Origin of the sequence: Nostoc sp. (assembly GCF_036917675.1) — a bacterium.
Lineage (GTDB): Bacteria > Cyanobacteriota > Cyanobacteriia > Cyanobacteriales > Nostocaceae > Nostoc.
Genome location: NZ_JBALCT010000042.1, coordinates 1 through 91,276, shown reverse-complemented (window position 1 = coordinate 91,276; position 91,276 = coordinate 1). Strand labels below are relative to the sequence as shown.

Sequence of the window (91,276 nt, the reverse complement as noted above, 5' to 3'; positions counted from 1 at the left end):
CGAGAGTTCAGCCTTAATGTCAGTAATCTGCTGACGGGCTGGATTAGTTATTTACGGGCTGTTTACCGAGATTCACTAGTCAACGAATCGCACTTTGAGATTCCCTACTTGGACAATCTTAGCTTTTGGAGTTTAATAGTTTTTAACCTCGCATGACTTTTAATGTCACAAGTGTGCGTCTTGCAGGAATCAATTATCAGTAAACCAAAAAGTTTTTCCCAAAGTGCGATGCCTGGGTTGGGCTGCGCCTACGCTAGAGCTTTTGTAGCTTATGATACTTTTAAACACAGAAACTTCTAACCAGCAGACATAGTATAGATTATAAATACTTATGATTAGCTAGCCGATAATTGGTCAATGTTAACCTGATGGAATAAGTAGGTAGGCGTAATTAAATATAAGATAAAATCTCACCCTCAATCCCTCTCCGTGAGTTCGCAGAGGGAAGCCGCAGGCAGGGTGAGGTTTTAGATTTAATTTCACCCACTTACTTATCGAATGTTTCTGACTTCCTGGCTATTAGACATTTGACGCTGTAATTTGCTTACATTGTAATTATTTAGCCATTCGGTAAATTGTTCAAGTTATTTTTACATAATGCCTTAAGCAATTCTTTACTACATGCTTTCGCAAATGCGCTCCTGTTTCCGAAGCGCATTGCGTTACGCGATCGCTTTCCCCAAAACAAAACCTGCATAGCGATTGTTTCCAGGTAGACGCTCAAGAGCCAGTTCATAAACTAAATAGTAATATTACTGATTCTTCCTAGAAAAATTTAAGTTAAATATAGTATCTACTACGTATTTACTTGTACATTCCAGGTATTAAGGATTCAATCTGTAATTTATTTAATTACAAATTAATGATTAGAAAAACCTTGGTTAGAAATCAGCCAGATGTCGGCAACTTCGTAGGCAAACAGAGGATTTCTGCTGGATTTCTAACACTCAGTTTTGCGATCGCAGCAGTATTATGCAACTATCAGGATGCGATGTCTACGACGGGTTGCGCCTACGCCCAAACTCCTAATCCTCAGACGTTACCGCCTGGTCGATTAGAAGAGATTCCTGTCATTCCCTTACCGTCGGATCTGCTGCCGAAGCTACCAGACAAAAATCAATTGCTTCCATCCCCAAAAGTACCGAATCAGCCAATTCCGGGACAGGATGACCCCAATGCCAGATTTCGGGTCGATCGCATTGAAGTTGTTGGTAGTACAGTTTTCAAACCAGAACAGTTTGCGGCTATTACAAATCCCTTTGTGGGAAGAGAGCTGACATTTGCAGAATTATTGCAAATCAAAAATGCGATCACCAAGCTTTACACTGATAACGGTTATGTCACAACAGGGGCATTGATTACACCGCAGACACTGGAAGTTGGAACAATCAAAATTCAGGTGATTGAGGGCAGTCTGCAAGAAATCAAGATTATCGGTAATCGACGATTGAGCAGCAAATACATTCGCGATCGCATCCAACTTGGTGCTGGCAAACCCCTGAATATACCACGCTTACTGGAAAAGCTGCAACTACTCCGCCTCGATCCGCGAATTCAAAACCTGTCAGCCGAGTTGCAGACAGGCGTACATCCGGGAAGCAATATATTGCAAGTTGAAGTTGAAGAAGCAAAAACTTTTAACCTGACGGCAAGCCTGGATAATGGGCGATCGCCCAGTGTTGGCAGTTTTCGCCGGGGAATAGATTTGCAAGAAGCCAATTTACTGGGTTTGGGCGATACCCTGAGCGTGGGATATGCCAATACCGATGGTAGTAATACAATCAATGCCAATTACACGCTGCCGATTAATGCCCACAACGGCACTGTATTCTTTGGTTTTAGCCAAGGGTGGAATCACGTAATTGAAAAGCCATTCAGCGTCCTTGATATTCAGTCAAATACCCGATCTTACGAATTAGGCTATCGGCAACCACTGATACAAAAACCAACCCAAGAGTTGGCAATTGGGCTGTCATTCTCGCGCCAGGAAAGCCAAACTGAGTTAGGTCTTGATAACATTGGGCCGTTTAAACTCTCCCCTGGTGCAGATGCCAACGGAAAAACCAATATTTCAGCCCTGCGCTTTTTTCAAGAATATACCCAGCGAAGCAACCAATATGTATTTGCGGCGCGATCGCAATTTAGTTTAGGCGTAGATTGGTTCGATGCAAATGTCAGTAATAATGAACCAGATAGTCGCTTTTTTGCGTGGCGGGGACAGGCGCAGTGGGTGCGGCAATTAGCACCGGACACTCTATTTTTAGTCAGGGGCGATTTGCAATTGGCAGCAGATTCCTTAGTGCCTTTGGAGCAATTTGGTCTGGGTGGACAGCTAAGTATACGGGGCTATCGCCAAGACGCATTACTCACAGATAATGGCCTATTACTTTCCGCAGAATTTCGAGTCCCCATTGTCCGCGCTGCCAAGATTGGCGGAGTACTGCAACTGACACCCTTTATAGAAGTTGGCAAAGGCTGGAATGTCAAGGGCGAAAATCCATCACCGAGTACGCTTTTTAGTACTGGGTTGGGGCTGTTATGGAAACAGGGTGATCACTTCTCAGCCCGTTTTGATTGGGGTATTCCCCTAATCTCAGTGGAGGGTGAAAAGCGATCGCTCCAAGAAAATGGGCTGTACTTCTCGGTGCGCTATTCGCCGTTTTAAGGCGATCAACTTTGGACAAAATGCCAGCTTGAATATCGGCGGTTCATTTGTAAGGACAACGGCAAATTTTTATTGATACTGGACATTTAGTATTGTCAAATGGTGGGAATATTACTAGTTCTCTGGGAGGGAGTGGCATAGCAGGAGATATTGATATTCGAGCAACAGATGTATCAGTTAGCGATCCAATAATTGATCTAAATACTCAAACCTTGAGCGGGATATCGGTTTCTGTAGGAGCAAATATAGCAGGTCAAGGTGGAACTATCAACCTGACAGCAGAAAACTTGCGGGTATTCAACGGCGGGCAGATTACCTCATCGAGTCAGGGGCTGGGAGGAAATGCAGGTAATATTAACCTACAAGTTAAAAACATTGATTTACAAGGAATTTCTCAAACCACAGTCAATGGTAGTAAACTGGCTAGTGCGATCGCTGCATCCTCGACTACTCGCTCTTCTGCGGGGTCTATAAATATTAAATCCGACGCTGTACACATTCGGGATGGGGCGCAAATCACCGTCAGCAATACAGGTAAAGGAGATGCAGGGAACCTGAATATCGCTGCCAACAATATTTTTCTCGACAATGGAGCAAGCCTACAAGCTCAAGTGAATGGAGGTAGTCAGGGGAACATCCAACTCCAAGCAAATGATTATCTGCTATTACGGCACGGCAGTAATATCATCACCAATGCCGGTGGTGCTTCTACAGGGGGCAACATTAAAATTAATGCCGGATCTATTGTCGCTGTTGCCCAGAAAAACAGCGACATAGCAGCCAATGCCGTATTAGGACAAGGCGGTAACATTAAAATCACCACTCAAGGCATCTTCGGATTGAAATTTCAAGACCAACTCACCCCAGAAAGTGACATCACCGCCAGTTCCCAATTTGGGCTTAGTGGCACTGTTCAAGTTAATACTATCGGTATCGATCCAAATTCCGGCTTGGTGGAACTACCAGCAAATGTCACTGATTCATCGCAGCAAATAGCCAATGGTTGTTCTACAAGTCAAGCTAGTCGGTTTGTCGCCACGGGACGGGGTGGGATACCACAAAATCCCAATCAAGATGTGACGAGCGATGTCTACGACGGGCTACGCCTACGCACTTGGTCTGATGTCCGCGATCTCTCTGCATACCGCAAAACTGGTGATGTAACAGCCCAAATTCCCCCATCCTCAGAGGTTCTTGTCCAGGCTACAAGCTGGCATCGTAATGCTGACGGCAAAATTGAGTTAGTTGCAGATAAATCTCCGACTCAGGTGCAACAACCATTAACCTGTGCTGCTGTTACCGAAATTTAATCATGTTATTAATTATGCCCTTCAGGGGAACTATAACTTGAAATCCGTAAAGGAAGTTTTTGGTGATGAGAGCGATGTCTACGACGGGCTACGCCTACGCTTTTCTATCTACAGTCACAATCGGGTTCTTCAGTTCCACTCTGGTACTACCAGCGATCGCTCAGGTGACATCCGATGGCACTACCAACACCATTGTCAACCAAAGTGGTAATAATTTCACAATTCTTAACGGGATTGAAAAAGGTAATAATTTATTTCATAGTTTCAGTAATTTCTCTGTGCCCACTGGTGGTTCAGCTTTCTTTAACAATGCCGCAGATGTGCAAAACATCTTTAGTCGCATCACTGGCGGTACTGTTTCTAACATTGATGGTTTAATTCAAGCCAATGGTAACGCCAATTTATTTTTACTCAATCCCAATGGAATTATTTTTGGAGCCAATGCCAGATTAAATATTGGTGGTTCGTTTATTGGTACGACAGCCAATAGCATCAAATTTGCCGATGGGGTTGAGTTTAGTGCAGTTAATCCCCAAGCTAAACCATTATTAAGCATCAATGTTCCGATAGGGCTGCAAATGGGCAACAATTCCGCTCCCATCAAAGCTCAAGGGGCAGGATATACAAATAGCGGGTATTTTATCACTCGACTTCCCGATTCTACAGAATTACAGGTAAAGCCGGGGAAAACCTTGGCATTAGTGGGTGGCAATCTGCAACTAAATGGGTTTATGTTGACTGCCCCACAAGGACAAGTCGAATTGGGTAGTACAAGCGGAATCGGACAAGTTAATTTAATCCCAAATTCACGAGGTTATACTTTGGGATATGACAATGGGCAAACTTTTGGCGATATTCAACTAGCGCAAAAATCGCTCTTAGATGTCAGCGGTGTCAATGCAGGTTCGGTGGAGCTTGAGGGACGAAATATTCGATTCACCGATGCTTCGCTGGTGTTAGCGCAGAATTATGGAAATCTTCCCGGTGGAGACATTCGTCTTCAAGCATCGGCTGTGATCGATATAATTGGTACGACAAGCGATGCATCATTGTCGAGCGGGGTTCGTAGTGAAGCCTTTGGTATTGGAGCTAGTGGAAATATTGACGTTGTTGCTCAAAAGCTTACCCTCCAACAGGGAGGAGTTTTGAATAACATAACCCAGGGAAATGCTCCCAGTGGTAATATCCAAATCAATGCAAAAACAATTGAAGTGTCTGGCTTTTCACTCATAAACCCAACTGCTGTTAGTAACGGTGGTGTTAGTAACGTGAGCACTGCTAGCGATGGTTCTGGAATTGCTGGGGATGTCTTCGTCAATGGTGATAGTTTACTAATATCAGACGGAGCCTCATTATCTTCGGTTACATTTGGCAGTGGCTCTAGTGGTAAAGTTACAATTCACAATAAAAATACCACAGTTATGGGAGAAAACCCTTTTGGAGTTTATAGTTCCATTCTTGTAGGTACGTTTGCCACGGGGGATACCAAAGACTTGATACTGGATACTGGTAAGTTACAAATTTTGGATGGAGGAACAGTTGGTTCATCCGCATACTTTGTTGGTAATGGGGGAAATGTCAGCATCAATGCTAGTGAAGCGATCGCAATTAGTGGTGGCAGTCGTAACAATAACAGTAGCATTAACTCGTCTGCCGTCCGTTTAAATCCGCAATTGCGTCAATTCTTTGGGTTGCAGGATATACTGTCGGCAAATGCAGGTAATCTCAGCATCACTACACCAAATCTGATCCTGACTAATGGTGGTACAGTGAGTGTTACTAGTCAAGGTAGTGGTAATGGCGGCATTCTCAACATCACAGCCGATCGCATCCAATTAAAAAATCAAGGCTTAATTCAGGCACAGACAGAATCTGGTAATGGGGGCGACATCCGCTTACAAGTTGGTAACTTGTTGTTTCTGCGCGACAATAGCCAAATCACCTCAACAGCAGGCGGTAATGGAAATGGAGGTAATATTAAAATCAATGCACCGATTATTATCGGATTAAATAACAGCGATATTATTGCCAATGCAGTCCAAGGAAAGGGTGGTAATATTCAAATCACTACTCAGGGAATTATCGGGCTGAAATATCGTCCCCAACTGACTCCCGAAAACGACATCACCGCCAGTTCGCAATTTGGGGTCAACGGTACAGTTCAAGTTAATAACATTGGTGTTGATCCAAATTCTGGCTTAGTCGAACTGCCAGCAAATGTAATTGATCAATCACAGCAAATTGCTACAGGCTGCGCGGATAATCAAGGCAGTCGCTTTGTCGCAACCGGACGGGGTGGTGTACCGCAAAATCCCCTTCAACAGGTGGGGAGCGATGTCTACGACGGGCTACGCCTACGCACTTGGTCTGATATCCGCAATCTGACTGCATACCGCAAAACCCAGAAGGTACAAGCACAAATGCCTGAATCCCCAGAGGTTCTTGTCCAAGCTAGTTCTTGGCATCGTAATGCTCAAGGCAAAATTGAGTTAGTGGCAGATAAATCTCCTACATACTTGCAGCAACCATTAACCTGTGCTGCTATTCCCAAAATTTAATCGTGTTATTAATCATGCCCTAAAAGGGAACTCTAACTTGAAATCAGTTAAAGGAAGTTTTTGGTATGAGAGCGATTACTTTTCTATTTATATTAACAACTGGGTTATTCACTCCAGGTATGATGCTAAGGGCGATCGCTCAGGTAACTCCTGATGGTACCCTCAACACCACTGTCTCCCAAACTGGCAATAATTTCACCATCACCAACGGCAACCGTGTTGGCAACAACCTGTTCCACAGCTTCAGCCAATTCTCAGTTCCCACCAACGGCTCGGCTTTTTTCAACAATGCCCCAGATGTGCAAAATATCTTCAGTCGCATCACTGGTGGCAATATTTCCAATATTGATGGTGTAATTAAAGCCAACGGTAGGGCTAATCTGTTTCTGCTCAATCCCAGTGGGATAATTTTCGGCGCAAATGCCCAACTTAATATTGGCGGCTCCTTTATTGGGACAACTGCTGAGAGGATTAAATTTAGCGATGGTGCTGAGTTTAGCGCAATTAGTCCCCAGTCTGCCCCGTTATTGAGTATCAATGTTCCCATTGGTTTGCAATTAGGCAGCAATCCCGCACCGATAACCGTTCAAGGCACAGGACACTCCTTGTCCAATCCCGGTGGTTCGACTCTTGTCACTCAAAATCCGAGTGCGACACAATTGCGGGTACAGCCGGGAAAAACCCTCGCTTTGGTGGGTAGCAATCTGAATCTGAATGGGGCAACTCTGACCGCCAAGCAAGGGCAAGTAGAATTAGGCAGTGTGAGTGGTGCAGGGTTAGTTAGTTTGATACCAACTGCACAGGGGTATACTTTGGGATATGAAGATGGGCAAAAGTTTGGTGATATTCAGCTTACACAGCGATCGCTATTAGATATAAGCGGAGTAAATGCGGGTTCTGTGCAAATTTGGGGTAGGCAAATTCAATTCACCGATGGCTCTCTGGTGGTAGCACGAAATTTCGGCAATCTCTCTGGCGGCGACATTCGCCTTCAGGCTACAGAGGCGATTGATTTTATTGGTACAACTGCTGATGGCACAATTCGGAGCGGGGTGCGTACTGAAGCTGTGGGTATCGGAGCTAGTGGGAACATCAGCGTGATTACTCCCAGGCTCACCCTCAAGCTGGGAGCGGGGTTGAATAGCACTTCAGTTGGAGTGGCTCCCAGTGGCAATATCCACATTGAGGCAACAGCGATTGAACTATCTGGCTTCTCACCAATCAATCCAAATAGCGTTAGTACTCTTTCTACTTCTGGCTATGGTTCTGGGAACGCTGGCGATATCTCCGTCAATGCCAATAGTTTACTGCTCTCAAATGGTGCCGCACTGACTTCAGCTACCTTTGGCAGTGGCTCCAGTGGTAAAGTGGCAATTCGCACCAATTACACCACTGTCATCGGAGAAAGCCCCTCTGGACTATATAGCAACATTAGCTCAATCACTTTTGCGACCGGAAACGCCAAAACTTTGACCCTAGATACCGCCAAGTTGCAAATTCTGGATGGGGGAGTAGTTGCCGCAACCACATTTTTTGCCGGTAATGGGGGAGATTTGAGCATTAACGCCACGGAATCCATCGAGATTAGCGGTCGCAGTCACAGCAATAATAGCAGTATCAACTCGTCTAGCATTCTACTACCTCTACTACTGCGGCAGAAATTCCATCTACCGAATATACTCACGGCAAATGCTGGTAATGTGAGCATTACCACGCCGAACCTGACGGTGACAGATGGCGCGACAGTCAGTGTCACTAGTCAAGGTAGTGGAAATGGAGGCAGTCTTGACATCATAGGCAATACTATCCGATTAGACCGTCAAGGAAGCATCCAGGCACAAACAGAATCAGGTAATGGAGGTAATGTCGCCTTACAAGTTGGCAAGTTTTTGCTTCTGCGCGACAATAGCCAAATCACCTCAACAGCAGGCGGTAATGGAAATGGAGGTAATATTAACATTAATGCACCGATTATTATTGGATTAAATAACAGCGATATTATTGCCAATGCAGTCCAAGGAAAGGGTGGTAATATTCAAATCACTACTCAGGGAATTATCGGGCTGAAATATCGTCCCCAACTGACTCCCGAAAACGACATCACCGCCAGTTCGCAATTTGGGGTCAACGGTACAGTTCAAGTTAATAACATTGGTGTTGATCCAAATTCTGGCTTAGTCGAACTGCCAGCAAATGTAATTGATCAATCACAGCAAATTGCTACAGGCTGCGCGGATAATCAAGGCAGTCGCTTTGTCGCAACCGGACGGGGTGGTGTACCGCAAAATCCCCTTCAACAGGTGGGGAGCGATGTCTACGACGGGCTACGCCTACGCACTTGGTCTGATATCCGCAATCTGACTGCATACCGCAAAACTGGTGAGGTGACAGCCCAAATTCCCCCATCCCCAGAGGTTCTTGTCCAGGCTACAAGCTGGCATCGTAATGCTGACGGCAAAGTTGAGTTAATTGCAGATAAATCTCCTACATACTTACAACAACCATTAACCTGTGCTGCTGTTAACAAAATTTAATCATGTTATTAATCATGCAATTTCGGGAACTCTAACTTGAAATCAGTAAAGGGAGTTTTTGGTGATAAAAGCGATGTCTAACGACAAGCCCAACTCTTGGAGAGGCTGCGCCAACGGGTTCGGAGGGTCACAATCGATGCCAAGCGCCAAGACTGCGACCCCCTCACCGGGAAGCGTCTACGCTTTTCTATCTACACTCACAATCGGGTTCTTGAGTTCCGCTTTGGTACTACCAGCGATACTCCTTTGGAGTCGCTGCGCGATCGCTCAGGTGACATCCGATGGCACAACTAACACCACTGTCAATCCAAGTAGTAATAATTTTACTATTCTTAACGGAATTGAAAAAGGTAATAATTTATTTCATAGCTTCAGTAATTTCTCTGTACCTACAGGTGGTTCAGCCAGATTTGATTTAATTAACACCCCAAATATTACAACTATATTCAGTCGGGTTACAGGTGGAAATGTTTCCAATATTGATGGGTTAATTAGCACGCTTAATAGTAGTAACCCGGTAAGTTTGTTTTTGATAAATCCTGCGGGGATTGTGTTTGGGGCAAATGCCCGCTTGAATATTGGTGGCTCCTTTGTGGGGACGACGGCGAATAGTATTAAGTTTGCCGATGGGACGGAATTTAGTGCTGTGAATGTTTCGGGTACTCCTTTGCTGACTATAAGTGTACCTGTAGGTTTGCAACTTGGGGCAAATGCTGGAGCGATACAAGTTCAAGGGGCAGACTTGCGAGTTAAAACCGGACAAACACTAGCGTTACTTGGTAGTCAAATCGACATGACAGGGGCAAAATTGACGGCACCAGATGGGCATATCGAACTATGGGCTGTGCAGAATGCTGGGATTCAAATGGAAAATCAAGCTCAATGGCAACTGACGAGTCCTGTGGCTACGACAAATTGGGGCACAATTACGTTACAAAAAGCTTCATTGGTTGATGCAAGTGGAATTAACGGGGGTGCAATTAACATCCGTGGACGTGGGTTGACGGTGCAGGATGGGTCGAATATTAGTTCTATTACCTTTGCTGGGCAAGGTAAGGGAATTACTGTCAAGACCACAGACTTTGTTGACCTGCTGGGTGCTTCTCTCCCAGGACAAATTAATCCTGGCATTGGAACTTCTGTAGGTATCTTTTTTGGACCTCCAGCAACTGGACGAGCTGGAGATGTAACAGTAGAGACAGGACGCTTAAAGTTAGCAAATGGAGCTTGGCTTCAGTCCTCTTCTAATGGCAACAATTCTCGCTCGGGAGATGTAACTGTTCGGGCTTCAGATGTACAGGTGGTAGGTTCTAATCCATTTTTTCAAATCCCCACCTCGATTACCACCACTCTCTTTAGTGGCAAGAACAATGAGAGTGGAAATATTTCCATCGAAACAAATCGAATGCGGCTGCAAGATGGTGGAATCGTCAGTACATCTTTGATACCCTTTGACCCTGTCTCTGCTCCCACGGGCAAGGCTGGAAATATCTCAATCCGAGCAACTGAGAGCCTTGATATCTCAGGATACACACCCTCTCTACTACTGTCTGGAGTGGGTACGAGAATTGGTCAAACAGAAGGAGACGCGGGAAATATCTCAATCGATGTTGGACGTTTGCATCTCTTTAATGGCGGGTCTATCCGCAGTACTTTATCAGGAAAAGGGAAAGCGGGAAATATCACCATTCACGCGCAAGAGGTAGCAGTTAGCGATCCAGTAATTGATGTTATCAGCAAATTACCTGGTGGCATTACTGTTTCCGCGGGTGATAATTCAGTAGGTTCAGGTGGAAATATCGCCTTAACTGCTGACAACCTACGGCTCTTTAATGGAGGACAGATCACCTCTTCCAGCCAGGGTCAGGCAAATGCGGGGAATATTAACTTACAGGTTAAAAACATTGATATCCAGGGTATGTCTCAACCTTTAACTAACGGTCAAATTTTGCCCAGTGCGATCGCAGCATCTTCAACAACTAATTTTAAGGCTGGAACGATAAATATTACATCTGATACAGTTAAAATACGCAATAGTGCGGAAGTGACCGTGAGCAATATAGGAGGCGGAGATGCAGGTAATTTGAATATTACAGCCAATAATATTTTCCTCGACAATAAAGCCAGTCTGCGATCGGAAGTCAAAGGAGGTAGTCAAGGTAACATTCACCTCCAAGCAAATGATGTTTTGCTGTTACGTCGTGGCAGTAATATTACAACTAATGCCACTGGTACTTCTACCGGAGGTAACATTGATATTACTGCTGGAGCTATTATTGCCCTTCCTGACGAAGATAGCGATATCGTTGCCAATGCGGTACTCGGAAGCGGTGGAAATATTCAAATCACCACTCAAGGCATCTTTGGGCTGAAATTCCGTCCCCAACTCACCCCAGAAAGCGACATCACCGCCAGTTCCCAATTTGGAGTGAGTGGCACTGTTCAAGTTAATACTATCGGTATCGATCCAAATTCCGGCTTAGTCGAACTACCAGCAAATGTAACCGATCCATCGCAGCAAATTGCTACAGGCTGCGCGGGTAGTCAAGGCAGCAGCTTTGTGGCAACGGGAAGGGGTGGAATACCACAAAATCCAACGCAGGATGTGAGGAGCGATGTCTACGACGGGCTACGCCTACGCACTTGGTCTGATATCCGCGATCTCTCTGCATACCGCAAAACCCAGAAGGTACAAGCCCAAATACCCCCAACCCCAGAGGTTCTTGTCCAAGCTACTTCCTGGCATCATAACGCTCAGGGCAAAATTGAGTTAGTTGCAGATATATCTCCTGCTCAGATGCAACAGTCGTTAACCTGTGCTGCTGTTCCCAAAAGTTAATCATGTTATCAACAACGCCCTAAATGGGAACTCTAATTTTAAATCCCTAAAGGAAGTTTTTGGTGATCAGAGCGATGTCTAACAACAAGCCCAACTCTTGGAGAGGCTGCGCCAACGGGTTCGGGGGGTCACAATCGACGCCAAGCGCCAAGACTGCGACCCCCTCACCGCGAAGCGTCTACGCTTTTCTATCTACACTCACAATCGGGTTCTTGAGTTCCGCTTTGGTACTACCAGCGATACTCCTTTGGAGTCGCTGCGCGATCGCTCAGGTAACGTCGGATGGTACTACAAACACCATTGTCAACCCAAGTGCTAATAATTTCACAATTATTAACGGAATTGAAAAAGGTAATAATTTATTTCATAGTTTCAGTAATTTCTCTGTGCCTACAGGTGGTTCTGCCAACTTTAATTTAATCAACACGCCAAATATTACAACCATATTTAGTCGAGTGACTGGTGGAAATGTTTCCAATATTGATGGCTTAATTCAAACTCTCAATAGTAATAATCCAGTAAGTTTGTTTTTAATGAATCCTGCGGGGATTGTCTTTGGAAAAAATGCCTCGTTGAATATTGGCGGCTCGTTTGTGGGAACAACGGCGAATAGCATTAAGTTTGCTGATGGAATAGAGTTTAGTGCGACTAATCCCGGTGCGCCGCCGTTGTTGACGATGAGTGTGCCAATTGGGTTGCAAATGGGGCAAAATCCGGGAGATATTACCGTCCAAAACACCGGACACCGTTTAATTAGTATTGGTAATGCTATAGTTTCTCCTCTGGATCGAAGTAACAATCCTGTAGGATTAAGCGTTACCTCTGGTAATAACTTGGCATTGATAGGGGGAGAAGTAGCCTTAGATGGTGGAGTGTTAAATGCACCTTCTGGACATATTGAACTCGGTAGCGCTAGTAATGGCACAGTTAATCTCAACACCTCTTCTGCTCATTGGAATTTTGATTATGGCAATATAAAGCAATTTGGGAATATTCATCTGTCCCATCAATCCCTTGCCGATGCCAGTGGCACCCCTGCGGGTTCTATTCATTTCCAGGGTCGAAATATTAGCTTGCAAGATGCGTCTGCTGCCCTATTAGTTAATCAAGGAAGCAATAATTCAGGCGACATTAGCGTTAATGCTAGTGAGTCATTGCAACTGGGGGGAGTTGGCACTGATGGATTTCCACAAAGTCGATTGCGTGCTGATAATTTTGGCGATGGTGGTGGGGGTAATATTTTGGTTTCTGCCTCCCAAGGATTCCTCTACGATGGTGGTACTATTGATGGATTCAATTTTGGTAAAGGTTCAGGAAGTAATATTTCTGTGGAAATTGGAGATTTGCTTCAAATTGTGGGATTATCACCTATTAGTGGATTGACCAGTTCACTGATTACTAACACCAGCAATTCGGGGAAAAGTGGTGATATTCGAGTAGTTACCAAAAAATTGCAGATTTTAGATGGTGCTGAGATCGACAATATTAGCTTGGCAAATGGTATGGGAGGTAATATCACGATTAATGCTGCTGATTTCATCGAAGTGATGGGGCAAAATTTTCATGATAGCCTCATAGTGGTTAGCACATTCAGCCAAGCAAATGCAGGCCAATTAACTATTAATACTGCCAAACTGAGAGTACAGGATGGAGGAGGTATCGTTGCCTCTACCGTAAATAGCGGCAATGGAGGGGATTTGGTCATCAATGCTTCAGATAGCGTTGAAGTCAGTGGAGTGAGTAGTATTTCTCGTCTCCCAAGTCGAATTGGTGCTAGGGCTGAATTATTTGCACCACCTATTCGGCAACTACTTGGATTACCAGATGTGATCACAGGTAACACGGGAAAATTCACTCTCAACACCCCGCGCTTGCAGATTACAGATGGGGCAATTGTTGGCGTTGATCATCAAGGCATTGGCGATGCTGGAAAACTGGAAATTAATGCAGGTTCAATCCGTCTTGACAATGGTGGTAAAATTACCGCCGCTACTGTTCAGGGTGAAGGCGGTAATATTTTTATCCAGGCAAATGACTTGATCGTGCGTCGTGGTAGTTCAATTGTTACTAATGCAGGTGGTATTGGCAATGGGGGCAACATCACCATTAACTCTCCCATCATCGTCGGCTTGGAAAATAGCGATATCATCGCCAACGCATTCCAAGGTAATGGGGGCAACATTCAAATCAACACCCAAGGCATATTCGGGCTAAAATACCGTAACGAACTCACAAGAGAAAACGACATCACAGCCAGTTCCAAATTTGGCGTAAACGGTACGGTAGACATCAATGATTTTGGAGTTGACCCCAATTCTGGTTTAGTAGAACTACCCGTAAACTTAACAGATACATCCCAGCAAATTGCTACAGGTTGTTCTAATAATACTGCTAGTAGTTTTGTGTCCACGGGAAGGGGTGGAATACCGCAAAATCCAACACAGCAAATTGGCAGCGATGTCTACGACGGGCTACGCCTACGCACTTGGTCTGATATCCGCGATCTCTCTGCATACCGCAAAACCCAGAAGGTACAAGCCCAAATACCCCCAACCCCAGAGGTTATTATCCAAGCTACTTCCTGGCATCGTAATGCCCAAGGCAAAATTGAGTTAGTGGCAGATAAATCTCCTGCTCAGATGCAACAGTCGTTAACCTGTGCTGCTGTTCCCAAAAGTTAATCATGTTATCAACAACGCCCTAAATGGGAACTCTAAGTTTAAATCAGGTTAAGGAAGTTTTTGGTGATGAGAGCGATGTCTACGACGGGCTACGCCTACGCTTTTCTATCTACACTCACAATCGGGTTCTTGAGTTCCGCTTTGGTACTACCAGCGATCGCTCAGGTGACATCCGATGGTACAACTAACACCATTGTCAACCCAAATGGTAATAATTACACAATTATTAATGGGATTGAAAAAGGTAATAATTTATTTCATAGCTTCAGTAATTTTTCGGTGCCGACGGGTGGTTCCGCTAGCTTTGATTTAATTAACACACCAAATATTACAACTATATTTAGTCGGGTTACGGGTGGAAATATTTCCAATATTGATGGGTTAATTCAAATTCTCAATAGCAATAACCCGGTAAGTTTGTTTTTGATGAATCCGGCGGGGATTGTCTTTGGTCAAAATGCTTCCTTGAATATTGGCGGGTCCTTTGTGGGAACAACAGCGAATAGTATTAAGTTTGCTGATGGGACGGAATTTAGTACGAATAATCCCGGTGCGCCACCCTTGTTGACGATTAGTGTACCAATTGGTTTGCAGATGGGTACTAATCCTGGAGCAATTCAAGTGCAAGGTGCCGGACACACGGGGCAATTTAGTGACTCGCTCCAGGTATCTGGGCTGAACCTTGGCACCACAGGCTTGCAAGTGCAACCCGGAAACACGCTGGCATTAGTGGGTGGAAATATTGCCCTGGATGGCGGCTTACTCTCGGCACCGGGAGGACGGATCGAGCTAGGCAGCGTCACGAGTGGCACTGTCGCCCTCAATTCAAACCCGCAGAGATTTGCCCTCAGCTATGCCAATGCTTCTGGTTTTGGCAATATTGATCTGACGCAACGGGCACTTGCTTCGACCCAGGACTTGACCAAGAGCAGTGGCGGCTCTATCCAACTGCAAGGAAAACAAGTCAGCTTGCGCGACGGCTCTCTGGTGCTGATTCAAAATCGCAGCAATCAGGCGGCGGGGGATATTACCGTCAATGCCACCGAGTCGCTGCAAATTATCGGCAAGTCACCAAATTTCACGGCATCCAGCGCTTTGGTGAACGAAACCGTCGCGCGTGGCGCTGGCGGGAATATTGTGATCAGCGCACCACAATTTCTGATCGATCAGGGCGGCTTTGTGCTGAGTCGCACTTATAGCTCGGCTCCAGCCGGCAACATTGTGGTGAACGCCAGTCAGATGGTGGTCAACGGCTTTGCCGCTAATGACTCCGATGGATTTAGATCAGGCAGTTTGCTGCTGGCATCATCGAATGGCAGCGGCAAGGGCGGCAACGTTGACATCACCACTCATAACCTGTCGATCTTGTCCGGGAGTAGGGTGTCAGCCAGCCCCATCAGTTCCGGTGTTGGCGGGGATGTTACCGTAACTGCCGATTCTATTCAGATAGACGGTGGTACGCGAACGACTAACACTTCCCTGTCAACAACAGCCTCAGGCACGGCGAATGCAGGCGATCTGACGTTGAATACTCGGACGCTATCAGTTCAATCAGGTGGGGTTGTATCGGTTTCTAGCTTCCGCTCTGGAAATTCTGGGTCGCTCACGGTGAATGCCTCAGAGTCGATCGAGGTCAACGGGACAAGGCAAACGCTAATTGGTGCCTCCGTTCTTGCCTTCTTCAATCCAAATACCCTTGCCAATGCAGGGAGAATCACACTGAATACGCCTGTGCTGACCGTTCGCAAGGCTGGAATCGTCTTGATTGATAATCGAGGATTGGGCAATGCTGGCAGCTTAACCGTGAATGCTGAACGGCTGCAACTTGATGCCGGGGGCAGCATTTTGGCATCGACAAGATCAGGCAACGGGGGTAATATCAATTTGCAACTGCAAAAGCTATTGATTCTGCGTCATGGCAGCAACATTACTACCACCGCAGGTGGCAATGGCAATGCTGGCAACATTCTCATCAATTCACCGATTATTCTGGGCTTAGAAAACAGTGACATTATTGCTAATGCTTTCCAAGGTAAAGGCGGTAACATTAATATCACAACCCAAGGCTTATTCGGGCTAAAATACCGCGATCGCCTCACGTCAGAGAACGACATCACAGCCAGTTCTCAGTTTGGACTTAACGGAAACGTGCAAATTACTAGCCCCGATGTCGATCCCAATTCTGGCTTAGTAGAATTACCAGCAAATGTCACTGATCCATCCCAGCAAATTGCCACAGGTTGCGCGAGTAATCAAGGCAGCCAATTTGTGGCAACCGGACGAGGTGGAATACCGCCAAATCCCCTTCAACAGGTGGGGAGCGATGTCTACGACGGGCTACGCCTACGAACTTGGGACGATGTGCGCGATATCTCTGCATACCGCAAAACTGGTGATGTAACAGCCCAAATTCCCCCATCCTCAGAGGTTCTTGTCCAAGCTACTTCTTGGCGACGTAATGCTGACGGCAAAGTTGAGTTAATTGCAGATAAATCTGCTACTCAGGTGCAACAACCATTAACCTGTGCTGCTGTTACCAAAATTTAATCATGTTATTAATCATGCAATTTCCGGAACTCTAACTTGAAATCAGTAAAGGAAGTTTTTGGTGATGAGAGCGACATCATAGCCAATGCACTGCGAGGACGTGGGGGTAATATTCAAATTAGCACTCACGAAATTATTGGCTTACAATATCGTCCTCAACTCACCCCAGAAAATGACATTAGTGCCAGTTCTCAATTCGGTGTTAACGGTACAGTGCAGATTAATAACATCGGTGTCGATCCCAATTCTGGCTTAGTTGAATTGCCTACAAATGTGACTGATTTATCGCAACAAATAGCTACAAGTTGTTCTAATAATACTGGAAGTAGTTTTGTCGCCACAGGGCGAGGTGGAATACCCCAAAATCCCAGTCAGGATGTGAGGAGCGATGTCTACGACGGGCTACGCCTACGCACTTGGTCTGATATCCGCGGATATCTCTGCATACCGCAAAACCCAGAAGGTACAAGCCCAAATACCCCCAAAAGAGGAAGTTCTTATCCAAGCTACTTCCTGGCATTGCAACGCCCAAGGCAAAATGAATCGAGTTAGTTGCAGATAAATCTCCTACATACGTGCAACAACTATTAAACTGTGCTACTATTGCCAGGAATTAATTTTTGGCGTTAACGGTCTAATTCTCCAAAGCGATCGCGATACTGCTGGAGCAGCGCTTGCATATCCTGCAATTGTTGCTCCGCCCGTTCTGCCCGTTGCTCCAACTCCACCGAACTCAAAAATTGCCGCCCATCTGGTCGGTAAATCACCAGTTCATGGTTGCCCACTGCAAACCGAATCCCCAACAGAGGACTCGTCCACCCATCCATCTGAGCAATTGGTAGCAATTGTTCATTTTGCCGTCGCCAACCTTTTAGCTCGTAGCGGTCTCGGTCATACTGATAATATTCTTCCACCCCATAAGTTTGGTAAAACTCTAGCTTGTGTTCCATCTCCGAAGCATTATTGCTGGGTGAGATAATTTCGTATACCACTTGTGGGGCAATGTTGTCTTCCTGCCACTGTTTGTAAGACCCCCGGCATCCTTTAGGTCTACCAAACACCACCATTGTATCCGGTGCAACGGGTGAGATTAAGCGCGATTTCACCGGGAACCATAGCAAATCTCCCGCCACAAACACATTAGGTTGATCAGCAAATAGAATTTCCAGATTTTCTTTAATTAGGACGATCCAACGAAACTGTTCAGTATTATCTGCCATTCGTATGCCGTCGCTGTCGGGGAAATGCAAATCTGCATCGGTGCGAAAGAAGGTGGTCATAGGTTAACCCGGAATGACACAGTATTTTAATTCTATGCGATCGCCCGCGAGGTCAATCAATTTTGGATTTTAGATTTTAGATTGACCCCAGCAATCAAGTCAGGGGCAAGTCATTTAATTTACGATGTTTGGATTTTAGATTTATTCTCGCGTTTAAATTCGCTTGCTCTCAGACCTTTTTAAATTTTGGATTTTGAATTTTCTTTTCCATTATCCAAAATTTAAAATTTGGTGATAGATCCCATTATGAATTGGGCAATATGACTGTATTGATATCTCAAATACCTTTATTGTGAGTGTTCAAAATAAAATCTTGGTATTATTTATGGCTTTGGGAATTAAACAAACTCGTTGGCTATATGTCAGCCTCAGTGTTTTAAGTTTGTGTTTAGCATTTACCATTACATCTGTAAAAGCATCTCCACCAGTAATAACAACAGTTCTCTCTTCTTCCCAACCGACCAATGGGCTAGAACAGGGACGGAACCTTTACCAATCAGGGCGCTTTGCAGAAGCTGTTACAGCTTGGCAAACGGCAGCACAACACTACCATAGCCAAGGCGATCGCCTTAACGAAGCTCTCGGTTTGAGTTATCTTTCATTGGCACAACAGGAACTTAATCAATGGCAAGCAGCCCAACAGTCTATTGAGCAAAGTCTAAAACTATTGCAAACAAATAAACCCTCTGCTGATGCAATTCTTTGGGCGCAAGCATTCAATACGCAAGCAAGTTTGCAATTGCACACTGGTAAAGCTGAAACCGCCCTCGAAAGTTGGCAACAAGCTGAAAAATTTTATGAACAAGCAGGCGACAAAATGGGTAGCTTGGGTAGTCAAATCAACCAAGCACAAGCTTTACAAACTTTAGGATTTTACCGCCGTTCTAAACAACAGTTGGAGGTGCTGACTGAAAAACTCCAAGGGATGCCGGATAATGAAATCAAAGTTAGCGGATTGCGATCGCTTGCTTTAGCCTTGGAAATGATTGGCGACTCTGGCAACAATCAACAGATTTTAGAGCAAAGTTTAGCGATCGCTAGCAAAATTGCAGCCAAACCCCAGTTGAGTTCTATTCTGATCAGCTTAGGCCAAACTGCCATTGACTTGCAAGATCCAAATGCGGCATTTGATTACTTTGAACAGGCTCAACTCTTAGCCACTAACCCAGGCGATCAGTTACAAGCGCGTTTAGCTCAGTTTAAACTTTTCCTCGATTACGACAAACCTGAGTTGGCTACCCCACTTGCACCCCAACTACTCCAACAACTTCGGGAACTGCCCCCCAGTCACATCTCCCTCTACGCAGCGATCAATTTTGTTGGTATTCTCACCCTCAATCGCCAGTCAAATCCTGACCAAATCTTACCCCTCAAAGATTTGGCGCAACTGATGGCAGTCACAGTCAAGTCTGCACAGCAGATTAAAGATGCTCAATCAGAAGCTTATGCACTACATCAGTGGGCAAAACTCTATCGTCGTACACAGCAGATATCTGAAGCACAGGAATTAGCTCAGAAATCTCTCGATATTGCCCGTCAACTCCAAGCTAACGATATCATTGCTCAATCTGCTTGGCAGGTGGGACAGTTGTATAAACAACAGGGCGATCGCTCCAAAGCAATTACTGCCTATACAGAAGCCGTCAATGCCTTAAAGGCACTGCGGGGGGATTTGGTGGCTATCAACCCTGACGTCCAGTTCTCTTTTCGCAGCAGTGTGGAGCCTGTCTACCGGGAACTGGTTGATTTACTTCTAGAGAATCAACCGAGTCAAGCAGAACTCATACAAGCTCGTGAATTGATTGAGGCACTCCAAATTGCCGAACTCGATAACTTTTTTCGGGAAGCCTGTTTAGATAGAACTCAACAGATTGATCAGGTTGATCCCACTGCAACCGTCCTTTATCCGATCATTCTACCAGATCGTTTAACAGTAATCCTCTCGAAAGCCGGCCAACCACTCCGTTCCTATGTTACTTACAAATCTAAAGCTGAAATTGAGCAGACTCTAGACAATTTTTTGGTTACTCTTAACCCTGTCTCGGATTTCAAAGAGCGCGATCGATTCTCCCAACAGATTTATAATTGGTTGATTCGTCCCGCCGAAGCAGAGCAAGCATTCATTGATACTAAGACATTGGTGTTTGTTTTAGATGGTCGGTTGCGGAACATTCCGATAGCAGCTTTGTATGATGGTAAGCAATATCTGATCGAGAAGTATGCTGTGGCGCTCTCACCAGGATTGCAACTGATGGCTACGCGATCGCTTCATCAAAATCATCTCAGTGCGATCGTCGGTGGCATTAGCCAAGCTCGCGGTGGCTTTAGTGCTTTGCCGGGTGTGGAATCAGAAGTGAAACAAATCTCCAAGTCGGTGTCCTCCTCTATGTTGCTGAACCAGGAATTCACCAGTCAAGCCCTTGCTGAACGGGTGAAATCCAGTAGTGCCAGTATTGTCCACCTAGCAACCCACGGACAGTTTAGTTCCCGCCTTGAAGATACCTTCTTGCTCACTTGGGATGGAAAAGTCAGCGTTAAAGAGTTATCTGAACTCCTGAAAAATCGGGGTAGCGATCCCTCGAAAGCCATCGAGTTGCTGGTACTAAGTGCTTGCGATACAGCAGCCGGAGACGATCGCGCCGTCCTTGGATTGGCGGGTTTGGCTGTCAAATCCGGCGCTCGCTCAACGATCGCCACCCTATGGCCTGTTAAAGATCAGGCAGCCGCGATCCTCATGACTCGCTTCTATAACCAACTGCGACAACCCAAAATCACTAAAGCTGAAGCACTAAGACAAGCACAAATTAGCCTAATTCGCCAAACTGATTTTCACGATCCGTTCTTTTGGTCTGGCTTTGTTTTGATCGGTAACTGGATTTAGCTACGTAATAAAACGTAGTTTTATGTAGAGATTTTAACTCATTTTTTACACTACTTTCGCTAAACCTCGCCTATACTACTAATAGAAGTTCCCTGATTTGACAGTTGCTTGGACTTATTCTCTGAGCGAATGCCATACTTGAAGGAAACGTATTATGTATCACATTTCAATTACATCAGGTAAAACATTATGAAACGTCGATATTTAGCTAGTACATTAAGCGTCATCGCTCTGATCGCTAGTAGTGCATGGACTAGTGCGCGTGCTGTTACATTTACCCCGCCCACCAACAGTGGCTCTCCCAGTCAAGCAACTGGAGGAGCTTCTCGCGGTAGTATGTTTACTCCTAGTGCCGGGAAAGGTGCGCCTAGACAAGCAACTGGAGGAGCTTCTCGTGGCAACCTCTTTACTCCTAGTGCCGGGAAGGGTGCGCCCAGTCAAGCAACGGGAGGAGCTTCTCGCGGCAGCCTGTTTACACCTGCTGCTGGGAAGGGTACGCCCAGTCAAGCAACGGGAGGAGCTTCTCGCGGCGACCTCTTTACACCTGCTGCTGGGAAGGGTACGCCTCAACAAGCAAGTGGGGGTGCTTCTCGCGTGGGTACTTACTACTTAAATCCATCGACTGTAAGTACAACACAACCAGCAGCACTAATCGCCCTCTTGCCCCAAAACTTTTATGGCACAACAGTGTCTGAACGTCCCACAATTCTGGTGTATCTTCCGGCTTCCAATGCCCAAGAAGCCGTGTTCAGCCTCAAGGATGAAGCTGGTAATATGCAACATCAGATGAAAATTCCAGTTGCAGGAAAAACTGGGGTAATTGCGATCAAGTTACCAGCCAATGCACCTGCTTTAACAGTTGGCAAAAACTATCAATGGTTCCTAGCAGTGAAAGTAGATGGAGAACTTAGTCCGAGTACGCCTTACGTCGATGGTTGGGTTAAGCGTATCCAGCCCAGCCCTGAGTTGGCAACAGCAATGCAAGAGCAAGATGCTCTGAAGCGGGCTACTATTTTGGGTAAAAATGGTGTTTGGTATGACTGTGTGGCAACACTTGCAACGGTATATACCGCCCAACCTAGCAATCCAACCCTCCGCAAACAATGGGAAGAACTTCTGTCCTCAGTGAGTTTGAAGGAGATTGTAACAGCGAACTTATTAGCATCTACTAACTAATGTCAGGTTAATCCTAGTCAACGTTGACCGAGATAACTGTATGGCAAAAATATGTAGGTGGCGCAGATTCCAGACTTTTATCCAACGCACTCGTAGCGTTTTGATTATTACTCCCAGCGTTGCCTTGACGGTTATGGTTGGGCAATCGTTGGGACTTTTCAATTTACCGGAATGGAAAATTCGTGACGAATGGGTTCGTCAGCGATCCCAAGGGCGGGCTACGCCAACGTCCCTGACGATCGCTGATGAGATTGTGATTGTTACAATCGATGAGCGCGATATCCAATCAGTGCGTAAATGGCCAATTCCAGACTGGGCGCTGGCACAATTATTAGAAAAAATCCGGGCGCAGGAGCCTAGAGCCATCGGATTGGATCTCTATCGAGATTTACCAGAAGGAAATGGACATGAGCAACTTGTTCAAGTCTTCCGCAACACTCCTAATTTAATCGGAGTTGAGAAAATTACCGGTGAACGCGTCAATCCCCCACCGGAATTGAAAAAAAAGGATCAGGTAGGATTAGCAGATTTAGTGTTGGATGGCGATCGCTTTGTGCGTCGTGCGCTTTTGACAGCTGAAGATGCTAAAGAGAAAAACACCATTAAAGCTGGACTAGCAACCCTTGTAGCCCTAAAGTACCTGGAAGCTGAGAAAATTAGCTTAGAAAGCATTGACCCCAAGCAGCAAAAGTTTCAGTTGGGCAAGGAAATTTACCTGCCACTGCAAAATCAAGAAGCAGGTTATACCGATGCCGATTTAGGAGGCTATCAAATTCTGCTCAACTGGTATGGAACGGATGCTGCATTTCGGACAGTTGCCATGCGCGATGTTTTAGCAGGGAGAATTCCGGCAGATTTGATGCGCGATCGCATGGTATTTATTGGTTCAGTCGCCTCCAGTACCAATGATTTCTTCAGCACACCCTTCTCTTCTTGGGTATCTGCTCAAAAACCGACTCCAGGTGTGGTTGTTCATGCCAATATTGCTCATCAACTAGTACAAGGGGCAAAAACCGGAAAATCCAGCCTACACGGTGTTTCTGGCATTTCTCTATCACTCTGGATTATTTTTTGGTCTGTCATCGGTTCTGGGGGCAGTTGGTGGTTAGCTAGTGCGCGTACTGGGCGACAAATTCCCGGCGGCAAAATTCTTTGGGCAACTGTAGGCATCAGTGGAGCCTGTGTATGGGGTGGCTATGGGATGTTTTTGCATGGTGTTTTAATTCCGGTAACACCCGCCTTAGCCGCTTTTATCGTTAGTGTGATTGCGACAACGAACGCCTATAAACAGCAGAAGTTAGAAGAAATAAATCGCCAACTGGAAATTGCCAACAGTCAACTATTAGATTATTCCAAAACCCTGGAGACAAAAGTCGAAGAACGAACTCATGAATTGGTTGAGGCAAAGCTTGCTGCCGATGCTGCCAATCAAGCCAAGAGTGAATTTCTCGCCAATATGAGCCACGAATTACGCACACCTCTCAATGGCATCCTTGGTTTTGCCCAAGTACTAGAACAATCGCCAAACATGACAGCTAAAAACCTGGAAGGAGTCGGCATTATCTACCAATGCGGCTCACACCTGTTGATGCTGATCAATGACATTCTCGATCTCTCGAAAATAGAAGCGAGAAAATTGGATTTGGTTTTAACCAATGTGCATCTGCCCAATTTCTTACATGGTGTGACTGAGATTTGTGGTATCCGGGCCCAACAGAAAGGGATTGGATTTAATATCTTAATTAGCGATCGCCTACCACTTGTGATTGAAGTCGATGAAAAACGGCTGCGGCAAGTGTTGATTAACTTGCTGGGCAACGCGATCAAATTTACAGATAGCGGTGGCGTAACGTTCAAAGTAGAGTTATTAGAGACTGGGCAAGAATCTTCCCAATCTCGAATCGCCAAGATTCGTTTTGAGATTGAAGATACAGGTATTGGGATGTCAGCAGACCAACTTGAAAAAATCTTTTTGCCCTTTGAGCAAGTGGGTGAAGCAAAACAGCGATCTGAAGGTACTGGCTTGGGATTGGCGATTAGCCACAGAATTGCGGCATTGATGGAGAGCCAAATTCAGGTGCAGAGTCACCTGGGCGAAGGAAGTCTGTTTTGGCTAGATTTGACAGTAGCAGTCCCACTTGTTCATGACTGGCATGGAGGTGCGATGTCTACGACGGGCGTAGATGCAGCCCCAATTTCCCAGAAAATTACCGGGGTTCGGGGTAGTGCGCCTCAGATTCTCATTGTCGATGACGATCGCAACCACCGTTTTATGTTGACCAGTATGCTGCAAGAAATTGGCTGTCGAACCCTGGAAGCGATCGATGGCAAAGATGGTCTACAGGTGGCAACTGAACACAATCCAGATGTGATTCTGCTCGATTTAGCTATGCCCAATATGGATGGTTTTGAGCTAATGGTTCAGCTGCAAGGGAATCCGCAAACCAGTTCTATTCCTATTATCGTCTCTAGTGCCAACGTCTCTGAGTCAAATCGCCAGCGAAGTGTAGAGACAGGGGCAACAGCATTCCTGCCCAAACCCCTCCAGATCGAGGAACTACTAAATAAACTGCGATCGCTGTTGAAAGTAGAGTGGATATATGCCCAATCTTCGCCTCAGCAGTCGTCTCCCAAAGGTGAGCAGGTAACTGGTAGTGAATGGGTTCTACCATCCCAGGATGTTTTACAACAACTCTATCATCTGGCAATGATGGGGGATATCTCGGCGATCGAGGGAATGTTAGGAGAGCTAATTGAGCAAAACAGTCAGCTAGCTCCCTTCGGGGCAGAGTTGAGCAAACTCACTGCCAGTTTCCAAACCGGAAAAATCCGTAAGTTCCTCAAATCATTTGTCACAACGGAGTTAAGTCCATGATCACTGTTCCTCTCTCCAAACCCATATATATTTTGTTGGTGGATGACAATCCTAATAATCTCAAGGTGCTATATGAAGCGATTCAAGGGTGTGGCTGGAAAGCGCTCATGGCAACAGATGGAGAGTCAGCGATCGAACAAACAGAATATGCCCGTCCCGATCTCATTCTCTTGGATGTGATGATGGCAGGTATTGATGGATTTGAAACTTGTCGCCGGCTGAAAACTAATCCTATAACTCAGAATATTCCGGTAATTTTCATGACTGCCCTTTCCGATTCTACAGACAAGGTGGCGGGACTGGAAATAGGTGCAGTTGACTACATTACCAAACCCTTCCAACACGAAGAAGTCATTGCTCGTTTAAAGTTACACCTGAAAATTTCCCTTCTCACCCGCACATTAGAAGAACGTGTGCAAGAGCGCACCGCAGAATTAACTCAATCTTTACAGCAGTTACAACAAACCCAATTACAACTGATCCAGAGTGAGAAAATGTCCACTATCGGGCAGATGGTTGCAGGTATTGGTCATGAGATTAATAATCCGGTTGGTTTTGTTGGTGGGAATTTATCCTATATTGAAGAATATGTGAATGATTTGCTTCGGCTAGTGAGCCTGCAACAGGAGAAGCTACCACAGCCAGATCCGGAAATTGAAGAGCTTCTTGAAGAAATCGACTTGGAGTATCTGGTAGAGGATCTGCCGAAACTACTGGCATCAATGCACCAAGGAATTACCCGTCTTAAAGATATCAGCCTCTCTCTGAGAACTTTTGCTCGCACAGATATTTCATCTCAGGTGGAGTTTCAGATTCATGAAGGAATCGATAGCGCCTTAATGCTGTTGAAACATCGACTCAAAGGCAAGGGCGATCGGCCTAAAATTGAAGTTGTAACCCAATATGGTGAGTTACCTGCAATCAGTTGCTATCCCGGACAACTGAACCAGGTGTTCATGAATATCATCGCCAATGCCATTGATGCATTTGATGAACTCAATCAAAACCACTCTTATCAAGAGATTGCTGCTTACCCGAACATCATCACCATTATCACATCGGTTGATCTTCAGCAACAAACCGTCACAATATGCATCCAAGATAACGGCCCCGGTATGCTTGCTGAGGTGCAAGCTCGAATTTTTGAGCAATCTTTCACAACCAAGGCCGTGGGCAAGGGAACCGGGCTGGGATTAGCTATAAGCTACCAAATTATTGTCGATAAACACAATGGACAAATAAACTGCTTGTCAATGCTTGGTGAGGGAACAAAGTTTATTATTACTCTGCCCATGTAATATCTGCATACACTGATTTTTACCACCTCATAATAGCGAGTAATGGCTTTGCCAAAACTTACCCCACGTTAACCTTCATCTTAATTCTAAGACTCAAATATCTTTATTTAACTATAAAACCTCATCTAAGTTGAGAACCGGAGTTTTTGCCCTCACCCAAAATCCCTCTCCCATATATGGGAGAGGGATTTTGAAATTCTGGCTCCCCTTCTCCCAAATTTGGGAGACAGGGTGCTTTCATACGAAAAAAGAAAAATACATAAGTCTTGATTCTCGTTTTGTGACATGACTTTTTACCCCACTTCCAAACCTCTCCCCGTTGGCGTCAGCCTGCCGTTAGACAAGGGTCGAGAGGCTTTTAAACTCAGTTTTATTTTTTCTCTGCTTGTATGAAACCACCCTGCTTCTCCCAAATCTGGGAGAAGGGGTTGGGGGATGAGGGCAAATCCTTTTATTTCAAAATGTTGAGCTTTATTTAGCGTTAGAGAATTTTATGGCTGGCTGGGAATGCTAAAGATAGCACCTCATTGTCCTTTTATTTGACAGTGGTGGATACTACCTATTAGCTTCATGTCCACTTCACCCTACCACTCAGTCCTAGAAAAATGATACCTGTCCTTCCCGGTTACAACTTTATTGAAGCTCTGCATGAAGGTGTCAATACCGTTATTTATCGCGCTTCCAAGCAGTCTGATCAAACCCTTGCGATCGTTAAAGCGCTTAAAGCCGAGTATCCCAGCCTCGAAGAACTAACCCGACTAAGACATGAATATAAAATATCACAGACGCTAGTAGATATAGAAGGAATTGTCAACTCCCTAGCTTTAGAAAATCATCATAACGGTTTAGCCTTAATTTTGGCAGACTTTGGTGGAAAATCTCTGAAAAAGTATATTAGCGATCGCCAATTGTCATTAACCGAATTTCTCACAATAGCCATTCAGCTAGCATCCACTCTCACTCAACTGCATCAAGCCAAGATTATTCATAAAGATATTAAACCTGACAATATCGTTATTAACCCAGAAACCGGGCAAGTTAAAATCATCGACTTCAGCATTGCATCGTGTTTAGAAAAAGAAAATCAAAACATCAGCAATCCCAATTTACTAGAAGGCACTCTCGCCTATATGTCACCGGAGCAAACCGGACGAATGAATCGGTCAATTGACTACCGTACTGACTTCTATTCTTTAGGCGTTACCTTTTATCAAATGCTAACAGGTTCGCTACCTTTTAATGCTGCTGACCCTCTAGAATTTGTTCATTGCCATATTGCAAAAACACCAATACCGCCTCAAGAGTTAAATCCAAAAATTCCCCTAGCGATTTCTGATCTTGTCATGAAATTGTTAGCTAAAACTGCTGAAGATAGATATCAAAGCACTCTAGGACTAAAAGCCGATTTAGAAACCTGTCTCACTCAGTTGCAAACGGATGGCGAGATTTCCCACTTTATTGTCGGTCAGCTAGATTCATACAGCCAATTTTCCATCCCGCAAAAACTTTACGGACGAGAAATAGAAGTTGCTACTTTATTAGCAGCATTTGATCGCGTCAGTTCTGGTACTACGGAAATGATGCTAGTTTCTGGTTACTCAGGCATCGGTAAATCGTGCTTAGTTCACGAAGTTCACAAACCGATTGTGCGCCAGCGAGGTTATTTTATATCCGGGAAATTTGACCAGTTCAAGCGGAATATTCCTTTTGCTTCTTTAATTCAAGCATTCCAAGATTTGATGCGCCAGATGCTAACGGAAACCGATGACCAAATAGCTCTTTGGAAATCAAAACTAATAGATGCCCTCGGCTCCAACGGTCAAGTGATTATAGACGTTATTCCCGAATTAGAACGGATTATTGACCCGCAGCCAGCAGTTCCTCAATTAGGACCATCTGAATCAGAAAACCGATTTAATCGGGTGTTTCAACGATTCATTCATGTATTTAATCAACCCGAACATCCGCTAGTTTTGTTTTTGGATGATTTACAGTGGGCGGATTCAGCTTCCCTCAAGCTTATCCAGTTAATTATGACCGACCCAGATAGTCAATATCTATTGCTAATTGGCGCGTATCGAGATAATGAAGTAAGTGCCACTCATCCCTTGATTCAGACCTTGGAGCAGATTCAACAGACTGGTGCGATCGTAAATAACATTATTCTTCGGCTTTTGGATATCTCTCATGTCAACCAGTTAGTGGCTGATACTCTTCGCACTGAAATTTTAAAGGCAAAGCCACTGGCAGAGTTACTTTTTACAAAAACCCAAGGCAACCCCTTTTTCTTAACTCAGTTGCTCAAATCTCTTGATCAGGATAACTTGTTATCGTTTGACTTTGATCGCGGTTTTTGGCAATGGGATATTGAGGTTATTGAGGGAGTTAACATAACTGATAATGTTGTGGAATTGATGGTTAGTCAAATTCAAAAGCTATCTGCTAAAACGCAGAATGTGTTGAAGTTTGCCGCCTGCATTGGAGACAAATTTAGTTTAGATATGTTGGCGATTATTAATAAAACATCTCAGTCAGAAACAGCAGCAGATTTGTGGTCAGCTTTGCAATCAGGTTTGGTTCTACCGCTAAATAATTCATATAAAACACCGCTTGTTTTTGACTCCGAACAAATGCAGACTCAGAACAGGCGATCGCTGATTACTCATAACTCATCACCGATCACCTATAAATTTTTACACGACCGAGTGCAGCAAGCTTCTTATTCTCTCATCCCAGATGACCAGAAAAAACAGACTCACCTAAAAATCGGTGAATTACTACTAAAACATACCTCAGAAACGGACATTCAAGAAAACATCTTTGAGATTGTTAACCAATTGAATATTGGTGCTGAATTCATCACTCAAGAACCTCAAAAAGATAGGCTGGCTCAACTCAATCTTATCGCTGGACAGAAAGCGAAAGCAGCAACAGCATATGAATCATCTGTTAAGTATTTAAATGCAGGTTTGGGACTCCTTGCAGCAAATAGTTGGGAGTGTCAGTACAACCTAACACTCAACCTCTATGTAGAAACAGCAGCAGTAGAATTTCTCAACACCAACTTCGAGCGAGCAGAAATGCTTTCTGATGTAGTTTTGGCACAGGCAAAAACCCTGCTTGATCGAGTCCAGGTGTCTGAGACAAAAATGCAGTTTTATATTGCTAAAAACCAAATGCAAGCCGCGTTAAATACCGGGCTGCAAGTGTTGAAAATGCTAGGGTTGCCTTTATCAGTTAAACCCCCAAGGAGATTGACGAGATTGAATTTAGGAGGGAAACAGATTGAGGATTTAGCAGAATTGCCAGAAATGACTGATGCTTATAAATTAGCTGCACTGCGAGTCTTGATAAATCTGATTCCTCCGGTTTATATTGTAGCTCCTGAACTTTATCCACAGGTTGTTTTTAAAATGACCAATCTCTGTCTCAAAGATGGAAATTCTCCTTTATCAGCTTATACATATGTACTTTATGGAATGTTATTATGTGGCGCTTTTGAAGACATGGATTCTGGCTATAAATTCGGTCAGCTAGGCTTAAAGCTGTTGAATCAATTCAATGCTAAGGAAATGACAGCGAAAATCTATGAAACATTTAATTATTTTATCAGGCATTGGAAAGAGCCAGCTATTAATACTATAGAACCGTTGCTTGAGGGTGTCCAAAGAGGGTTGGAAACAGGAGATTTAGAATATGCTTCTTATTCGGCTTGTTTCTATTGTACGCATTTGTTTTTTATCGGTGAAAATCTAGAAATAGTTCTCCATAAACAGGCGCACTATATCGCTTTGATGCAAAAAAATAAGCAAGAGTTTCAAACAATTTATGCTAAGATAATTCGACAAACAGGGTTAAATTTAATTAAAAAATCGCCGGAACCATATCAATTAATCGGTGAAAGTTTTGATGAAAATCAAATGTTGCCAATTCTGATAAATAGCAATAATTATATGGCTATTTATCCTATCTATGTTTCTAAATTGATTCTAGGTTATTTATTTAAAAATTACGATCGCGCTGCTGAGGATGCCTTGGTGGCAGAAAAATACGAACAAGGCGGACGAGGGCTGATGTACAAAGCCGAACATAAGTTCTACTACTCTCTGACTCTTCTGGCTTTATATCGCACCGCATCAAAAAGCGATGCCTACGGCGGCAAGCTACGCCAACAATATCTCAGTCAAGTGGCAGCGCATCAGAAAAAAATGAAGCAATGGGCGTTGCATTCTCCTGCCAACTATCAGCATAAGTATGATTTAGTAGAGGCAGAAAAAGCGCGAGTATTAGAACAAGATATCAAAGCGATCGCGTTTTATGACCGAGCAATAAATGGAGCCAGAGAACATGGATATATTCAAGAAGAAGCCCTAGCCTCGGAACTAGCAGCAGATTTTTATTTTGCCTGTGGCAGAGAGAAGGTTGCTAACATCTATCTCAACGATGCCTACTATGGATATGGTCGCTGGGGAGCGAAGGCAAAAGTTAAAGACTTGGAAAAAAGATATCCTCAACTATTTCGGATATCAAAGCGAGAAATCATCAGTACGGACGTGACTCGGATAATTAGCTCTACGGGTGAAAGTGCTTCAGATTTGCTGGATTTAGCCACAGTTATCAAAGCATCTCAAGCTCTTTCTGGAGAAATACTTTTGGGCAAGTTGCTATCTAAATTAATGACAATTGTGCTAGAAAATGCTGGCGCTCAAACAGGCTACCTAATTTTAGAAAAATCAGGAGAATTGCTGATAGAAGCATCAAAAGGAGTAGACAAAAACGATATAACTGTGCTACAAGGAATCCCAGTATCAACTAGTCAGCAGCTACCAATTTCCTTGATTAACTATGTAGCCCGAACCAGAGAAAATGTTGTACTAAGTGATGCGACTTGTAAGGGAACATTTACCACAGATACATACATACTTACTCATCAACCTAAATCCGTCTTATGTACCCCGCTCATCCATCAAGGAAAACTTAGTGGCATCCTTTATTTAGAAAATAATCTTACCATTGGCGCATTTACATCAGATCGCTTAGAAGTATTACAACTGTTATCTTCTCAAGCGGCGATTTCTATAGATAATGCTCGTCTTTATAAAGACTTAAAATTAGCCAACACTGGTTTAGAAGTCAAAGTCCAAGAACGAACTCTAGAGTTACAGGAAAAAAATGTGCATCTGCAAAAAGCAGAAGAAACTGCACAATCTGCCAACCGGGCCAAGAGTGATTTCCTCGCTAACATGAGCCATGAACTGAGAACACCGCTTAATGGGATTTTAGGTTATGCTCAAATCCTCAAACGAGACAAAAGTTTAACCAACTCACAAAAAGATAATGTGGGTATTATTTATCAGTGTGGCGACCACCTCTTGAACCTAATCAATGACATTTTAGACCTCTCAAAAATTGAAGCGAGGAAAATGGAACTCCATCCAACGGATTTCCATTTTCCAGAATTTCTACAAGGCATTGCCGAAATCTGCCGTATCCGGGCTGACCAAAAAGGTATTTGCTTAATTTTTGAACAAATTACTCAACTTCCTACAGGTGTCAAGGCTGATGAAAAACGGTTGCGCCAAGCTTTGATTAACTTACTGGGCAATGCCGTTAAGTTTACCGAAACTGGAGGCGTAGCTTTCAAAGTCGGCTATCACGAAGGTAAAATTCGCTTTCAGGTGGAAGATACAGGAGTTGGTATGGCACCAGAGCAATTAGAAGAGATATTTTTGCCGTTCCACCAGGTAGGAGATCAGAGTCGCAAAGCAGAAGGAACGGGATTGGGACTGGCAATTACCCGCCAATTAGTTCAGATGATGGGTGGCAAAATCCAGGTGAAGAGTACTTTCGGTAAAGGGAGCATTTTCTTCTTTGATTTAGATTTGCCTGAAGTTTCTCAATACGCTGATATTCTTAAAGAAGAACAACGAAATATCCAAGGTTTTAAAGGTTATAAACGGAAAGTTATCGTGGCAGATGACAGACCAGAAAATCGCTCAATTTTGGTCAAGATGCTATCGCCTTTAGGATTTGAAATTGTGGAAGCGATAGATGGTCAAGATTGTTTGAATAAGGCATCTGAATGGAATCCAGATTGTATCTTAATGGACTTGATGATGCCTCAAATGAGTGGCTTGGAAGCTACTCGTCGGCTGAGGCGATCGCCTCAGCTAAAGAATGTGATAATAATTGGTACTTCTGCCAGCGTTTTTGATTTCGATCTCAACAAAAGTAAAGAGGCAGGTTGCAATGATTTTCTACCTAAGCCAATCCGGATAACAGAGCTTTTAGAAAAGCTACGGCTTCACTTAGAACTGGAATGGATTTATGAAGAGGGTGAAAGTCAAGTATCTACAGGTAATCAACAAGAAAATACTCAGCAATCATTGGTAGCTCCCTCGGCAGAGGAAATTACATCTCTGTTGAATTTAGCAATGAAAGGCGATCTCAAAGGTATTGTGGAGCAAGTTATTCACTTGGAAGAATTGGATGTTAAATATGCACCTTTTTCTTTAGAGTTGCGTCAATTAGCTAAAGGTTTTCAAGTTAAAAAAATTCGTGAAATTCTAAAAAAGGTAGGGGCAAATTAATGAGTATTTCAAACATGGAACATGGCATTATCTTAATCGTTGATGACAATCCGACAAATTTAGGAGTGTTATTCGATTTCTTGGCTGATTCTGGCTTCCAAGTGTTGGTGGCGGAGGATGGTGAGGATGCGATTGAGCAGGTCGAATATGCTCTTCCCGATCTAATTTTATTAGATGTACTCATGCCCGGAATGGACGGGTTTGAAACTTGCCAGCACTTGAAAGCTAAAGAATCAACTAAAGACATCCCCGTGATTTTTATGACGGCGCTTTCTGAGACGGTGGATAAGCTCAGAGGGTTGAATCTTGGGGCAGTGGATTACATCACTAAGCCGCTTCAGCATGAAGAGGTTTTAGCCCGTGTCAAAATCCATTTAAGCATCCGAAATCTGACTAAAAGACTGCAAGAGCAAAATGTGTATCTGGAGCAGGAGATTCAAGAGCGAACTAAGGCAGAGAACGCCCTTTTAAAACTGACATCTGAGTTAGAAGAACGGGTGGAAGAAAGAACGGCTGCACTTGAGCAATCTAATCAGCTGCTGCAACAGGAAATCCAAGAGCGCATTTTTACAGAGCAAGCATTGCAAGAATCAGAAGCACGCTATCGAGAACAAGCCAATCAGCTAGAACTTGCCTTTCGCCAACTTCAAGAAACTCAAAGCCAACTGGTTCATAGTGAAAAAATGTCTAGTCTGGGACAATTGGTGGCGGGTGTCGCCTATGAAATTAACAATCCGATCAACTTCATCTATGGGAATCTGACTCACGCCTCTCAATATACCCAAGACTTGCTCGACCTCTTAAACCTCTATGGCAATTACACTCCCTCACCGCTACCCGAAATTCAGAAGCTGACTGAGGCGATAGATTTAGAATTTCTGAGTGAAGACCTGCCTAAATTGCTGAGTTCGATGAAGGTTGGTGCTGACCGCATCCGCGAAATTATTCAGTCGTTACGGATTTTTTCTCGTGTGGATGAAGCCCAAATGAAGCCAGTGAATATTCACGCTGGGTTAGATAGCACGCTGCTGATTTTGCACAATCGGTTTAAAACCAGTTCTAACCAACTAGGTATTCAACTCGTTAAAGAGTATGGCGACCTGCCACTTGTGGAGTGTTATGCAGGACAACTCAACCAAGTGTTTATGAATTTATTGGCCAATGCAATTGATGCTGTGGAGGAGTATGACAAAGAGCGATCGCCCCAGGAAATTTACTTTTGCCGCAGTACGATTCGGATTCGCACCGAAGTAACTGACAATGAGTTTGTGACTATTTGGATTGGCGATACTGGCCTCGGTATCACACAGGAAGTACGCGATCGCCTATTTGACCCCTTCTTTACAACAAAACCCGTAGGTAGAGGCACTGGTTTAGGCTTGTCGATTAGTCAAGAAATTGTTGTCTCCAAACATGGTGGTCAGATAACGTGCCTTTCAGCACCTGGGCAAGGGACAGAGTTTATGATTAAAATTCCGATGCGATCGCACCCTCTAGAATTGGCTTTGGCGACACCCTACCATTTTGGCTGCGATTAGTTTAGCTGAACCCGAAAGGGCTAACAATTCCAAATTAAAGACATTTTATATGTGACGTTCTCTGCCGTTATACCCGAAGGGTTAAGGGGAGCTTCTGATTTAGATGTGAAATCATGTACTTAGTAATGTATAATAAACTCCAAGAGTTCAGGGTGCTTGTGAAGTATTAAACTACTTGCTGGTACTGCCAAAGCATGTTGTATGTCTAAATCTGCAATCACCGTTACGGTCAAACTGTTCGCTGCTTATCAAGAAGCCTTTAGGGTTTCGGAGCTGGTGCTGGAATTTCCCAATGGTATGCCAGTCAAAGCAGTATGCGATCGCCTCATAGCCGAACATCCCAAGCTCTCCCAATGGCGTGACATCACCCGTTTTGGGATTAATTTAATATTTGTCGAACCAGATACCCTACTTCAAGATGGGGATGAAGTCGTGCTGATTCCACCAGTTAGCGGCGGCTAGCAAAATAGTTAGGAGTTAGGAGTTAGGAGTTAGGAGTTAGGAGTTAGGAGTTAAAGATTCAAAACTTATAACTCTTCACTTGCTATTCGACTTAGCAGTTAGCTTTACTAGGTGATCTAACTCTTGCTGCATCTGACTAACAACTAATTCATAACATTCATTCACATAGTGGCGATCGCTGGCTGCTTCTGAACCATAGCGTTCAAATACAATTGGCGGACAAACCCGCGTGTACATGGGCACAGGTAATGGAATGTTGGGCAACGGGCCAATTGCTAATCCCCAAGGCAGTCCGAGATAGATCGGAAAAACTTCTGGATCAATGCCAAACAGCCAAGGCATCCCCCACTCATGGAGTTGCTGCATAATTTTGTAGCAGTCACCGATCACAATCAGTGTATCGTGAGCACCCCAGGAAATCACAGGCACAATCGGCACATTTTCCCGCAACGCTAACTTGATAAATCCTTGCCGCCCCGCAAAATAGATTTTATTACGTAAATAATGCGGTCGGAAGACATCTTCGGCTCCACCTGGATAAACTAGCACACTAGCTCCAGAACGCAAAGCAGTGTAAGCCATTTTCGGATGAGCGATGATTGCTCCAGCCTTGGCGACCAGTTGCGCTAGTGGTGGACTAACCTGCCAAGCTTTGGGATGCATTAAACCATAAACGGGTTGCTCTACACCAAATCGTCGAAACCAGTCGTACATTACCATTGTCATATCGGGTGCAGCGAGTCCCCCGTTATGTGAACCGACAAATAGGACTTTTTCTTGGGGTGGAATATTATCCCAGCCACTAGTTTGAACTCGGAAATAGTAGTGATAGAAAAAGCCCAACAGGGGCATCAGAGACTCTATGAACTTTGGATCTCGCTCATCCAAAGACCAACCGGATTTTTTGTTTAAGAGATGTTGCTTTTTTGACATCGATGCATTTTAACAGGATTGGCAAAGGTCAAACAATCCTTATTAGTACAGTTTTGCGTAAAAACGTCGCGTTTTTAATGCAGAATTCAAGTATTTGAACCACATCTGTCGTAAGGGCATAGCAATGCTGTGCCCTTACTGCGTGGTCTATTTACCCGAAAATAGCTGTAATGCAGGGGAAGACATTAACATTCCAAGGGAATGCATTGGCATTGCATTGAGATGCATTAACAATGCAAGCTGATGTATTAACATTGCCAGCCTACGCATTAACAATGCCAGCCTACGCATTAACAATGCCATCCGACACATTAACAATGCTAGCCTACGCATTAACATTGCAGGGTATTGCCAAATTTAATTTCCTAGAAATTTATGAAATGATGTATTTAGCTTTCATCGCTGTTTTGCTTCTGCTTGACTAGCCAAACAGAAAGCAGAGCGATCGCAACACCAGCCACAATAAAACAATAAATGTAACCGAAGTTATCCACAATTTTACCAAATACTGCCGCGCCGATTCCCTGTCCCACAAACAGGTTGAAAACGAACAGGGAAACAGCAGTACCTCGTGCTTCCGGGGAAAGCTCAGTGGCTTTGGTCTGGAGGGTGCTGTGCATCATATAAAAGCCCAATCCCATTAAAATAGTTAAGGGGATAAAAAGTATCCAGTTTTGTAACAATGCGATCGCTAAGAAGCTGATAGACATCAAGCCTCCTCCCACGCCCATTAAACCAATTTCACCCAGTCGCCTGACAAACCATTTAACTGAGCGACTGTAAATCAGTCCACCCAATCCAAAAGCACTGAGCATAAACCCGATCGCTACATAACTTAGACTATAGCGATCGCGCAAAAATGCGCCGATGTAAGCAAATGCTCCAAATAGGCAAAAGCCTTCCACAAACACCCCGATAATTACAGTCCGGGCGATCGGTTGGGTCAATAGTTGATAATAAGGTCGAAATGTGATACTACCTACGCGACTTTGGGGACGTTGACTATCGCTTCTATGGCGCGTTCCCCGCCATAGAAGTCCAGCAATGGTAAGGGAGACGATTCCAAATAAGAGAAAGATATCACGCCAACCGATATATTCTCCAAAGATGCCGCCCAAACTACCACCGAGGATTTGACCCAACACCAAGGCACTTAAATACTTACCGATCGCAGCTTGGCGTTTTTCATAAGGAAAGTTGTCACCAATATAAGCTAGGGTGACAGGGATGACCCCAGCCGCAGCCATCCCTGTGAGAAACCGCAGTAAGGTAAGTAAGACGATATTTGACACAAAGGCACAAACAGCCGTACCGACAGCAAATGCTGCCAGTGCGACTGTAATTACCTTAATTTTGCCGATGCGATCGCCTAGTGGGCCATAGACTAACTGAAATAGCCCGTAGGGAATCGTGTATGCCGAGATAATCACCGCAGCACTGCCAACGCCCACTTTAAACTCGTCAGCCATGATGTGCAGTAGGGGGTCAATCACCCGTGCATCAGCAACCACCATGAAGGCAGCAGCGCCCAACAGTCCTAATGAGACAGGTGTCTTGCCTGTTATATCTTTTGCTAATCTGCCCACTCCTATGTTCTCCTCTAGTTTGAGTTTTCGCACTTTTAGAATAGACTTTTTGCAGAAGGGGAAGGGCTGAGGAAGTAAGAGAGGAACTCTTGTTTCACTCCTTCTCTGTTTCCCGTTCTTCGGTAATTTTTATTTAGAAAAAAAAGCGTGCGAGTCGTCATGCAAATAGAGCAGCCTTTTAGAATTAATGCCCCCCAACCAGACAAGCTAAAACAATTCTTTCCCAAACCTTTAATTATCCTAAGCCCAGTTGCTGGTTGGAATGGTTTTTATTTTGCCTACTGATGTGGGTATTTTTCCGATTGAAGTGCGGAATGTGGGATACAAGGTTTACTCAATCAACATCAAGAACTTCTCTTTGTGATTGAGTCTCAAGCTCTGGCATCCCAATTAGACAGCTAGGGATTGGGTTGCCATCTTGCATAAATTTTTCACTCCTGTGCATAAACCATGGCTCCCTACCTCTATAAAAATTTAGAAGCCAAAAAGCTAGTACCGCAGAGATGAATTCAAAATTCAAAATTCAAAATTCAAAATGAATATAGCATAAGCGTTTCATTGATTTTGAATGGGTGGTTTATTTCCGCCGTGCTGTACTAGTTCAAAACGCTTAACTTATTTAGGCTGACAAAGACACTAAGCACAACCAAAAATCAGGAGAAAAACAAAATGATTGTTATCATGAAAACCCATACTCCATCAGCAGAAATTGAGAGCATAATCCAAGAATGCCGTAATTGGAACCTCACACCAGAAACCATTGAGAGCAACAACAAAGTGGTGATTGGTTTGGTGGGGGATACTGCGGGTTTAAATATCGAAAAAATTCAACAACTAAGCCCTTTTATTGAACAGGTTTTACGAGTCAAGCATCCCTTTAAACGAGCAAGTTTAGAATTTCGTAATGGAGAATATAGTGAGGTAGCAGTACCAACTCCTAATGGGGTAATAACCTTTGGTCAAAATCATCCTTTAGTAATAGTAGCTGGCCCCTGTTCCGTCGAAAATGAAGAAATGATTATCGAAACAGCCCAGGTAGTAAAAGCCGCAGGCACAAGCTTTATTCGAGGAGGAGCCTACAAACCTCGTACCTCGCCTTATGCTTTCCAAGGACATGGAGAAAGCGCCCTGCACCTGTTAGCAAAAGCTCGCGAAGCTACAGGCTTAGGAATTATTACAGAAGTGATGGATACAGCTGACCTAGAAAAAGTTGCGGAAATTGCAGATGTGGTACAAATTGGTGCCCGCAATATGCAGAATTTCCCCTTGTTGAAGAAAGCAGGCGCTACAGGTAAACCAATTCTGCTCAAGCGGGGTTTGTCTGCAACGATTGAAGAATGGTTGATGGCAGCTGAATATATTCTGGCATCTGGTAATCCCAATGTGATTTTGTGCGAACGCGGAATTCGCTCCTTTGATCAAAAATATACCAGAAATATTCTGGATTTATCTGTAATACCTGTATTGCGTAAGCTGACGCATTTGCCAATCATGATTGATCCCAGTCATGCTACTGGCTACTCTGAATACGTACCAACAATGGCGAAAGCATCTGTAGCATCTGGCACGGATTCCTTGATGATTGAGGTTCACCCCAATCCGAAGAAAGCACTCTCAGATGGCCCTCAGTCTCTCACACCTGTGGCATTTATGGAATTAATGCAAGAAATTGCTCCTCTAGCCCAATACTTTGGTCGTGGCTATAAATCAGCGTTTAGTAATTCTGCCAGAAGTGATAGCGATCGCCCAGAGCGCACACTAAAATTAGGATGATTAATCGCCCTCTTCAAGTCTCGAAACATTTCTTCAAGATCAAATATTTGTTTCACCACACATTGCTTGCTATACATTTGATCTCATAAGTTTTTCAGACTATTTTGTCACCCCACTCGGCTGAGAGATTCATCCTAAACTGCTAATGGCGAATTTCTATATTGCATAACTTTTATGGGTTTCTCGTAAGATACACCAAGAACACAAACTAAAACAGTGATCAGTAAGCAGTGAAATAATTGCTTACCGATCACTGATATAAAACCAGTGTCTTGCATGAAACTCTGTCGCCAACTAGCCAAACGATTCTGTTAATGATTTTTTCAATCAGGCTCAAGAGGTAACTAATAATGTTTTTTGATACACACTGCTATACAACCAAAGGTGGAATATTTGTATCGCGCTCGGTGAATAATACATCTATAGATGTAGCGATTGAAGAGGTTTTAGTGCGTTTGGATTCCCAACGCGGAGGCTTGCTAGCAAGTAGCTACGAATACCCTGGACGCTATAAAAGATGGGCCATGGGTTTTGTCAATCCACCTTTAGAACTTGTCACCCGCGATCGTAGTTTTACCATTACTGCACATAATGAGCGAGGCAAGGTACTACTGGATTATCTAGCAGAACTTCTCTTGCACCAACCATACCTTCAAGCTGTCAATAAAGATAACAATCAGATCACTGGCTCCGTCAGACCAACGGAACGTATATTTTCAGAAGAAGAACGCAGCAGACAACCATCAGTTTTCAGTGTGGTTCGTGAGATATTATCTGCCTTCTATAGCCAGGAAGATGAACATTTGGGACTTTATGGTGCGTTTGGCTATGACTTGGTTTTCCAGTTTGAGCAAATGCCAAAGCTTCTGGAACGTGAATCAGACCAAAGAGATTTGGTGCTATATCTACCTGATGAATTGTTAGTTGTTGACTACCACCAGCAAACAGCATTTCGTTTGCAGTATGATTTTGTCACCAAGAATGCTAGCACTAGGGATTTGCCTCGCACCGGTGAGGTGATGGATTACCGAGGTAAGCGTTTGAGTGTTACCAAAAACTCCGACCATGCCTCAGGTGAATATGAGGAGCATGTGACGAAAGCACTTGAGTATTTTCGTCGCGGCGATTTATTTGAAGTTGTTCCCAGTCAAAGCTTCTTTCAATCCTGCGAAAAATCTCCAACTGAACTTTTCCGCACACTGAAGGAGATTAATCCCAGTCCCTACGGATTCATCTTTAATTTAGGTGGTGAGTATTTGATTGGTGCATCACCAGAAATGTTTGTGCGTGTAGAGGGTAGACGTGTAGAAACCTGCCCAATCAGTGGCACAATTCGTCGGGGAATAGATGCAATTGGTGATGCGGCGCAAATCCAGAAGCTGCTGAACTCAAGCAAAGACGAAGCTGAACTGACCATGTGTACCGATGTAGACCGCAACGATAAATCGCGGATTTGTGAGCCTGGTTCAGTGCAAGTCATTGGTCGTCGCCAAATCGAATTATACAGTCATCTGATCCATACAGTAGATCATGTGGAAGGTCTACTGCGACCAGAGTTTGATGCCTTGGATGCATTCCTGACTCATCTGTGGGCAGTCACAGTCACAGGGGCCCCAAAACGTTCCGCAATGCAGTTTCTCGAACAGCAAGAGCATAGTTCCAGACGTTGGTATGGTGGCGCGGTGGGATATTTAAGTTTCAAAGGCAACTTGAATACTGGTCTAATTCTCCGGACGATTCGGCTCAAAGACTCAGTTGCACAAGTGCGAGTTGGTGCAACAGTTCTTTATGACTCAGATCCAGAAGCGGAAGCCCTGGAAACAATCACTAAAGCTACTGCCCTGTTTAAAACACTTGACCGAGTCAATTATAAGAGTGCAGACGCAAAAACATCAACTGACCATCCAGAAGTCAATTCAGCGGCTGGTAAGCATGTCTTACTAATTGACTATGAAGACTCATTTGTTCACACCCTAGCCAATTACATCCGTCAAACTAGTGCCACAGTCACAACACTACGGCATGGTTTTGCAGAATCAGTCTTTGATGCAGAAAAACCAGACTTAGTTGTTTTATCTCCCGGCCCTGGCAAACCCAATGACTTCCGGATTACTGAGACAATTGCAGCCTGCAAAAAGCGGCAAATCCCTTTATTTGGTGTGTGTTTAGGATTGCAGAGCATTGTCGAAGCTCACGGTGGCAAGTTGGGAGTTCTCGATTATCCCCAGCATGGTAAGGTGTCTCAGGTTTCGATCATAGATACCGATTCTGTGGCGTTTAATGGCTTACCGCCATCCTTTGAAGTTGGTCGATACCACTCATTATATGCCCTACCTGAGAGCCTACCTTCAGAATTCAAAGTCACAGCTATGTCCCAAGATGGTGTGATTATGGGCATTGAGCATAAAACACTACCAATTGCTGCCGTACAGTTCCATCCAGAATCCATCATGACATTGGCTGGAGGAGTAGGTTTAGAAATTATCAAAAACGTAGTCTTTGCATTCACCGCAGAAAGGCAGAAGGTTCATAAATAAATTCCTCCCTCAGAGGTTGTTTGAAAAGTGGTTGGCTGTATCTGTGCAGTAGGGCAAACGCATCTAAATCACAACCAAGATTCAGAGCATTTGTAACACTTTCGCCAACAGCATCCATTCCTCAACCTAACCTACGCAGGTTAAGATTTTTAACGCTAACCCAAGCGTATTGCGCCCTGCCTGATCTGTGTACTTATTGATCCCCCCTAGCCCCCCTTAGAAAGCTATCCATTAGTCACATCTTTACTTTACAATCTTGAAATGCTTGTTTAATAAGTATCATGAAGACTGAGGTGTAAGGCATAGTTGACAAATTAGCTCTTTGTCTTCTCGCTAAAATTAGGTTTTTATTGAGAATGAACAACGAACGAATCAGGCTTATAAAAAACGTGAGTGAATACTCTCACAAATATTAACAAAGATCCGGGTAATGGATAGCTTAGAAAGGGAGGAACCAGGAATCAAATTCCCCCTTTACAAGGGGGATAATGGTGGATCTACAACGTTTTATTACCAAGAAGAGGACTTTTAAAACATCCTCTTAAAATTACAACTGTTTGCTCATAAACAAGATGCAGAATTATCACCAAGTAACTACAAAATCCACCAAACCACGTCATATTCTCGAAGAGATTGTTTGGTACAAACAACAAGAAGTTGCCCAAAGGATTGAGCAATTGTCTTTAGCAGATTTAAAACTTCAGCTAAGTTTTGCTTCTTTGCCGCGAGATTTCTTGAATGCTCTCCGGCAAAGTCCCATAAAACCTAGCATTATTGCAGAGGTAAAGAAAGCCTCACCAAGTAAAGGAGTAATTCGTGCCGAGTTTGATCCTGTAAAAATTGCTCAAGCATATGAGCGAGGTGGTGCTAATTGTATCTCTGTGTTGACAGATGAGAAATTTTTTCAGGGCAGTTTTGAAAACTTGCGGGTAATTAGAACTAGTGTAACATTGCCACTACTGTGCAAAGAGTTTATTATAGACCCTTATCAAATTTATCTAGCACGAGTCAATGGAGCGGATGCAATTTTACTAATTGCTGCTATTCTCTCAGATGAAACTCTGGAAAATTTTCTCCAAATTGCTCGTGATTTGGGGATGATTGCCTTAATAGAAGTACATACCTTAGGGGAACTTGACCGCGTGCTAGAGTTAGCAAATGTGCAATTAATTGGGATTAATAACCGCAATTTGGCAGATTTTAGCCTTGATTTAGAAACAACTCAACGCCTGTTGGCAGAACGTCAGCAAAAGTTAAGTAGCTTAGATATTACGGTTGTAAGTGAATCTGGTTTATACACATCTTCTGATTTAGCTTTTGTTGCCCAGGCAGGAGCTGAAGCTGTGTTGATTGGAGAATCCTTGGTTAAGCAAGCTGATTTAGAGCAAGCTATCAAGCAACTCAAAATTAAGTAGATCGGCATAAATAAAGTTAACTTGTGTTCGCGCAGCGTCTTTCCTAGTAGGGGTTTTAAGAAGTCAAAAGTAAAGATGCAAAATCGTTCATTTTAAATCTGGAATTGTGCATATTTCTTTCTTCCTCTCTCCTATGTATTAATTGTAAGTCTTCATTAGTTAATCACTATGACATCTATCTCCCAACAGTTTGAATATTTACGCGCAAAAAACCAGTGCGCTTTGATTCCTTTTATTACAGCTGGCGACCCTGATTTGGAAAATACAGCGGAAGCCCTCAGAGTTTTGGATGCAAGCGGTGCAGATTTCATTGAGCTGGGAGTTCCGTACTCTGACCCATTAGCTGATGGGCCTGTAATTCAAGCGGCTGCTACCCGTGCCTTAAAAAAGAGAACCCGTTTAGCTGATGTTTTGGAAATGTCGCAGTCAGTAACTCGTGGCTTGCGATCGCCTATTATCCTGTTTACTTACTACAACCCAATTTTAAATCTGGGTGTGCAGCAGTTCCTCAAGCAAGTTGCAAATTCCGGAATCAAGGGTTTAGTTGTACCCGATTTGCCCTTAGAAGAGGCAGGTCATTTGCTCCAGTTAGCTGATGCGGTGGGGGTTGAAGTCACATTGTTAGTGACTCCTAACAGTTCTTCAGAGCGGATTCAGGCGATCGCTCGTCAATCCCGTGGATTTATCTACTTAGTAAGTGTCACAGGTGTCACAGGTATGCGTTCCCAGGTGCAAACGCGGGTTAAGGATGTACTCAGTGAAATCCGTAGTGTGACAAACAAGCCCATTGGTGTTGGTTTTGGCATTTCTAGCCCAAAACAAGCTTATCAGATGAAGGAGTGGGGAGCAGATGCTGTGATTGTGGGTAGTGCCTTTGTACAGCGCTTGGGAGAAACCACACCCTATCAAGGGTTGCGAGCTATAGGAGATTTTTGTAGCGATTTGAAGACATCTGTCTCAATACTGAGTGCTTGATAACTGTTCACTGATAACTGATAACTGATTTAAGGAGATTCCATGTTAATAAACACACAAATTGCTAATGTCTCTACTCCAGAGTTGAATCAGCAACCTGATGCTCTAGGTCGGTTTGGTCAATTTGGCGGCAAGTATGTTCCGGAAACCTTGATGCCCGCATTAAGCGAGTTAGAAACAGCGTTTTACCACTATCGCCATCATGCCGATTTCCAAACCGAACTGCAAAATCTTCTGCGCGACTACGTAGGACGCGCCACGCCCCTGTATTTTGCCGAACGCTTAACTCAGAACTACGCCAGACCGGATGGCACTGGTCCGCAAATTTACTTAAAACGTGAAGATTTAAACCATACAGGCGCTCACAAAATTAATAACGCTTTAGCTCAGGTATTACTAGCTAAACGCATGGGTAAACAACGGATTATTGCCGAAACCGGAGCAGGTCAGCATGGTGTAGCAACGGCAACAGTCTGTGCGCGTTTTGGTCTGGAGTGCGTGATTTACATGGGCATCCACGACATGGAACGACAAGCTCTGAATGTGTTTCGGATGCGGTTGATGGGTGCAGAAGTCCGTCCCGTGGAAGCAGGAACCGGAACCCTGAAAGATGCTACCTCCGAGGCGATTCGGGATTGGGTGACAAATGTGGAAACCACCCACTATATCTTGGGTTCCGTTGCTGGTCCCCATCCCTACCCAATGATGGTGCGAGAGTTTCAAGCAATAATCGGCCAGGAAACTCGCGCTCAATCTCAGGAAAAATGGGGCGGACTACCAGATATTCTCTTGGCTTGTGTTGGTGGCGGTTCCAATGCGATTGGGCTGTTCCATGAGTTTCTCGGGGAACCATCTGTACGCCTGATCGGCATTGAGGCGGCGGGTGAAGGACTGGATACTGAGAAACACGCCGCAACTCTGACACTTGGTCGCGTCGGTGTTTTACACGGAGCAATGAGTTATCTTTTGCAAGATGAGGATGGTCAGATTATTGAAGCCCACTCTATCAGTGCTGGATTAGATTATCCCGGTGTAGGTCCCGAACACAGTTATTTGAAGGACACTGGACGTGCTGAATATTACAGCATCACCGACCAACAGGCATTGGCAGCATTTAAACGCCTTTCACAATTGGAAGGAATTATCCCTGCATTGGAAACATCCCATGCGATCGCTTTCCTAGAAACCCTTTGCCCACAACTGACTGGTAGCCCCCGAATTATCATCAACTGTTCGGGACGTGGTGACAAAGATGTGCAAACGGTTGCCAAATTTTTCCATCCTGCATAAATCCAAACTAATTAGGAGTCAATAAAAATGGTTAGCAATGATTTTCTCAAAAATGATTGGCATAGGGCTTCACACATATAATTATTCAGCAAGACGTTGAAGCTGTAGAATCCCAAAAACCACTACGTTTGCCCTTAGACTTGCAAGCTGAATATCATTTGCCAAGCGATCGCGCTACTGTTACCTACCGCAAATGGGTAAAACATTTGGGGGCAACTTTCGGCACTATAGCAGGATGAGATGTACTAGAACTTACCACTGAATTACGTAAAAGTAAAAAATCAAATAATAGATTTTTTACCTGATTTTTATCTTTTATTCGCTAATTGGTGGTAAGGTTATTAACTAAGTTTTGTTTACTAAAAATTGTCATTTCAAAACTTCCCCAATTTTTTTGTCGTCTTCGTTAAGGACAATAAAATAATGGTTTAACCACGTTTTACCTGAATATTGTTCAGTTAAGGATTGTTCCTATTGATTTTAGGCTTGTAGAAACGTTGCTTTTGCTTTGTTTCTAGAATGATTTTTTGGCTTAACTGAACCGGCTTGTCTTTTACCTGAGAATCTTTGTTTTCAAAATGCTACAAGTCTAATTTTTAACATTAAAAATAGCAAGGTGTGGGGAACAATGTCGAAAAAAGTTGTTTTTGTTATCAAGATTTACCAAAAAATTTTGACAGATAGTATTGTCCAAGGAGTGAGTTTACTCAGTTTATTACTTCTAGTAACTTATCCAGCAAGGGCACAAACAACCGTTTCTACTACAGATACACCAGAGTCTTTCCCACAACCAAAAATAGAAGAAAGTACATCTGGAATGAGTCAAGTGACAAATGTCAATCAGCTGACTGATATCCAAGTCACCGATTGGGCATTTGTGGCATTGCAATCGCTAGTTGAACGCTATGGTTGCATAGCTGGGTATCCTAACTCTACCTTTGGCGGGAATCGGGTAATGACCCGTTATGAGTTTGCGGCTGGACTCAATACTTGTTTAAATCGGGTGAATGAACTGATTGCAACCGCCACCACAGATTTGGTGAAAAAACAAGACTTGGCGACTTTGCAAAAGCTACAGGAGCAGTTTGCTGCTGAATTAGCAACTTTACGAGGTCGGGTTGATACTCTAGAAGCACATACATCTGAACTAGAAGCCAATCAGTTTTCCACAACTACCAAGCTGCAAGGTCAGGTAATTATTTCTGCAACTGCTGGTGCCTATGATGGGAACCGCATAACTGATGCCACAGGTCAGCAACGTATTACAAACCCCAATCCCACAATAGTGTATCGAGCCGGTATCGATTTAAACACTAGTTTCAAAGGAACTGACTTGCTAAAACTGCGCCTTGAGACTGGAAGTGGTTTTTCAGAAAACGGTCGTCCTCTGGGTGGTAGAGATAATACTAGTGGTTTTCTCGAACCCTATTTTGGCAGTACCCTAGATTACTCAATCAATCCTCCCACAAATCAAAATATAGACATATCAAGAGTTTATTACAGCTTTAAACCCACTAAAGATTTGATGGTTGTAATTGGTCCAGCTCTTCAAACAAGTGATTTTCTTGACTTCAACAGTTACGCTAAACTAAGTTTTCTAGACTTTAGCACTCAGGCATTTGTCAATAACTATATTCTCTTCCCAGTGACACTTCCTAGTGGTGGAGCAGTAATTGACTGGAAACCAGGTGGTGGGGCGCTTTCTGTGCGAGCGGCGTATACTGCAGCAGATGTCGCCAACCCTGGGAATCAAACACAGCCTACCGGCGTAGCACCATTTATAGAAGTACTATATCCTGGCAATTTTAGACCCCCCGGTGTGGGAGGTGCGCCCTCTAGCGTTGTTTCTGGAGGCTTATTTAGCGGTACTTATCAAGGTACGGTGGAATTAGAATACGCACCCTCTAGGTCTTTTGCCCTGCGCTTGGAATACGGTGGTGGTGAAGTATTCAATAAACACTTTGATGTCATTGGGGCAAATGTTGAATTTACCCTATCACAAAAATTTGGTATCTTTGGGCGCTACGGTTACGCTAGCTATAATGACACGGCTTTTGGCGACATTAAACCCAATTACTGGATGGGGGGAATTGGGATGCGAGACTTGTTCACAAGAGGTGCTTTAGCCGGAATTGCCGTTGGTCAGCCATTTATTGCCAATGAAATTGGCAATTCTACTCAGACTAATTTTGAGGCGTTTTATAACTACCCATTTAGTCGAAATATCCAAATTACACCCACAATTCAAGTGATTAATAACGCCGGAAATCAAGAAAGCAACGGCACAATTGTAACAGGCACACTGCGTACGGTCTTTTCTTTTTAGACCCGTGTAAATTTAGAAACTTAACCCCCTTCCCACCTACACATGAGGTACATCATCGCCCCTCTTCGCTTGCTCTTAGGGGGTTGGGCGTGGGGTTCTTGTACCTCACTCAACCGAGAACCGCTATAGTCTATTAGAACAAGCGAACAGGACTGGCATCAAGGCGTGGAACAATAGATGTTACCCGCTTGACTACAGAAATCATATATCGATAATCCGGTATCTTCCCGTTCGGTACATATCCAACTTCTTGAATTACACTAGGAGGAGCATTTGTCATATAATTGCGAATTAACTGCTGACTATTCTTGTCAATATTCGGCGCAATCAAAACAGCACCAGGCGGAACATTTTGAGGGTCAGTGAATAATATGCGAAACTCTACACCATCTAATTTATTCCTATACAAATTAAATTCTTTTAAGGAAACAGCACCAGCAGATGCTTTTCCTTGCGCCACCCATTCAAATACTGTGGTCGGTGTGGGAGCAAACAGAATTTCTGCTAATGTTAAACCATAAAGATTGTACAGAGGAAAATAATATCCAGTCGCGGAACCTCGCATACCTAAAGCAACTGTTGTACCCTGTAAGTCTTTTAATTGTTGCAGAGGGCTGTCTTTGCTAACTATAAATACAAAGTAGGAATTGACATCTATCTCAAGAGGGAAAATCGGTTCATATTGGTAGTTAGCCTGTGCCAATGCAGCCAAACCGGGAGGAGCAAAGACTAATGACCAAGCTTGATGCTTGACGCGTTCTAGAGCCTTGTTTTCATTGAAAGTCGGCTCTAATTGAATTATTGCACCAGTTTTATTACCCAAATATTGACGGAAGCGAGTAAATCGTTCTAGCGTTTGTCGTCCTTGTTCATAGCTAATCGCACCAATAACTAATTCAAGTTCTTGAGTCGGTGTTTTCTTCTCTTCACAAGCGGCAAACAGAAGTAACATCTGCAAAATATATAAACGTCGGGAAAGTTTATATGACATCAATAGCTTTTAATAAATATTTTTTGTATGGTACATCTAAATCACGTATTCTTATATATAGAATTAATATCTGATTTTTGAACAATATTTCAGATAAAACCCTGAACAAGCAGGTTTTTCAGTCTCAGTATGTTTTCAGAAATCAAATCGGAGTGCTATAGAAAGATGAAATATATAGCTTTGATTAAAAAATCTAATAATTCAGGTGTTTCAAATCCAATACGGTTCGGTTAAGCCCAAAACCAGATCGACTGGGGGTTATCACTCAAATGTACTGAGATTGAATGCAACTCAAAGAATTCTGACTGATCTCGCCTGCGATTGAATCGGGTACAGTACTCAAAGCATTAGAAACAGCTATCCCAACAGGAGTAATCTCTCAATCGATCGCAGACAGCTACTTTCCAAAAGTTTATTGGGAAATAACCATGAAAATTCAAACTAAGGTAAATCTAATTTTAGTAATAGTTTTTATCGGCGGTATTTTAATTAGTGGTACGGTTCTCTCAAACATACTTGAACAACAAGCAGAGAATGAAGTGACTTCCAAAGCAATAATTCTCATGGAAATTGCCAACTCTGTGAGAAACTATACCAATGACCGCGTATTTCCCTTATTGTTACCAAGATTGGATACTCAACAAGAGTTCATCCCGGAATCGATACCAACATATTCTACGAGGGAAGTGTTTGAGTATTTTCGTAAAAACGAAGAATATGCCAATTTTTTGTATAAAGATGCCACACTTAACCCACTAAATTTGCGAGATCAAGCTGACGATTTTGAAGCCGATATTGTGCAAAAATTTCGTCAAAACTCAGGATTACAAAACCTATCTGGTTTCCGCACTCTTTCTGGAGAGAAACTATTTTATACCGCCCGACCTTTTGAAATCAAAAAACAGACTTGTTTGTCTTGCCATAGCACTCCTGAAGCGGCTCCAAAAAGTCAAATAGCAACCTACGGAAGAGAACATGGTTATGGGTGGAAGCTCAATAACATTGTTGCAACTCAAATTGTTTATCTTCCATCTGACAAAATTTTTAAAAGTGCGACTCAGGCTTTTTTTGTGAGCATCGGCATTTTAGTGGTTATTTTTACAGCCATCGCTACCATGATGAATTTGTTGTTGAAAAAGATAGTTTTACAACGGATTAAAAAAATCGCAACGGTGGCGGAACAAGTGAGCATCGGCGATATGGATGCCAATTTTGGTAAACAAGAAAAAGATGAAATTGGAGTTTTGGCAGAAGCTATCAACCGGATGAAGTATAGTTTAGAAATTGCTATTAATATGTTAAATAACAATAAGAAAATATGATCCTGAGGCGGAACAAAAATCGATTCGTGAGAGTTTAAGACTACGTACCGTTTGTCAATAAGCAATAATACTCAAAATATTGCGGAGAATCGGGGTAGGAAACAGAATTTTTAGGTAGGCGATGCCTTCTCTTCGAGACGCTTCGCGAACGGCGGGCTACGCCTACGCGTAATCTTGATTGAAAGCGGCGGGAAACTCCAACCCAAGAGTGGGTGGTCGAGGTTGCTCCCCCCAACCCTTGGGTCAAACAGGGCATTGGGCATTGAATACTTAACCCCATGCCCCATGCCCCATGCCCTTGTGGGTGGAGTTTTTCATTTACCAAGCAGACGCTGCTCAAACTCTAAAGCCAGCTTTTGGTCAGTAATTTCTGCTACCAATTTATTCACAAATTCTGATAGAGAAATTTGCGGGTCAGACTGTAAAATCTCTTGAATAATAAAACTAGCAACTGGTCCGATTGCATAAGCAAACTCCCGTTGGCATTTCCTGATAAAATTGGCATCAATACCTGGGCATTTATCCGACTTTGTTTGAGTTGCAACGGTGGATTTTTTTAAGATAGCTATTGCTTGTTGCTTAAAATTTTGTTGCTGTGCTGGCAAGAAGTAAGTGGCTAATTTATCCACTAATTCCTCAAAGCAAATTGCCTGTACTAAAGCTTCTTGTAATATGCTAGATGCAATTGCTCCTACCGATCGCTTCAGCATCTGTTCAAGTTTTATGTACTCTTCTGAGCCTACCTTTAAATTGAGTAGAGGTTGTACTTTGTCTTTTGATTCGTCACCAGGAATAGAGGCAGACTCCTGTTGAAATGACTGGGGTGAAGATAAGCGAGCAAATTCAGAAGTGGGTGAATTGTCAATGTCTTTGGGTAGTAAATTTTTCTGATGTTTCTGTTGATTTTTCTCAAGATCAGGTACTTCTGGCTCCGGCAAATCTTGGAAAATTTTGTCAATATTACCAGGTAAAATATCAATTATCGCTTGTGTGTCTGACATCCAGGTATGAAGGTTGATAGCTTTTGCTTGTAAAAGCACTTGTAAGTCAGCAATCCATCTAGCAACTGACAACCCAACTTGCGGATTTGCTGCGGCAAGGGTTTCCATAAGCGTTTGAGAAAATAATTCTGGTTCTTTTGCTGTGGAAGCGGCAGCAATTATACATTGTCCACGCACCGTGCTAGATTGCAAATCTTCAACCCAGTTCTCCAAGGTAGTAGCTTCAGGGCAATCCAGGATAATTATTTTTTGAGTGTTTGCAGCCCGCCGTAACTCTTGTCTTAGCGAAGAACGACTAAGGCGTATCCCATCGCCTAAAACTAACCAAGCTTCTCCGTCTTCGATTTCTTCGATGTGCCCGCGTAAGTACAATAAATAGGTAAATGTACTTTTTATTGCCCCAAAGTGCGAAAGGGATTCCGTTGGTGAGCTACCACACCCATGAAGAAATCCTTGGATTGTTCCCCGTATTTCTGACCAACTTTGGCCTTTTTGAGTAAAAAATTCTACCTCAAAACCTCCGGCTCCAGCGAATAGCCGACTCAAGTTAATAGTCGTTTTCTGATTTGAGAGTCCATCAATCACCAGCGCCCCTCGCAGTTTGTGAGCTTCTGCTTTGGCAGACTTGAATCCGAGAATTACTTCTCCTACTCCTTCGACAATTCGTTTGGGTGTTTGTAGGGGATATTCCGGATGGAGTTTACTGTCCCCACGGTTGAGCTTTTGTTGATTGATCAGACGCAGTTGCTGATTTAATTTATTAATATATTGCAGTGTCTGACGATAAACGTATTTGTAAAGTCCGTCTGCTTCAATCACGCCAGATGAATCAGCTGCTTCACCCAACAGTCCCCGCATTAAATAGTAAGTAAAGACTCCATGTCCTAGTTCTGGAAACTCCCAAGATTTTTGTCCTTGGTCGCAAGATAGCAAGGCACAAAATCCCTTACTTTGAGAAGCACGCTGCCGCAAAACCTCCATCAGATGCGGTGTGGGATTGAGTAGAGCCTCAGAGGTGTTTCCGTCTCTGGCGCTACCACTGTTTGTTCCCAACAGCCTCATGTCCCCGCTATGACATGTGTCTAAACAAACTAACTGTTGGTTGGCACAACTAGTCCCCAACATCTGCAACAGTTCTTGCATACCCAACCCTGTAGCCAGTAAATCGTCTTGACGGGTATCTGCTAGACACAGTACAGCCTGCTGATTATTCGGCTCTAGCATTCCGTGCCCGGAGAAATATAACAGAATAGAGTCCTGAGATTGAGCTTGTGAAACAATTCGTTCCAGATTGCCACGAACTATGTCTAAAGTGGGGGGTTGTGCCGCAAAATCATGATGCACAATAACTTCTTTGTTGGGAAATCCCTGGGTAGCTTTGGAGAGTGCTTCCCCCAAGCCTTGGCAGTCAACAGCTGGATAGCGCAAGGAAGGCAAACTTGCATCTTGGTATTCGTTAATACCTACCAATAAAATCCAAAGCTTAGCTTCCCCGGTTTTTAATGTAACTGTTGAGAAACTAGAACCAATGCCGAGAGGAGACATATATATTAATTCAACCTTAAAAATAATTTGATAATTAACTCTTTAAGAAAATTGCTTACCTTCTACTTATATGGCAAAAATTTTACTCCTTCAAGTATGTGCATATGTAATTGCAGATGAATTTTAAATCTATGCAGAAAAGTGCAAATCTAGAGGTGTGAGTCTACAAGGCAAACGCATCTAAATTAGTTAAACTAAGCGATTCCCTCACGAGAACCGCTCATCTTCAAAACCGGACGTAAGACTTTCACCTCATTCGACTCCTCAATGAATTGGCGCTTGTCATGCGTACCTCCAACCGAACCATCTTAGGTTGTTTTTATATCGTGGCAGTGTCTATGTAAAATCTGAAGATTTTTGTATTCGTCTTTTCCCTTTTTGCTTTGTGGGATTATGCGGTCAATCTCCAGTACATCTGATTCTCGAAAGTACAATCCGCAGTGAGTGCATTTCCCTTTTTTCTTTTTAAGGAGTATAAACATCCTTGTACTTGCTTCCGGATGTGTACCCATTCTTGAACTCCAGTAAATTAGGTTGCCATCGTAGGGACTGGCATATTTATCACAAATTCATTATAATCTCTTTAAGTACGAACTGTGCCTAATTCCCAATTTTCATTGATCAAATTTTATTGAGAACAGGTTACACGTCTTATATTGCTACAAAGTTTACTTTGTCTAATTTTCAGACTTTTTATTACCTCGAACTCAGGTTTTTAGTGAAGTTTGTCAATACTAGGACTTACGCATTGACAGAAAGACAATTATGTAAATAAGGTGTAACCTTCTTTCTTATATGCTTGTGTGACTGCGATATTTCCTGTTTGCCTCATAGCTACAAGAATAAATCCAAGTCAGCTAAGAAAGCATCGTCATGAGCGGAAACTACATTTCCAATTTTGGAAATAGGAGCGAGGGAAAACTTCTTAACCCTACAAATAGCGCTCAGACATACTACCGTCTATTTGTATAGTGCGTAAGTCCTAAATACTTATAAATCAGTCTTGTTTTTGCAAATTCCGCAATCTTTACAAAAGTTAATGAATAATCGTTAAACTGGCGTTCTTACCAAACAGAATTCTATTGGAAATAAATTGTGTATGTGAGGCATCACTGATTACCATTAGAAATGGTATTTACGCCTTGTGGGTTGGTTATATGTATTTAGTAGTACTGGCTGGGGTGAACTTATGCAATCAATGACAAAAAATCAGAGATGTGTAAAAAACGTCTCTAGAATTGGTATTGTACATAACCAAGAACCGCTATTATGTTAAGTGAGGGTTAATTGAGGAAACCTACACTCGGAATTTCAGGGTGTCTCGTCTAAACGCGGGATCTGCTCCAAGATGTGATCTGAATCTGTGATCTCATTAATATTTAAGTATGAGTTTTTAGTTTATGCGTTCCCGTCAAGGTATCACCGAGCTATTTACCACTTTCTTACAACTGGACGCTGACAGGATAATTGGTTGGGCAGTTGATGCTAAATTGCGTCGAAATCTACTCAATTGTCAAGGGCATCTAGAACACCCAGAAACTTCGGAGAAATTCTGGGTGTTCTACTGGTATAAACTGTGGCAAACTCAACCAGAAAGTTTAGCAAAAGGACATTTGTCAGCTTATTTACAAGAAATCTGCTATTGGGCTGCTCACAAAATAATGAGGAATATTTCTTCAGTTCAGTACACCGTATCCGACTGCTTTCAAATGGCAATAATTCGTGTGGATAAGGTGTTAAAAGGGTTTAAACCCCAGATGAACTTTAGCCTCAAGAATTATGCCAGTGCGATTTTTAGTAGCGAACTCAAAGAAATGTTGCGCCAACAGCAGGAAATTGATATTAGCACCAATTGGCGATTGTTGCGGAGGTTGAGTCAAAAGCGTTTGGTAGAGTCTTTACAAAATGTTGGACTCAGTCCAGAAATAATACAACGCTATGTTTTAGCTTGGAAATGTTACCAGGCACTATATGCTCCCCAGCAACCGACTGGAACCCGTAAATTGTCAAAGCCAGATGAAGCCACATGGGAGGCGATCGCTCAATGTTACAATTCACAACGCCACAGCCAATTGTCACAACCAGGACCAGAGTGCAGTGCTGAAACCATCGGAAAATGGTTGGTTGCTTGTGCCAAAGCTGCACGAGACTATTTTTACCCAAATTTTACTTCCCTGAATGCGCCTAAAGGAGATGGAGATTCCGGGGAATTTCAGGAGATTTTACCGCAACTCAGGCAAGAATCATTACTGACAGAAATTATTGTTCAAGAAGAACTGCTTGACAGAAAGTCACAGCAATCTCAAATCAGCGACGTGATCATCGCAGCTTTGAACGAACTGGATGAGGAGAGCAAAAAGATCATACAGATGTACTACAGTCAAGGTTTAACTCAACAGCAGATTGCACAACAGACGCAAATCAAACAGTATACAGTTTCTCGTCGGCTGGCTAAATCTAAAGATTCGTTACTGCTCAAGCTCGCTACCTGGAGTAAAGAGTCCTTGCATATTTCACTAAACTCGCATCTACTTAACTATATCAATACAATTCTGGAGGAGTGGTTAAAAACTTACTATAGTACTTCTTCCTCTCAGATCGAGCAGTGATTGATGTAGGACTTACGCCAGGAAAGACCAAATATGGATGATTTGAAAAACCACATCTCTCGGAGGAGCAATTCATTTAGACGCAAAGCGGCTTCCCAGAGGGTATTATCCCTACAGCGCGGGTCTATTGATCATCAAAGAATGATTAAGAAAAACCTGAAACGACGTATTTACGTTGATACACAACATAATTCTTTTATACCGTGCGTAAGTCCTATTATGTTTTATTCAGACCCAGTATCTCTAACAAACCCTACACATCTATGCCTAGAAATTTCGGAAACCGAGCAAACAAAAATTTGGCAGCAAAGCCAAGCTTTTTCCACTTCTAGCCGTCGTTGGATAGCATATCTCAACCGCTTAAGCCTAAACACTTTTCTGCCTTGGTTGCGATCGGAGTACGCCCCTAATGCTACTCCTTTTCCCCATCTGGCGGCTTTACCTAGCATTTGGGAAGTAGCTAATGGGACAGGTATTTCCTTGGGAGACACAAGATTGGTATTAATTCCAACTGAAGCAGTTGATTTGAGCGAACTGCGCGTTCCCCAAGAATGGGTGGATATTCCTAGTTGGACAGTTGATTATTACGTGGCTGTACAAGTCAATCTAGAAGAGGGCTACATCCGGATTTGGGGATACACTACCCACGAGCAACTGAAGAACAGGGGAACTTACGATGCGAGCGATCGCGCTTATTGTTTAGATGGAGAGGATTTGATTTTTAATCTCAATATCCTATGGATGGCGCATCAAATATGTCCCGAAGAAGTGACCCGCCTTGAAACTGCGCCTCTACCAGCTTTAGAGACCGCGCAAGCACAAAACTTGCTTCAACGCCTAGGAAATCCTGGCGTAATTTTACCGCGCCTAGCAGTACCATTTTCAACCTGGGGAGCGCTCCTAGAACATGGAGGTTGGAGACAGCGATTGTATGAACAACGCCAAGGACAACAACAACAGTGGTCGATTACTCAATGGTTGCAAACTGGTGTGTCAGATTTTGCACAGAAATTTGGCTGGGCAAGTATCGAGTCACAACCGAGTCTGGCAGGATCTAGGAGTTCACAGCTAGCATCCACATTGCCAACTTTAGTGCGGAAAGTAACCATTGTCGGACAACAATACGAATTGCGCGTACAGCCTAAAAGGAACATTGAAGATGGAGTCTGGCGCTTTGAACTGCAAAATGCAACTCGGGGCGAGATGATTCCCAGTGGATTTAAATTGCGACTTTTGATAGAAGATTTACAGCCATTTGATGGAAATCAAGTGCAAGCAAAAACTTCTGTAGATAAGCTTTACATTGAAGTAGCTCTGGGTGGTACTCAAGAAGGGTTGGTTTGGGAGATAGAACCGACTCCAGAAGACTTTGAACACGAGATCTTATTTTTTTAAATTACCAATACTTCAAATATATCCTCAGAATGATTTTTCTGGTATGAAAGCAGCCTACAGTATGTTTTCTGGATAAATTGCTGATCTTTGACGGTATATAACTAAGGTGGTTCCAATTTTAAAAATATCCCTATATGTCTTTGGCGATGAAGACGCTTGACCTGCGGGATGAGTTATATTGAAATTACTTAAAAATGTATTAATAAATAAATAAGAACATAGCAATGATTCCAGAAATTCAACTAGGAACTTTAATCAATAGTCGTTATTTGATTCAGAAACTTCTTGGTCAGGGGGGATTTGGACGAACCTATCTAGCATTTGATACTCAACGTTTTGGTGAACCTTGTGTCCTGAAAGAATTTGTGCCCGCAAGCTCCAAAGAAGAGATCATTTCTAAATCCAGGGAACTATTTGAGCGAGAAGCAAAAGTTTTATACCAAATCCAACATCCTCAAGTTCCCAAATTTTTGGCTTGGTTGACAGAAAATCAACGGATATTTATTGTCCAAGAATATATTGACGGCAAAAATTACTCAGAAATTTTACAAGAACGTATCTCTGGCAAAGGTAAGGTATTTTCTGAACCCGAAGTGAAAGCATGGCTATTAAATATGTTGCCAGTTTTGCAATATATCCACGATTGCAATATTGTTCACCGTGATATTTCACTAGAAAATGTCATGCTTCCCCATAACCAATCTAAACCCGTGCTGATTGACTTTGGAGTGGTTAATGAAAAATTCACTCAGATTTTATCTGCTGATTCTTCCAATCAGCATTACTCAGTTCGCGGTTCAATAGTGGGAAAAATTGGCTACTCTCCACCAGAACAACTGCGTTTGGGAAAATGCTATCCTTGTAGCGATATTTATGCACTTGGTGTTTGTGCGATTATCCTTTTGACTGGAAAAATGCCATATATGCTGATCGATAAATCTCTCCAATGGCAATGGCGTTCTTATGTCAATATCAGTGACTCTTTCGCTAGCATACTAGAAAAAATGGTGGCAGAAGTGCCAAATGACCGCTACCAATCAGCCAAAGAAATTCTGGTCGCACTGAATAATAATTCAAATATTTTACCTAATAACATAACTGTCAGCGGGTCAGCACAAACAACACCAATCAATACTTCTCAAGCACAACAAAAACAAAAATCAATTACCAATCAAGATATAGAAGATATAGAAGAATTTCTGTTATTAGAGGAACACAAAAAAAGGCTTGAACAAGAGACTGAAACAGCTAATAAATTGCTTGCACAAACACCTGTTTCTTTCAACTCAGAATTCTTAGAGTACTGTCAGCGAGAATTAACTAGTTTTGTCGGTCCTTTTGCTAGTGTTTTGATTAAACATACTTTGAAGGAAACACCACAAATAACACCAAAGGAATTTATTGAAGTGCTAACTGCGGCAATTCCTAATTCTCAAATAGCACAAGAATTTAGCAGTCGCATTCAACTTCCTGTTGAACCTAACTCAGAAAAACTTCAAATTTCTAACAAACCACAGAAACTCCTTGAGAGCTATCCTGCGATCAGCGATCCGGAGTTTTTAGAAAATTGTCGGCGAGAAATGAATAGTTCTGTTGGACCTTTTGGTAGCGTAATTCTCAAAGATATTCTAGATAATTACCCCCACATAACATCAAAACAACTTATAGAAACTTTGGTAGCAGAAATTCCTAACCCACAAAGGGCAGAAAAATTTAGAAAGCACATCACAAACTGAAGTCGCCGACGAGAGCGATTTTTTTCGGGCGGGACTTAAACATTTTTGAGGTAGAAATAAGCCTCAAACCCATGCAGAGTAAGAGTAATACATCTTATACCAAGTTGTGATCAATACCTCTGCCAATTTACGAGGGTTCAACACCGGTGGAAACGGGATGAAAACGTACCTCACCAGGTCGGGAACCGCTATAGTACTTTCAAGTACGTAAGCTGAATTAGCGATCGCTCTTTTGGAAAAACTTTTTGGTTTACTGAAGATATAGTTGCTTTAAATGCTGCGTGCCTATAGCGTCTAAATCAGATAAATTTTACTTGATAATTCTTTCTGGTTTCTAACTTTTCAATGCAAAAAGTCGAGTTGCAATACTGCTCTCGACCTCAGGAAAATTGTCATTTTTCATCTAGGTAATGATTTCTACAACTTTAGGCATTGGAGGATTTCAAACTTCTTTTTGTCAGCAAGAAACTAAACACTACAACTGTGATTAAGGCAAGAGCGGCATTGGCATAAAAGACTCCTTGTATTCCCCAAGCGGCAAAGGTAACACCCCCAAATAATGGACCTAATGCTCTTCCCAGTGATTGAACTGTAACATTCAGTGCCATAAATCCAGCCCGATAACCTTCTGGGGCAATTCCTGCTAACATTGATTGCAGAGGTGGTAAAGCTAAGGCTTGGGATACACCAAATATAATGCAGGGAATTATCAGCAACCAAACGTTATGAATTGTAGGGATAATTAGTAGCGACAATACACAGATAACAAAACCGGATACGATTAAGCTTTTTTCTGAAAACCAACGAGCTAGAAGTCCCAGTTGTGAAGCAACTAGGGCAAAAGCAATTGACTCACAAGAAAGGAGAATTCCAATGTCTGTCCCAGAAGCGCCTAAAAAGTTGCTTGCGTAGACTGGAATATATATATAGCAAGCACCTAACTCAATTATGAACATGCAAAACACTGTAAATAGTAGTCCAAAAACTTGAGGATTATTGATGTTTTCCCAAGTATTTTTTAAATAGCTTTTCAGATTCAAGTGCTGAGTATTTTTTTGTTGAGTTGGGAGTTTCAGTTTTGTGGCAATCAACAATGCTAGCGGAAAAGCTAAGACTGATAGTAAAAACGGGTATCGCCAGCTAAAAGAAGCTAATGCCCCACCAATAAGAGGATAAATTGTGGCAGCAACGCCAATCATTGCACCATTAACTCCCATCGCACTGGTGAGCATCTTACCATTATATAAATCACTAATGAGAGTAAGTTCCAAAGACTCTAAACTAGCAGCACCAATACCTGTCAAGAACCGCCATTCTAGTAAGCTACGAAAATTATTCGCCAAGGCACATAAAATTCCGCCTATCCCAAATATTATTAGTGAAGGAATCAGAATTTTTTTTATCCCAAAACGGTCAGCCAAAGCTCCAAAAAACAAACTTCCTACTGTAGGAGGCAACAAAAAGCTTGTCATTATTAGCCCGATATTTTGAGGTGAGATATTGAAGGCTGTAGCTATATTGGGCACTATAGGGTTAATACTAAATACACCACTAGTTGCGATTAGGGATATACAAATTATTAGTAAAAATTTGCCATTAATTTTGATGTTGCTACTAGGGTCACTTGGTAAATTTTTGGATAAGGAACTCATCTTTTGCTGTCTCCTTTAAGTTGTTATCGGTGAACTATTTGTTCATTAGCGACAGGAGACGCTCATTTATGCACTCCTCGATTAAAGTCAGTTCGATAACTCCCCGCAACCCCTCTCTAAACCTCTCCCACCGTGGGGGCTACGGCGTACACATAAGTCTTTGGTGACGCAATTTAGAGTTAAGTCTTATAGCCCCTGAGATACCTCACCCTGGTTTTACTACGTAAAACCTGTCCCTCTCCTTATTAAGGAGAGGGATTAAAGATAGGACTCTTTGAGATTTTGGTTTTGGGTAATCGGATAAATTGTGTGTAGACCGTAGCCCTATAAGGAGAGAGATTTTCCAGATACCGTGAAAGGTGAAGATAACTTTCTCTCGTTCCCATGCAGAGCATGGGAATGACTGATTAGAGGCTCTGCCTCCAGTCATATCATGTCCGGGTAATTCGTTGTAGTTAAGCTAAAAATCTCAAAACAGAGCAGATCATCCTACCCTACAAAAAGCTCTATTACTTACAGGATATGTGTTCTGCCTATCTCCTAAAAAATTTTTAAGTGGAGTGCATAAACCAAACTTCCCTACCGCTATGAAATAACAGAGGCGGTTGAAACGCTGCTGCAAAGCAAGTAACAAGCTTAATTGACAGCTTCCTAAACCGCAACGCCATCTTGAAAATTTCACTGAATACTAAAACTTTTACGAGGGATCTAGAAATGGACACTACAACAATGTTGGATATGTGCAAATTGGCAAACTTTCAAAAAGGTAAGCGCATCACCATCCTGGGTGCAGGAATTGCAGGTTTAGTTGCCGCCTACGAATTGGAACGCATGGGTCATGAAGTAGATATTATGGAAGGTAGCCCACGCATCGGCGGTCGAGTTTGGACACACCGTTTTGGTAATGAACCTGGCGCTCCCTACGCAGAACTTGGAGCAATGCGTATCCCCGCCGAACACCAACATACACTTCACTATGTACACGAAATAGGACTGAGTGACAAACTATGCAAATTTGTCACAGTATTTGAAGAGCAAAACGCTTTCATGAACATCCAAGGAAAAATTTTCCGCATGAAAGATGCACCTCGCATCCTCCAAGAACGCTATCAAGGAATCTTTACTGACACCCGTTACAGTGAAAAAACTCGGCTGTTTGCTGCTTGGCTAAAAACCATCATTGATACAATCTCCCCTGGTAATTTGCGTGAAAGTTTGGAACAAGACCTGCACTCACACTTAATGGATGAGTTGGAACGGCTAGATTTAGAACCTTATTTTAGCGAAGACGGCGAAAATATCGACCTACACTCATTTATTAAAGATCATCCTGGTTTTCGCGCTCGTTGCAGCAAAGCCGTGGATATGTTCCTTAGTGACATTTTAGTTGAGACTAGTCATGATTTATTGCAACTCAATGGTGGAATGGATCAATTAATTCAGCGTTTAGTAGAGTCAATCAAAGCGCCGATTAAGTGCAACCAACAAATCGTAGCAATGCGTGTACGTGACGATCACACAGAAATTGATTGGCGGGAAAATGGACAGTTGCATACCCGTCGTTGCGACTATGTATTATCTACAATTCCTTTCTCTGTAATGCGGAAGATGGAATTAAGCGGATTTGACGACAGAAAACTTGATTCTATCAACAATACTATATATTGTCCGGCAACCAAGGTCGCGTTCCACACGACTGAGTCTTTCTGGGAAAAGCAAGGTATCAAGGGTGGTGCATCCTTCAGTGGTGATGGCGTTCGCCAAACATACTATCCTTCTGTGAAATTCAACCCCAATAGTGGTAGCGTGATGTTGGCTAGCTACACTATCGGTGACGATGCTGACCGTCTGGGGAATATGTCTGAGCCAGAGCGTCACGCCTACGTCAAAAATGTTGTGAGCAAGGTTCATCCGGAACTGCAAACAAATGGTATGGTTGCAGATGTAGCTTCAATTGCCTGGGGTAACTACAAGTGGAGTGCCGGCGGTTGCACCGTACACTGGAGTGACGATATGTCCGATGAATCTAACCACAGCATTAATTATTTAGAAGCAGCTAGACCACTAAACACCCTTTTCTTTGCTGGTGAACATTGCTCCAGATACCCAGCTTGGCTACAGGGTTCCATCGAGTCCGCATTGGAAGCAGTATACGATATTGCATCCTATAAACCTACTACTCTGGCAGCGACAAAGTACTTGTTCTGCAAAACCGAATATAACTACACTCTACAAAACCAACAAACTCGTGAGATTGCTCAAGTTGCTTAATCATCAGAGAGTTTACCAAGCAATTATGGCCCAAAGCGCAGTGATTCCTCTTCGCTCTACCCACATACCGCCTCCTTACCTATAAAGTCGTTCAATTGCATAAGTTATATTCGCTCTGACTCTATAGTTTTATGCTGATCTGATGATTGTCAACCCTGACTAATTCTCTAAAACTATTTATAAAGAAAAACAGCAAAAAGCAACATGAAAACATTTGAGACAATCATAATGCTTTTAGGAGCAACTACCTGTATATCATTAATACGATCATTTAATAATGTCCTTTTTTCTTTCCTAGCTTCTCCCTTGGTGTCCAAAGTAATGAAAGCGGTTATTTAATATGAGTATTCTAGATTTTCCCCGCCTACACTTCCAGGGTTTCGCCCGCATCCACGCTCCTACAGGACACAAAAACGGAGGAGTAGATGTCAGTACAAATACTGTCTATATAAATGGTAAGCCTTTTGAGCATAACCGCCCTGCATCCGAGTATCACGAATACCTGTACAATTTGGGACCTCGGTTTAACGCCGAAGGGCAATTAGATGAAAATGGTGCTTTCAGTATGGCAATGGGGTATGACTTTGGCGGTAACGGTCATTTCTCTATTGAGGCACAAATTGTCAGTACGCAACGGGAATTTGAGCAAATTGACGAAAAAGACCCAGTGGTAGGGCGGAGTGTTGATTTGTGGGGCCATTACAACGATTACGTCAAAACAAGTTTTAATCGCGCCCGCTTTTTTGAATGTGACCCGGCTTCTAACTGGACTAACACAATTATGTTGGGTCAGTTAACCTTTGGACGACAAGGGGGTTCTCACGAGGTTCCTAATATGCTGTCTGCACCCATTTCCGGGATGCAGTTAGCTCGTTGGCAAGATTTTGATCATATCCGCGATTTACCAGAACATTGTCTGAATAGGGAGTTTCAAAAAGCGGCTGTTTATCAGTTTGCGATCGCCAAAAATGCTGAAGATTTTCTCTGGGGTGAAGAAGCTACCCAGTCACCAACTGTATCTATGTTGCGGTCAGCTATGAAGCGTGACGATGTGTTGGGACTGGTAGTGCAATTGGGCATTAACAATATGTCTGCACCACCTCAACCCGACTCGCCAACTTTCTGGGAACTCCACGGAACCATCGGCTTATGGTGTCAAAAGGAACTAAATACCTATCCCCACGGTCGGCTGCTTACTCCCCGGCGTGCCCCTGAATCCTTGGAAACAGAATCTAAATCGCTTTCTAATCTCACCCTGCAAGTGACTCACCAAGGTGTCAGTTTAAACATGGTAACAGCAGTACCATGCGTGGGGCGTTCTGTAAAACCAGAGACAGGTCCCATACACGCTATTGGCCCTAAACTTGACCTTGGTGATTTGGAATTGCGAACAGTTCACAGTCAACGGTTGATAGCGCGGATACCCCAGGAAGCCTATCAACGGTCAGCACATCAACTGACGAGTGGAATTGTAGACGTACATCTTGCGGAAGAGTGGGAAAACCTGCGCGATGAGATAGAACAGCAAGGTCTGTGTATGATTGGGACACAGCCCGACGGACAACAGCGAATTCTGGTTCAAGAAGAAGAAATCAACCTTCAGATAGATGACGCTTGTCTATTTATCGAATTTCCCAATTGGCAGCGTGGGGAAGACCACGCCGTCGAGCTAGAGGTGCGGTCTTTTGTCCGGGGACGACCTGCACCAGTTGAGGCGATTTACCTACGCCAGTTCTACAACCCTAGAGCCTTCCCCCAACTACGCTACGAATTTGCAAGCGACCCCACCAACGCAGGTAAGACTTTCCACTTCCCCCCCAGTTCGGAGATGGAAATTGTCCAGTTCAAACTAGGGAAACAGGAAGAAAAGGGCGACTTTGCCCCCACAAGTGTCATTTCCACCAATTCCGAGGGGCGGGCTTGGGTGACTCTACGCGGTGCTAGACCGGGAACTACACGGGTACTGCTATCTACTAATTCCGCAGATTTATCATGTGACTCAAATCACCCTGACGAAGCTGTAATTGCTTACGACAACGATGACAAACTTGGCTTCTGGTCTGGTGCAGGCTTTTTTGCCGTGCGGGTGATGAGTGATGACTGGCACTTAGAAGATATTCCGGATGCAGAGATAGATTTTGACCTGATTTACAAACACGTCCTAGCTTTCTATGAGTTCAGTTTCTCATTCATGAAAGTCGATGTCTTCAGTCTCGCTGACCAGTGTAAGGTCGAAACCTATGCGCGATTGATGTGGCAAATGTCCGACCCGAAGAACAAATATAAGACCTACTATATGCCGCCAAGTCGAGATATGTCCCAACCCAAGACGAACCTGTTGCGGAAGTTCCTGCAAAATCAGCAGCGAGTTGGTTACGTTCCCCCCTCTGTTCCAGAACCAAAACGCAGCCAACGCAGTATTCAAACTCGTGAGGAATTAGTTACCGCCCTGAAACAAGCAGCAGAACTGGAAGTGGCTGTGATGCTGCAATATATCTATGCAGGATACTCTATCCCCAATTACCTCACAGGTGAAGAATATGTACGTCGGGGTTTGTGGACTCCCGAACAGCTGCATTTAGCCTGTGGCGACGGGAAGGAAGTGCAAAGTTACGGGATGCGGGGGGTGTTGCTGGAAATTTCCCGTGAGGAAATGATTCACTTTTTGATGGTCAATAATATATTGATGGCGATTGGGGAACCTTTTTACCCAGCAGTACCGGAATTTAGCGAACTTAACCGCCGCTTCCCCATTGATGTAGACTTTGCCCTAGAACCATTTAACGCCACGTCCCTACAGCGCTTCATGCGCTTAGAAATGCCGGACTTTTTGGCAGAAAATCTTGCCAATGAGCCTTTGTCTGGCGATCCCGCAGTTGACCGCTTGCACGGTTATGGTTCCTTAAGCGAACTGTACCACCAGATTCGGGAAGCATTACAAACTATCCCAGATTTGTTCATCGTTAAGAAGGGTCGTGTCGGTGGCGAACATCGTTTGTTTCTGCGTGATGACTTTAATAAAGTTCACCCAGACTATCAGTTTCAGGTGGATGACCTCAACAGCGCCCTATTTGCTATTGACTTGATTGTGGAACAGGGAGAGGGATCTAATGTGGAATCACCTAAATTTGAGCGATCGCACTATCAAAAATTCCGTCGTTTGGCAGATGCGCTTTCTCAAGAACAGATAACCGATGGCGAGACTGGATACAAAGCGCCCTGGAATCCCTCCTACCCCGGTTTGCGTAACCCCTCACTCCAGCACCGAGATTACAACACCAATGTCGTCACCGTCCCCCAAACCCGCATGGTGATGGAAATATTCAACGAAAGTTATTTCCTGATGATTCAGTTGATGGTGCAGCACTTCGGTTTAACGCCCACTGGTAGTTTGCGCCGTTCCAAATTGATGAATGCAGGTATTGATGTGATGACAGGTATGATGCGTCCTCTAGGCGAATTGCTGATGAGTATGCCATCTGGTAAACGCGGTAAAACAGCAGGTCCATCCTTCGAGATTGACACCCCCAGCTACATCCCTACACCCGAAATTGCAATGACTGCGATCGCCCGACGATTTGAGCGACTTGCACATAAAGCCAGAGAATCCGCAGCTATCCCTAACACCGTCTGCGAACTGTTCGAGTTTTACACCAGATTCTTTGAAGGCTTGGCTAATAATCCCCAGTCTTTGCTTCATTGAAAGGGATTGGGGATTGGGTAAGAAGCGAAAAATAGTAGTACAAACCAACAACCAAAAAATTTCAACAAACCTTTAAACCATGAACAACAACAGTATTAAAACAGATGTACTCATAGTTGGTGGTGGGCCTGTTGGTCTAGCAATGGCGGTGGAACTAGGCTACCAAGGTATCGATTGTATCCTCATAGAGCAAACTAATGGGGAGGTTACTGACCCCAAGGTAAGTACAGTCGGGCCGCGATCGATGGAGTTCTGTCGCCGTTGGGGCATAGCCCAGAAGATACGCAATGCTGGCTGGCCCGCCGACCATACTCTAGATATTGCCTGGGTAACATCTGTTGGTGGGCACGAAATATACCGAGTTCATTTTTCTGCTTATGCCCAAAGAACACTACCTGACTACGCACCTGAAACAGAGCAGGTATGTCCGCAAGACTGGTTTGCGCCAGTGTTCCAGAATTTCCTCGGAAAATATCCAAATGGAGTAATTAAGTACCTCTCGCACTTGGATAGCTTTGAGCAGACAGATCAGGGTATAATTGCCCAGGTGACAAACCTGGAAACAGGAAGCACAGAGGTAATCTACGCCCGCTACATGGTAGCTAGCGATGGCGCTCGCAGCACAGTACGCAAGGCTTGTGGTGTTGATGCGCCCGCGCTCCACGCCACCCAAAAGTTTCAGAGTGTGGTTTTCAAAGCACCTGAATTAGCGGCTCAGATGGGAAAAAATCACGCAATGGTCTATTTTCTGGTCAACCCCATGATCCAGGAACCACTACGAGCAGTAGACGGAAAGGAACTGTATCGCCTAATTTTGAAGCCCCAAGAAGATGGTCAAGTGCGTGATGCCACTGAAGCCATTCGATCAGCTATATCAATTGATACGCCATTTGAAATTGTTTCTAATCTGCCGTGGCATCTTACCCACCGAGTCGCAGACCATTTCCGCTCTGGAAATATCTTCTTTGTCGGCGACAGTGCCCATACCCTTTCACCCTCTGGTGGCTTCGGTATGAACACAGGCATAGGTGACGCAGTTGACCTGGGTTGGAAGCTAGCCGCCACTCTCCAGGGCTGGGCTGGTGACAACTTACTCGACACCTATGAAACAGAACGGTATGCGATCGCAGTGCGAAATCTCCAAGAGGCGAACGCCAACCTGCAACGCAGCCAAAAACGCAGTATCCCACCAGTAATTATGAGCGATTCCCCCGAAGGCGATCGCATTCGTCAGCAGATGGCTGAAGGTATGGAACGCAGTGGCGTTAAACGCGAGTTTGATTCACCAGGAGTTCACTTTGGTTTCCGCTACGAATCAAAAGCCATTATCCCCGACGGTACACCTCCCAGCGATGACCCTTTTGAGTGGAAGCAAAGTAGTTACCCTGGCTGTCGCGCTCCCCACGTCTGGTTAGCGCCAGGGTTATCAACCTTGGATTTGTTTGGTCATGGGTTTGTGCTGATGCACTTCCACCCAACACAGGAGGTTGAAACATTCGAGAAAGCTTTTCAGGAAAGAGGCGTACCTTTTACAAGCAAGCAAATCGATAACCCCGAAATTGCCCAGCTATACAATCGCGCTTTTGTTTTAGTCCGACCTGATGGACACGTAGCTTGGAGAGGGGACACTTTACCTGAGAACCCAGGCGATCTCATTGACCGTGTTCGAGGGGCTTTCTGAATTAGTCCAATACAGTTATCAGTGAATTCCCATGTATTTTGTTTTTGGCGTTGCTGAATCAGGGGATGAAAATCAAAAATTCTCTCTCCCAAACTCTTACTCTCTGCGTCTCTGGGTGAGACAAGTCATCCCCTTAATCAGCAACGCCTGTTTTTTTTGGCCGGTCAGCACAAATCGAATGCATATCTTCTTATTTTCCCCGGTAGTGAATAAATAAGTAACCAATAATTAATAACTAGATAGCGGACTTATGAAACTCTACTATGCCCCAGCCTCATCCTATTCCCAACGAGTCCTCATCGCCCTCTATGAAAAAGAAGCTAATTTTACACCCATTGAAGTCAATCTTTTTGACCCGGAGTTACGACAAATGTATGGCAAAATCAACCCTTTTTCCAAAATCCCTACACTGACTACAGACAAAGATTCCGTATTATTTGAGGCAACAATTATCATTGAATACCTTGATAGATACTTTCACAACACACCCCGCCTGATTCCTGAAGACCCAGAGCAATCCCTGGAAGTGCGGATGCTGGAGCGGATGGTTGATGTGTATATCAACACTGGGCGTGAGGCGCTGTTTGCTGATAGCCAGCGTCCAGTTGAGTTACGAGGAGGTAACGAAGTCGCCAAACCCAAGCGGTTACTGGAGACGGCACTGACTCTATTTGATGAAAAATTGGCAAGTCGAACCTGGCTGGCGGGTGAAGAATTTTCCTTGGCTGACTGTGCCGCAGCTCCTACCCTAACTTATCTACGTATGGTCTACGACTACAAATACCTACACAATCTGACCACTTACGTCAAGCGTTTGGAATCTAGAGCTTCTGTAACCAAGGTTTTCAGTTCTGGACGCGACCAGATGACACGGATGCTGTCTGAATTAAGGTATCCATTGCAACTAGTAGCCTGAGAAAATAAGGAGTTGAGTAATTAAAAATTCAGGGGTTGCTTGATAATAAAAAGAGGTCAGGCACAAGACGTAAAAGTACAAACAAAAATTCATACTGAAATTCAGCAATATTTCTCATAAACAAACTTATCAAAAGAGGCAAAAATGTCTACTTCCACAATTGAGAGATTAAACCCGTTTATACCTGAAGTCATTGCAGATCCTTACACAGTTTACCGTCGCTACCGCGAACAAGACCCGATACATTGGGGTATTTCTTCAAATCCTCGGTTGGGAGGGACTTGGTATCTTTTCGGTTATGAAAATGTAATGCAGGTGTTAGAAAGTCCGAAATTTGGACGCGAGGCGGCACGGGTGCGAAACGATGGTGAAGGTTCGCCAGTACCACCAGCATTTAAGGGTTTTCGCTCAATAGTGAGCAACTGGATGGTCTTTCGTGACCCACCAAACCATACCAGATTGCGATCGCTAGTCAATAAAGTTTTCTCTCCCAAGATGGTTGACAATATTCGTCCTGCGATTTTCGACCTCTGCCATAATTTATTGGATCAAGTGCAAATCCAGGGTGAAATGGATTTGGTTGATGATTTTGCTTTTCCGTTACCAGTGATGGTTATTGCTGATTTGCTGGGTGTGGATAGTTCAGACCGTCCCTTATTCCGTAAATGGGCATTGGCTTTGCAACATGCCAGTGCTTCCCGTCTCACACCATCACCCGAAGTTTACGAACAAGCAGAGGAAGCCACCCAAGGTTTTATCGATTACTTTCAACGAGCGATCGCTCAACGACATGCCGAACCAAGGCAAGATTTAATTACGGCTTTGGTAAGGGCAAGGGATGAGAACGACAAACTCAGCGACGAGGAAATTCTTGCTACCTGCATTCATTTGTTAACTGCTGGTCACGAAACCACAATCAACCTCATTTCTAAGGGAATAATGGCGTTACTGCAAAACCAGGATGCTTTGCAACTATTACGTTCCCACCCCGAACTCATGCCCAATGCAGTTGAGGAACTTATACGTTACGATGGTCCGGTGCAAATGGTGACACGTTGGGCTTATACAGATATCGAAATTGGTGGTCAGTTGATTCGACGCGGTGACAGTGTGGGATTAATGCTTGGTTCTGCGAATCGAGACCCAGAACGCTTTCTTAACCCCGATATCCTCGATTTCCAGCGTCCCGAAGGCAAACATTGCGGCTTTGGTAGTGGTATCCATTTTTGCCTTGGCTCTGCCTTGGCTCGTGCAGAAGCTGCGATCGCCTTAAATGTCCTGCTCAACCGTTTACCAAAATTGCGTCTGGTAGAGGAAAAGATTGAATGGGCAGACAACATCGTATTTCACGGTCCCAAACACCTGCGGGTTGCTTTTAACTAATTCAAGAGTGCTGAGTAACCAAGAGAGATAAATCTAGAGGGATTGAAAAAGAGGCAAGGGAGCAGCGAGCAGGGAGCAGGGGAGAAGGAACAGAAAGGGGGATTCGACCCATTCCTGTTCGAGAACCACTTAATAGAAGTGGGGGACTCAGACCCATGTTCCGCTCTGCTCCACGGCAGGAGAAAGGGGTCGTTTCCCCCCGCTCCCTGCCCCCTTCCCCTTCGTTGAAATAAGGACGCACTATTTCGATAACAACTAATAGGACTTATGCAAAAACTCTTATTCCTTTGCGTCCTTTGCAGTCCCCTATGGGAAGCTGCTGGCGCGTCTACGTTTCTTGATGATTCTGCATAAGCCCTATAACTAAAAAACTAAAAACAAGGAGTAAATAACATGGGTCTCACACAAGGTTTGACAAAAACTATTCTCTATGTACAAGACATGAACCAGCAGATAGATTTTTACTGCAACAAGCTAGAGCTAGCTGTCAAATCCCCCGCAGGTTTGAAAAATTACAGTGACCAAGTTTGGGTAGAGTTGGGAACGGGTGAATGCACGCTAGTGCTGCACTACAATGGGGAAAAGAAATTCGGTGAAGATAGAACCAAGTTGGCATTTAGCGTTCATGACATCGAAACTGCGTACAAAACACTAACTGAGCGTGGTGTAGAACTTAGTGTGATTCGGTCTCCCTCGCCTGACCTCAAAGTTGCTTCAGGTTTTGACCCAGAAGGTAATCCGTTCGCAATTCACCAATAAGGGATATTAAGAGGAGAAGAGGATGTTAAAGCAAAAGCTAAGTGGATCAGATAATTTAAACAAAAACCTTAAGAGTGTCTTTACTTTACCTGGGCCTAAAGGCAAATTTATTGTGGGGAACGCCATTGACTTTGGTCAAAATCCACTAGGGTTTATGACTCAATGCGCTCAGCAATATGGTGAAATTATTCCCTTGCATTTGGGCAATAGCCCCACAATTGTTTTAACCAATCCTAACGATATTGAACCAGTGCTTAAAGACCGAGAGTTGTTTGTCAAAGCTAAGGCATTGAAAAGTCTTCACGCTTTACTAGGAAATGGACTTTTAGTCAGTGAAGGAGACAGCTGGTTTCGTCAACGACGTTTAGCTCAACCTGTATTTCACCAAAAGCGGATTTCAAGTTATGGAGAAGTGATGGTTGACTACACAAATAATATGCTCGACACCTGGCGAGACGGCGAAACAAGAGATATTAACGCAGATATAATGCGTCTCACCTTCAACATTGTGATGAAAACTCTATTTAGCAGCGATGTTACTGAGGAGCAAGCTGACGATGTTGCACAGGCGATGAGTGTCGCAGCGGAGTGGTTTTTAGCTAGGCGGAAGTCGCCTTTTTCTTTACCAGAGCAATTTCCCACGCCGTCGAATCTCCGTTACAAATATGCCGTTGAGCAGATGGACAAACATATCTATCAAATTATTCAGCAACGACGCACTAGTGGTGAAGAAAGTCTTGATTTGCTATCGATGATGATGCAAGCGCGGGATGAAGATGATGGTAGTCAGATGAGCGACAAGCAATTACGAGATGAAATCGCTACCTTAATTTTTGCAGGACATGAAACCAGTGCCAATACCTTGGCGTGGACATGGATGCTTTTATCTCAATATCCAGAAGTACAAACCAAGTTACAACAAGAACTTAAAGAAGTATTAGGCGATCGCTCTTTGACAGTTGCTGACCTCCCGGCTTTGCATTACACCAACATGGTAATTAAAGAGTCAATGCGGCTCTACCCAGTAGTCTGGAACATGGTTAGTGAAACTAGCAGAGACTGTGAAATTGGCGGCTATCATGTACCTGCGGGCTGCACAATCATCATGAGTCAATGGGTAATGCATCGTAGCGATCGCTATTTTGAACAGCCAGAAACATTTAATCCAGAGCGTTGGGCTGGCGACTTAGAAAAACAGCTTCCACGCGGTGTTTACGTACCATTTGGAGGTGGTCCACGCATTTGTATTGGTAGAAGTTTTGCACTGATGGAAACAGTTTTATTACTGGCAACAATCGCCCAAAAATTTGACATGTCTCTGGTGCCAGGTCAGTCAATTGTTCCCCAACCCACGATTACTTTACAACCGCAAAATGGCATCAAAGTAGTAGTGAAGCAACGACGAAATCAACCCAACTAAGCACAGAATTTTTAGTAATTTGTCAGATGGAATGGCACTTACTTAATACCAAGCTTTTGCGTTGACTGCTTCATAGCTTCTGGCTGGGAAACCCCAAGCAGAAGGCAGAGCCTCCCATACCTGCATTCCTTGTCAGAGTCAAGGAACGAGAGTCGTCAAAATCCTAATTAACAAGGATTTTCGCCTGAAGTTAAGTGACATTCCTTTGTAGGATGCATTAGAGCAAAGCGTAACCCACCGAGGTGAATGGTGCGTTACCAGAAGGATTTCATTCTCTTTTACTCCGCCATGAAATAAATGATAAATCAACAGGAGAAGATAATGTTAAACCAAGATGTTAAATTATCAAATAATCTAAAGAAAAACCTGCAAAATGTCTTAACTCTACCTGGACCAAAAGGCAAATTTATTGTGGGGAACGCAATTGAGTTTGGTCAAGATCCACTAGGCTTTCTGACCCAATGCGCTCAACAATATGGTGAAATTGTTCCCTTCCGTTTAGGTAACAGTCCAACAATTCTGTTAAGCAATCCTGAATATATTGACCAAGTACTCAAAGACAATAAGTTATTTGTCAAAGCTAATGCATTAAGAACCCTTAATGCTCTATTGGGAGACGGACTTTTAACCAGTGAAGGCAATACCTGGTTTCGTCAACGACGTTTAGCCCAACCTGTATTTCACCAAAAGCGGATTTCGGGTTATGGGGAAGTGATGGTTGACTACACAAATAGTATGCTCGACACCTGGAAAGATGGGGAAACAAGAGATATTAACGCAGATATAATGCGTCTCACCTTCAACATTGTGATGAAAACTCTATTTAGCAGCGATGTCACCGAGGAACAAGCTCACGATGTTGCACAGGCGATGAGTGTTGCAGCAGAGTGGTTTTTGGCAAAGCAGAAATCACCCGTTTCCTTACCAGAGAAATTTCCCACGCCGTCGAATCTCCGTTACAAATATGCCGTTGAGCAGATGGACAAACATATCTATCAAATTATTCAGCAACGACGCACTAGTGGTGAAGAAAGTCTTGATTTGCTATCGATGATGATGCAAGCGCGGGATGAAGATGATGGTAGTCAGATGAGCGACAAGCAATTACGAGATGAAATCGCTACCTTAATTTTTGCAGGACATGAAACCAGTGCCAATACCTTGGCGTGGACATGGATGCTTTTATCTCAATATCCAGAAGTACAAACCAAGTTACAACAAGAACTTAAAGAAGTATTAGGCGATCGCTCTTTGACAGTTGCTGACCTCCCGGCTTTGCATTACACCAACATGGTAATTAAAGAAACAATGCGGCTCTATCCAGTGGTCTGGAATCTAGATTTTCAAGCCAGTAGAGATTGTGAAATTGGCGGCTATTATGTGCCTGCTGGCTGCACAATCTTCATGAGTCAATGGGTAATGCACCACAGCGATCGCTATTTTGAACAGCCACAGGCATTTAATCCAGAGCGTTGGGCTGGCGACTTAGAAAAACAGCTGCCACGAGGCGTTTACTTACCATTTGGAAACGGTCCGCGTACTTGTATTGGGAAAAGTTTTGCACTGATGGAATCAGTCTTATTACTAGCAACAATTGCCCAAAAATTTAAAATGGTTTTAGTTGCAAATCAGTCACTTGTTCCCCAACCAACGATTACTTTGCAACCGCAAAATGGCATTAAAGTATTGTTAAGCAGGGGCTGAGGAGATATCAATGACCAAAAAAAGGATCGAGGATGAAGAAATAAGTGTAAAGTTGGATACAAAATCAATCAAGTATAAAAACTTTTTACTTCATCCTACCCTACGGGAAGCCGCCTTTCGGGCGTCTACACACTTCATCCTTTAGATTCACTGTTCAATCTGCTCTCGTCTTTTAACTTCATCAAGATTACACATTATAGGAGTCTTATCAAGATGGTATCCGACGCAGTTCTCAATAACGACTGGCATGTGGTAGCGCGATCGCAAGATTTGCAAGAAGGAAAAATTCTTAAAGCTCGTTTGTTAGGCGAAGATTTAGTGCTGTGGCGCAGTAGCGGCGAAGCCAAAGCTTGGCAAGATCGTTGTCCTCACCGAGGATCTAGCTTTGCAACTGGATGGGTAAAAGAAGATAATCTCGTCTGTCCCTATCACGGCTTTATGTTTAACAACTCAGGACAATGTGTACACGTTCCTGCTCACCCAGATCAGCCACCACCAGCACGTTCAAAGGCTTGTGTCAAAACATTTCACGTTCAGGAACGCTATGGTGTGGTATGGGTTTGTCTGGGGACACCACAACAAGATGTACCTTCCTGGCCAGAATGGGATGACCCAAGCTATCGCCATAGGTTTTTCTTTGGTTACGGTCACTGTAAATCTAGCGCTCCCCGCAATTTAGAAAATTTCATCGATGTTAACCACATAGCCTACGTGCATGGTGATACTCTAGGCACACCTGACTTTGCAGAGATGGGAAATTATAAAATCGAGTCGAAGCCAGATGGGATCAAGGTCAGCGAGATTAAGGTTTGGCAATACGACGTAGATATGAGTGGAGAGGGTGAAGTGATGAGCGCATCCTTAGACATCTTGCGCCCCTTGACTGTATGCTTACGGCGGGGAACACCCAATGACTGCATGGTGATTTTGTTTACAGTCACACCTGTTGATGAGGAAGAGTGTATTGGCTGGAAATTGATTCTCTTCAATACACCTGGTGAAGTTCCAGAGGCAGAGATGAATGAGCTATCAAACAAGGTGATTAAGCAAGACATTACAGCCGTAGAGTCCCAGCGGCCAAAACGTCTCCCCTTAGACTTGCAAGCCGAATTTCATTTACCAAGCGATCGCACCACTATTGCTTACCGTAAGTGGTTGAGCAAATTAGGTGTAACTTTCGGGACTATTCCAGTTGCTAAAAATGCAGTAAGTTCCCGTTAATTCACAGGATTAGGGATTTCCAAGAAATAAATTATCTCATCTTGTGGGGTGGGCGTCTCGCCCGCCCGTAATCGTGAGCGGGCAAGATGCCCACCCCACAATAAATAGTTGGATGTTTTTTTATTTGCAAGTCCCTTAGTTAAAAGAATAACCAGATATTGGCATGCCGATACCTCCGGCACGCGATCGCGAAGCCGAACTTCTTCTTTCTAGGATCTATGCTTTGCGCTTCGCTGTTGCGTCCTTTGTGGTTTGTTTTTGGGTATTAAACGATGTTTCGCCAACAGTATCCGCTTTGCTCAACCCAACTGATCGCTGATCCTAAATGCATAAACCGATTTTAGCTACTCCTAGATACTTATGAAGGCTACTTCATCCCAATATTTCAAAAATCTAGGAAGAATCATGAATCAAGACAATATTTACGATGCCATTATTGTTGGCGCTCGTTGTGCAGGTTCACCAACCGCTATGCTTTTAGCTCGCAAGGGCTACCGTGTATTATTATTAGATCGGGCTACCTTTCCCAGCGATATTATGTCGGGGCATTTGATCCACCCATCTGGAGTTGCTCTTCTGAAACGCTGGGGACTGTTGGACAAAGTTGCAGCTTCCAATTGCCCACCAATACGTCAGGTCAAATTTGACTTTGGACCAGCATCTTTTGTTGGTCATGGTCCATCAATCGATGGCGTCAGCGATTGCTATGGTGTGCGCCGCAAGTATCTTGACAAAATCCTAGTAGATGCAGCCACAGAAGCAGGTGCAGAACTGCGGGAGGGCTTTTCGGTACAGGAAATTTTGATGGATGGCGATCGCGTCACTGGAATTCGCGGGCGCATGAAAAATGGACAAGTTGTAACCGAGAAGGCGCGTATTGTTATTGGTGCAGACGGTATAAATTCATTAGTGGCTCGCTCAGTCAAAGCGGCAACTTATAACGAAAGACCTTCGCTGACTGGATGTTACTACAGCTACTGGAGTAATTTTCCGATGGAGTGCGGTGAAGTATACATCAGAGACGGTCGGTTTATTTCCACAGAACCCACCAATGACGGTCTGACTCAGCTTTTCGTGCAATTTCCTTATCATGAGTTCCAAGAGTTCCGTAAAGACATTGAGGGGAATTTCCTCAAAACACTAGAACTGACCCCAGATTTAGCCAAGCTAGCCAGCAACGCTCAACGTCAGGAACCTTTTGTTGGCACCAGTAACAATATAAACTTCTTCCGTAAAGCCTTTGGAAACGGATGGGCATTGGTGGGAGATGCACGCTACCACAGAGATCCGCTCACGGCTCAGGGAATTACTAATTCTTTCCAGGATGCTCAGGTCTTGGCTGATGCTATTGATACAGCCTTCAGTGGATATCAACCATTAGAAGTAACTTTAGCTGGCTATGAGCTACAGCGAGATGCAGAGGTAATGCCCATATATGATTTGACTTGCCAATTGGCTGCACTGGAGCCGCTGCCACCGTTTATGCTACAACTCTTGAACGCCCTGTGCAACAACCCAACTGATGCCAGCCAATTCTTCGGAATCGTCGGCGGAGCAGTCTCAGCTTCAGAGTTTTACGCACCAGAAAATATACAACGAATTCTTGGTACTGCGGAAAATAAGCGATCGCCCATACTAAGTGCATAAAGCAATTTTGCTATTCCTATATATTTATTAAGGGTGCAGACACGATTCAAAATTCACATTCATTAAAAGGAGAAAATCATGACTAACCAAATTCCTCCCATCCTCCGTAATGGTGATCAAGGTACATATGTTGAACGTCTGCAACACGAATTGTCTCAACTGGGATATCAAATTGGATCTGTTGGCGTATTTGATGAAACTACCGAAAACGTAGTCAAAAAATTCCAACAAGACTACAACTTAACCGTAGATGGAATAGTTGGTCCTCAAACCGGAAGACAGATAGGTGTAGCTTTGGCTTCAGCTAAATCTTAGAAAAAAAGCGGGTTGAAGTCGTGTTCAGCCCGCTTTAAAGACTGTCAAAACCTTTATACTGCCAGTAATACTTTAAAAAAAACCTTGTGGTAAACCTTAAAGGAATTTTTAGGAATTATTGTTTTTGCCAAACCTCAGAGAACAGAAAGTTAATGCTGAAAGTATCATCAACTTACCCTCGTAAATTGCCAGAGGTATTATTAAAGAGGAAAAATTATGAGTAATTCAACAATGAATAGTAAATTAAAAAGTCAAACAAGCCTCTTCCAGGATAAGAACTTTTACATTATCAATCTTGTAACAGTTATGGGCATTTTAGGGGGAAACATTTGTAACCCTGTATTGCCAACTATCCAAAGTTTTTTTAATGTTACACCAGCGCAAGTTTCATGGATATCAATACTTTATCAGTTACCCGGTGCCGTAATTTCTCCAATCGTAGGAATTTTAGTTGACATCTTAGGCAGAAAACAAATTCTGATTCCTTCTCTGCTACTGTTTGCCCTTGGTGGTATGTTCAGCGGTTTAGCATCTAATTTCACTGGACTGTTAGGATGGCGTTTTATACAAGGTGTTGGTGCTACTAGCTTAGAGCCTATACAACTTACCATTATTGGCGATCTCTATAGCGGCAAAAAGTTAGGTAGTGTGATGGCATTTAATGGCGCTCTGATTGGTATTAGCGCCGCACTTTTCCCCCTTCTTGGTGGTATATTAGGTATTTTTAACTGGCGATATACGTTTTTCGTATCACTGGTTTCCATTTTGGTGGCATTATTAGTCATAACAACCCTCAGACTGCCAAGAAAACAACATCAAGCAGAGAAGTTTGAACTGAAATCTTATTTAAAAAGTACTTGGAATAGTATCAACAATCGGCGCGTCATCGGGCTTTTGTTTGCTGTATTATCTCTCTTCTTACTGGAAACTGTATGTTTAACCTACATCCCATTTTTAGCAACAAGCAAGTTTCACACATCTGAAGCCGTAAATGGTATGCTACTGGCAAGTATCTCAATTACAGTAGCGATCGCAGCTTCTCAATTGGGACGCTTGACTAGGAATATCTCCGAAATCAAACTCATCAAACTCGCTTTTATTCTCTTTGCGATCGCTCTGTCACTTCTGCCTATTGTCAGTAACTTTTGGTTGTTATTTATCCCGTTATTTATACAGGGTATTGCTCAAGGTATCGCCGTCCCATGCTCTCAAGCACTGCTAGCAGGACTTGCTGCACAAAAATCTCGCGCGGGATTTATGGCGATAAATACCACAGTAATATCATGGGGACAGACATTAGGACCATTTTTCGGCAGTTTAGCTATAAGATTTTGGGGAATACAAGGAGTATTTTATGCTAGCGTTGTTTTTTCACTAATTTCATTTGTAGTCTTCAATTATTTGCTAACTACTAAAGTACTCAGCTTCACTGCTAAAACCATAAATATTAGCGCTCCAGTTAGCAGCCTACCACCCAATGCGCCGCCAGAGTTTGCATCTGTTACCATCGTCCAACCGCCGGCTATTGGACAGCTATTCCATCCCGAAACTAATAAAACAATTCTACTGCCAGAAAATTTTGAGCTAGTTACTATTGGTAAGCCCAATCCTCGCATTCCTCCAGATGTGGATATTTCAGATTTGCCAAATTCTAGAGTTGTCTCACGGGCTCACGCCCAGATTCGCTTTGATGGCGAAGAATACTATATCCAGGATCTGGGTAGTGCTAACGGCACTTTTATAAACAAGTATCCTTTAATACCTGGTATTTGGTATAAGTTAAAATCAGGTCTTAGCTTCAGTCTCGGTCGGCGAGACGCAGTAACATTCGTGTTTCAGCTAGACTAGTCAGGAGTGCGAAACTCCAAACATTTACGGCGATTGATGTACATCAAATATAAGGGCACCCACCCAAAACTTGAGCAGGAAATATATAGTACATTAGAACTAGGGAAGTCACTAGTACCGTGTGGCGTAAATACACATACCATTTTTAAGCCTTCCGAGCAGTTAAATTTTCGCAAAGGACACCTTTTTTTCACCCGAACAGCGCGTCTCGAAAAAAATTTTTTTACTTTTTTCATAAATGAATTTAGGGGCTTTAAACCCTTTGGCAGAGGGCAAAAAATATTTTTCTTCCTCCTGCCTCCTGCCCTCTGTCTTCTTCGGTAAATCTAATGGTAATAATAAAGTTTTTCAATAGATTTTATATTTTTATGAATTGCCTTGCTCGCTATAGTACCTCTAATGCTTAGTTTTAGGACTTTGCAGCTTACTTAGCAAACTCAGTTGTTACCTTGACTAATCGATGAGGTTAAGAGAGACTAACTAAATACTGACGTGGCTGCTTATAAAATTAATAATTTTTGTAAAGATTATGAGATATATATGTTGAAAGATGGAACAGTTATTTAACAAAATGGCAAGTTTGTATCTAAGTAAAAATGTTCCTACGGCTATATTTGTAGCCTTCTGCTAAGGCAGTACAATTTAAGCGTACTTATCGTGGTTGGCCAAGAGCATGGAGACATTAGAGTTCATAATCTATCCAGACGGTCGGGTACAAGAAAAAGTCACTGGCATTGTAGGTGCTTCTTGCGCTGAGGTTACAGCAGCAATAGAGGCGCAGCTGGGGCAAGTACTTAATCATCAGCCAACCTCAGAATATTTTGCCGCTCAGGTGCAGCAATCTAATGTGGCGAATACACACACCACTTACAGCGATTGGTAAGTTTTCACAGTAGTTTAGTGTTATTAAATCAAAACCACCATGTCACACTTTAGCCAAATTAAGACTCAAATCCGTAACCTTGATTCTTTGAAAGATGCTTTGACTGAATTGGGCGTAGACTGGAAACCAGGACCACGGGAAGTACGTGGCTATCGCGGTCAAACCCATCCTGCGGAAGTTAGTATTGAGCAGGAAAATGGCTACGACATCGGCTTTAGATGGAATGGCTTGGAATATGAACTGGTGGCTGACTTGCAATATTGGCAACAAGACCTGTCTGTGGACGGATTTTTGCGCCAGGTAACACAGCGCTATGCTTATCAAACAGTTGTGAAAGAAACAGCTCGTGTTGGTTTTCAAGTCTCTGAACAACAAAAAAATGAAGATGGTTCAATTCGCCTGGTAGTACAACGCTGGAGTGCGTAATGGCTGATTTTCTGCCGTCACCGGAAGAACAAGAAGATAATCGTTCCGGTTTGGAACCAGAATTAGGGGGTTTTTTACGGGATGCCCCAGAACGTTCTGGCTTAGAACCGGAATTGGGCGGTTTGCTGCGCCAAAATGGTGTTTATGTTGACGAAATCACCTGTATTGGTTGTAAGCACTGCGCTCACGTTGCGCGTAACACCTTTTACATTGAACCAGATTACGGGCGATCGCGCGTGGTTCGGCAAGATGGGGACTCTGAGGAAATTATCCAAGAAGCAATTGACACTTGTCCGGTTGATTGCATTCACTGGGTTAATTACACTGAACTGAAAAACTTAGAAGAAGAGCGCAAATATCAGGTAATTCCTGTAGTGGGTTATCCGGTAGAACATGCAGTTGCTGCTAGCGAACGTCGGCGTAAAAAGCAAAAGTTAAAGACCAAAAAATCCCGTTATTAAGATAAAAACGTTAAATCAATTTGAAGAAGAATTCAGGAGCAAAGCCAAAGACGCTCCGCCGAGGCGTCTTGATTCTGACGCTCTTAACGGGATGCTGCGCGTAGCTTGGTTCGACCTAGAAGTAGGAATACTCGCTAACGTAATTTTTAATTAACAGCATCAGATTTCATCTGGTTTTCCAGACTAAAGCTATAGCGTTTCCCGACAAGCGTGAGGTACACCCGTAAGGGCACGGCAGTGCCCATTGGTATAAACTTAAGCGCAAACCCCTTATAAAACCTCGTTTCCAGACTCTGGCTGGAAATGCTGCTCTTGGCGGCTCTGCCGCCAGCAAGGGAGGCGGAGCCTCTAGAACGGCATTCCCAGTCGGAGACTCTTAACGAGACAATCTAAAAGCTAGTTAGAGACTGGTTTTCAGGTTAAGTTGACACCTATGGGCAGTGCCGTGCCCTTACTATACCAGGCAATATAATATTGTACCGCATCTGAATGGGAACCGCTATATATCTGATCACAACACACAGGAGGATTAACAATTCAAACATTTTAGACAATTTCAGACAAGAATTTAAACCCCGACTGAAATTGAGCGGAGTCGGAGACACCGAAACTCCGAGCTACGTGTAATGGTACAGGTCTTCAACCCTTCGATTTCCGATAAGACTGCAAAGATGTAACTAATATGAAGTGATCTGCAAAAACCTAGACTCTTTTTTGATATTATTTAAGATTAAACTTTTTAAATATTGATTGACCTATGAGCAAAGGTACCCTGTTTGATAAAGTTTGGGACTTACACACCGTTGGTACACTTCCCTCAGGGCTGACACAACTATTTATCGGGCTTCACCTAATTCATGAAGTCACCAGTCCCCAGGCTTTTGCTATGTTACGCGAGAGGGATCTAAAAGTACTTTTTCCTGAGCGTACCGTTGCTACAGTCGATCATATTGTGCCGACAGAAAACCAGGCGCGTCCCTTTGCCGATAGCTTGGCAGAAGAGATGATCCAGGCGCTCGAAAATAATTGTCAAGAAAATAACATAACTTTTTACAATATCGGTTCTGGTAGTCAGGGTATAGTTCATGTCATCGCTCCAGAACTTGGGCTGACCCAGCCAGGAATGACGATCGCTTGTGGAGATAGCCACACTTCGAGTCATGGGGCATTTGGTGCGATCGCATTTGGTATTGGTACTAGCCAAGTCCGGGATGTTCTCGCTTCCCAAACTCTCGCCCTTTCCAAACTGAAAGTCCGCAAAATTGAAGTTAATGGCACTCTCAACCCAGGAGTTTACGCCAAAGATGTAATTTTACATATCATCCGCACACTTGGAGTTAAAGGTGGTGTGGGCTATGGCTACGAATTTGCAGGTACGACATTTGAACAGATGAATATGGAAGAGAGGATGACTGTCTGCAATATGGCGATCGAAGGCGGTGCGAGATGCGGCTATGTCAATCCTGATCAAGTCACTTACGATTACCTCAAAGGCAGAGATTTTGCTCCCAAAGATGCAGATTGGGATCAAGCAGTGGCTTGGTGGGAATCTATCAAGAGCGATGCTGATGCCCAATACGATGATGTAGTAGTATTTGATGCTGCTGAAATTTCTCCTACCGTCACCTGGGGAATTACTCCCGGTCAAGGTATCGGTGTCAACCAGTCAGTGCCTCAGCCGGAAGAACTGCTGGAAGAAGACCGATTTATTGCTGAAGAAGCTTACCGCTATATGGATTTATATCCTGGTCAACCGATCAAGGGTACCAAAATAGATGTGTGCTTCATTGGTAGTTGCACCAACGGTAGGATTAGTGATTTGCGGGAAGCTGCGAAAATCGCCAAAGGTCGTCACGTTGCAGAGGGAATCAAAGCCTTTGTTGTCCCTGGTTCTGAAAGGGTGAAGCAAGAGGCGGAAGCTGAAGGACTGGATAAAATCTTTCAGGAAGCTGGATTTGAGTGGCGTGAACCGGGATGTTCCATGTGCCTAGCTATGAACCCCGATAAGTTACAAGGAAGACAAATCAGTGCCTCCTCCTCTAACCGCAACTTTAAAGGAAGACAGGGTTCATCCTCCGGTCGGACATTGCTGATGAGTCCGGCGATGGTCGCCACTGCTGCGATTAAAGGCGAAGTTTCTGATGTGCGCGAGTTATTGTAACCCCACCTGATGGTAGAGAGAAGTCTGTTAGGAACTTCCAAATAAAAAAATATCTAAAAAACTCTCTCTTCCTCATTCCTCTGTGTCGCGCCAGTTGCTTTAAGTCGGGGAACCCGCCCAACGCACTGGCTTCTCTGTGTCTCTGTGGTTCGTTTTCTATAAAAATTATGGTGAGTGAAGTTAAAACAGTTTCAGGGCATGGTATACCCTTAGTGGGCAATGATATAGATACCGATCGCATCATTCCCGCGCGATATTTGAAAGCCGTAACCTTTGATGGTTTAGGCGAAGGCGCGTTTATTGATGACCGCAAAGCACTCAAAGGTGAACATCCCTTTGACCAACCCCAGTACCAAGGGGCGAAGATTTTAATAGTTAATAGAAATTTTGGCTGTGGCTCATCACGAGAACACGCACCCCAAGCGATCGCAAAATGGGGAATCCAAGCTTTAATCGGTGAAAGCTTTGCAGAAATCTTTTTCGGTAACTGTGTAGCAATGGGTATACCTTGTGTGATAGCCGATGCTGTTACTGTTAAACAGGTGCAAGAGTTAGTGGCTGCCAATCCCCAAGCCGCCGTGACAGTAAATCTGGAAACTTTACAAGTGCAAATTGGTGATTACACTGCCCCAGTTGCGATCGAAGAAGGCACCAGAAGCACATTTATTTCTGGGACTTGGGACGCTTGCGGTCAGTTGGTGGCGAATGCTAACCAAGTTCGGGCAACGGCGGCAAAATTACCCTATGTGAGTTGGGGTAATTTTGCCGCGAGTTAGCATTCTCTCGTTCCCTGGCTCTACCGGGGAAAGCTCTTTTGTCAAGCGAAGAAAGCAATAATAAGAGTTTTCAGTTGAGTCCAATACAGACCTAATCCCCAATCCCTTCCCTACAAAGGAAGGCTACCGTGTACACACAAGTCTCTGTTAACGCAATTTACGGTTTATCGAATAGCCCAAAGAAACCTCACCCTGGTTTTGCTTGTGCAAAACCTGTCCCTCTCCTTAGTAAGGAGAGGGATTAAAGTCAGGACAGGGTAAGGTCAAATACTGGACTGCACCGAAGGGAGAACCACTATAGGAGTTTTCAGTTTGCAAATATGCGTCCCAAGAAAGTTACTATTTCAGACCAAGCAGAGGTGGTAGCACTAGAATCATAACGATAACCGTCGTCGCGCATGAAAGTATGTTCTGCTTCATATAAGAAAACTTTGTGAGGTATGTTAGCATTCTCAATTGCTCTTATTATGGTTTTGCGATCGCTTTCTGGGATATGAGGATCAAGAGTACCGAACACCATTAGCATCTCGCCTTTGATTTCACTTACCCTCTGGATTGTATCGGCTACCTCTTTACCCAGTTTGCCACTGGGAATACCAGTCGGGTAACAGCAGACACAAGCCCGAATTTCGCTTTTAAATGCGGCGCGGAAAGCTAAATGTCCACCAATACAAAAGCCGAGAGTGCCTATTTTCTTTGGAGAAACCGTACTCTCTGTTTTCAGAAATTCAATTACAGCAAGGCAATCGGCATCATAATCAGCTACGGAGGTGCGACGAGCATCGTCATTACCCCGCATCCGTCCCAAATCGTCTGGCTCTATTACTAAACCAACTGGCTCTATTCGGTGAAAAATTTCTGGGGCTGCTACTACATAGCCGTATCCTGCTAAGTAGTTAGCTAGACGAATCATTGGATCACCTAACTGATAAATATCACTATAAAATACAATACCAGGGTATTTTCCTGCTGCTTTGGGAGCCGCTACATAAACACGCATCAAACTGCCATCTACTCTTAACTCAACGTTGCGCTTGGTGATTTGCACTTTTTTGTCTCCGTGTTACGCTTACTGTCATTAGCTTCTACACTGTAGCGCCGTAGCATCCGGGTTACTTTCAACCCACAATTTGGCGTTCTTTTACCAGTGAAAGTTTGTTGCGATCGCTTTAATAGTTAATAAATAAGTATTAAATTTTATAAAGTAATGAATTGGGGTATTTAGATCATCTGTGATATGAATCAAAAAAATATTCTTACTTGGGGTGATGTAGCTTACGCTTCACGAATTGCGACTGGAGGATCAAAGCAGGAATGGGAAGCTTTAGAACTGATTTGGCAAGCATGGGAAATAATAATCTACACCGGACTTGCAACTTATTCTAATAAACGTGAGCTTTTGCTAGTAGTTATAAGATTTTTTTCTATTGTAAGTTTTTACCTGGAATTTCTTAATGATTATTGTTGGGAATACTATATTAATAATTATAGTAGAGAGTGGCTTAAAGGTATTCACATAACTCATGAGTACAATGAATACATAATCGACTGTGTAAATGATTTAGGCTGCTCTATACTACCGAAATCCGAACCAAATAATCTACTTTTGTACTTTGTCGATAATGCTTTACAGCAAATAATGCAAATACTGATGGATAGCCTAGACAGTGACTCAATGCTATTTAAATCTGTATCGGAAATTAACCACCAGCAGTTTCAAGTAGATGGAGATATATATGAGTTGCAGAGAATGGAAGCTGAACTAATTAGTGAGACTATATTTTTGGATAAGATCGTCAACTTAGCCGAAATACATGAAATTTATAATCAAAATAATGGATTTATTAGAGATGAAACTGTAATCATAGAAATGTTTTCTTACGAAGATAATACAGACTTTAAAATGGTTTTTTACGAAGATAATACAGACTGTTTTTACGAAGATAATATAGACGCAGAATGGATGAAATGCACAAATAATAAAGATTTTCAGCAATCTCAAGAAGTTATAGATGCTACTAATAAATTTGTGGCTTTTTTTTCATGTTATCAAATAAACCCTAACTTTTCTATCAAGCAATGTTCTGAAATAATTGGGTTTGATGAAACAGATTTAAAACGGTGGATACGTACAATTAATCGCAAAAAACAGGTAATTTTAAGCGGTTCGCCTGGAACAGGCAAAACCTTCATAGCTGAAAAACTTGCAAAACACTTAATCGGCGGTAGTGATGGTTTTTCGGAACTAGTGCAATTCCATCCAGCATACTCTTATGAAGATTTCATTCAAGGTATCCGTCCTCAAAGCCAAGATGGACAATTAACATACCCTTTGCTTCCAGGCAGTTTTCTAAAATTCTGCAAAGAAGCAGAGTATCATCAAGGAACTTGCGTTTTAATTATTGATGAAATAAACCGCGCTAATCTCGCACAAGTTTTTGGTGAATTAATGTACTTACTTGAGTACAGAGATAGAGAAATTCCATTAGCTGGCGGTAATATGTTTCGCATCCCGAAAAATGTCCGCATTATTGGCACAATGAATACAGCAGACAGGTCTATTGCCAATATAGATCATGCACTTCGTCGCCGCTTTGCGTTTATTGAACTTCGTCCAAACTATAAGGTGCTGCGAAGTTATCACCAAAAAACAGGTTTTTCAGTAGAGGGATTAATTAATATTTTAGAGCAATTAAATCAAGCGATCGCAGATAAAAACTACGAAATTGGTATTTCATTCTTTTTAACAGACAATCTACGTGAAGATATAGAAGATATATGGCGTATGGAAATTGAGCCATATTTAGAAGAGTACTTTTTTAACCAGCTAAAAAAAGTAGATGAGTTTCGCTGGGATGAAATCAAAAATAAACTATGGATATAAACCCAGCACAACCAAGAATTATTGAACTTACAGAATACGAAAATAAATCATTTCAGCTTGATGAAATACCCGATTTAGCAGCGATCGAGTTATATGATAAATACAAAATACAAGTAGATATAGAATTTCCTACTTATACAACGAGAGAACATTGGAAACTTCAAGCTAAAGGATGGGTAGGTTACATTGCTGTAACTCCTGAATTGCATCTAAAAATAAATCCGAAAGTGCCTATCCAAAACCTTTTCGGAATGCTGGAATATGCCTACAATTTGAAAGGTTTTCGCTTTCTCGAAGGGCTGATGGATTGTGAATCTCTAGAGGAATTTTATAATAATCTGGCTCAGATATTAGCCCATAAAGTTTTAGAACAATGCCGCAAAGGATTATATCGTACTTACTTGCCTAAAACACAGCAGCTTTCTTATGTGCGGGGAAGGCTAGATGTGCAACAGGTAATTCAAAAGCCGTGGAATGTTAAACTTAAATGCGATTACGAAGAACATACGGCTGATATTAAAGAAAATCAAATATTGGCATGGACACTTTATATAATTGGTCGTAGCAGTTTATGTTCAGAAAGAGTATCACCAACAGTACGAAAAGCTTATCACGCTCTACAAGGATTAATAACGCTGCAACCTTGTAGTGCAGAAGACTGTATTGAAAGACAGTACAATCGCCTCAATGAAGACTATCGACTATTACATAATTTATGCCGATTCTTTTTGGAACATATTAGTCCCAGTCATGAGAGGGGAAATTATAAAACCCTACCCTTTCTCGTCGATATGGCACATTTATATGAACTTTTTGTTGCTGAGTGGCTTCAGAAAAACACGCCAGAAGGCTATTTTTTCAAACAGCAACATCCAATAGAAATTAGTCAGAATCGACACTTTATTATAGATATATTGCTGTGTGATGCTGCTACTGGCAAAACAATAGCAGTTTTGGATACAAAGTATAAAGCCCCTGAACGGGCAGAAAATACAGATATTCATCAAATGATCAGCTACGCCAACACAACAAAATGTAAGCAAGCCTTTTTGATATACCCCAAAGACTTGACAGAGCCATTAGATATGAAAAGTGATCAAATCCGAGTCCGTAGCCTCACCTTTTCCCTGGATGATAATCTCGATCGCACAGGTCAAACCTTCTTAAAAAACCTTTTTCTTTTCTTTGAATACTCTCAGAATTCACACCGATAATTAGTAAAGGGGATAGATGGCATTCGCTTGTGGCGAAGCACCCATCCCCGAATAGCTGCCCAAATGATGAACCGATATCTAATCATTCCACTATCAGCCAAGATATATCGATTGTCACTGGGATAGATACTGATTTACGAAATACTTACGAAAAGATAGTTACAAAATTACTTTTGTTCACCCATCGCCAATAGCGCTGTCCCGTAAGCAGCTTCTGTATACACTGACGCGACTACAGGAACCTGCAAATGACGCGCCCTAATCGCAGTCCAAATGTCATTCGCCGCGCCACCGCCAGCAGTATAAACACGGAGCAACTTGTCTGCGCCCATTTGCTGTAATAATTCATACCCTCGCGCTTCTATGCGGGCAATACTTTCTAACAACCCATGCAGAAATTCCCCTGGGTTATCTGGGCGTGGTGACAAACGTGGGGCTAAATTGGGATCATTAATCGGAAAGCGATCGCCTACCTTCAATAATGGATAATAATCTAACTCGCTGGCAATTGATGCATCAATCTCCCGGCTAAGGCTTTCTAACTCAGCATTTGTGAAAAATTGCTTCAGTACTGCACCCCCAGTATTAGAAGCACCACCAGTCAGCCACAAATCACCCAACCGATGGCTGTAAATTCCATATCTGGCATCTTCTACACGGGTACGACTTAATAACTTTAGTACCAACGTTGAACCAAGGGAAGTCACTGCTTCACCAGGTAATTTTGCCCCACTGGCGAGAAAAGCAGCAATACTATCAGTTGTACCTGCACACACCAGACAATCACGGCGGAAACCGAACTTGTCCGCAATTTCAGGGCGCAATTCGGCAATGGGAGTACCAGGAGTTAAAACTTTAGGAAGCTGAATCGGTATTTGCAACTTTTCTAGCCATTCTGGGTATTTCAACTCTTGTACGTCATAACCCAGCTTTAAAGCATTATGGTAATCGCTAATCCCCAACTGTCCATGTAGAAGAAACGCCAGCCAATCTGCTTGATGCAGGAAATATCTAGCCTCACTAAAAGTAGGTAATTGCCTCATCCACAAAAGTTTGACCAGGCTGGAGGTGGCACTCAACACAGTATGATTAGGGGGTGCTATATTCCTCAAATGCTCTAGTACCAATGATCCCCGCGCATCGTTATACATCAATGGTGCATCTGTTGGATTGCCAGCAGCATCGACCAGCAAGACAGTAGAAGAAGTACCATTAATTGCGATCGCTTTAATTTCTCGCCGCAATTGGTCAGGTATTTGTTCCACCAGCACAAACAAAGCCTCCTGCCAAATTTTTGGCATCACAGGGGCTGGTGAGTCCTGGAAGGGATATCGCACCTCAGTTTGGATATAAGAAGTTTCCTCGTCAATCACCACGCCGCGTGCGCCAGATGTGCCGAAGTCGATACCCAAATACAAATTCATATTTTTATAAATTTTTTTATCGAGAATAACTAAGAAGTACCGACTAATAACTGCTTTTGTTGCATCTTGTAACAAGATATTCCCCAATCCGGGCAAAACAAGGAAAAGTAGTAAACGAACTGTTCAAAATCTATTCACGTTAGGAGGTTTTCAGCCATGCCTATCTTAGATACTCTGTACATCGCTCAGATATCTTCCATCTCAGATACTCAAGTCTACATCGCTCTAGTTGTGGCGCTGATCCCAGGAGTTCTAGCTTGGCGATTAGCCACAGAACTTTACAAATAACACTACGGTGTGACACAGTTAAAAAGCTAATAATCCTGGCAGTACGGGGTGCAATTTCCAAACCTTGTGGCTTTATGTCATAAGTAGTTAGAAATCTTGCACTTGCGTAAGCCAGGTTATTTTTTAACTAATGCAACACTTGTAGCAATTTCCCAAAAATGAAGTAATATAACAGCTAAATCAAGCATTTAGGAGTGCTGAGTGCCCAGAAAGAAGCAGTTAGTCAGAAGTAGTACTGATGAATCTTCCCACTCTAAGCCGAGGCACTCGCTACTAGAAACTGATTTGATACTGAGTGGGATTATTGCTATTTTTACTCAGCATGGGCTAAACGCCCCGCTAGCGCTAACAGCACTCGGAACTCAGCACTCTTCAATAGTGCTTCTCTTCACTAAGCGAGGTTAATTTTTAGCATCATGAACGCGATTCAACCGTCCAAACCACCGTTACAACCTATACAAAAACGCCGGGTAATTTCTCGACCAAAGCGGCATCTTCGTCAACGTTCTTACCAGGTGATGGCACTGGAAAGCACAGCCAAAATAGCGGTTAATCTGATCATTACAGCCGTTGCAGCATCTGCCTTCGCACAACTTTTGTCTTATAAGTTGTTACAGCAAGAAAAGTTGCGAGAAATTAGTACTGATGTCAAGCTGATGGAAGGACATGTGAATGCTTTGCAGACGGAATTTAGCCGTAACTTCGATCCTCAGCAAACTAAAACTATTATGCAACAACAAGGATACCGATTTGATCCCAGCCAGCGTCGGGTCGTGTTGATGAATCAGGATCGCCGAGAAGATGAACAAACAGAGTCATCACCCTAAGACAAATAGCGAGTTTGGGATTATTCAGGTTTCTTGTGATTCTGGTTACGTAAAAACAGGGTGTTATAAATATTGATTGATTATATAGATAATTATACCCAAACATGGTAATTTGGGTAGATGAAACTATCAGATTATGCGAAAAAAGCGGGAGTAAGTTACAAGAGGGCGCATCGTTGGTGGAAAGCTGGTCAGCTAAAGGGCTATCAGATTCCGGCAACCGGGACAATTATTATTGAGTCTGATTCACCGTTAGTTGTTGAGCCGATTGCCTTAATTTATGCCAGGGTATCGTCAGCAGAAGCAAAACCGAATTTAGAGCGTCAAGCGACTAGATTAACGGAGTATGCTGACAGATGGTTATCGAATTTATAAAGTTGTAAAAGAAATTGGTAGTGGACTAAATGACAATAGAAAGCTTTTATCTAATGCCTTGCAAGATGACAATTACAATATTTTGGTTGCAGAGCATGGGGATAGAGTAACTAGGTTTGGGTTGAACTATTTATCAAGCTATTGTTGGAGGCAACGGGTAAAAAACTAGAAATTGTTAATGATGCGGAAAATTCCAAGGACGAATTAATGCAAGATTTAGTCTCGGTTAAAACTTGTTCGTACAACGCATTTATGGGTTAAGACGAGCAAAGCGTAAGACTGAGAAATTGATTGCTGAGTTGACAATGAATACAGAGGAGTCTGAATGAGATTGGTTGAACGCCACATAATTAAAACTAGCCACTTATT

The 91,276-nt window shown here is 43.3% G+C and carries 58 protein-coding genes and 2 pseudogenes; 51 read left to right on the top strand and 9 right to left on the bottom strand.

Annotated features, from left to right (window positions below):
- Positions 1-862 precede the first annotated feature (862 nt).
- The 8 genes and pseudogenes from V7K31_RS13925 to V7K31_RS13890 form a co-directional block, all read left to right on the top strand.
- On the top strand, positions 863-2,665 hold the full coding sequence (locus V7K31_RS13925) for a ShlB/FhaC/HecB family hemolysin secretion/activation protein (protein WP_442941282.1): 1,803 nt from the start codon (positions 863-865) through the stop codon (positions 2,663-2,665).
- 65 nt (positions 2,666-2,730) lie between these two features.
- Positions 2,731-3,975, top strand: a pseudogene (locus tag V7K31_RS13920) (S-layer family protein); the annotation flags it as partial.
- Positions 3,976-4,049: 74 nt separating this feature from the next.
- A complete protein-coding gene (locus V7K31_RS13915; protein WP_442941284.1) occupies positions 4,050-6,533 on the top strand; it encodes a two-partner secretion domain-containing protein in 2,484 nt (827 codons plus the stop codon).
- 65 nt (positions 6,534-6,598) lie between these two features.
- Positions 6,599-9,067: an S-layer family protein gene (locus V7K31_RS13910; protein WP_335094914.1), complete on the top strand. Its 2,469-nt coding sequence runs from the start codon at positions 6,599-6,601 to the stop codon at positions 9,065-9,067.
- Positions 9,068-9,203: 136 nt separating this feature from the next.
- On the top strand, positions 9,204-11,906 hold the full coding sequence (locus V7K31_RS13905; protein WP_335094913.1) for an S-layer family protein: 2,703 nt from the start codon (positions 9,204-9,206) through the stop codon (positions 11,904-11,906).
- Between the two features lie 212 nt (positions 11,907-12,118).
- Complete coding sequence (locus V7K31_RS13900) at positions 12,119-14,587, top strand: S-layer family protein (RefSeq protein WP_335094912.1); 2,469 nt, start codon at positions 12,119-12,121, stop codon at positions 14,585-14,587.
- A gap of 75 nt (positions 14,588-14,662) precedes the next feature.
- Positions 14,663-17,134: a two-partner secretion domain-containing protein gene (locus tag V7K31_RS13895; protein WP_442941283.1), complete on the top strand. Its 2,472-nt coding sequence runs from the start codon at positions 14,663-14,665 to the stop codon at positions 17,132-17,134.
- Positions 17,135-17,197: 63 nt separating this feature from the next.
- Positions 17,198-17,751 (top strand): annotated as a pseudogene (locus V7K31_RS13890) (filamentous hemagglutinin); the annotation flags it as partial.
- 9 nt (positions 17,752-17,760) lie between these two features.
- Here the strand turns inward: V7K31_RS13890 and V7K31_RS13885 are convergent.
- Positions 17,761-18,414: a Uma2 family endonuclease gene (locus V7K31_RS13885; protein WP_335094910.1), complete on the bottom strand. Its 654-nt coding sequence runs from the start codon at positions 18,412-18,414 to the stop codon at positions 17,761-17,763.
- A 325-nt stretch (positions 18,415-18,739) separates the two neighbouring features.
- On the opposite strand from V7K31_RS13885, the gene V7K31_RS13880 reads away from it, so the two are divergent.
- The 7 genes from V7K31_RS13880 to V7K31_RS13850 all read left to right on the top strand — a co-directional run bounded on the left by V7K31_RS13880 (position 18,740) and on the right by V7K31_RS13850 (position 35,234).
- A complete protein-coding gene (locus V7K31_RS13880; RefSeq protein ID WP_335094918.1) occupies positions 18,740-21,295 on the top strand; it encodes a CHAT domain-containing protein in 2,556 nt (851 codons plus the stop codon).
- Between the two features lie 189 nt (positions 21,296-21,484).
- Positions 21,485-22,471 (top strand): DUF928 domain-containing protein, encoded by a 987-nt coding sequence (locus V7K31_RS13875; protein ID WP_335094909.1) that lies wholly within the window; start codon positions 21,485-21,487, stop codon positions 22,469-22,471.
- Positions 22,472-22,511: 40 nt separating this feature from the next.
- A complete protein-coding gene (locus V7K31_RS13870; RefSeq protein WP_335094908.1) occupies positions 22,512-25,346 on the top strand; it encodes a CHASE2 domain-containing protein in 2,835 nt (944 codons plus the stop codon).
- Positions 25,343-26,644 carry a hybrid sensor histidine kinase/response regulator gene (locus V7K31_RS13865; RefSeq protein ID WP_335094907.1) on the top strand — a complete coding sequence of 434 codons (1,302 nt, stop codon included), beginning with the start codon at positions 25,343-25,345 and terminating at the stop codon, positions 26,642-26,644. The genes V7K31_RS13870 and V7K31_RS13865 overlap by 4 nt, the downstream gene beginning before the upstream one ends.
- 605 nt (positions 26,645-27,249) lie before the next feature.
- Positions 27,250-33,234, top strand: coding sequence for a hybrid sensor histidine kinase/response regulator (locus V7K31_RS13860; protein WP_335094906.1), 5,985 nt, complete (start codon positions 27,250-27,252; stop codon positions 33,232-33,234).
- Positions 33,234-34,772 (top strand): hybrid sensor histidine kinase/response regulator, encoded by a 1,539-nt coding sequence (locus tag V7K31_RS13855; RefSeq protein ID WP_335094905.1) that lies wholly within the window; start codon positions 33,234-33,236, stop codon positions 34,770-34,772. Before V7K31_RS13860 ends, V7K31_RS13855 begins: the two co-directional genes overlap by 1 nt.
- Before the next feature lie 201 nt (positions 34,773-34,973).
- Positions 34,974-35,234, top strand: a complete 261-nt coding sequence (locus V7K31_RS13850) for a MoaD/ThiS family protein (RefSeq protein WP_335094904.1) — start codon at positions 34,974-34,976, stop codon at positions 35,232-35,234.
- A 75-nt stretch (positions 35,235-35,309) separates the two neighbouring features.
- On the opposite strand, the gene V7K31_RS13845 is transcribed toward V7K31_RS13850, so the two are convergent.
- A complete protein-coding gene (locus V7K31_RS13845) occupies positions 35,310-36,167 on the bottom strand; it encodes a lysophospholipid acyltransferase family protein (RefSeq protein ID WP_335094903.1) in 858 nt (285 codons plus the stop codon).
- A 233-nt stretch (positions 36,168-36,400) separates the two neighbouring features.
- Here V7K31_RS13845 and V7K31_RS13840 point away from each other — a divergent pair, with 233 nt between their 5' ends.
- Positions 36,401-36,592, top strand: coding sequence for a hypothetical protein (locus V7K31_RS13840; RefSeq protein ID WP_335094902.1), 192 nt, complete (start codon positions 36,401-36,403; stop codon positions 36,590-36,592).
- Here the strand turns inward: V7K31_RS13840 and V7K31_RS13835 are convergent.
- A complete protein-coding gene (locus V7K31_RS13835) occupies positions 36,557-37,753 on the bottom strand; it encodes an MFS transporter (RefSeq protein WP_335094901.1) in 1,197 nt (398 codons plus the stop codon). The genes V7K31_RS13840 and V7K31_RS13835 overlap by 36 nt on opposite strands.
- Before the next feature lie 669 nt (positions 37,754-38,422).
- On the opposite strand from V7K31_RS13835, the gene aroF reads away from it, so the two are divergent.
- From aroF to V7K31_RS13800, 7 genes are all read left to right on the top strand, one after another.
- Complete coding sequence (gene aroF, locus V7K31_RS13830) at positions 38,423-39,526, top strand: 3-deoxy-7-phosphoheptulonate synthase (RefSeq protein WP_335094900.1); 1,104 nt, start codon at positions 38,423-38,425, stop codon at positions 39,524-39,526.
- 350 nt (positions 39,527-39,876) lie between these two features.
- Positions 39,877-42,063, top strand: a complete 2,187-nt coding sequence (locus V7K31_RS13825) for an anthranilate synthase (RefSeq protein ID WP_335094899.1) — start codon at positions 39,877-39,879, stop codon at positions 42,061-42,063.
- A gap of 572 nt (positions 42,064-42,635) precedes the next feature.
- Positions 42,636-43,478 carry an indole-3-glycerol phosphate synthase TrpC gene (gene trpC / locus V7K31_RS13820; RefSeq protein ID WP_335094898.1) on the top strand — a complete coding sequence of 281 codons (843 nt, stop codon included), beginning with the start codon at positions 42,636-42,638 and terminating at the stop codon, positions 43,476-43,478.
- Positions 43,479-43,646: 168 nt separating this feature from the next.
- The gene (gene trpA, locus V7K31_RS13815) at positions 43,647-44,453 is read left to right on the top strand and encodes a tryptophan synthase subunit alpha (protein ID WP_335094897.1); all 807 of its coding nucleotides are present in this window, start codon (positions 43,647-43,649) and stop codon (positions 44,451-44,453) included.
- 42 nt (positions 44,454-44,495) lie between these two features.
- Positions 44,496-45,743, top strand: a complete 1,248-nt coding sequence (trpB, locus tag V7K31_RS13810) for a tryptophan synthase subunit beta (protein WP_335094896.1) — start codon at positions 44,496-44,498, stop codon at positions 45,741-45,743.
- 128 nt (positions 45,744-45,871) lie between these two features.
- On the top strand, positions 45,872-45,982 hold the full coding sequence (locus V7K31_RS13805) for a hypothetical protein (RefSeq protein ID WP_335094895.1): 111 nt from the start codon (positions 45,872-45,874) through the stop codon (positions 45,980-45,982).
- Positions 45,983-46,371: 389 nt separating this feature from the next.
- Entirely contained in the window at positions 46,372-48,069 is a 1,698-nt protein-coding gene (locus V7K31_RS13800) for an iron uptake porin (RefSeq protein WP_335094894.1), read from the top strand.
- A gap of 133 nt (positions 48,070-48,202) precedes the next feature.
- On the opposite strand, the gene V7K31_RS13795 is transcribed toward V7K31_RS13800, so the two are convergent.
- Positions 48,203-49,060, bottom strand: a complete 858-nt coding sequence (locus V7K31_RS13795; RefSeq protein WP_335094893.1) for a phosphate/phosphite/phosphonate ABC transporter substrate-binding protein — start codon at positions 49,058-49,060, stop codon at positions 48,203-48,205.
- Between the two features lie 428 nt (positions 49,061-49,488).
- Between V7K31_RS13795 and V7K31_RS13790 the strand changes: the two genes are divergently transcribed.
- Positions 49,489-50,382 carry a c-type heme family protein gene (locus V7K31_RS13790; protein WP_335094892.1) on the top strand — a complete coding sequence of 298 codons (894 nt, stop codon included), beginning with the start codon at positions 49,489-49,491 and terminating at the stop codon, positions 50,380-50,382.
- Positions 50,383-50,696: 314 nt separating this feature from the next.
- Here the strand turns inward: V7K31_RS13790 and V7K31_RS13785 are convergent, their stop codons facing one another.
- Positions 50,697-52,928 (bottom strand): caspase family protein, encoded by a 2,232-nt coding sequence (locus V7K31_RS13785; protein WP_335094891.1) that lies wholly within the window; start codon positions 52,926-52,928, stop codon positions 50,697-50,699.
- A gap of 308 nt (positions 52,929-53,236) precedes the next feature.
- Positions 53,237-53,410: an HNH endonuclease gene (locus tag V7K31_RS13780; RefSeq protein WP_335094917.1), complete on the bottom strand. Its 174-nt coding sequence runs from the start codon at positions 53,408-53,410 to the stop codon at positions 53,237-53,239.
- Between the two features lie 918 nt (positions 53,411-54,328).
- Between V7K31_RS13780 and V7K31_RS13775 the strand changes: the two genes are divergently transcribed.
- The 3 genes from V7K31_RS13775 (at position 54,329) to V7K31_RS13765 (ending at position 58,668) form a co-directional block, all read left to right on the top strand.
- On the top strand, positions 54,329-55,537 hold the full coding sequence (locus V7K31_RS13775) for a sigma-70 family RNA polymerase sigma factor (protein ID WP_335094890.1): 1,209 nt from the start codon (positions 54,329-54,331) through the stop codon (positions 55,535-55,537).
- 219 nt (positions 55,538-55,756) lie between these two features.
- Positions 55,757-56,932, top strand: a complete 1,176-nt coding sequence (locus V7K31_RS13770) for a DUF1822 family protein (RefSeq protein ID WP_335094889.1) — start codon at positions 55,757-55,759, stop codon at positions 56,930-56,932.
- A gap of 224 nt (positions 56,933-57,156) precedes the next feature.
- A complete protein-coding gene (locus V7K31_RS13765) occupies positions 57,157-58,668 on the top strand; it encodes a serine/threonine-protein kinase (RefSeq protein ID WP_335094888.1) in 1,512 nt (503 codons plus the stop codon).
- Positions 58,669-59,093: 425 nt separating this feature from the next.
- Here V7K31_RS13765 and V7K31_RS13760 read toward each other — a convergent pair whose 3' ends face one another.
- The gene (locus V7K31_RS13760) at positions 59,094-60,320 is read right to left on the bottom strand and encodes an MFS transporter (RefSeq protein ID WP_335094887.1); all 1,227 of its coding nucleotides are present in this window, start codon (positions 60,318-60,320) and stop codon (positions 59,094-59,096) included.
- Positions 60,321-61,034: 714 nt separating this feature from the next.
- Here V7K31_RS13760 and V7K31_RS13755 point away from each other — a divergent pair.
- The 19 genes from V7K31_RS13755 (at position 61,035) to leuD (ending at position 83,895) form a co-directional block, all read left to right on the top strand.
- Complete coding sequence (locus tag V7K31_RS13755; protein ID WP_335094886.1) at positions 61,035-62,591, top strand: flavin monoamine oxidase family protein; 1,557 nt, start codon at positions 61,035-61,037, stop codon at positions 62,589-62,591.
- Positions 62,592-62,931: 340 nt separating this feature from the next.
- Positions 62,932-66,294 (top strand): ferritin-like domain-containing protein, encoded by a 3,363-nt coding sequence (locus V7K31_RS13750; RefSeq protein WP_335094885.1) that lies wholly within the window; start codon positions 62,932-62,934, stop codon positions 66,292-66,294.
- 79 nt (positions 66,295-66,373) lie between these two features.
- Positions 66,374-67,975: an FAD-dependent monooxygenase gene (locus tag V7K31_RS13745; protein ID WP_335094884.1), complete on the top strand. Its 1,602-nt coding sequence runs from the start codon at positions 66,374-66,376 to the stop codon at positions 67,973-67,975.
- Positions 67,976-68,225: 250 nt separating this feature from the next.
- Positions 68,226-68,891, top strand: a complete 666-nt coding sequence (locus tag V7K31_RS13740) for a glutathione S-transferase family protein (RefSeq protein ID WP_335094883.1) — start codon at positions 68,226-68,228, stop codon at positions 68,889-68,891.
- Between the two features lie 144 nt (positions 68,892-69,035).
- Entirely contained in the window at positions 69,036-70,274 is a 1,239-nt protein-coding gene (locus tag V7K31_RS13735; protein WP_335094882.1) for a cytochrome P450, read from the top strand.
- Positions 70,275-70,667: 393 nt separating this feature from the next.
- Positions 70,668-71,033, top strand: coding sequence for a VOC family protein (locus V7K31_RS13730; protein WP_335094881.1), 366 nt, complete (start codon positions 70,668-70,670; stop codon positions 71,031-71,033).
- 22 nt (positions 71,034-71,055) lie between these two features.
- On the top strand, positions 71,056-72,453 hold the full coding sequence (locus V7K31_RS13725) for a cytochrome P450 (protein ID WP_335094880.1): 1,398 nt from the start codon (positions 71,056-71,058) through the stop codon (positions 72,451-72,453).
- Positions 72,454-72,774: 321 nt separating this feature from the next.
- Positions 72,775-74,157, top strand: coding sequence for a cytochrome P450 (locus tag V7K31_RS13720; protein WP_335094879.1), 1,383 nt, complete (start codon positions 72,775-72,777; stop codon positions 74,155-74,157).
- Positions 74,158-74,167: 10 nt separating this feature from the next.
- The gene (locus V7K31_RS13715) at positions 74,168-74,302 is read left to right on the top strand and encodes a hypothetical protein (protein ID WP_335094878.1); all 135 of its coding nucleotides are present in this window, start codon (positions 74,168-74,170) and stop codon (positions 74,300-74,302) included.
- Between the two features lie 68 nt (positions 74,303-74,370).
- On the top strand, positions 74,371-75,378 hold the full coding sequence (locus V7K31_RS13710; RefSeq protein ID WP_335094877.1) for an aromatic ring-hydroxylating dioxygenase subunit alpha: 1,008 nt from the start codon (positions 74,371-74,373) through the stop codon (positions 75,376-75,378).
- A gap of 163 nt (positions 75,379-75,541) precedes the next feature.
- Entirely contained in the window at positions 75,542-75,697 is a 156-nt protein-coding gene (locus V7K31_RS13705) for a hypothetical protein (RefSeq protein ID WP_335094876.1), read from the top strand.
- Positions 75,698-75,783: 86 nt separating this feature from the next.
- Positions 75,784-77,025: an NAD(P)/FAD-dependent oxidoreductase gene (locus V7K31_RS13700; protein ID WP_335094875.1), complete on the top strand. Its 1,242-nt coding sequence runs from the start codon at positions 75,784-75,786 to the stop codon at positions 77,023-77,025.
- 78 nt (positions 77,026-77,103) lie between these two features.
- Positions 77,104-77,340 carry a peptidoglycan-binding domain-containing protein gene (locus tag V7K31_RS13695; RefSeq protein ID WP_335094874.1) on the top strand — a complete coding sequence of 79 codons (237 nt, stop codon included), beginning with the start codon at positions 77,104-77,106 and terminating at the stop codon, positions 77,338-77,340.
- A 216-nt stretch (positions 77,341-77,556) separates the two neighbouring features.
- The gene (locus tag V7K31_RS13690; protein WP_335094873.1) at positions 77,557-79,188 is read left to right on the top strand and encodes an MFS transporter; all 1,632 of its coding nucleotides are present in this window, start codon (positions 77,557-77,559) and stop codon (positions 79,186-79,188) included.
- A 673-nt stretch (positions 79,189-79,861) separates the two neighbouring features.
- The gene (locus tag V7K31_RS13685) at positions 79,862-80,071 is read left to right on the top strand and encodes a DUF2997 domain-containing protein (protein ID WP_335094872.1); all 210 of its coding nucleotides are present in this window, start codon (positions 79,862-79,864) and stop codon (positions 80,069-80,071) included.
- Between the two features lie 39 nt (positions 80,072-80,110).
- A complete protein-coding gene (locus V7K31_RS13680) occupies positions 80,111-80,497 on the top strand; it encodes a DUF1257 domain-containing protein (protein WP_334947527.1) in 387 nt (128 codons plus the stop codon).
- On the top strand, positions 80,497-80,958 hold the full coding sequence (locus V7K31_RS13675) for a ferredoxin (RefSeq protein WP_334947525.1): 462 nt from the start codon (positions 80,497-80,499) through the stop codon (positions 80,956-80,958). The genes V7K31_RS13680 and V7K31_RS13675 overlap by 1 nt, the downstream gene beginning before the upstream one ends.
- Before the next feature lie 757 nt (positions 80,959-81,715).
- Positions 81,716-83,119, top strand: coding sequence for a 3-isopropylmalate dehydratase large subunit (gene leuC / locus V7K31_RS13670; protein WP_335094871.1), 1,404 nt, complete (start codon positions 81,716-81,718; stop codon positions 83,117-83,119).
- Between the two features lie 167 nt (positions 83,120-83,286).
- Positions 83,287-83,895, top strand: a complete 609-nt coding sequence (gene leuD / locus V7K31_RS13665; protein WP_335094870.1) for a 3-isopropylmalate dehydratase small subunit — start codon at positions 83,287-83,289, stop codon at positions 83,893-83,895.
- Between the two features lie 307 nt (positions 83,896-84,202).
- On the opposite strand, the gene V7K31_RS13660 is transcribed toward leuD, so the two are convergent.
- On the bottom strand, positions 84,203-84,943 hold the full coding sequence (locus V7K31_RS13660; protein ID WP_335094869.1) for a dienelactone hydrolase family protein: 741 nt from the start codon (positions 84,941-84,943) through the stop codon (positions 84,203-84,205).
- 189 nt (positions 84,944-85,132) lie between these two features.
- Here V7K31_RS13660 and V7K31_RS13655 point away from each other — a divergent pair, with 189 nt between their 5' ends.
- Together V7K31_RS13655 and V7K31_RS13650 are read left to right on the top strand one after the other, a co-directional pair.
- On the top strand, positions 85,133-86,779 hold the full coding sequence (locus tag V7K31_RS13655; RefSeq protein WP_335094868.1) for an McrB family protein: 1,647 nt from the start codon (positions 85,133-85,135) through the stop codon (positions 86,777-86,779).
- Positions 86,770-87,993, top strand: a complete 1,224-nt coding sequence (locus V7K31_RS13650) for an McrC family protein (RefSeq protein ID WP_335094867.1) — start codon at positions 86,770-86,772, stop codon at positions 87,991-87,993. The genes V7K31_RS13655 and V7K31_RS13650 overlap by 10 nt, the downstream gene beginning before the upstream one ends.
- 167 nt (positions 87,994-88,160) lie before the next feature.
- Here V7K31_RS13650 and V7K31_RS13645 read toward each other — a convergent pair whose 3' ends face one another.
- Complete coding sequence (locus tag V7K31_RS13645; protein WP_335094866.1) at positions 88,161-89,417, bottom strand: FGGY-family carbohydrate kinase; 1,257 nt, start codon at positions 89,415-89,417, stop codon at positions 88,161-88,163.
- Positions 89,418-89,615: 198 nt separating this feature from the next.
- On the opposite strand from V7K31_RS13645, the gene psaM reads away from it, so the two are divergent.
- The 3 genes from psaM to V7K31_RS13630 all read left to right on the top strand — a co-directional run bounded on the left by psaM (position 89,616) and on the right by V7K31_RS13630 (position 90,907).
- The gene (psaM, locus tag V7K31_RS13640) at positions 89,616-89,705 is read left to right on the top strand and encodes a photosystem I reaction center subunit XII (RefSeq protein ID WP_040630342.1); all 90 of its coding nucleotides are present in this window, start codon (positions 89,616-89,618) and stop codon (positions 89,703-89,705) included.
- Positions 89,706-90,121: 416 nt separating this feature from the next.
- Positions 90,122-90,532, top strand: a complete 411-nt coding sequence (locus V7K31_RS13635) for a hypothetical protein (RefSeq protein ID WP_335094865.1) — start codon at positions 90,122-90,124, stop codon at positions 90,530-90,532.
- A 120-nt stretch (positions 90,533-90,652) separates the two neighbouring features.
- The gene (locus V7K31_RS13630; protein WP_335094864.1) at positions 90,653-90,907 is read left to right on the top strand and encodes a hypothetical protein; all 255 of its coding nucleotides are present in this window, start codon (positions 90,653-90,655) and stop codon (positions 90,905-90,907) included.
- The last annotated feature ends 369 nt before the right edge of the window (positions 90,908-91,276 follow it).

Bases quoted from the DNA above. Each gene is read 5' to 3' on its own strand.
- V7K31_RS13925 (WP_442941282.1), top strand. From the start codon at position 863: ATGATTAGAAAAACCTTGGTTAGAAATCAGCCAGATGTCGGCAACTTC.
- V7K31_RS13915 (WP_442941284.1), top strand. From the start codon at position 4,050: ATGTCTACGACGGGCTACGCCTACGCTTTTCTATCTACAGTCACAATC.
- V7K31_RS13910 (WP_335094914.1), top strand. From the start codon at position 6,599: ATGAGAGCGATTACTTTTCTATTTATATTAACAACTGGGTTATTCACT.
- V7K31_RS13905 (WP_335094913.1), top strand. From the start codon at position 9,204: ATGCCAAGCGCCAAGACTGCGACCCCCTCACCGGGAAGCGTCTACGCT.
- V7K31_RS13895 (WP_442941283.1), top strand. From the start codon at position 14,663: ATGTCTACGACGGGCTACGCCTACGCTTTTCTATCTACACTCACAATC.
- V7K31_RS13885 (WP_335094910.1), bottom strand. From the start codon at position 18,414: ATGACCACCTTCTTTCGCACCGATGCAGATTTGCATTTCCCCGACAGC.
- V7K31_RS13880 (WP_335094918.1), top strand. From the start codon at position 18,740: ATGGCTTTGGGAATTAAACAAACTCGTTGGCTATATGTCAGCCTCAGT.
- V7K31_RS13875 (WP_335094909.1), top strand. From the start codon at position 21,485: ATGAAACGTCGATATTTAGCTAGTACATTAAGCGTCATCGCTCTGATC.
- V7K31_RS13870 (WP_335094908.1), top strand. From the start codon at position 22,512: ATGGCAAAAATATGTAGGTGGCGCAGATTCCAGACTTTTATCCAACGC.
- V7K31_RS13865 (WP_335094907.1), top strand. From the start codon at position 25,343: ATGATCACTGTTCCTCTCTCCAAACCCATATATATTTTGTTGGTGGAT.
- V7K31_RS13860 (WP_335094906.1), top strand. From the start codon at position 27,250: ATGATACCTGTCCTTCCCGGTTACAACTTTATTGAAGCTCTGCATGAA.
- V7K31_RS13855 (WP_335094905.1), top strand. From the start codon at position 33,234: ATGAGTATTTCAAACATGGAACATGGCATTATCTTAATCGTTGATGAC.
- V7K31_RS13850 (WP_335094904.1), top strand. From the start codon at position 34,974: ATGTCTAAATCTGCAATCACCGTTACGGTCAAACTGTTCGCTGCTTAT.
- V7K31_RS13845 (WP_335094903.1), bottom strand. From the start codon at position 36,167: ATGTCAAAAAAGCAACATCTCTTAAACAAAAAATCCGGTTGGTCTTTG.
- V7K31_RS13840 (WP_335094902.1), top strand. From the start codon at position 36,401: ATGCAAGCTGATGTATTAACATTGCCAGCCTACGCATTAACAATGCCA.
- aroF (WP_335094900.1), top strand. From the start codon at position 38,423: ATGATTGTTATCATGAAAACCCATACTCCATCAGCAGAAATTGAGAGC.
- V7K31_RS13825 (WP_335094899.1), top strand. From the start codon at position 39,877: ATGTTTTTTGATACACACTGCTATACAACCAAAGGTGGAATATTTGTA.
- trpC (WP_335094898.1), top strand. From the start codon at position 42,636: ATGCAGAATTATCACCAAGTAACTACAAAATCCACCAAACCACGTCAT.
- trpA (WP_335094897.1), top strand. From the start codon at position 43,647: ATGACATCTATCTCCCAACAGTTTGAATATTTACGCGCAAAAAACCAG.
- trpB (WP_335094896.1), top strand. From the start codon at position 44,496: ATGTTAATAAACACACAAATTGCTAATGTCTCTACTCCAGAGTTGAAT.
- V7K31_RS13800 (WP_335094894.1), top strand. From the start codon at position 46,372: ATGTCGAAAAAAGTTGTTTTTGTTATCAAGATTTACCAAAAAATTTTG.
- V7K31_RS13795 (WP_335094893.1), bottom strand. From the start codon at position 49,060: ATGTCATATAAACTTTCCCGACGTTTATATATTTTGCAGATGTTACTT.
- V7K31_RS13790 (WP_335094892.1), top strand. From the start codon at position 49,489: ATGAAAATTCAAACTAAGGTAAATCTAATTTTAGTAATAGTTTTTATC.
- V7K31_RS13785 (WP_335094891.1), bottom strand. From the start codon at position 52,928: ATGTCTCCTCTCGGCATTGGTTCTAGTTTCTCAACAGTTACATTAAAA.
- V7K31_RS13780 (WP_335094917.1), bottom strand. From the start codon at position 53,410: ATGTTTATACTCCTTAAAAAGAAAAAAGGGAAATGCACTCACTGCGGA.
- V7K31_RS13775 (WP_335094890.1), top strand. From the start codon at position 54,329: ATGCGTTCCCGTCAAGGTATCACCGAGCTATTTACCACTTTCTTACAA.
- V7K31_RS13770 (WP_335094889.1), top strand. From the start codon at position 55,757: ATGTTTTATTCAGACCCAGTATCTCTAACAAACCCTACACATCTATGC.
- V7K31_RS13765 (WP_335094888.1), top strand. From the start codon at position 57,157: ATGATTCCAGAAATTCAACTAGGAACTTTAATCAATAGTCGTTATTTG.
- V7K31_RS13760 (WP_335094887.1), bottom strand. From the start codon at position 60,320: ATGAGTTCCTTATCCAAAAATTTACCAAGTGACCCTAGTAGCAACATC.
- V7K31_RS13755 (WP_335094886.1), top strand. From the start codon at position 61,035: ATGGACACTACAACAATGTTGGATATGTGCAAATTGGCAAACTTTCAA.
- V7K31_RS13750 (WP_335094885.1), top strand. From the start codon at position 62,932: ATGAGTATTCTAGATTTTCCCCGCCTACACTTCCAGGGTTTCGCCCGC.
- V7K31_RS13745 (WP_335094884.1), top strand. From the start codon at position 66,374: ATGAACAACAACAGTATTAAAACAGATGTACTCATAGTTGGTGGTGGG.
- V7K31_RS13740 (WP_335094883.1), top strand. From the start codon at position 68,226: ATGAAACTCTACTATGCCCCAGCCTCATCCTATTCCCAACGAGTCCTC.
- V7K31_RS13735 (WP_335094882.1), top strand. From the start codon at position 69,036: ATGTCTACTTCCACAATTGAGAGATTAAACCCGTTTATACCTGAAGTC.
- V7K31_RS13730 (WP_335094881.1), top strand. From the start codon at position 70,668: ATGGGTCTCACACAAGGTTTGACAAAAACTATTCTCTATGTACAAGAC.
- V7K31_RS13725 (WP_335094880.1), top strand. From the start codon at position 71,056: ATGTTAAAGCAAAAGCTAAGTGGATCAGATAATTTAAACAAAAACCTT.
- V7K31_RS13720 (WP_335094879.1), top strand. From the start codon at position 72,775: ATGTTAAACCAAGATGTTAAATTATCAAATAATCTAAAGAAAAACCTG.
- V7K31_RS13715 (WP_335094878.1), top strand. From the start codon at position 74,168: ATGACCAAAAAAAGGATCGAGGATGAAGAAATAAGTGTAAAGTTGGAT.
- V7K31_RS13710 (WP_335094877.1), top strand. From the start codon at position 74,371: ATGGTATCCGACGCAGTTCTCAATAACGACTGGCATGTGGTAGCGCGA.
- V7K31_RS13705 (WP_335094876.1), top strand. From the start codon at position 75,542: ATGCCGATACCTCCGGCACGCGATCGCGAAGCCGAACTTCTTCTTTCT.
- V7K31_RS13700 (WP_335094875.1), top strand. From the start codon at position 75,784: ATGAATCAAGACAATATTTACGATGCCATTATTGTTGGCGCTCGTTGT.
- V7K31_RS13695 (WP_335094874.1), top strand. From the start codon at position 77,104: ATGACTAACCAAATTCCTCCCATCCTCCGTAATGGTGATCAAGGTACA.
- V7K31_RS13690 (WP_335094873.1), top strand. From the start codon at position 77,557: ATGAGTAATTCAACAATGAATAGTAAATTAAAAAGTCAAACAAGCCTC.
- V7K31_RS13685 (WP_335094872.1), top strand. From the start codon at position 79,862: ATGGAGACATTAGAGTTCATAATCTATCCAGACGGTCGGGTACAAGAA.
- V7K31_RS13680 (WP_334947527.1), top strand. From the start codon at position 80,111: ATGTCACACTTTAGCCAAATTAAGACTCAAATCCGTAACCTTGATTCT.
- V7K31_RS13675 (WP_334947525.1), top strand. From the start codon at position 80,497: ATGGCTGATTTTCTGCCGTCACCGGAAGAACAAGAAGATAATCGTTCC.
- leuC (WP_335094871.1), top strand. From the start codon at position 81,716: ATGAGCAAAGGTACCCTGTTTGATAAAGTTTGGGACTTACACACCGTT.
- leuD (WP_335094870.1), top strand. From the start codon at position 83,287: ATGGTGAGTGAAGTTAAAACAGTTTCAGGGCATGGTATACCCTTAGTG.
- V7K31_RS13655 (WP_335094868.1), top strand. From the start codon at position 85,133: ATGAATCAAAAAAATATTCTTACTTGGGGTGATGTAGCTTACGCTTCA.
- V7K31_RS13650 (WP_335094867.1), top strand. From the start codon at position 86,770: ATGGATATAAACCCAGCACAACCAAGAATTATTGAACTTACAGAATAC.
- V7K31_RS13645 (WP_335094866.1), bottom strand. From the start codon at position 89,417: ATGAATTTGTATTTGGGTATCGACTTCGGCACATCTGGCGCACGCGGC.
- V7K31_RS13635 (WP_335094865.1), top strand. From the start codon at position 90,122: ATGAACGCGATTCAACCGTCCAAACCACCGTTACAACCTATACAAAAA.
- V7K31_RS13630 (WP_335094864.1), top strand. From the start codon at position 90,653: ATGAAACTATCAGATTATGCGAAAAAAGCGGGAGTAAGTTACAAGAGG.